The organism is Chryseobacterium sp. (assembly GCF_008831505.1).
In the GTDB taxonomy this organism is placed as follows: domain Bacteria; phylum Bacteroidota; class Bacteroidia; order Flavobacteriales; family Weeksellaceae; genus Marnyiella.
Window position 1 is genome coordinate 57,672 of record NZ_CP044507.1, and the last position, 115,343, is coordinate 173,014.

109 protein-coding genes, 1 pseudogene and 1 riboswitch (2 of these 111 cut by a window edge) are annotated in these 115,343 nt (G+C 43.9%); of the genes and pseudogenes, 60 read left to right on the forward strand and 50 right to left on the reverse strand.

What is annotated here, in order from left to right:
* From F7R58_RS00285 to ribH, 8 genes are all read left to right on the forward strand, one after another.
* Nucleotides 1-79 carry the end of a DUF3341 domain-containing protein gene (locus tag F7R58_RS00285; RefSeq protein ID WP_158063030.1) on the forward strand. The gene continues 443 nt to the left of window position 1, outside the view, so the window shows 79 of its 522 coding nt (coding positions 444-522); the start codon falls outside the window, past its left edge; the stop codon is at nucleotides 77-79.
* Complete coding sequence (locus F7R58_RS00290) at nucleotides 72-764, forward strand: c-type cytochrome (protein ID WP_158063031.1); 693 nt, start codon at nucleotides 72-74, stop codon at nucleotides 762-764. Before F7R58_RS00285 ends, F7R58_RS00290 begins: the two co-directional genes overlap by 8 nt.
* Before the next feature lie 14 nt (nucleotides 765-778).
* Complete coding sequence (locus F7R58_RS00295; RefSeq protein ID WP_158063032.1) at nucleotides 779-2,113, forward strand: quinol:cytochrome C oxidoreductase; 1,335 nt, start codon at nucleotides 779-781, stop codon at nucleotides 2,111-2,113.
* A gap of 150 nt (nucleotides 2,114-2,263) precedes the next feature.
* Nucleotides 2,264-3,286, forward strand: coding sequence for a hypothetical protein (locus tag F7R58_RS00300; protein ID WP_158063033.1), 1,023 nt, complete (start codon nucleotides 2,264-2,266; stop codon nucleotides 3,284-3,286).
* 50 nt (nucleotides 3,287-3,336) lie between these two features.
* Nucleotides 3,337-4,494 (forward strand): hypothetical protein, encoded by a 1,158-nt coding sequence (locus tag F7R58_RS00305; protein ID WP_158063034.1) that lies wholly within the window; start codon nucleotides 3,337-3,339, stop codon nucleotides 4,492-4,494.
* A gap of 1 nt (nucleotide 4,495) precedes the next feature.
* Nucleotides 4,496-5,026 carry an adenine phosphoribosyltransferase gene (locus F7R58_RS00310; RefSeq protein WP_158063035.1) on the forward strand — a complete coding sequence of 177 codons (531 nt, stop codon included), beginning with the start codon at nucleotides 4,496-4,498 and terminating at the stop codon, nucleotides 5,024-5,026.
* A gap of 79 nt (nucleotides 5,027-5,105) precedes the next feature.
* Nucleotides 5,106-5,810, forward strand: a complete 705-nt coding sequence (locus F7R58_RS00315; RefSeq protein ID WP_158063036.1) for a tetratricopeptide repeat protein — start codon at nucleotides 5,106-5,108, stop codon at nucleotides 5,808-5,810.
* Nucleotide 5,811: 1 nt separating this feature from the next.
* Nucleotides 5,812-6,300, forward strand: coding sequence for a 6,7-dimethyl-8-ribityllumazine synthase (gene ribH / locus F7R58_RS00320; protein ID WP_158063037.1), 489 nt, complete (start codon nucleotides 5,812-5,814; stop codon nucleotides 6,298-6,300).
* Between the two features lie 40 nt (nucleotides 6,301-6,340).
* On the opposite strand, the gene F7R58_RS00325 is transcribed toward ribH, so the two are convergent.
* Genes F7R58_RS00325 through F7R58_RS00335 form a run of 3 tightly spaced genes read right to left on the reverse strand, consistent with a single transcriptional unit; the run spans nucleotide 6,341 to nucleotide 8,131 of the window.
* Complete coding sequence (locus tag F7R58_RS00325) at nucleotides 6,341-7,471, reverse strand: glutathionylspermidine synthase family protein (RefSeq protein ID WP_158063038.1); 1,131 nt, start codon at nucleotides 7,469-7,471, stop codon at nucleotides 6,341-6,343.
* Nucleotide 7,472: 1 nt separating this feature from the next.
* Nucleotides 7,473-7,802, reverse strand: coding sequence for a hypothetical protein (locus F7R58_RS00330; protein ID WP_158063039.1), 330 nt, complete (start codon nucleotides 7,800-7,802; stop codon nucleotides 7,473-7,475).
* Between the two features lie 2 nt (nucleotides 7,803-7,804).
* A complete protein-coding gene (locus F7R58_RS00335; protein ID WP_158063040.1) occupies nucleotides 7,805-8,131 on the reverse strand; it encodes a hypothetical protein in 327 nt (108 codons plus the stop codon).
* 90 nt (nucleotides 8,132-8,221) lie between these two features.
* Here F7R58_RS00335 and F7R58_RS00340 point away from each other — a divergent pair, with 90 nt between their 5' ends.
* Both F7R58_RS00340 and F7R58_RS00345 read left to right on the forward strand, forming a co-directional pair.
* Nucleotides 8,222-9,073, forward strand: coding sequence for a neutral zinc metallopeptidase (locus F7R58_RS00340; RefSeq protein ID WP_158063041.1), 852 nt, complete (start codon nucleotides 8,222-8,224; stop codon nucleotides 9,071-9,073).
* 50 nt (nucleotides 9,074-9,123) lie between these two features.
* Nucleotides 9,124-9,660 carry a 2'-5' RNA ligase family protein gene (locus F7R58_RS00345; protein ID WP_158063042.1) on the forward strand — a complete coding sequence of 179 codons (537 nt, stop codon included), beginning with the start codon at nucleotides 9,124-9,126 and terminating at the stop codon, nucleotides 9,658-9,660.
* Between the two features lie 32 nt (nucleotides 9,661-9,692).
* Here the strand turns inward: F7R58_RS00345 and F7R58_RS00350 are convergent, their stop codons facing one another.
* On the reverse strand, nucleotides 9,693-11,372 hold the full coding sequence (locus F7R58_RS00350) for a DUF6909 family protein (protein WP_158063043.1): 1,680 nt from the start codon (nucleotides 11,370-11,372) through the stop codon (nucleotides 9,693-9,695).
* Nucleotides 11,373-11,648: 276 nt separating this feature from the next.
* Here F7R58_RS00350 and F7R58_RS00355 point away from each other — a divergent pair, with 276 nt between their 5' ends.
* Both F7R58_RS00355 and F7R58_RS00360 read left to right on the forward strand, forming a co-directional pair.
* The gene (locus F7R58_RS00355; RefSeq protein ID WP_158063044.1) at nucleotides 11,649-13,850 is read left to right on the forward strand and encodes a glutamine synthetase III; all 2,202 of its coding nucleotides are present in this window, start codon (nucleotides 11,649-11,651) and stop codon (nucleotides 13,848-13,850) included.
* A gap of 389 nt (nucleotides 13,851-14,239) precedes the next feature.
* Nucleotides 14,240-14,938: a C40 family peptidase gene (locus tag F7R58_RS00360; RefSeq protein WP_158063045.1), complete on the forward strand. Its 699-nt coding sequence runs from the start codon at nucleotides 14,240-14,242 to the stop codon at nucleotides 14,936-14,938.
* 569 nt (nucleotides 14,939-15,507) lie between these two features.
* On the opposite strand, the gene rodA is transcribed toward F7R58_RS00360, so the two are convergent.
* Genes rodA through F7R58_RS00385 form a run of 5 tightly spaced genes read right to left on the reverse strand, consistent with a single transcriptional unit; the run spans nucleotide 15,508 to nucleotide 21,179 of the window.
* Nucleotides 15,508-16,737, reverse strand: a complete 1,230-nt coding sequence (gene rodA, locus F7R58_RS00365) for a rod shape-determining protein RodA (RefSeq protein WP_158063046.1) — start codon at nucleotides 16,735-16,737, stop codon at nucleotides 15,508-15,510.
* The gene (locus tag F7R58_RS00370; protein WP_158063047.1) at nucleotides 16,734-18,782 is read right to left on the reverse strand and encodes a peptidoglycan D,D-transpeptidase FtsI family protein; all 2,049 of its coding nucleotides are present in this window, start codon (nucleotides 18,780-18,782) and stop codon (nucleotides 16,734-16,736) included. Before F7R58_RS00370 ends, rodA begins: the two co-directional genes overlap by 4 nt.
* Entirely contained in the window at nucleotides 18,779-19,285 is a 507-nt protein-coding gene (locus F7R58_RS00375; RefSeq protein WP_158063048.1) for a rod shape-determining protein MreD, read from the reverse strand. Before F7R58_RS00375 ends, F7R58_RS00370 begins: the two co-directional genes overlap by 4 nt.
* On the reverse strand, nucleotides 19,278-20,132 hold the full coding sequence (gene mreC / locus F7R58_RS00380; RefSeq protein WP_158063049.1) for a rod shape-determining protein MreC: 855 nt from the start codon (nucleotides 20,130-20,132) through the stop codon (nucleotides 19,278-19,280). The genes F7R58_RS00375 and mreC overlap by 8 nt, the downstream gene beginning before the upstream one ends.
* Nucleotides 20,133-20,153: 21 nt before the next feature.
* The gene (locus F7R58_RS00385) at nucleotides 20,154-21,179 is read right to left on the reverse strand and encodes a rod shape-determining protein (RefSeq protein ID WP_158063050.1); all 1,026 of its coding nucleotides are present in this window, start codon (nucleotides 21,177-21,179) and stop codon (nucleotides 20,154-20,156) included.
* Between the two features lie 377 nt (nucleotides 21,180-21,556).
* Between F7R58_RS00385 and hemA the strand changes: the two genes are divergently transcribed.
* From hemA to hemE, 4 genes are read left to right on the forward strand one after another with little or no spacing between them, the layout of a single operon-like run.
* Nucleotides 21,557-22,831, forward strand: a complete 1,275-nt coding sequence (gene hemA, locus F7R58_RS00390) for a glutamyl-tRNA reductase (protein ID WP_158063051.1) — start codon at nucleotides 21,557-21,559, stop codon at nucleotides 22,829-22,831.
* Complete coding sequence (gene hemC / locus F7R58_RS00395) at nucleotides 22,818-23,732, forward strand: hydroxymethylbilane synthase (RefSeq protein WP_158063052.1); 915 nt, start codon at nucleotides 22,818-22,820, stop codon at nucleotides 23,730-23,732. The genes hemA and hemC overlap by 14 nt, the downstream gene beginning before the upstream one ends.
* 14 nt (nucleotides 23,733-23,746) lie before the next feature.
* Nucleotides 23,747-24,421, forward strand: a complete 675-nt coding sequence (locus F7R58_RS00400; protein ID WP_158063053.1) for a uroporphyrinogen-III synthase — start codon at nucleotides 23,747-23,749, stop codon at nucleotides 24,419-24,421.
* Nucleotides 24,414-25,439 (forward strand): uroporphyrinogen decarboxylase, encoded by a 1,026-nt coding sequence (gene hemE / locus F7R58_RS00405; RefSeq protein ID WP_158063054.1) that lies wholly within the window; start codon nucleotides 24,414-24,416, stop codon nucleotides 25,437-25,439. Before F7R58_RS00400 ends, hemE begins: the two co-directional genes overlap by 8 nt.
* Before the next feature lie 229 nt (nucleotides 25,440-25,668).
* Here the strand turns inward: hemE and F7R58_RS00410 are convergent, their stop codons facing one another.
* The 8 genes from F7R58_RS00410 to F7R58_RS00440 all read right to left on the reverse strand — a co-directional run bounded on the left by F7R58_RS00410 (nucleotide 25,669) and on the right by F7R58_RS00440 (nucleotide 32,962).
* A complete protein-coding gene (locus F7R58_RS00410; protein ID WP_158063055.1) occupies nucleotides 25,669-26,175 on the reverse strand; it encodes a hypothetical protein in 507 nt (168 codons plus the stop codon).
* A gap of 215 nt (nucleotides 26,176-26,390) precedes the next feature.
* Nucleotides 26,391-26,603 (reverse strand): YdeI/OmpD-associated family protein, encoded by a 213-nt coding sequence (locus F7R58_RS12995; protein ID WP_317132571.1) that lies wholly within the window; start codon nucleotides 26,601-26,603, stop codon nucleotides 26,391-26,393.
* Nucleotides 26,504-27,004, reverse strand: a complete 501-nt coding sequence (locus tag F7R58_RS00415) for a DUF1801 domain-containing protein (RefSeq protein WP_229723824.1) — start codon at nucleotides 27,002-27,004, stop codon at nucleotides 26,504-26,506. The genes F7R58_RS12995 and F7R58_RS00415 overlap by 100 nt, the downstream gene beginning before the upstream one ends.
* Before the next feature lie 10 nt (nucleotides 27,005-27,014).
* Complete coding sequence (locus F7R58_RS00420; RefSeq protein WP_229723825.1) at nucleotides 27,015-28,151, reverse strand: serine hydrolase domain-containing protein; 1,137 nt, start codon at nucleotides 28,149-28,151, stop codon at nucleotides 27,015-27,017.
* A gap of 85 nt (nucleotides 28,152-28,236) precedes the next feature.
* Nucleotides 28,237-29,778, reverse strand: coding sequence for a glycine--tRNA ligase (locus F7R58_RS00425; protein WP_158063057.1), 1,542 nt, complete (start codon nucleotides 29,776-29,778; stop codon nucleotides 28,237-28,239).
* A gap of 131 nt (nucleotides 29,779-29,909) precedes the next feature.
* The gene (locus F7R58_RS00430; RefSeq protein WP_158063058.1) at nucleotides 29,910-30,398 is read right to left on the reverse strand and encodes a hypothetical protein; all 489 of its coding nucleotides are present in this window, start codon (nucleotides 30,396-30,398) and stop codon (nucleotides 29,910-29,912) included.
* A 90-nt stretch (nucleotides 30,399-30,488) separates the two neighbouring features.
* Entirely contained in the window at nucleotides 30,489-31,196 is a 708-nt protein-coding gene (locus tag F7R58_RS00435; protein ID WP_158063059.1) for a potassium channel family protein, read from the reverse strand.
* A gap of 14 nt (nucleotides 31,197-31,210) precedes the next feature.
* Nucleotides 31,211-32,962, reverse strand: coding sequence for a TrkH family potassium uptake protein (locus F7R58_RS00440; RefSeq protein ID WP_158063060.1), 1,752 nt, complete (start codon nucleotides 32,960-32,962; stop codon nucleotides 31,211-31,213).
* 115 nt (nucleotides 32,963-33,077) lie between these two features.
* On the opposite strand from F7R58_RS00440, the pseudogene F7R58_RS00445 reads away from it, so the two are divergent.
* A pseudogene (locus F7R58_RS00445) lies at nucleotides 33,078-33,409 on the forward strand (dihydroorotate dehydrogenase (quinone)); the annotation flags it as partial.
* Nucleotides 33,410-33,485: 76 nt separating this feature from the next.
* Here the strand turns inward: F7R58_RS00445 and F7R58_RS00450 are convergent.
* A complete protein-coding gene (locus tag F7R58_RS00450; protein WP_158063061.1) occupies nucleotides 33,486-33,965 on the reverse strand; it encodes a hypothetical protein in 480 nt (159 codons plus the stop codon).
* 227 nt (nucleotides 33,966-34,192) lie between these two features.
* Here F7R58_RS00450 and F7R58_RS00455 point away from each other — a divergent pair, with 227 nt between their 5' ends.
* On the forward strand, nucleotides 34,193-35,215 hold the full coding sequence (locus F7R58_RS00455) for a quinone-dependent dihydroorotate dehydrogenase (RefSeq protein WP_158063062.1): 1,023 nt from the start codon (nucleotides 34,193-34,195) through the stop codon (nucleotides 35,213-35,215).
* Nucleotides 35,216-35,232: 17 nt separating this feature from the next.
* On the opposite strand, the gene F7R58_RS00460 is transcribed toward F7R58_RS00455, so the two are convergent.
* Complete coding sequence (locus F7R58_RS00460; protein ID WP_158063063.1) at nucleotides 35,233-36,477, reverse strand: DUF445 domain-containing protein; 1,245 nt, start codon at nucleotides 36,475-36,477, stop codon at nucleotides 35,233-35,235.
* A 184-nt stretch (nucleotides 36,478-36,661) separates the two neighbouring features.
* Between F7R58_RS00460 and msrB the strand changes: the two genes are divergently transcribed.
* Together msrB and F7R58_RS00470 are read left to right on the forward strand one after the other, a co-directional pair.
* Complete coding sequence (gene msrB / locus F7R58_RS00465) at nucleotides 36,662-37,141, forward strand: peptide-methionine (R)-S-oxide reductase MsrB (protein WP_410493623.1); 480 nt, start codon at nucleotides 36,662-36,664, stop codon at nucleotides 37,139-37,141.
* A gap of 120 nt (nucleotides 37,142-37,261) precedes the next feature.
* Nucleotides 37,262-38,011, forward strand: a complete 750-nt coding sequence (locus tag F7R58_RS00470; protein WP_158063065.1) for a murein L,D-transpeptidase catalytic domain family protein — start codon at nucleotides 37,262-37,264, stop codon at nucleotides 38,009-38,011.
* Nucleotides 38,012-38,082: 71 nt separating this feature from the next.
* On the opposite strand, the gene F7R58_RS00475 is transcribed toward F7R58_RS00470, so the two are convergent.
* The 3 genes from F7R58_RS00475 to F7R58_RS00485 form a co-directional block, all read right to left on the reverse strand.
* A complete protein-coding gene (locus F7R58_RS00475; protein ID WP_158063066.1) occupies nucleotides 38,083-40,755 on the reverse strand; it encodes a TonB-dependent receptor domain-containing protein in 2,673 nt (890 codons plus the stop codon).
* A gap of 68 nt (nucleotides 40,756-40,823) precedes the next feature.
* Nucleotides 40,824-41,189, reverse strand: coding sequence for a hypothetical protein (locus tag F7R58_RS00480; protein ID WP_158063067.1), 366 nt, complete (start codon nucleotides 41,187-41,189; stop codon nucleotides 40,824-40,826).
* A 22-nt stretch (nucleotides 41,190-41,211) separates the two neighbouring features.
* Complete coding sequence (locus F7R58_RS00485) at nucleotides 41,212-41,868, reverse strand: hypothetical protein (protein ID WP_158063068.1); 657 nt, start codon at nucleotides 41,866-41,868, stop codon at nucleotides 41,212-41,214.
* Nucleotides 41,869-42,009: 141 nt separating this feature from the next.
* Here F7R58_RS00485 and F7R58_RS00490 point away from each other — a divergent pair, with 141 nt between their 5' ends.
* On the forward strand, nucleotides 42,010-42,387 hold the full coding sequence (locus F7R58_RS00490) for a DUF3887 domain-containing protein (RefSeq protein WP_158063069.1): 378 nt from the start codon (nucleotides 42,010-42,012) through the stop codon (nucleotides 42,385-42,387).
* Between the two features lie 82 nt (nucleotides 42,388-42,469).
* Here the strand turns inward: F7R58_RS00490 and F7R58_RS00495 are convergent, their stop codons facing one another.
* Both F7R58_RS00495 and F7R58_RS00500 read right to left on the reverse strand, forming a co-directional pair.
* Nucleotides 42,470-43,156, reverse strand: a complete 687-nt coding sequence (locus F7R58_RS00495) for a response regulator transcription factor (RefSeq protein ID WP_158063070.1) — start codon at nucleotides 43,154-43,156, stop codon at nucleotides 42,470-42,472.
* A gap of 30 nt (nucleotides 43,157-43,186) precedes the next feature.
* Nucleotides 43,187-44,734 carry a sensor histidine kinase gene (locus F7R58_RS00500; RefSeq protein WP_158063071.1) on the reverse strand — a complete coding sequence of 516 codons (1,548 nt, stop codon included), beginning with the start codon at nucleotides 44,732-44,734 and terminating at the stop codon, nucleotides 43,187-43,189.
* Between the two features lie 181 nt (nucleotides 44,735-44,915).
* Between F7R58_RS00500 and F7R58_RS00505 the strand changes: the two genes are divergently transcribed.
* Nucleotides 44,916-45,425, forward strand: coding sequence for an SRPBCC domain-containing protein (locus F7R58_RS00505; protein ID WP_158063072.1), 510 nt, complete (start codon nucleotides 44,916-44,918; stop codon nucleotides 45,423-45,425).
* Here the strand turns inward: F7R58_RS00505 and F7R58_RS00510 are convergent.
* The 4 genes from F7R58_RS00510 to F7R58_RS00525 form a co-directional block, all read right to left on the reverse strand.
* Entirely contained in the window at nucleotides 45,422-45,772 is a 351-nt protein-coding gene (locus F7R58_RS00510) for a hypothetical protein (protein ID WP_158063073.1), read from the reverse strand. The two genes, F7R58_RS00505 and F7R58_RS00510, sit on opposite strands and share 4 nt — an antisense overlap.
* A complete protein-coding gene (locus F7R58_RS00515; protein ID WP_158063074.1) occupies nucleotides 45,769-47,817 on the reverse strand; it encodes a S9 family peptidase in 2,049 nt (682 codons plus the stop codon). Before F7R58_RS00515 ends, F7R58_RS00510 begins: the two co-directional genes overlap by 4 nt.
* A 154-nt stretch (nucleotides 47,818-47,971) precedes the next feature.
* Complete coding sequence (locus tag F7R58_RS00520) at nucleotides 47,972-48,712, reverse strand: uroporphyrinogen-III synthase (protein WP_158063075.1); 741 nt, start codon at nucleotides 48,710-48,712, stop codon at nucleotides 47,972-47,974.
* Between the two features lie 12 nt (nucleotides 48,713-48,724).
* A complete protein-coding gene (locus tag F7R58_RS00525) occupies nucleotides 48,725-49,402 on the reverse strand; it encodes a DUF4271 domain-containing protein (RefSeq protein ID WP_158063076.1) in 678 nt (225 codons plus the stop codon).
* Nucleotides 49,403-49,471: 69 nt separating this feature from the next.
* Here F7R58_RS00525 and F7R58_RS00530 point away from each other — a divergent pair, with 69 nt between their 5' ends.
* The 4 genes from F7R58_RS00530 to F7R58_RS00545 are packed head-to-tail and all read left to right on the forward strand — an operon-like array spanning nucleotide 49,472 to nucleotide 52,807.
* Complete coding sequence (locus F7R58_RS00530; protein ID WP_158063077.1) at nucleotides 49,472-50,188, forward strand: polyprenol monophosphomannose synthase; 717 nt, start codon at nucleotides 49,472-49,474, stop codon at nucleotides 50,186-50,188.
* Between the two features lie 5 nt (nucleotides 50,189-50,193).
* Nucleotides 50,194-50,562 carry a DUF4296 domain-containing protein gene (locus F7R58_RS00535; RefSeq protein ID WP_187695244.1) on the forward strand — a complete coding sequence of 123 codons (369 nt, stop codon included), beginning with the start codon at nucleotides 50,194-50,196 and terminating at the stop codon, nucleotides 50,560-50,562.
* Nucleotide 50,563: 1 nt separating this feature from the next.
* Nucleotides 50,564-51,697 (forward strand): tRNA guanosine(34) transglycosylase Tgt, encoded by a 1,134-nt coding sequence (gene tgt, locus F7R58_RS00540; protein WP_158063079.1) that lies wholly within the window; start codon nucleotides 50,564-50,566, stop codon nucleotides 51,695-51,697.
* Between the two features lie 15 nt (nucleotides 51,698-51,712).
* Nucleotides 51,713-52,807, forward strand: coding sequence for an LptF/LptG family permease (locus tag F7R58_RS00545; RefSeq protein ID WP_158065321.1), 1,095 nt, complete (start codon nucleotides 51,713-51,715; stop codon nucleotides 52,805-52,807).
* Here the strand turns inward: F7R58_RS00545 and F7R58_RS00550 are convergent.
* The gene (locus F7R58_RS00550; RefSeq protein WP_158063080.1) at nucleotides 52,801-53,517 is read right to left on the reverse strand and encodes a biotin--[acetyl-CoA-carboxylase] ligase; all 717 of its coding nucleotides are present in this window, start codon (nucleotides 53,515-53,517) and stop codon (nucleotides 52,801-52,803) included. The two genes, F7R58_RS00545 and F7R58_RS00550, sit on opposite strands and share 7 nt — an antisense overlap.
* Nucleotides 53,518-53,593: 76 nt before the next feature.
* On the opposite strand from F7R58_RS00550, the gene rsfS reads away from it, so the two are divergent.
* The 7 genes from rsfS to F7R58_RS00585 all read left to right on the forward strand — a co-directional run bounded on the left by rsfS (nucleotide 53,594) and on the right by F7R58_RS00585 (nucleotide 61,016).
* The gene (gene rsfS / locus F7R58_RS00555) at nucleotides 53,594-53,956 is read left to right on the forward strand and encodes a ribosome silencing factor (RefSeq protein ID WP_158063081.1); all 363 of its coding nucleotides are present in this window, start codon (nucleotides 53,594-53,596) and stop codon (nucleotides 53,954-53,956) included.
* Nucleotides 53,957-53,975: 19 nt separating this feature from the next.
* On the forward strand, nucleotides 53,976-55,976 hold the full coding sequence (gene ftsH / locus F7R58_RS00560) for an ATP-dependent zinc metalloprotease FtsH (protein ID WP_158063082.1): 2,001 nt from the start codon (nucleotides 53,976-53,978) through the stop codon (nucleotides 55,974-55,976).
* Nucleotides 55,977-56,103: 127 nt separating this feature from the next.
* The gene (locus F7R58_RS00565) at nucleotides 56,104-56,685 is read left to right on the forward strand and encodes an LUD domain-containing protein (RefSeq protein WP_158063083.1); all 582 of its coding nucleotides are present in this window, start codon (nucleotides 56,104-56,106) and stop codon (nucleotides 56,683-56,685) included.
* 17 nt (nucleotides 56,686-56,702) lie between these two features.
* Nucleotides 56,703-57,575, forward strand: coding sequence for a phosphatidate cytidylyltransferase (locus F7R58_RS00570; RefSeq protein ID WP_158063084.1), 873 nt, complete (start codon nucleotides 56,703-56,705; stop codon nucleotides 57,573-57,575).
* Between the two features lie 4 nt (nucleotides 57,576-57,579).
* Nucleotides 57,580-58,233, forward strand: coding sequence for a phosphatidylserine decarboxylase family protein (locus tag F7R58_RS00575; RefSeq protein ID WP_158063085.1), 654 nt, complete (start codon nucleotides 57,580-57,582; stop codon nucleotides 58,231-58,233).
* A gap of 72 nt (nucleotides 58,234-58,305) precedes the next feature.
* A complete protein-coding gene (locus F7R58_RS00580; protein ID WP_158063086.1) occupies nucleotides 58,306-58,878 on the forward strand; it encodes a hypothetical protein in 573 nt (190 codons plus the stop codon).
* Nucleotides 58,879-58,889: 11 nt separating this feature from the next.
* Complete coding sequence (locus F7R58_RS00585; RefSeq protein WP_158063087.1) at nucleotides 58,890-61,016, forward strand: cation:proton antiporter; 2,127 nt, start codon at nucleotides 58,890-58,892, stop codon at nucleotides 61,014-61,016.
* Between the two features lie 10 nt (nucleotides 61,017-61,026).
* Here F7R58_RS00585 and F7R58_RS00590 read toward each other — a convergent pair whose 3' ends face one another.
* Entirely contained in the window at nucleotides 61,027-62,859 is a 1,833-nt protein-coding gene (locus F7R58_RS00590; RefSeq protein WP_158063088.1) for an ABC transporter ATP-binding protein, read from the reverse strand.
* Between the two features lie 131 nt (nucleotides 62,860-62,990).
* Nucleotides 62,991-63,380 carry a DUF4293 domain-containing protein gene (locus F7R58_RS00595; protein ID WP_158063089.1) on the reverse strand — a complete coding sequence of 130 codons (390 nt, stop codon included), beginning with the start codon at nucleotides 63,378-63,380 and terminating at the stop codon, nucleotides 62,991-62,993.
* A 147-nt stretch (nucleotides 63,381-63,527) separates the two neighbouring features.
* Here F7R58_RS00595 and rho point away from each other — a divergent pair, with 147 nt between their 5' ends.
* Nucleotides 63,528-65,426: a transcription termination factor Rho gene (rho, locus tag F7R58_RS00600; RefSeq protein ID WP_158063090.1), complete on the forward strand. Its 1,899-nt coding sequence runs from the start codon at nucleotides 63,528-63,530 to the stop codon at nucleotides 65,424-65,426.
* 793 nt (nucleotides 65,427-66,219) lie between these two features.
* Nucleotides 66,220-66,816 carry a superoxide dismutase gene (locus F7R58_RS00605; protein ID WP_158063091.1) on the forward strand — a complete coding sequence of 199 codons (597 nt, stop codon included), beginning with the start codon at nucleotides 66,220-66,222 and terminating at the stop codon, nucleotides 66,814-66,816.
* Nucleotides 66,817-66,865: 49 nt separating this feature from the next.
* Here the strand turns inward: F7R58_RS00605 and F7R58_RS00610 are convergent, their stop codons facing one another.
* Together F7R58_RS00610 and F7R58_RS00615 are read right to left on the reverse strand one after the other, a co-directional pair.
* Entirely contained in the window at nucleotides 66,866-67,276 is a 411-nt protein-coding gene (locus tag F7R58_RS00610; protein ID WP_158063092.1) for a DUF6146 family protein, read from the reverse strand.
* A gap of 88 nt (nucleotides 67,277-67,364) precedes the next feature.
* Nucleotides 67,365-68,564 carry an endonuclease gene (locus tag F7R58_RS00615; RefSeq protein WP_158063093.1) on the reverse strand — a complete coding sequence of 400 codons (1,200 nt, stop codon included), beginning with the start codon at nucleotides 68,562-68,564 and terminating at the stop codon, nucleotides 67,365-67,367.
* Between the two features lie 259 nt (nucleotides 68,565-68,823).
* Here F7R58_RS00615 and F7R58_RS00620 point away from each other — a divergent pair, with 259 nt between their 5' ends.
* Nucleotides 68,824-71,640 carry a TonB-dependent receptor gene (locus F7R58_RS00620; protein ID WP_158063094.1) on the forward strand — a complete coding sequence of 939 codons (2,817 nt, stop codon included), beginning with the start codon at nucleotides 68,824-68,826 and terminating at the stop codon, nucleotides 71,638-71,640.
* Between the two features lie 16 nt (nucleotides 71,641-71,656).
* Nucleotides 71,657-73,732, forward strand: a complete 2,076-nt coding sequence (locus F7R58_RS00625; RefSeq protein WP_158063095.1) for a DUF5689 domain-containing protein — start codon at nucleotides 71,657-71,659, stop codon at nucleotides 73,730-73,732.
* 213 nt (nucleotides 73,733-73,945) lie between these two features.
* On the opposite strand, the gene F7R58_RS00630 is transcribed toward F7R58_RS00625, so the two are convergent.
* Genes F7R58_RS00630 through F7R58_RS00650 form a run of 5 tightly spaced genes read right to left on the reverse strand, consistent with a single transcriptional unit; the run spans nucleotide 73,946 to nucleotide 77,398 of the window.
* A complete protein-coding gene (locus F7R58_RS00630; protein WP_158063096.1) occupies nucleotides 73,946-74,416 on the reverse strand; it encodes a DUF6702 family protein in 471 nt (156 codons plus the stop codon).
* Between the two features lie 60 nt (nucleotides 74,417-74,476).
* Nucleotides 74,477-75,196 (reverse strand): TIGR00730 family Rossman fold protein, encoded by a 720-nt coding sequence (locus F7R58_RS00635; RefSeq protein WP_229723879.1) that lies wholly within the window; start codon nucleotides 75,194-75,196, stop codon nucleotides 74,477-74,479.
* 46 nt (nucleotides 75,197-75,242) lie between these two features.
* Nucleotides 75,243-75,956: an NDP-sugar synthase gene (locus tag F7R58_RS00640; protein WP_158063098.1), complete on the reverse strand. Its 714-nt coding sequence runs from the start codon at nucleotides 75,954-75,956 to the stop codon at nucleotides 75,243-75,245.
* Between the two features lie 9 nt (nucleotides 75,957-75,965).
* Nucleotides 75,966-76,385 (reverse strand): RNase adapter RapZ, encoded by a 420-nt coding sequence (locus F7R58_RS00645; protein ID WP_158063099.1) that lies wholly within the window; start codon nucleotides 76,383-76,385, stop codon nucleotides 75,966-75,968.
* Complete coding sequence (locus F7R58_RS00650) at nucleotides 76,382-77,398, reverse strand: aminoglycoside phosphotransferase family protein (RefSeq protein ID WP_158063100.1); 1,017 nt, start codon at nucleotides 77,396-77,398, stop codon at nucleotides 76,382-76,384. Before F7R58_RS00650 ends, F7R58_RS00645 begins: the two co-directional genes overlap by 4 nt.
* Before the next feature lie 141 nt (nucleotides 77,399-77,539).
* Between F7R58_RS00650 and F7R58_RS00655 the strand changes: the two genes are divergently transcribed.
* The 8 genes from F7R58_RS00655 (at nucleotide 77,540) to F7R58_RS00690 (ending at nucleotide 86,498) form a co-directional block, all read left to right on the forward strand.
* A complete protein-coding gene (locus F7R58_RS00655) occupies nucleotides 77,540-78,268 on the forward strand; it encodes a WG repeat-containing protein (protein ID WP_158063101.1) in 729 nt (242 codons plus the stop codon).
* Between the two features lie 23 nt (nucleotides 78,269-78,291).
* Nucleotides 78,292-78,382, forward strand: a riboswitch (TPP riboswitch).
* A 55-nt stretch (nucleotides 78,383-78,437) separates the two neighbouring features.
* A complete protein-coding gene (locus F7R58_RS00660) occupies nucleotides 78,438-80,546 on the forward strand; it encodes a TonB-dependent receptor (RefSeq protein WP_158063102.1) in 2,109 nt (702 codons plus the stop codon).
* A 76-nt stretch (nucleotides 80,547-80,622) separates the two neighbouring features.
* Nucleotides 80,623-81,393 (forward strand): hypothetical protein, encoded by a 771-nt coding sequence (locus F7R58_RS00665; RefSeq protein WP_158063103.1) that lies wholly within the window; start codon nucleotides 80,623-80,625, stop codon nucleotides 81,391-81,393.
* The gene (locus F7R58_RS00670; protein ID WP_158063104.1) at nucleotides 81,360-81,878 is read left to right on the forward strand and encodes an acyl-CoA thioesterase; all 519 of its coding nucleotides are present in this window, start codon (nucleotides 81,360-81,362) and stop codon (nucleotides 81,876-81,878) included. Before F7R58_RS00665 ends, F7R58_RS00670 begins: the two co-directional genes overlap by 34 nt.
* A 22-nt stretch (nucleotides 81,879-81,900) precedes the next feature.
* A complete protein-coding gene (locus F7R58_RS00675; RefSeq protein WP_158063105.1) occupies nucleotides 81,901-82,833 on the forward strand; it encodes an NAD(P)-dependent oxidoreductase in 933 nt (310 codons plus the stop codon).
* Between the two features lie 165 nt (nucleotides 82,834-82,998).
* A complete protein-coding gene (locus F7R58_RS00680; protein ID WP_158063106.1) occupies nucleotides 82,999-84,264 on the forward strand; it encodes a serine hydrolase domain-containing protein in 1,266 nt (421 codons plus the stop codon).
* A gap of 27 nt (nucleotides 84,265-84,291) precedes the next feature.
* Nucleotides 84,292-86,040, forward strand: a complete 1,749-nt coding sequence (locus F7R58_RS00685; RefSeq protein WP_158063107.1) for an Ig-like domain-containing domain — start codon at nucleotides 84,292-84,294, stop codon at nucleotides 86,038-86,040.
* 11 nt (nucleotides 86,041-86,051) lie between these two features.
* A complete protein-coding gene (locus tag F7R58_RS00690; protein ID WP_317132564.1) occupies nucleotides 86,052-86,498 on the forward strand; it encodes a heme-binding domain-containing protein in 447 nt (148 codons plus the stop codon).
* A gap of 49 nt (nucleotides 86,499-86,547) precedes the next feature.
* Here F7R58_RS00690 and fumC read toward each other — a convergent pair whose 3' ends face one another.
* Nucleotides 86,548-87,930 (reverse strand): class II fumarate hydratase, encoded by a 1,383-nt coding sequence (fumC, locus tag F7R58_RS00695; protein ID WP_158063108.1) that lies wholly within the window; start codon nucleotides 87,928-87,930, stop codon nucleotides 86,548-86,550.
* A 162-nt stretch (nucleotides 87,931-88,092) separates the two neighbouring features.
* On the opposite strand from fumC, the gene F7R58_RS00700 reads away from it, so the two are divergent.
* The 7 genes from F7R58_RS00700 to scpA all read left to right on the forward strand — a co-directional run bounded on the left by F7R58_RS00700 (nucleotide 88,093) and on the right by scpA (nucleotide 95,187).
* Nucleotides 88,093-89,700, forward strand: a complete 1,608-nt coding sequence (locus F7R58_RS00700; protein WP_158063109.1) for a fumarate hydratase — start codon at nucleotides 88,093-88,095, stop codon at nucleotides 89,698-89,700.
* Nucleotides 89,701-89,811: 111 nt separating this feature from the next.
* Nucleotides 89,812-90,099, forward strand: coding sequence for a hypothetical protein (locus F7R58_RS00705; protein WP_158063110.1), 288 nt, complete (start codon nucleotides 89,812-89,814; stop codon nucleotides 90,097-90,099).
* 195 nt (nucleotides 90,100-90,294) lie between these two features.
* Nucleotides 90,295-91,380, forward strand: coding sequence for a peptide chain release factor 1 (prfA, locus tag F7R58_RS00710; protein ID WP_158063111.1), 1,086 nt, complete (start codon nucleotides 90,295-90,297; stop codon nucleotides 91,378-91,380).
* 48 nt (nucleotides 91,381-91,428) lie between these two features.
* Nucleotides 91,429-91,695, forward strand: a complete 267-nt coding sequence (locus tag F7R58_RS00715) for a hypothetical protein (RefSeq protein WP_158063112.1) — start codon at nucleotides 91,429-91,431, stop codon at nucleotides 91,693-91,695.
* A 129-nt stretch (nucleotides 91,696-91,824) separates the two neighbouring features.
* Nucleotides 91,825-92,310, forward strand: a complete 486-nt coding sequence (locus F7R58_RS00720) for a TlpA family protein disulfide reductase (RefSeq protein ID WP_158063113.1) — start codon at nucleotides 91,825-91,827, stop codon at nucleotides 92,308-92,310.
* Between the two features lie 16 nt (nucleotides 92,311-92,326).
* Nucleotides 92,327-92,971 carry a thioredoxin family protein gene (locus F7R58_RS00725; protein WP_158063114.1) on the forward strand — a complete coding sequence of 215 codons (645 nt, stop codon included), beginning with the start codon at nucleotides 92,327-92,329 and terminating at the stop codon, nucleotides 92,969-92,971.
* 98 nt (nucleotides 92,972-93,069) lie between these two features.
* Nucleotides 93,070-95,187: a methylmalonyl-CoA mutase gene (scpA, locus tag F7R58_RS00730; RefSeq protein WP_158063115.1), complete on the forward strand. Its 2,118-nt coding sequence runs from the start codon at nucleotides 93,070-93,072 to the stop codon at nucleotides 95,185-95,187.
* Between the two features lie 42 nt (nucleotides 95,188-95,229).
* Here the strand turns inward: scpA and F7R58_RS00735 are convergent, their stop codons facing one another.
* A complete protein-coding gene (locus F7R58_RS00735) occupies nucleotides 95,230-95,508 on the reverse strand; it encodes a c-type cytochrome (RefSeq protein ID WP_158063116.1) in 279 nt (92 codons plus the stop codon).
* A gap of 76 nt (nucleotides 95,509-95,584) precedes the next feature.
* Between F7R58_RS00735 and F7R58_RS00740 the strand changes: the two genes are divergently transcribed.
* Entirely contained in the window at nucleotides 95,585-96,577 is a 993-nt protein-coding gene (locus F7R58_RS00740; RefSeq protein ID WP_158063117.1) for an enolase C-terminal domain-like protein, read from the forward strand.
* Nucleotides 96,578-96,638: 61 nt separating this feature from the next.
* Complete coding sequence (gene meaB / locus F7R58_RS00745; protein ID WP_158063118.1) at nucleotides 96,639-97,640, forward strand: methylmalonyl Co-A mutase-associated GTPase MeaB; 1,002 nt, start codon at nucleotides 96,639-96,641, stop codon at nucleotides 97,638-97,640.
* Here the strand turns inward: meaB and F7R58_RS00750 are convergent.
* On the reverse strand, nucleotides 97,618-98,145 hold the full coding sequence (locus F7R58_RS00750) for a DUF4251 domain-containing protein (RefSeq protein ID WP_158063119.1): 528 nt from the start codon (nucleotides 98,143-98,145) through the stop codon (nucleotides 97,618-97,620). The two genes, meaB and F7R58_RS00750, sit on opposite strands and share 23 nt — an antisense overlap.
* 105 nt (nucleotides 98,146-98,250) lie before the next feature.
* Here F7R58_RS00750 and F7R58_RS00755 point away from each other — a divergent pair, with 105 nt between their 5' ends.
* Together F7R58_RS00755 and F7R58_RS00760 are read left to right on the forward strand one after the other, a co-directional pair.
* The gene (locus F7R58_RS00755; RefSeq protein WP_158063120.1) at nucleotides 98,251-99,054 is read left to right on the forward strand and encodes a M48 family metallopeptidase; all 804 of its coding nucleotides are present in this window, start codon (nucleotides 98,251-98,253) and stop codon (nucleotides 99,052-99,054) included.
* Nucleotides 99,055-99,126: 72 nt separating this feature from the next.
* Nucleotides 99,127-99,462: a hypothetical protein gene (locus tag F7R58_RS00760; RefSeq protein WP_158063121.1), complete on the forward strand. Its 336-nt coding sequence runs from the start codon at nucleotides 99,127-99,129 to the stop codon at nucleotides 99,460-99,462.
* A 19-nt stretch (nucleotides 99,463-99,481) separates the two neighbouring features.
* Here F7R58_RS00760 and F7R58_RS00765 read toward each other — a convergent pair whose 3' ends face one another.
* From F7R58_RS00765 to lon, 9 genes are all read right to left on the reverse strand, one after another.
* Nucleotides 99,482-100,096, reverse strand: coding sequence for an outer membrane beta-barrel protein (locus F7R58_RS00765; RefSeq protein ID WP_158063122.1), 615 nt, complete (start codon nucleotides 100,094-100,096; stop codon nucleotides 99,482-99,484).
* Complete coding sequence (locus F7R58_RS00770; RefSeq protein ID WP_158063123.1) at nucleotides 100,086-100,898, reverse strand: ABC transporter ATP-binding protein; 813 nt, start codon at nucleotides 100,896-100,898, stop codon at nucleotides 100,086-100,088. Before F7R58_RS00770 ends, F7R58_RS00765 begins: the two co-directional genes overlap by 11 nt.
* Nucleotides 100,898-101,650: an MlaE family ABC transporter permease gene (locus tag F7R58_RS00775; RefSeq protein ID WP_158063124.1), complete on the reverse strand. Its 753-nt coding sequence runs from the start codon at nucleotides 101,648-101,650 to the stop codon at nucleotides 100,898-100,900. The genes F7R58_RS00770 and F7R58_RS00775 overlap by 1 nt, the downstream gene beginning before the upstream one ends.
* 41 nt (nucleotides 101,651-101,691) lie before the next feature.
* Nucleotides 101,692-103,068: an exopolysaccharide biosynthesis polyprenyl glycosylphosphotransferase gene (locus F7R58_RS00780; protein WP_158063125.1), complete on the reverse strand. Its 1,377-nt coding sequence runs from the start codon at nucleotides 103,066-103,068 to the stop codon at nucleotides 101,692-101,694.
* Between the two features lie 42 nt (nucleotides 103,069-103,110).
* Nucleotides 103,111-103,740, reverse strand: coding sequence for a 7-carboxy-7-deazaguanine synthase QueE (locus tag F7R58_RS00785; RefSeq protein WP_158063126.1), 630 nt, complete (start codon nucleotides 103,738-103,740; stop codon nucleotides 103,111-103,113).
* Between the two features lie 8 nt (nucleotides 103,741-103,748).
* Complete coding sequence (gene folD, locus F7R58_RS00790; RefSeq protein WP_158063127.1) at nucleotides 103,749-104,624, reverse strand: bifunctional methylenetetrahydrofolate dehydrogenase/methenyltetrahydrofolate cyclohydrolase FolD; 876 nt, start codon at nucleotides 104,622-104,624, stop codon at nucleotides 103,749-103,751.
* A gap of 169 nt (nucleotides 104,625-104,793) precedes the next feature.
* Nucleotides 104,794-106,434 (reverse strand): glucose-6-phosphate isomerase, encoded by a 1,641-nt coding sequence (pgi, locus tag F7R58_RS00795; protein ID WP_158063128.1) that lies wholly within the window; start codon nucleotides 106,432-106,434, stop codon nucleotides 104,794-104,796.
* Nucleotides 106,435-106,561: 127 nt separating this feature from the next.
* Entirely contained in the window at nucleotides 106,562-107,467 is a 906-nt protein-coding gene (locus tag F7R58_RS00800; RefSeq protein WP_158063129.1) for a DUF4349 domain-containing protein, read from the reverse strand.
* A gap of 259 nt (nucleotides 107,468-107,726) precedes the next feature.
* Nucleotides 107,727-110,114: an endopeptidase La gene (gene lon / locus F7R58_RS00805; protein WP_158065325.1), complete on the reverse strand. Its 2,388-nt coding sequence runs from the start codon at nucleotides 110,112-110,114 to the stop codon at nucleotides 107,727-107,729.
* Nucleotides 110,115-110,379: 265 nt separating this feature from the next.
* Here lon and F7R58_RS00810 point away from each other — a divergent pair, with 265 nt between their 5' ends.
* From F7R58_RS00810 to F7R58_RS00825, 4 genes are all read left to right on the forward strand, one after another.
* Complete coding sequence (locus F7R58_RS00810) at nucleotides 110,380-112,527, forward strand: SurA N-terminal domain-containing protein (RefSeq protein WP_158063130.1); 2,148 nt, start codon at nucleotides 110,380-110,382, stop codon at nucleotides 112,525-112,527.
* 110 nt (nucleotides 112,528-112,637) lie between these two features.
* On the forward strand, nucleotides 112,638-113,588 hold the full coding sequence (locus F7R58_RS00815; RefSeq protein ID WP_158063131.1) for an MlaD family protein: 951 nt from the start codon (nucleotides 112,638-112,640) through the stop codon (nucleotides 113,586-113,588).
* Between the two features lie 14 nt (nucleotides 113,589-113,602).
* Nucleotides 113,603-114,931, forward strand: coding sequence for a (Fe-S)-binding protein (locus F7R58_RS00820; protein ID WP_158063132.1), 1,329 nt, complete (start codon nucleotides 113,603-113,605; stop codon nucleotides 114,929-114,931).
* Nucleotides 114,932-115,011: 80 nt separating this feature from the next.
* Nucleotides 115,012-115,343, forward strand: partial view of a (Fe-S)-binding protein gene (locus tag F7R58_RS00825; RefSeq protein WP_158063133.1) — the beginning only. 454 nt of this gene lie beyond the right edge of the window; 332 of the gene's 786 nt are visible here — the first part of the coding sequence; its start codon is at nucleotides 115,012-115,014; the stop codon falls past the right edge of the window.

Here is a 115,343-nt window from a genome sequence, read left to right on the forward strand (position 1 = left end):
CCTTACAGATGATGTAGAGACTGTGAAACAGATCCTGATTGACACAGGAGCTGAGGAAATAACTGTAAAAGATGCGTAAAATGAAACAGAATATATTCAAAATAACTGCAGCTTTGGCAATTACTACGGTGATGCTTAATTCCTGTGGTCCCAAGGATAATCCGCCATTGGTTTATTTTCCGGATATGTATTTCCCGGTAGCCTACGACCCGCTTATGAAAGCGGAGGATGCTTATTCTGACCATGAAAATGAAATTCCTGCTTTCGTTAAGAACGGCGGTGCTACAGGAATGATTCCGGTAGACGGCACAGTAATGCAGAATAAAGACGGAATTGCAGAATCTAATTCTGCCGCAGCAATGACGCCGGACCAGTACAATGCCGGTTATGCAGAGTCAAAAGGTATTACAGCTTCCCCACTTAAAGCTGCAGGTCAGAAGAAAGACCTTGAACGAGGTAAAGTACTTTATGACCGTACCTGTGCGGCATGTCATGGTACTGCCGGTGACGGACAGGGACCCATCGTACAGAGCGGTGCCTACAGTGGCGTACCTAAATATGCAGACCGCGAGATTTCCGTCGGTTCGGTTCATTATGTAATTATGCACGGAAGAAACGCTATGGGATCCTACGCAGGCCAGCTTAACGCAGGCGACCGCTGGAGAGTGGCCATGTACGTTATGAATGCTTTTAAAGGTGGTATGTCTTCGCCTACTACAGCCTCCGCTGCCGCAGCAACAACAGATTCTACCGCAACACAATAATAAAAAGAATTAAAATGTATAGTTTTTCGCCTAAATTAAAATTAGTTTCTATTATACTCCTCGTTGCCGGTTTGGTTCTTTTTACCGCGGGATATTTTATGAACCATGGTATGGATGATACCAGGATAGAACATATGATGGAGGCTGCTATGAGCTCCGGAGAGAAAGCTCCGTCGCACTCCAGCGAAGTAATGACACCCGCCAAAGATCATGATGGTCATCTTAAGCATGCAAAACATCAGATCCACAACCAGCCGCTTGCTTCAATACACTTTATTGCGGTGTTCTTTTTCGGAGTTAGCTGTGCGGTAATGTTCTTCTACAGTATTCAGCATGTGGCTCACGCCGGATGGCCAATAATCATTACACGTGTTATGGAGGCTATAGGTGGTTACATCCCTTACGGTGGTGCCATTCTGATCATCATCATGCTTCTTAATATCACACACAACGGTCATCTGTTTCATTGGATGGATCCTGAACTTACAGATCCTAACTCTGATCAGTTTGACGTAATCCTGTTCGAAAAGAAAAAGTTCCTCAACATTCCCTGGTATGCGTTCCGTACGATACTGTATGTGGTAGGTGCTTCATTCCTTGCCTGGAAACTCAGACAGATGTCCAGAAAAGTGGATGAAACCAAGTCTCTGAGAGACTATCAGTACCTTTACAGATGGGCTGTCGGTTATATCGTATTTTTCGGTTTCGCATCCGCAGCGTGGGCGTGGGACTGGTTAATGTCTATTGACCCGCACTGGTACTCCACCATGTATATCTGGTACTCTATGGTATCCTGTCTGTCCAGTGGAATCGCAGTGATCATTATCCTGAGTGTTTATCTGAAGAAAACCGGTTTCCTTCCGCAGTTCAATGATAACCACCTGCATGACTTGGGAGTATTCCTGTTCGCATCAAGTATGCTTTGGACATATACCTGGTTTGCGCAGTTCATGCTTTACTGGTATGCTAACGTACCGGAGGAGGTTAACTACTTCTTTGGCAGGTTCGAGCACTATAAGGAAATTTTCTTGCCGATGCTGATCCCGAACTTCCTGATTCCTCTGTTGGTAATGGTGAGTTCAAGTATTAAGAGAAACTATAAAGTAGTGACTACAATGGCATTCATTGTACTGTTTGGTCATGCCTGGGACTACTTCAACATGGTAATGCCCGGTACGATTGGACCATACTGGAGAACTCCGGAACTTTGGATCCTTACCATTGGCGCGGTACTGTTTGTAGTTGGACTGTTTATGTTTGTGGTTCTCCACACCCTGTCTAAACTCAAACTTATTCCTGAAGGTAACCCTTATCTGCACGAATCCAAGATTTACGAATATCCTTTCTAAAGGAAACTTCAACATATCAATCCCCGTTAACTTATGTTTTCGGGGATTTTTATTATCTTTTACAGCTTTAAACCCAAATCCTGACCGTTTAAGTATTCAGCATTTGAAGTTGCTTTTTAAACAGTCTGTTAGATGAAAATAAATTAGACTATGAAAACAAAATTTGTCTCGCTGATACTTTCTTTCGCCGCATCCTTTTTAGTTTCTGCACAAACACTGAAACTGGTTTCCGCTACTTCAGGCGAGCCACTAGCTAATGTCAGTTTTTTTTCAGCAAAAGGTGAACTCTTTACAACATCTGATATTGAAGGGATAGTACAGCGCGAAGCATTATTGCCTGCGCAGGAAACCTATATCCTGATACATGACTCTTATAAAATCGCGACCGTATCTGCAAAGGATCTGGATAGTGGAACGCTGAAGTTGAAGGACAGGATAACTGAAATTGCGCCCGTCATTGTAAGTAACAGGAAGGCGAAATACATGACGGTTCGCGGACCCTTCAATGTTTACCTGACAGTGAACAAAGAATTTAATGTTTATGCGGATGGAATAGCAACGTATGTTTACGACAGCAATACCAAAAAGGTTAAGGACCTGTATATTGAGCAATACCGTTCATTCACCAGGAAAAATGAAAAAGAAGACCGGAAGAAAGTCGCTTCTTTGGTATATACCGGTTTTCTGAAGCTTCCGGAACTGGAGCGTGTTGGCAAAATGCAGGAACAGAAAACCAACCCTAAAAGTAAATATAAAGAGATAAGTAATAACGGGTATACAATGATGCAGTTTAATTCAGCAGGGCTTCAGGATAAGCCGTTCACCATATTTGGATACAGCTTCTATGATTTTATTTATAACAGCACCGTAAGTTTTACAGAGGGTTCCCTAAATCTGCGCGACTTTACTTCGTACACCGAGCAGCTTGATTTTAAACTTAAGCATAAGTCCGAACCGGATTTCCATCAGATGGTTAAGTATGCCACCTTCATCCCGCAGGAAATTGGCTTTACAGACAAACCGCAGCCCACCAAAGTGCGTTTGGATCCTACCAAAAGTTACTATAATGAACGTTATTGGGAGGAAACCGGTTTTCCAAATATGCAGCCGGTCTTCAGCAGCTTCAGTGGCCAGGGACTTAACGAGGGGCCTAACAGCGGCCAGCTAAATTAAGAGGTGAAGTATGGGCAAAAAAAGGTAAATTTGTATGAAATGACCTTTCTATGAGAAAATTAACCCTGCTGCTGTGTGCGGTTTTCCTGTTATTAATTAGCTGCAAGAAGGATGCTGTAGATTCCACCAATCTTAAAACCTTCCAGTCCAGCATCAACGATATGGCTTCCAGCCTCAATACCCTTCAGCAATATAAATTTAATGAAGCCTTGTATATTCTGAAGACTTTTGCCGTCGATGCGGAAGGCGAAACACACGAACTTGTGCAGCTTTCAAAACTCCTGGAAGGCAAGAAGGTTCCGGACATTTTCCGTATGGCCGACGAGGTGGCCAGGGAAAATGGTATTGACTGGACCAGTACCGGTCCGCCATCGTTAGGTGAAATGAATATTTTTGAAGATGTAACGGCTAAGGAATCGGATGCCAACGATATCAGTGCCAACGCCCTGCGGATAACCACCCGACCCACCCAGTCCGACAGTATACTTGGACCCAAAGCCCTTGTGGTAGTGCCAAGGCTGGTAGATGGAAATGGAAAGAACATCGAATTCAGCGGTGCCGCACTCGAAACGGTAATGGAAGTATTCAGTGGCGGGAATAAGGTTTATACCTCGAAAAATTTAATGCAGGACAATAAATTCTATGGATTTACACTCCGGTTTGATAAACTACCGGCCGAGAAACTTCAGAATAATACCATCGATATTACAGTAAGTGTGAAAACCAGCTCCAAAACGCTGAAGATGACAAATGTAGGCATAAAGGTGAATCCAAATGCCTTGCTACAGCCTCAGGTTGCGGTGCCTGCGGATCCTGGCGACACCGAATTAACTGATCCTTCACTTACCGATCCGCTGGCCGAACCTGCTCCGGGAAATACGCCTGTGGCGTCCGGAGATCCCAAGACCACAGTACAGCGGTTCCTCAACGGCATCAGTACTCAAAACCTACGGTCGGCTTATGAAACATCAAACAATCCTGCCTGGGGTACCTATGAGAAATTTTCAAATCCAACTACCGGTTTTGGCAGCGTGAAGAGTGTGAATGTGAAAGATATCACCACCTCCGCTTCCAATCCCAATTCAGCCTCGGTTTCAGCAAGCTACGATGTAACTGATAAAAATGGGAGTACCTCTTCATTAAATGTGACATTCGGTTTGAAGAATGTAAATGGTGAATGGAAAATTTCCAGCTATAAAATCAATTGATATGTCAGATTTAGTTCCCAGACTATTAAATACCATTGAAACGGTGCCCGATTTTCCGCAGCAGGGCATTTTATTTCGGGATATCACTCCCATTTTTCTGGATCACCGGCTCTATACTGATGTTATTGCGAATCTCGCGGAATTCAGCTGTGGAAAAGTAGATGCTGTGTGTGGTATTGAAAGCAGGGGATACCTGTTTGGAATAGCGATAGCTGTCGCTATTGGCGTACCGTTTATACTCATCCGCAAAAAAGGTAAACTTCCGCCACCATTTGTGGCCGAAAAATATGATCTGGAATATGGTTCTGCCGAGATTGAAATGCGCGAGGGACAGTTGCAATCCGGGATGCGGGTCCTTATTCATGATGATCTCCTGGCCACAGGAGGCACAACTGAAGCAGCTGCCCGCCTGGTACAGAAGCAGGGCGGCAAAGTGGTTCAGTTCAGTTTTCTCATAGGCCTTAAAGGGTTGCAGGGCGAAGAAAGACTTGCCCGGTTTGAGGCAGAAATTCATAAAATTCTTGAGTATTAAAAGTTTCGGAAGCATTGTCACAAAAATTTTGTTAATCATTCTGAAACCACTAAATTTGCACTTCAATTTTACAGAAATTATGGCAAAACATAAACAAAACGAAAAAACTCCGGAAGGAAAGGAAACAGTTGAATTCTTCAAGGATCTGGATAAGGAAGCTTTACAGACCGAACGTTTCCTGGAGAAGAACTCCAAACTGCTGGTTATTTTGTTTGTTTCAATGGTGGCTGCCGTACTTGCCTTCTTTGCGTACCAACAGTTTGTGGTGGCGCCCAAGAACGAAGAAGCTACTAAAAGTTATCTGGCAGCACAGAAAAATCTGGCCGCAGGTAATAATGCCGATGCCCTTGGCGGGAAATCCGCTGCAAACCCAGGATTCCTCGGTACAGCTAAAGAATTTTCCAATACATCTGTGGGAAAGCTTGCTGCCTACAATGCGGGACTTCTTAAATTTAAGGAAGGCAAATACCAGGAGGCATATGACCTGCTTGATAAGTTCTCATCGGATAATGAAGTACTGATGGCACTGAAATACGGAGCTATGGCAGATGCCAAATCCAACCTGAACAGAAATGACGAAACTCTTTCACTGCTGGAAAAAGCCATGAATGCTTCAGATGATCCTTATACCCAATATTATTTTACCAGGAAAGCCGGTACAGTGGCGCTGGCTCTTAACAAGAAAGATTTGGCGAAAAAATACTTCACTTCTGTTGATGAGAAGTTTAAGGATTATGACAACGGTATGTCCGATGCATACATTGAAATGGTAAAATACTTTTAAAATGGCAACAGTTAATCTTTCGGATTACAAACCATTACAAATACAAAATGCTGATTCTTTCCGAATTGGCATTGTTGTTTCAGAATGGAATGATTTTGTAACTCACAACCTTCGCGATGGTGCTCTGGAAGTCCTTATTGCGGAAGGTGTAAAGCGCGAAAACATCCTTACTTTCAGCGTTCCCGGTGCATTCGAGTTAAGCTATGCATCCATGCAGCTTTGCAAAGAAAAGCAGTTTGATGCGGTTATTGCCATCGGTTGTGTAATCCGTGGCGAAACCTCCCATTTCGACTATGTGTGCCAGGCCGTTGCGCACGGAATAAAAGACTGTAATATTCTTACAGACACACCCACAATTTTCTGTGTTTTAACTGATGATACCAGGGAGCAATCCATCGCCAGAAGTGGCGGCACATTAGGTAATAAGGGTGTTGAAGCGGCCGTAACCGCATTGCAGATGATTGGGTTCCGCAATAAGTACGGAAAATAATATCCACGGTACCTTAGGGTTGCATAGGTTAAATGTCCTGTTACTGTGAAATCAGGTGCGGAACGAAGCGGCTCTGGTTATTGGTAATTAAATTCACGCTCTCGCGCACTCCAATACCTGCCGGTTCCTGTCCAACAATCCAGCTGCCGATCACCGGAAAGTTCCCGTTAAAATTTGGCAAGTCAAAAAGTTGCTGATAAATATAACCTTCTTTGCCATAATTGCCGCTGTTTTCTTCAACAGGACGGTAATTCCGAAACAGTGAGATATTGGCGCCCTCCCTCGAATAAAGCGGTTTTTTGGCATAGCTTACGAGATGCCGCGGTTCAAAATAACTTTCAAGAAGGTAGGGATGGTTAGGAAAGAGTTCCCAAAGCACCGGCAGCATGGCTTTGGATGAGGCCAACATTTTCCACGCCGGTTCTATCCACTGCGTTTTGTGGAGGTTGGCTGCGACATGTTTACCGAATTCTTCAGCCAAAATCCATTCATAAGGATACAGTTTGAAGATCACCTGCATTACCTCGCGGTTTTCATCAATAAATTCCTTTATCTCTTCTGCCCAACCTATGTCCTGTACCGAAATAAACTGAGTTTCAAGGCCAGCCTGAGAGGCGCAGTCGCGCATATATTCCACGGTGGTAACATCCTCAATATTGGTTAGCGACGCAAAATGTACAAAATCGCAGCTCAGATAAGGTCTCAGATATTTCCAGTATTCAACAAGTTTCTCATGAATGGAGTTAAACTGGTCATTTTCCGGAAATTTATCCTTCAGCCAGTACCACTGGACTACTGATCCTTCGAAAAGTGAGGTGGGTGTATCTGCATTAAATTCCAGAAGTTTGATCTGATTGCCATCGTAGCCCAGGTCAAACCTGCCGTAAATGGATGGTGCATCATTCTCCCAGCTGTCTGTAATGGGTTTTCGGAACCATTCCGGTATCTGGAATTTAAAGAAAAGGTTTTTTGAAATTACATGTTCCACCGCTTCCAGATACATCTCCCACAATTCCCCAGTTGCCTTTTCCAGCTTATCTGTCTCAGCGCGGCTGAATTCATAATAGGCGCTTTCGTCCCAATAGGCATCTTCCAGGGAATGGAAACCGAAGCCAAGTTCTTCCAGTCGCTGCTGCCAGTTATTACGTGGAGTAGTTAATATTCGGTTCATGTCAGGACGAAGCGCTTTTGTCGGAATTGCCCATTCCACCGCGTACTACATTTCCTTTATAGGCATTTCTGCCAATGTTTGAATTTGGGGCTAATGCCCCGTTATAATAGCCTCGCTGAAATCCATTGGCACCTGCATAGCCATATGGACGGAATACATGGTACAGTAATAGGCCTGTCATAAAACCATGTGCCGGACTGTAGCCCGCTGTAGAATCGGATCGCATATACACTTTTTTCTCGCCGTCCCAGGATTTTTCCTCAGAAGCAGGTGTGCAGCTGGCTAAAATTCCGCTTACAAAAAGTAGGGTGATCTGCTTGCTCTTCTTCATGGCTATTGAACAGTGATATAGAATTCGTAATCTTTTTTGGTGGTGTGCTGTGCCGAACTTCCGTTTTGCTCTACGGTTACCAGGGTATCCCCTAATGATGGAATGGTATCCATGCTGATGATTTCGCGGGCCATGCTGTTATTTACCCAAACTTTATGGTGCGTTACCAATACGTCTGCGGAGTCCAGATGCTTCACCGAGACTTCCGTTTCTATAGAGGATTTTTTTGGGACAGACTGCACAGTTTCATCGGTAGATTCGGTACTGTTGCAGGCCAAAATAAGTAACACGGGAAGTGCCGTACATACTCGGCGTATTTTTTGATGCATCGTTTCTGTAATAAAAATCAAAAGTAGTGAATACTTATTTATTTTGTCACTATATCTAACTTTGATCATCAACCTAAATTAAAATAAACTATGAAATGGACTGGGGACCGTAGCGGTAATGTGGACGACAGAAGAGGTGCCGGGGGCGGAGGACTGCTGGTAGGCGGCGGATTAGGCTCTCTTATAATTGCCGCAATTGTATTTTTTCTTGGGGGCGATCCGTCCGCAGTTCTCAACACCGGTGGATCTTCCTCCGCACAGACAGAACAGCGCGACCTGACGCAGGAAGAATTACAGGTAAGGGAATTTGTGCAGATGCTGACGGCGGAAAACGAGCAGACCTGGGACAAAATATTTTCTGAAAACGGAATGCAGTACAGTCCGGCAAAAGTGGTTATGTTTGAAGGTATGACTCAGTCCGGATGCGGCACAGCGCAGGCGGCTATGGGACCTTTTTACTGTCCGGCCGATCAGTCCATCTATATGGATATGAGCTTTTTTTCTGAATTGCAAAGCCGCTTTGGCGCCCAGGTTACCGAATTCTCTGTAGCTTATGTCATGGCACATGAAATGGGCCACCACGTGCAGAATCTGCTCGGTACCCTTCAGAAAACCGAACAACTGAGAAGAAGTGGTAATTATTCTGAAAGCGAAATTAACCAAGTCTCAGTGGCTACGGAACTGCAGGCCGATTTCTATGCGGGGTTATGGGCACGGTACACCGAAAACCGTGAGAAGTTCCTGGAGCCCGGTGATCTGGAAGCAGCTATGAGTGCTGCAGAAGCAGTAGGCGATGATAATATCCAAAAACGGTCTCAGGGATACGTAAACCAGGAAAGTTTTACCCACGGAAGTTCTGCGCAGCGTAAGCAATGGTTTATGAAAGGCTACAATACGGGCGACATAAGGCAGGGCGATACCTTCAACGCTTTACTGAAGTAGATTTGAACAAATTAATAATTCCTGCTTATATTTAGGCAGGAATTTTTATTATGAGCCTGTATTTCATAGCTTTTGAACCACCACCTGAAGTTGCAGAAAAAATCAGAGAGATTACAATGGATTTCGCAGAGCGTTTTGGTGCAGAGCGCGCTCACAACAGTTTTCCGCACATCACGCTGATTCCTCCGTTCAATTATGACGGGCAAAATGAAAGTGAGGTGACAGGCAGATTGATGAAAATGGAATTAACGGTGTCTCCGTTTGAGATATATCTTAGGAATTTTAACTGCTTCAACAAACCTAAAAGTCCGGTGATTTTTCTGGAACCTGAGGCAAACACTACCCTTCAAAAACTGTATTTGGAGGTCAATGCGGCAATGTCTATATTCAATTATGCGCAGCATTTTCATCCGCACCTTACCGTGGCTTTTCGTGACCTAAGTCCACAGGCATTTATAAATGCCTGGAGCGAGTACCGTTATAAGAAAGCAGACTTTCATTTTCGGGTAGAAAGAATCAGCCTCTACAAACATTCTCACGGAAAGTGGTGTCCCGTTGTTCACCGTGATCTTCCTTCGGATAGATAAAAAAAGCCACCGTAATACGGTGGCCGTGATAATCAGATAGAATCTGCTGAGAGCAGTATTTTTTCCAGTATTTTCATCGTGATCATGTAGGTTGGTTTCACACCTGTAAGACCCAAGCCACCCGATGACAGGGTGGAGCCGGTTTCCAATGGATTATCAGATGCGTAGTAGGCATAGCAGACAAATAGATCGGGTGATATATGGTGTCTGATCTTGGAAGCTACCTGAATGGCCTTATGATAATGCGCACCTTCCATCTCCAGGCCTACGGCGTTCCATGTAGTATTCATAAAATAACTGAGAATGTCTTTATTCTGAAGGGAAGTACCGAGAACCGTAATCATGGAACCTTCATACGCTTTAATCTCATCATCTTCGAAATCTTCAAGTTTCAGTGCGTTCTCAAATACGTAGTTGTCCGCTGTACCCTCGAAAATATGTGAGGTAGGGATCATTATGTCTCCTTTGCCACCCGTCAGTATTCCGGCTTTTCCCATTATGGAAATGGACTTCACCTTCATGGTATATACTTCCTGATTGTGCTCATACGGTCTAAGCAGTTCGTCCATAATTTCATATGCCTGCTCGCCGAAAGCGTAATCAAAAACAAGGATTACATCATCTCCGTTATAGTTAATATTCTGAAAGGGCGTGTTCGTAAGGTCTGTTTTCTTTAAATCAATGATTTGGACATCTATATTGCTTCCGCTGTTGTCATCAATATAAATAAGTCCCTGACTTTGGGAATGACTGAGAACTTTTTCCTGAAGTGACCGCTGGTTGCTGATTTCCTGATAAAAAGAATAATCGACTTCATCACTGGATTTCCGGCCTACAGCCTCATTTCCGTACAGCATGTTTTTTACTGAGTGCATATTTGCAGAAATGATATGCAGGGGACGCATATGGAGATTATTGGTCACCAAAACTTCTTTTACGGCATTTGCCCATTTCTCGCCAAAAAGGTGGTGGCCTACACGCTCCCTTAGGATCGCACTGAAATAAATTTCGCGCTCACGAATACCTTTCAGGTCGTCCAGGCTGGTCTTGCCCAGATAATAAATGATTTTAAAGAGGCGGTCAGGATTTTGGTCGTCACCAAAACTGTTGTATGCATGCAGAACTTCGTCAAAAGTCCGTCCCAAAAGAGAGGAGAGGTGGATTAGTGCCACTTCCTTCTCTTTGCGACTAAGTTTATTTTGGCCTTTGGCAACATCCTCAATGATTCTCCATGTCCTTGTGGGTTTGTAATCCTCGTCTTTGCGGTAGCCAAGTTCACGGATTTTATCGGCTTCTATATAAAGGAAGGTAAGGTGGGTGAGTATATCGTAGATTTCAGAACGGCCCAGCAAAACTTCAATGTTCATTTGCTGCTCATCAATGCGGTAGCAGTTCCGGCGGCGCTTCTTTGGGACGATTACCTCAAAACTGCCTTTTTCAAAGCCTTCATCTGATGTAAGGTGCACAAATGCAGTTTCCTCAATTCCCGCCGGAAGGCGGTCCAGTACGTAAAGTAAACCGTCAAGCTCCACCTTGTTGGATACGGCCATGGAGCCGTATATTTCGGGAGAGATTACCATTAATAGATTTCGGATTGATTCACCGGATACACCTCCGGGTTTAAAAAAACCTCTGTAAAAGAGGTGTCGCATGGTTACATAAAGGCGTTCTATTGCTTCTGTAGTTTCGCGGGCTCGTAGGTTTGTTGCCATAAATTATAGAGAGATATATTCGTTAAAGTTATAATTAATGACGAACAAAGTTAATAAATTTATAGTTAAATATAAATGAATGCTGTGTAGTACTCTTTCACTCAATTATTGTCCTTTTAACATCAAAAACTGCATCTTACTGAAGTGTACCCCTTGTTTCTGGCATGTGGTTGTTTAAAAAGAGCTATATTTTTCCATTGACCCCCTTAAAATTTTTGAATTTTTATTTTCGTATATTAAAATTGTATAAATTTGCAGTATTAAAAATCACAATATATGTCCACTCTAAGATTTAATGCATTAAAAGAACTTCCTTTCCGTAATTACAGGAAAGACAACGCAGTTGTAGTTCCCGGAAAATTGTCCGAACTTTTCTGTGAGAATGTTTTCTCCGAAGAAACCATGCGTGCTTACCTTACCAAGGAAGCTTTTACCTCTATACAGGATGCGATAAAAAGAGGAGCCAAGACACCGCGGAATATTGCGGATCAGATTGCGGTTGCTATGAAGGATTGGGCCCTCAGTAAAGGTGCCACTCACTACACGCACTGGTTTCAGCCGCTTACTGGCTCTACTGCTGAGAAGCATGACAGTTTTTTCACACCTTTCGAGAGCGACCGCGCCATTGAACGGTTTAACGGCAGTATGCTGATTCAGCAGGAACCGGATGCTTCCTCCTTCCCAAACGGGGGAATAAGGAATACTTTTGAAGCAAGAGGCTATACCGCCTGGGATCCAACATCTCCGGCTTTCATCATAGGTACTACATTGTGTATTCCGTCTATCTTTATCTCCTATACGGGCGAAACGCTTGATTATAAAACTCCGCTGCTGCGCGCAATGCACGCTGTAGATGTTGCAGCTACAGATATCTGCAGATCATACTTTGATAAGAATGTAACCAAGGTAATTCCCACTTTGGGTTGGGAGCAGGAATATTTCCTTGTAGACAGTGCACTTTATCAGTCCAGACCCGACCTGGTACTTACAGGTAAGACCATGTTGGGGCATTCGCCTGCAAAGGGTCAGCAGCTGGATGATCATTATTTTGGTTCCATCCCGACGCGGGTAATGAATTTTATGAAGGAACTGGAAATAGAGTGTATGAAACTCGGTATTCCTGTGACTACACGTCATAACGAGGTAGCACCAAACCAGTTTGAATTGGCGCCGATGTTCGAGGAAATCAATGTGGCTGTAGACCATAACTCGCTGCTGATGGATATTATGGCCAGAGTGGCACACAAGCATCATTTCCATATCCTTTTCCACGAAAAACCTTTTGCCGGCGTAAACGGCAGTGGTAAGCATAATAACTGGTCATTGGCTACCGATACAGGTGAAAACCTGCTCAGTCCCGGCAAGAACCCAAAGAAGAACCTTCAGTTCCTTACCTTTTTTGTTAATACACTGAAAGCTGTCCATGATTATGCCGATTTGCTTAGGGCAAGTATCGCATCTGCAAGTAATGATCACCGTTTGGGTGCCAATGAGGCTCCACCTGCGATTATCTCTGCTTTTATAGGCTCGCAGCTTTACTCTGTTCTGGAGGAGCTGGAAAAAGTAACAGACGGTAAACTTAGCCCTGAAGAAAAAACAGACCTTAAACTGAACGTGGTGGGCAAAATTCCTGAGATACTTCTGGATAATACCGACCGTAACAGGACCTCACCCTTTGCCTTTACGGGTAATAAATTTGAATTCCGTGCCGTGGGTTCATCTGCAAACTGTGCAGAGCCTATGACAGCGCTTAACGCGATTGTAGCCAGACAGCTTACGGAATTTAAGAAAACTGTAGAGTTTAATATCGAGAAGAAAAACCTGAAAAAGGATGAAGCGATATTCAATACCCTGCGTGAGTATATCAAGGACTGTAAGAATATTATGTTCGAAGGCGACGGTTACTCGGACGATTGGGCTGTTGAGGCCGAAAAGAGAGGGATGAGTAATCTGAAGACCACACCCGAAGCCCTTAAGGAAGAGCTTAATCAAAAGTTTGTAGATCTTTATCAGGAGTTGGGAATTTTCAATCACAGGGAATTTGAGGCACGTAATGAAATCAAACTTGAAAAATATTCCGCAGTAATTGATATTGAAGCGAAAGTGCTTTCCGATATTGCCCGTAACCATATTATTCCGGCCGCGCTGAACTATCAGAACAGGCTGATTGAGAATGTTAAAGGACTGAAAGAAATTTTTGGGGAGGAGGAATTTAAACCACTGGCAAAAGAACAGATGGAATTAATCAAATCTATTTCTGCAAATGTATCCGAAATAAAAACAGGTGTTGACGAGCTTCTGCGCGCTAAAGAAGCTGCCCGAGCCACCACGGGGAGCCAGGAACAAGCCGAGATGTTCTGTAATGATGTAGTGCCGCGCTTTGAAAAAATCCGTACAGCAAGTGATGAACTGGAAATGATGGTTGACGATGAACTTTGGCCAATGACCAAATACCGCGAATTGCTTTTCACCAGATAATTCACCGCATTATTTTATCAATAATCCCGCCCTTTCTGTGGCGGGATTTTTTTGATAGCAGGGACCTGATTGCAATAACCGTGCAATTGCCTAATAATTAGTCGGATAGAAAAATTTCTATTTATTGAATTATAGATGGATTTTATATAATTAATAGATTTAGCAGATGAAATGTTAAGGAATCTTAATAAAATTAAAGCCGCAAATCCCTGTTTATGGGGATTGCGGCTGTTATTTATTTAACATAGCGCTTTATTGTGTTAAAATCTGTTAAACCAAGAAGCAGGGATAAGGCAAAAAACGCCTGTTAGGGCCCTTTTATATAATTTTGCCCTGCATTTCAATCACAACGATATGGTTTTAATGCTTCAAAAATTTAAAAGATAGATATGAAGAAAAGCGTTTTACTTTACTTTACTGTACTTACTTCAATTTTTACTTTGCAGTCCTGTGTAACTAATTACGTTGTAGCCGAACCGGCTCTATATTCTAAAGAATACAAATCGAATGCCAAAATTTCTTCCGCTGATGTTAAAAGGATGGAGGAAAACAAGCAGACCTTGATCAACAGTTTTGCTTCAGAAAAGTCTACAAAAATGGCGATCCTGAACAACCTGGAGAAGAAGGCGGAAATGGTGAAAGCTATTAAATTCGCCAAGACCATTGACGGAATCATTGAAGAAGCTACAACCTACCTGGGTACACCTTACAGATACGGTGGTACAACCAGAAGCGGGATCGACTGCTCTGCGTTTGTTCTTTCAGTTTTCGGTTCAGCTGCCGGCGTAAATTTGCCCAGAGTGGCTGCTTCGCAGGCGCAGGAAGGTGAGAAAGTTGAAAAAACGGAACTGCAGCGCGGCGATTTGGTGTTCTTTTCACAGGGACGCGGTCGTATTTCACACGTAGGTATTGTGGAGAATGTAACAGAAGATGGTGATGTGAAGTTTATTCACGCAGCTACTTCCAGAGGTGTAATGGTTTCTTCTCTTAATGATAAATACTGGGGTCCCCGATACAGATTTGCGAAACGAATACTGAACCCGGATTTAGTTTCAGCTCAGGAAAACCTTGCCGGAACACTGAATTAATTGACTCTTATTATACAGCTTACTGCGTCTGACCCCCGGTCAGACGTTTTTTTATGTAAAGGGGGATTACCAGGTGCTGGTTATTGCTTCGCATAGGATCAGGAAACATTACTGATCGGTGTCTGCAGGTCAGTTAACGTACTTCATAATTATACGTTTTCCCACCAGTACCGCCAGGTCCGGTGCCTGTACCGAAAATATCTGCTCTAATTTCGCCCTTCCAGGGTGTTTTTATATTTTCTGTGTACTCTTGCCGAAATGGTATGGCTGAAATTGCAAATGAAGCACATAGATTGAAATTGGGCAGGCGTGACTAAAATTCAGAAAACACTCATCGCTGTTACCGAACTCAGGGTTTTACGTGCTGCAGGCGCATTGAGCAACTGCCCTCAGGCCGTAAGTGGGTCCGCAGGAATAATATAGGGTGATTTGTTTAGAAAAGTGAATCACTGAACTGAGATTGCCTCTGTTCTGCTCAGCAGTGGGGTGAGTAAAGCTGTAAAGGTTTAACTGTATAAACGACGTAAAAGGCCGTAATCAGGATTCAGCAGGAGCGGATAATCAAATCCCTAGACCAGTGAATTCTTATCCATATAGTTCAGCTTGAAAAATATGAAAGTCATTATGGAAAACGCGAGTAGTGAACTTCCGCCGTAACTGAAATAGGGCAAGGGAATACCTACAGTTGGGAAAAGCCCCATAACCATGCCTATATTGATGCTGAAGTGCATCAGCAGTATAGATGCAAGACAGTATCCAAAGATTCTGTTAAATGCCGTTTTCTGGTTCTCTGCCAGGTAGTATATCCGGCCTATATAAAGAGCGTACGCCAGAACGAGCACGGAACTACCCAGAAACCCCCATTCTTCGCCTACTGTACAGAAAATATAATCGGTTTCCTGTTCGGGTACAAATTTACCCTGAGTAACTGATCCCTGTCTGTAACCTTTGCCGGTTAGTCCGCCGGAGCCTATAGCTGTTTTTGAGTAAAGAAGGTTGTAGCCCGACGTGTCGCGGAACGCTTTCTCTCCTTTATAAAGAACTTCTATTCTTTCGCGCTGGTGTTTGGGGAGCTTTTCAAGTACATGAGGTGTAGCGAAGGCAATGCCGCTTAAAATGGCAACAACAAATCCAAAAGTACCAATGCTTATTACATTCCATGAAATACTCCGGAAGTTAAAAAGCAGATACAGTCCGGAAAGCACCAGAATTCCTATAAATACATAGAGCGGATCTACTGCTATGGAAATTAGGAAAACCGCCGCCAGAATAAGACCGACTCCAAAGAACCAGCCATTTAATCCTTCACGGTAGAGCGCAATAAAAAATGCCGTGAAAACAAGCACAGACCCTACGTCGGGAATGGCCAGTACAACCAAAGCCGGTACAGCAACAATCGCGAGGGTGGTGTAAAGGGATTTTCTGTTATTCAGATTAAAATCCGGTCCCGCTACGTAGGTGGCAAGCATGAGTGCCGTGCCGATCTTGGCAAATTCAACGGGCTGCATTGTGAATCCACCGAAACGGTACCAGTTTTTCTGGCCAAGAATTTCCGTACCGAAAGGAAATAGTCCGATCAGAAGCAGTATTCCCGAGATGTAAAAGATACCAGAAAGATTTTCAAACAGTTTTGTCCGTGCGAGAAAGATAAAAATTCCTACCGCACAAGATATCCCAAAAAACAGCAGCTGTTTGTTGCCCAGGCTGTTATCAACGCTGTAAATATTTGCTATGGCAAAGAGGCAGATTATAAAATACAGCCCCAGTCCTAGTTTGTCTATACCTTCTGCCCACTTCATTTTGTAGTGTTTTTAGGGGTTGCGCTATGCATCCGCAGTCTTACGGAATCACGTTTATTAATGAGCTTAGCACGGGTCTGGGCATCACCGGCTGCTTTTATACTGTCCTCCAATTGATGGAGATATAGCGAATCCTTGTCCGATGCGCGGTACAGGCCTTTTCGCTTCAGGTCCGATATCCACTGCCTTCTGTACTCCGGCATAAAACTGGCGTTCACCATTTTTTTGTAAAGATGCTCGCGTTTCAGGTCGCCGGTCAGATACTTTTCTGCAATAACAGTGGAGGCGGGACCGGCCCATGTGGATCCGAAGCCCGCATGTTCCATTACAGCAACCACCACAATTCTTGGTTTATCGGCCGGCGCAGCCATAACATAAATGGAGTTGTCTTTTCCCTGCGGCACCTGCGCGGTACCTGTTTTGGCCAGCTGCGTAAATTCTTTGGATATCAGTCCTCGCCCGGTGCCTTTCAGTACCACGGCTTCCATTCCCTTTATAATGGGTTCAAAGTGTTTAGGATCTACAAGCGTATGATGTTTTTTTCTGAATCTTGGATCGGGATTGGGCTTGCCGTCAATGGATTTCACAATATGGGGAGTGTAGTACCAACCGCGGTTTACAATGGCGGCCACGGAATTTGCCATCTGCAAAGGTGTAAGTAGAACATCACCCTGCCCCATACCGTTGAAGACGGCACCGGTGGCCAGGGGATCCCATTTTTTTACCCTGCCGCGGCCTACAGCTTTGTTGATGGCTTCCATCCTGTTTTCATAAAACTCTCCGCTTGGGATCCTGCCTTTGGAACCCACGGCCAAATCATTGTTCAGAAATTCACCCAGCCCAAAACTGCTCATGATTTTCTTCCATTCGTCTACACCTTTGCTGGGGTTACCCGGATATTTGTTGATGATGGCCAGATAAGCGTATGAGAAATGGCAGTTGCTGGAAACCTGTATCGCAGGTATAAGTGGGTCCGCACCTCCGTGTCCTTTAATCCGTAGACCCTTGTAGTTGAAGCCTCCACCGCAGGGGAATATCGTATTTTCATCCATTACACCCATTTGCATGGCGGCAGCGGCAGTAAGCAGCTTGAAGGTGGAGCCGGGTGGATAGGCCGCCTGAACAGACCGGTCAAATGTAGGTCTGTTATTATAGATGGTATCCATCTGAAGGCGGTACAGGTTCCGGGATTTCTGTGGTCCCGTGAAGACATTCGGGTCAATATCAGGCCCCGTAGCCATCACCAGGATTTCGCCGTTGCTGGGATCCAGCGCAACTATTGCACCGTGCTTGTCCACAAGCATTTCCTCCGCCATTCGCTGCAGGTCGTAGTCAATGGTCAGTGTTATGTCTTTGCCGGTAACTTCTTCTTTATCCAGTTCGCCGTCCTTATACGAGCCAATGTCCCGGAGTTTGATGTCTTTCTGGATGTACCGCATCCCTTTTTCGCCGCGCAGATACTTTTCGTAAGACTTTTCCACTCCTGATTTACCGATAAAGTCGCCCGGACGGTAGTAAACAGAATCTTTTTTCAAGTCCCGTTCTCCTACTTCGTTGGTATAACCCAGAAGGTTGCCTGATGTATTTACCTCATACTGCCGCTGCGGTCTGCTAACAATACTGAAAGCCGGATATTTGAATATGATTTCCTGAATCCTGGCCACTTCTTCGCGGCTCAGGTTCTTCATGAATGTCATTGGTACCAGTTTGCTGTAATACTTTTCTTTTTTCAGAGCTTCAATACGCTGTTCAAATTCTTCCTTCCGGATTCCAAGTAGTCCGCAGAAGCTCAAAGTGTCAAAATCCGGTCTCATGAGCGCCTGGGTAAACGAGATTTCATATGCCGGCTGGTTACCGACCAGGATCTTACCGTTCCTGTCAAAGATGACTCCGCGCTGCGGGATGATGTATTCAATCTTGATGGAGGTATTGGCGGCGTTAAGAGCGTAACGGTCTGTGAAAAGCTGTAAATAGGAAAGCCGTGCCACAAAGATGATGGCAATGATGATCAGTACCGAAATGATTTTGAGGAACTGAGGTTTCAAATGCGTTGTTTTATTTTAAAGATGAGGGCGTAAAGTAGTATAAATACAAACGAAAAGAGCGTGCTGATAATTATATTAAGCAGGATTTCCAGAATTCTGCTCAGTTTAAAAAACTCAATATACTGCACCAATAGCTGGTGAAAGAAAATAGCCGATATGATAAACAGCAGGAACTGGGGCCACTGAAGGGTAGAGAAGGTAAAGAAATCAGTGGTAGTATCCGTTGAAGTCCTGAAAATCAGCGTACGGTAATAAGCTACCGCTGTAGTTGCGAATGCATTGATTCCCCACGTGCCCAGGAATGCATCAATACTGAGTCCCAGGACAAAACTTAGAACCAGAAAATGGTAGCGGTTTCTGAAAAAGGGGTAGAACATGACGAATACCGGATAAAGTACAGGAGTATACTCCCCGAAGAGAGTGATCCTGTTCAGTATGAATATCTGCAGTGCGGTTAGGAAGGCAATGAGAAGTATATCTGTAAAAATTGTTCTGCTAATCATCTTCACGCTCTATGGTTACGTCCATTGAATCCTGAATCTTCTGCACTTCGGCTTTTTTCAGGTTTTTCACTACATAAATTTTACTCAGGGTGCCCATTTTTTCGCTAAGCTCAACTGAGATGTCCCAGAATCCTGTTTTCCGGTCCACTTCATAACCGGCAACAGTGCCAATCATCACTCCCTGCGGGAAGATCGCGGACTTACCGTCTGTCTCCACAGTATCACCAATTTTTATTGGAACATATTTAGGAATGTCTGAAAGGTGCATGATGCGTGAATTTTCGCCCTGCCAGGTCAGTGTTCCGAAATAGCCTGAGTTTTTCAGCGCGGCATTGAGCCTTATCTTGTTTACGCTAAGCACCGACTGTACCAGCGCATAACTGTTGGTGGTGTTAATCACGATACCTGCAATTCCCTGCGGTGCGATAACGCCCATTTTGGGAAATACACCGTCCCTTCGCCCTCGGTTGATGGTGAAATAGTTGTTCTTTCTGTTAATGGAGTTATATACGATTTCTCCGTCTACAAAAGTATACACCTGCCCACCACCCAGGGTATCATGCACCTTGCGGAAGGTTGGTTTGCTGAAGCCACCTTTGCCATATACCTGTTCCATGAGCATTTTATTCTGAAGAACAAGTTGCTCATTAATCTGCTTAAGTTTCAGGTAAGAAGTACCCTTGTCAATGTATCCGGAAGCACGGCTGTTGAAGGCGGCCGTTTGGGCAGCCAGCCAGGACTGCTGCATGGCATTGCGGGTGAAGATGAGAACTACCGCAACAAGTTGCAGCAGCAAGAAGAACATGAAAAGACCGTTCTTTGAAAATAATCTCATCAAAAATCCCATCCCGAATATGTAAGTGAATTATTACTTTATAAGGAAGTTGAACTTATCCATATTTTTAAGTGCAATTCCGGTACCGCGAACTACGGCACGCAGTGGATCTTCGGCTACGAAAACAGGTAATCCGGTTTTCTTGTGCAGCCTGTCCGCCAGTCCGCGCAGTAATGCACCTCCGCCTGCAAGGTAAATACCTGTCTTGTATATATCAGCTGCCAGTTCGGGCGGGGTAAGTGACAGGGTTTCCATAACGGCATCTTCAATACGGATAATAGATTTGTCCAGGGCGCGGGCAATCTCTTTGTAACCCACCATAATTTCTTTCGGTTTTCCTGTGATGAGGTCTCTACCCTGCACCGGAATGTCTTCCACATCAACATCAAGGTCTTCCAAGGCAGATCCAACTTCAATTTTTATCCTTTCTGCAGTTCTTTCACCAATATACAGATTATGATGTGTTCTCAGGTAATACGCAATGTCATTGGTAAAGACATCTCCGGCAATTTTTACCGATTTGTCGCAAACAATGCCTCCCAAAGCAACAACGGCTATCTCTGTTGTACCACCTCCTATGTCAATGATCATATTACCTTCAGGTTTCTGAACATCAATGCCTACACCAATTGCCGCAGCCATTGGCTCATAAATAAGACGTACCTCTTTCGCATTCACCTTCTGAGCGGAGTCACGAACAGCACGTTTTTCAACCTCGGTAATTCCGGAGGGTATGCAGATTACAATTCGCAGTGCGGGCTGGATGAGTTTTCCTTTAATTCCCGGAATCTTTTTTATGAACTCCTTGATCATGTGCTCAGACGCATGAAAATCCGCAATTACACCGTCTTTCAGCGGACGGATGGTTTTAATGTCTTCATGGGTCTTTCCCTGCATATGTTTGGCCTGCTCACCTACGGCAATCGGCTTACCGGAAGAGCGTTCAATGGCAACGATAGATGGCTGATCGATAACGATCTTGTTGTTATGTATAATCAGCGTGTTAGCTGTTCCCAAGTCAATCGCAATCTCCTGCGTGAACATATCAAATAAACCCATAATATTCTTCCGATTTCTTTTAGTCAAATCAAGTGCACAAAGATATAAATTTAGAACCATTTCAGGAGCCGGCGACCTCAATATTTGGTTAAAGTTTTATTAAAAGTAGATAGTTCTTTCTGATAAAAATTTGGTCATATCCATCTTTTCAAGAAGGGTTGGCATTTACCGTTTTGTTTTATCATGATATTTAAAACTGTGTGCAGAAAGGTAATTTTTGCGGTTTTTGTAAAGTGCGGAATAAATTGGTGGCTGGGGGAGAAAGAAGTCCCAAATGTGTAGGAGACTTTCTGATTATTAAAGACATAATGCTGATAATGATCACCGTTGATCAGGGTGCAGGTTAATTAAAATTTCAGTATTTTTGCAGTTGCGTTATGAATAACCTTCCTGAAATAAACAAAACAGCCAATTTTGCCGTCCTTAGTGTAAGTTACGAGAAAGCCGATGCTGAAACCCGCGGGAAATTTGCCTTTTTTGAAGAGCATATCAAGGATTTTGTAAAGTCGCTTCATCAGGAAAGTATCGGAGATGCTTTTGTTGTGTCCACCTGCAACCGGACCGAAATTTATACCACCTCAGCAAATTACCTTCTGGTAGCCGAGGAGTTCTGTAAAACTACCGGCGTAAGCCTCACTGATTTCCTGCAGTTTGCCAATATTTATACCCGGGAGGAAGCTCTTAATCATCTTTTCCGCGTGGCAGGCGGACTCGAAAGTCAGATTATTGGTGATTTTGAAATTATTGGGCAAATCAAGAATGCCTATAACCGCTTCAAGAAAGAAAAGCAGAACAGCAATCCTTATCTGGAACGTGCAATTAATTCTGCCATACAGATCTCAAGGAAAATCAAGAATGAAACCGGGATATCAAACGGCGCTGCCTCGGTGTCCTATGCCGCCGTACATTATATACTTAATCATCAGAAGCAGCTCGCGGACAAGAATATCCTGCTCCTTGGAACGGGTGAGATAGGGCAGAATACTGTTGAGAATTTAGTGAAACATATCTTTGAGCCCAATATAAAGGTGATGAACCGCTCGCTGGACAAGGCGGAAAAAATTGCTGAAAAGTATAAGATTCCACATATTGCTATGGAAGATCTGGATGCGGAGCTGAAATCCACCGACATTCTGATTGTGGCTACAGGAGCTCCTCACCCGATTATTAACAGGGATCATTTTCCAAACGGTAAGGAAACTTTGGTCATTGATCTTTCTATTCCGAATAATGTGGACAAGAATGTTACCGAAAACCCCAATGTACAGCTCGTAGATGTGGATCAGCTATCGGCACATATCCGTGAAACCATGTCCCAGAGGAAAAAAGAGATTCCTAAGGCTGAAGAGATCATCAGGGAAATGAGTAAGGATTTTGCCGAATGGGAAAAGAAAAGAAAGATGGTACCCAAAATTCATCACTTCAAGGCGGTGCTGAAGAACATGGAGCGTAACGAGATGCACAATATTCACCGCAAGCACAGGTATGTGGGAGTGGAAGACATGGAGCTCTCCGACCGTATGATCCAGAAAATAACCAACCGCTTTGCAAAGTATATCATAGACCATCCCTGGAAGGCGGAGGAAGTAAGTAAACTGATGCACGAAATTTTAGTGGAACAACCAAACAACGAATTCAATGAAAAGCATTAGAATCGGAACCCGAAATTCTCCGTTGGCATTGTGGCAGGCCCGCGAAGTTGCACGCCACCTTCAGAACAATAATTACAAGACAGAAATCACACCCATACTGTCCTCCGGCGACAAAAATCTTACGCAGCCACTCTATGCGCTGGGTATAACGGGCATCTTTACGCGTGACCTTGATACCGCACTTCTGAACGGCGAAATTGATATCGCTGTCCATTCACTGAAGGATGTGCCTACATCACTTCCGGAAAATATCGAACTTATTGCTTATCTGGAGCGCGATTTCCATCAGGATGTATTGGTAAGGAAAGTCTCATCGCTTGACAAGCCCCTGCATGAGCTTAAGGTAGCCACAAGCAGTTTAAGAAGAAGGGCTTTCTGGCTCCGTGAATTTGCACATGCTGAGTTTTCTGATATCAGGGGAAATGTGCAGACCAGACTGCAGAAACTTGAAGACCTGGACTTCGATGCCACCATCTTTTCACTGGCCGGAATTAAACGGATGGAACTGGCTGTTGACTATGAAGAGCTTCCCATGATGATCCCGGCACCATCCCAGGGGGTTGTAGCGGTGGCCGGACTCAGTTCAAATACCGAAATAAATAATGTTGTAGCGCAGATTACGCACGCCGAAACGGAAAAATGTGTGCGGATGGAAAGACAGTTCCTGAGTACCCTGGAAGGAGGCTGTACAGCACCCATCGGAGCTTTTGCGGAAATAAAGGAAGGACAGGTACGCTTTATTGGCCGCCTGTGCTCGCTGGATGGGAAAGACTGTATAGAGACCGATAAGATCTTCAGTTACGAAGAAAACCGCAACTATGGTAAAGAACTGGCGGAGGAAATACTCGATAACGGCGGGCGCCAAATTATGTCTGTGATAAAGGAAACACTTAAAATTTAACCTGGGGTGATAATATGAAGGTTTTGTTCACCAAGAAAAATATTGATAAAAAAATGATTTCCGAGAAATTTGGGAGTCGTTTTTCTTATGACATCGTGGATGTAATCAGAGTGAAGTCATTACAGATGGAACCTTTTGACCTGAAAAACCATTCCCTGATTTTTACCAGCGTTAATGCCGTGGGGGCATTTTTTGAAAACGGATTTAAACCCAATGAGGACTTTACCGACCGTAATTACAATAAGATTTACTGTGTAGGCCAGAAAACCAAGAAAAAACTCCGCGAATATGGTTTCGGAACTTTTAAGGTGAAGAAGCACGCTAAAGATTTGGCAGAGTTCATCATTGAGAATTCCGGCCGGGAAAAATTTATTCATTTTTGCGGTAATTTGGCGCTGGATGTGTTAAACAATGCGTTGCCGCTGCAGAATATCTCCTACAGAAAAGTAGTTATCTACGAAACTGAGCTGCTGTATCCACAGGTGCACGGTGAGTATGATGCCATAGCATTTTTTAGCCCCAGTGGGGTGCGCAGCTTTACCAAATACAATTCCCTGGAAGGCAAGAAAATATTTTCCCTGGGAAATACCACAACCCAGGAAGTGAAAAACCATACCGACAAAAGAATTTACACCAGCAGAGAAAGCAGTTTTGAAGATATGCTGGATTTAATATTGAAATATGATTAAGAACGATTTATATCTGAAAGCCCTCAGAGGCGAAACCGTGGAGCGTCCACCTGTGTGGATGATGAGACAGGCAGGCAGATACCTGCCGGAATTTATTGAACTGCGCAATAAATACGATTTCTTCACCCGTTGCCAGACGCCGGAACTTGCCTCCGAGATTACTGTGCAGCCTATCCGCAGGTTTCCGCTGGATGCTGCGATCCTTTTTTCCGATATTTTGGTGGTTCCTCAGGCGATGGGGATTGATTTCAAGATGAAGGAAAGTGTCGGGCCCTGGCTGGATAATCCCATCCGCACCACAGAGCAGGTAAATAATGTAGTGGTACCGGATGTTAATGATACCCTGGGATACGTTTTTGATGCAATAGAAATGACATTGGAAAAGCTGGATAATGAAATCCCGCTTATCGGATTTGCAGGTTCGCCATGGACCATCCTATGCTACTGTGTGGAAGGTAAAGGTAGCAAAGCCTTTGACATTGCCAAAGCGTTCTGTTTCACCAATCCCGAAGCTGCACATCTTCTGCTTCAGAAAATTACAGATACTACAATCGCTTATCTGAAGAGAAAAGTAGAGAAAGGAGTCTCTGCAGTTCAGGTATTCGACAGTTGGGGAGGTATGCTTTCGCCTACTGATTATAAAGAATTCTCCTGGCAGTATATTGACCAGATTGTTGAAGCTTTAAGTCCGCTTACACATGTTGTGGTTTTTGGTAAAGGTTGCTGGTTCGCACTGGAGGATATGACCAAATCAAAAGTCTCCGCTTTAGGTGTAGACTGGACCATTACGCCGGAAATAGCGAGAAAACTGACCCACAATTCTATCACGCTGCAGGGTAATTTTGATCCCGCACGGCTGCATTCGTCACCCCAAACCATCAGACGCATGGTCCATGAAATGATTGACCGGTTCGGTAAAGACAAATACATCGTAAATCTTGGTCACGGAATACTGCCCAATATTCCTGTTGAAAACGCCGAAGCTTTTATAAAGGCAGTAGTGGAATGGAAAGGATAGTCACCAATTAATAAACTATAAAAAACGCAGAAATCCTGCGTTTTTTTGTTTGGGGACAGCCCGAAAAACCGGCATGGCTATAGCTTCGCCTTACTCCACCCCAATCCGAAGAACTCTTGCTATAAATAAAACCACCTTAAAAGCGGTCAGTTTTTATCCCATTAGATCTAGCGTTATAGAACCAGCATTGCGCAACCGTGATTAATGTTGTACGCAGCACATTTTCTTCCTAATCAAGTCCAAAAGTTAATGTTATTATTTTGTCAGAATTCTCTAATGTTGAAATTATGGAAATTAAATACGTGAAGAAATTGGGTTTGGCCAGTTTTTCAGGGTTTATTTTTTCAATATTTATATAATAATAAGTTCTCTTATTTTCTGAATACTCATATAGTTTTTTAATTGCTATTTCAAAATTTTCTTTGAAAATTGGTAAATCAGCTCCCCAATTATCATCTTTCCAATAGTCTGATATTTCATCTCTTAATTCTTGAAAATCTAGAATCTTAAAATCTGATACTTCGATTTTGTCTAGTATTATAGAACCATACACTTTCGTTGGATCAGGAATAGATTCTAATTTATAATCTCCAAATTGCGTGTCGTTTAGAATATTTGATTGAAGAAGATTCTTCAGCGATAAATCTGTGTCAAACTTTTGGAAAATATTAATAAGGTAAAATCCTAATCCATTTTCGTTCGATTTCCAAATATTTTCAATTAGTTTTAGCGGCAAAATTAAGAGTGTTGCATTAGCGGTTAGGCGTTTTTTGCTGTCGGGCTAAATAAATAGCATTTTAAACAACTTTATTGATGGCAAAATCGTCATACGCGGTTCTACAATTAGCTGTTATGACTTATGTCAGTTTAAATTTTTAAAAATTATGCACTCTAATTAATTAGGGTCCCTATCGAGAATTAAATTTCTAATATTGAAATCGACGTTGTTGATTATTTATTTCTTTCATACTTCCAGTGGCGTCCCTTACCTTCAGAAATCCATTCAACTGCTTCCGCCATCCTTTTGTTGCGGGTTGCCTCGGTTTTAGCTTCGGTAAGCCACATCACATATTCTTTCCGGAAGGAAGGTGAAGCCTTTTCAAAAATATCCTTTGCCTTAGGGGTAGTTTCCAGTGCCTCAATAAAATAATCCGGAACCTCAATTTCCGTTGAATTGGACTGACTTTTTTAATGGTGACGCCCATGTCTGTAAGTTCCATGGCTTCCAGAATACAGTTCTTAAGTTGAGCTTTGGAAGGTAAATCTTCAATTTTGGTAATTTTACCCAGCGTGAACATGGAGTTTTTCTCCCGACCTTGCGTAAGTTCCTTCATTGTTTTCATTTCGCTTTCCAGCCAGAAGCCGAAGACACAATGCTGCTTAAAGGCAGCCATTGAACATAAATTCTTTCCCTTGTAAATAAAGTGTGGAAAGCTCCATTTCATAGCTTCGCCTGCCTCCGGGCAAAACTCGTGTACTGTTTCCCGTATATATTCCAAAACGGGCTGTGCGAAGGGTTGCGCATTTTGAATGTAGGCATCAACTTTTGAATCGGATTCATACATGTCTTTAATTCTATGAGTAGAGTTTTACGGTTTCATTCACAACATACCGAACCTGATCCGGCCGGCCGCGGTCATTCTTGGGCTGGTCCTTATAGCTTCCTGTTCTCACAATGACCATGTTATGTTCGGGAACAATAATAACATACTGTCCCTGCAAACCCAGCAGGAAATAGTGTTTTACGGGATTGTCGTTGTTAATCCAGACGCCCAGTCCATAAATCCCGGCAGAAGCCGGTGTAGGGGTAATCATCTCCTGCACAAAATCCTCATTCAGCACCTGTATTCCGTTCGCCCTTCCTTTGTTCAGCATCATGAGTCCGAGTTTTGCAAAGTCGCGTGGCACCGCGTGGATGCAGCAAAAGGTTTTTTCCATACCGCTGTTGTCGGTGGTCCATTCCGCAGGCTGTTCCATTCCGAGCGGCTTCCATATTTTTTCGGAAAGATAATTGGCAACAGAAGTGTTTACCGCTTTTCTCAGTGCGAAGCCCAACAGTTGCGTGGAACCACTCTGATATTCAAACCGTTTTCCGGGTGCCTGCTTGAATCCCTGTGAATGAATAGCCTGCTCCAGACTGTTGCCATAGTAGGCTCTCGCATTTGGAGCCAGCGGATTTTTATAATCTTCATTCCAGTTCAGTCCGGATTCCATAGCGGCCAGGTGCCTCAGAGTAAGGTCGCGTCCGTACTGCGTATCTTTATAATTATCATAAAAATCAGTGAATTTACTGTCCAGGCTTTCAATTTTGCCTTCTTCCAAGGCCTTGCCGGTAAGCATTACAGCAACTGTCTTGGCCATGGAGAAGGAGTTGGACCGGGTATTTTCGTCATACCCCATCCAGTACTGTTCATGAAGGAGTTTGCCGTCCTTCACAACCAGAAATGATACCGTCTTCGATTCTTCAAGACTTTTCAAAAGATTTTGGGGCAGCGGTTTTTTATTATATTTCTCATCCTTTAGCCAGGGAACCGGCTTGCCGGAGGCTACGGTATTGCTTGGAAAAAGCTTTAGATCATCTATGGTCGCACTTTTTTCGCCGCGAAAATAGGTTTTCGCGATTCCCTTAAAAAGATAACCGTAATCAAATAGGTAAACGGCGGCTATGGTTCCGGCGGCCACGGCAGCGGCGCCAGTCAGGATTTTTTTCAAGATGAGGTTGTTTCAGACAAATTTAGATAAAAAAAGTTCCGAAAATTGCGGAACCCTCATTGTTTTTTCACCCGGAAACAGTCGGTTAGATCTTGCTAAGAAGGTTTCTGAAATTAGTCTTCTCGTCGATGATCCGGCGCAAATCTGCCACCGGAACTCTTTCCTGCTGCATCGTATCGCGGTCTCTAAGTGTTACTGTGTGGTCAGTAAGCGTGTCGTGGTCAATCGTGATACAGAACGGCGTACCTATCGCGTCCTGACGGCGGTAACGCTTACCGATACTGTCCTTATCTTCATAAATCATATTGAAATCGAATTTCAGGTCATTAAAGATTTTCTCACCATATTCACCAAGGCCGTCTTTCTTCATCAAAGGTAAGATAGCCGCTTTTACCGGAGCCAGCGCCGGCGGAAGTGAAAGAACTGTTCTTTCCGAACCGTCTTCCAAAACTTCCTCTTTCAGTGAGTTTGAGAAAACCGCCAGGAACAAACGGTCCAGACCAACCGAAGTTTCTACTACATAGGGAATGTAATTCTCGTTTCTTTCGGAATCAAAATACTGCAGTTTTCTGCCGGAATGCTGCTCATGCGCTTTCAGATCGAAATCGGTTCTGGAGTGAATTCCTTCCAGTTCCTTAAATCCGAACGGGAATTTGAATTCAATATCAGCCGCGGCATTTGCGTAATGCGCCAGCTTTTCGTGGTCATGGAATTTATAGTTATCTGCGCCCAGACCTAAAGCCAGGTGCCAATTCAAACGTTTCTGTTTCCATTCTTCGTAAAAACCGAGTTCAGTTCCCGGTGGTACGAAGAACTGCATTTCCATCTGTTCGAATTCGCGCATTCTGAAGATGAACTGTCTCGCAACAATCTCATTTCTAAAGGCTTTGCCAATCTGTGCAATGCCGAATGGAAGTTTATGCCGTGACGTTTTCTGAACGTTCAGGAAGTTCACGAAAATTCCCTGCGCCGTTTCAGGTCTTAAGTATAAATCAGTGGCAGAATCTGCGGAAGCGCCTAATTTGGTTCCGAACATTAAATTGAACTGGCGCACATCTGTCCAGTTTTTGGAACCTGTATCCGGATCAGCGATCTCAAGTTCCTCAATCAAAGCTTTTACATCCGCCAAATCTTCATTTTCCAATGATTTCGCCATTCTGGAAAGAATTGTTTTCTGCTTTTCGCGGTATTCCAGAACACGACCGTTCGTGGTTTCAAATTCGTTCTTGTCGAAAGCATCACCAAATCTTTTTGCGGCCTTATCAATTTCTTTCTGTGCTTTTTCTTCAAGTTTCGCACAATAATCTTCCAGCAAAACATCGGCTCTGAAACGTTTTTTAGAGTCCTTATTATCGATCAAAGGATCATTGAAAGCATCCACGTGGCCGGAGGCTTTCCATATTGTGGGATGCATGAAGATCGCGGAGTCAATACCCACGATATTTTCATTCATCTGCACCATGGCCTTCCACCAATACTGTTTGATGTTGTTTTTCAGTTCCGTACCGTTCTGTCCGTAATCGTAAATTGCTGAAAGTCCGTCATATATCTCACTGGATGGGAATATAAAACCATATTCTTTCGCATGTGAAATCAGTTTCTTGAAAACATCTTCCTGTTTGGCCATGATTATTAATTATTTGGCGCAAAAATAGGGAATTATTTCTGTTTGACCGGCGTCGGACATGAGGGATCCTAACCTTTTACGAATGAAAAAGACGGGTAAAAAACCCGTCTCAAAACTTATATTATCATTAATCAGAAATTATAGCTTAATGCTACCCCAGTACCTGCCGATTCCAGTTTGAAATGTGGCTGAAAAGCTGTTGCCTCTCCGTTTTCCAGCGCCATTGCTCTTTTCGCATGCTTATTGGCTGCCAGTGCGAACGGAATACCGATACCTACGATTCCGGCACCGATCCCAACAGCCGCCCATGCACCGCCATTGTTCTGTTTTACCGTTTGAGTACCGTACGCCGTAGTTACCTTGGTTTTATTTCCGCTTAATGCTGTTCCAAGACCGAAACCCATTACTCCACCGCCTATACCGCCGAAGATGTTTCCTACAGTACTGTTGTTACGGGCTCTCTGGAACGAAGCAGCTGCTTCCGGATTTTTAAAGACTTCTCTAAACTGGGCAATTTTGTACGTCTGTCCGTCCCGTACCAGTTTACTGCCTTCCATCGTCACCTGAGCATTGCTCAGCGTGAACGTGAGCATCATACCTAATAATAAATTTTTCTTCATCCAATTTTATTTTCAAAATTAAAAAGATAATCGATAAAACAGAAAACTTTCAGGATTTTCCCTATGTTTAAATTGGATCCAGATAAGTTTTCAAAAATGGTTATAGTCGTCATTACTGTCTCTAATGAAACTTCTTATATCTTCATTATCTCCATACAGCACAAGAATGTCTCCTTTGTCAAAAGGTGTTTCATTGTTCACAACACCCTGCACTTCATTAACCCTTTTTACTTTTCCGAAAATGCTTTTTTCCGCTAAAATTTTGATGACCGTTACCAGAACCAGGTTGTACTTGGCGCGAAATTCAATCTCGACAGGACTTTTACCGATAAACTGCTCGGGTAACCGGAGCTCAACAATGCTGTATTTTCCACTTAATTCAAATGATTCAACCAAGCCCTTAAGAGAGAGTTTTTTAGCCCATTTTTCAGCAGTTTCTTCTTCGGGATGTACTATAGTGTGAATATCCATCGCTTCCAATATCGTTTCGTGTACGGGATCTATGGCGCGGCTTATGATTCGGTTGGGGTGCAGTTTTTTAATAATAGCGGTTGCCATAATATTTGCACCGGTATTCTCCCCGATTGCGATTACAACTATATCGGTATCCTTGTAAGGGAGTCCACCCATTGTATATTCGTCGGTGGCATCCAGACAGATGGCATGTGAGATTTTCTCTTTTACGGCTTCAACTTTTGTCATTGAACTGTCCACTCCAATAACTTCGTTTCCCAGTTTTGTAAGTTTTTCTGCCAGGGAAAGTCCAAAATTTCCTAATCCGATGATGATGTATTTCATTTAGTTGCCGTTTGTTAATTAATCATTATTTCCTCCTTCGGATAGCGGTAATTAAAATATTTCTCCCTTTTTGCAAGAGCTATGAGCAGAGACAGCATACTCACCCTTCCAATGAACATTACTGTTATAATGATCAATTTGCCTGCCGGCGTAAGTGTGGGTGTTAAATTTAAACTTAGTCCAACTGTGGAATATGCAGAAAACACTTCAAAAGCTAAGCTCATCAGATCTTTATCTTTTTCTGTGAGAACCAGCAGAAAGATGGCAAACCCAATAATTATTAAGGAGAGGGCGATAATAGCAAAGGCACGCTTTACTGAATTATCACTGATCTCCCTCCGGTAAACCTCTGTCCTGCTCTTGCCTCTGGCGAAAGCAATAATGTTGAGAATTGCGATTGCAAAGGCAGTAGTTTTAATACCGCCACCTGTGGATGCGGGCGAGGCTCCGATCCACATCAGTAACATGCAGATCATAATGGTTGGGCCACTTAAACTGACCATGTTAACGGTGTTGAAACCGGCTGTTCGGTTTGATGCTGAGATGAAAAACGCCTCTACAACAGTCCCAAAATAGGTGTGATTTTTCAATGCGCCGTCCTTTTCAAACAGGTAAATCAAGGCCGTTCCTCCGACTAGAAGAACTGCAGTAGTGATCAGAATTATCCTTGTGTTGATATTGATGACCCATGGAGTATATTTGTACCTTTCTCTCGTAATTTTAGCGAAAAGTATATTTTGGATTAGATGATGCATATATTTATACACATTGTATACGATGGGAAATCCAAGTCCACCGAAGATAAACAGGAAAGCGATAGTAAGGTGTAATGAATAATTGTAATCATATCCAGGTTCGCTTAATCCCCCAGTAAGCGTGGAAAATCCAGCATTACAGAACGAAGATATGGAATGAAAAACGGAAAACATGATCCCATTATTCGTGGAGTTACCCAAAAGACTCCTATCAAGCGAAAGATAAATAAGTGCAGCTCCCAGCAGTTCTACAGTTACAGTGATCACCAAAACCCTTTTCAGTGTATTGAAAACATCGCCGAGTTTATCTGAACTTGTCATTTCGCTGAGGCTGATCTGGTTTTCAAAGGACGATCCTCCACGAAAAAAATAACTGAAGTAACTTGCAAACGTCATAATTCCCAACCCTCCGGTCTGAATCAGGGCCAGAATAATTATTTTTCCGAACACCGTGAAGTCTTTTGCAGTATCCAATGTTACTAAGCCGGTAACACACACTGCACTGGTAGAGGTAAAAAGCGCATCGAGCACACTTATTTCTTTCGTAGTTGCATTAGGCATAAGCAGCATTGCGGTGCCAAGAAATATAATGCCTATAAAACTGGAAATAAATAATTGTGCAGGGTTTATAAACGTCCTTTTAAAATTGATGTGAAGGCTTGAGAAATCTCTGATAAAGCACAGTACGATAAGCAAATAAAGGAGTCTCTGATTCACGAACCTTAAATTTCGCGAATCTAAAAAATTATATTCCAGCCGTGCTGCGTAATACAATATCACTAACAGGATTATAATTATTTCCAGTGGCCAAAGTTTCCTAGTAGCCCGGCTCTTTTTATAAATATTGTAATAAAAGATATTAAAAATGGTAAGCAGAAAGCTTAAATCATAGAAGTAAATTACTTGCGACCGGTACAGGAGTTCCTTATAAAATCCAGCTTCGATAATCATGAGACCGAAGGCCAGAAAGCTGGTATAAAATGAAAAAGTATTAAGTCTGTTATTCCACATTTTTTATAATAGGAAAGCAAATGTATTCAAAATTACTCCGGGGGCGTTCGTTTCGCCCGAAAATAGTAAATTTTTAAAACGAGATTTCATATAGGTTAAGGAGCTAAGTCCGACCCTGCTTTTAAAATTCGATATAGAAGAAGTCCATTATCTAACCTTCTCTGCGTTAAAGAAATTCGGATTCCTCACCTCGCTCTTTTTTAAGAAGCCACTATAAGACAACTGCCTTGCAAGGGAAGTCTTTGGTTTAAAGCTCAGGAATCCTGTAGGTCTGGCCGCAGGTTTTGATAAGGATGCGAAATGTTCTCGGAACTTTCTAACCTTGGTTTTGGTTTTATTGAAATAGGAACACTTACGCCAAAGGCACAGCAAGGTAATCCCAGGAAAAGACTTTTCAGGCTGGAGGAAGATTCCGCGATCATTAACCGTTTGCGCTTCAACAACGGTAGGTAGATTCAGCTGTGGAACGGCCTAAAGAGAAAAAAAAGAAAACTAATTCCGCCTCTTATTATTTAGAATTATTTTAAAAATTATAGCTTAATGCTACCCCAGTACCTGCCGATTCCAGTTTGAAATGTGGCCGGAATGCTGTGGGCTCACCATTCTCTAAAGCCAAAGCCTTTTTTGCCTGCTTGTCTGCAGCATAGGCAAAAGGGATTCCAACTCCCACCAGGCCCGCACCAATCCCTACAACAGCCCAGCCTCGGGAGGGTTTATTTTCGTATACCACTCCATTTCTAACCTCGGTCTTTTTGCCGGAGAGCGCGGGTACGATACCAAAACCGATCAGGAAGCCACCGGCATAGCCGAACACATTGGATACGGCAGCATTTGTTCTGGCTTTGTGGAAAGTGCTTGCAGCGTTGGGATCTTTAAATACACTACGGAATTCTTTCAATTTGTAGGTTTGTCCATCCTTAACTAATTTGTTTTTTTCCATTGTAACCTGTGCGGTCCCGAGTGTGAAGCTGAGCATCATCCCGAAGAGAATCATTTTTTTCATGGTGTTTATTTTTATTTTGCGGCAAAAATAGTGTTTTGTTCAATTGAATTGAGATAATTCCGGCCGACTTATGTCAGTTTCAGCAACTATTTTTTCGAATTGGTGGATTGCAGGATTGGTGGCTTGCTCATATACTGCTGCCTTTCCGTTATTATAAGACAGGAGGGTGGGGTGTTAGCTGCACGGATAGAGCAAAAAACCCTATTTTTGTGTTTCAAAATTTTCGCATGTATAAAAGCTTTATCCGCCCTTTATTATTCAAATTTGACCCTGAAGAAGTTCATTATTTTACGTTCTCTGTTTTGAAGAATTTTAAATTTCTGACTTCAATTGTATTTCCGAAACCAATTGTAGACAAGCGTCTTGAAAGGGAGGTTTTTGGATTAAAATTTAAAAATCCTGTAGGTTTGGCCGCGGGCTTTGATAAGGATGCGAAAATGTTCTCCGAACTTTCAGATCTCGGTTTTGGCTTTATTGAAATAGGAACGCTGACTCCCAAGCCTCAGGATGGAAATCCTAAGAAGAGATTATTCAGACTAAAGGAAGATTCGGCAATCATTAACCGGATGGGTTTTAATAACGGTGGTGTAGATGCTGCGGTGGAACGTCTGAAGAAAAATAAAAACGTGCTTATTGGCGGTAATATCGGAAAGAATAAAATCACGCCCAATGAAGAGGCCGTCAATGACTATATTATCTGTTTTGAAAAGCTTTTCCCTTATGTAGATTATTTTGTCGTAAATGTAAGTTCACCCAATACGCCCAATTTACGAGCTTTGCAGGATAAGGAGCCTTTAACTAAACTTTTAAGTGAACTTCAAACCCTGAATGTTGCTAAGGAAAAACCCAAGCCAATTTTGCTGAAAATCGCGCCTGATCTTACTGATGATCAACTAATGGATATCATCGATATAGTAAAGATAACCGGAATTGCGGGAGTAATTGCCACCAACACGACTCTTTCGCGTGAGGGTTTGAGATCTGAAAACAAAGTTGAAAGTGGGGGTCTTTCAGGCAAACCGCTCACCAAGCGTTCGACTGAAGTGATACGTTTCCTCTCCGAAAAAAGCAATAAAGCATTTCCAATTATTGGTGTGGGCGGTATTCATTCTGCTGAGGATGCTTTGGAAAAACTGGAAGCCGGCGCAAGCCTGGTACAACTGTATACCGGCTTTATTTATGAGGGACCTGAACTGATCCATGAGATAAACACTAAACTTCTTCAAACAGAAAAGGAACCTGTGTTTTAAAGCTTGCTGTTCGCAAATCAGATAAAAAAGTTGCTTACAGTATAAATAATCAGTCCCACCAGACCTCCCACAAGTGTTCCGTTTACACGTATAAACTGAAGGTCTTTTCCTACTTCCAGTTCAAGTTTTTCGCTTAGTTCTCTGCCTTCCCAATTGCCCACAGTAGAACTGATTAGGTGTGACGCCTGGTGCGTATTCTTCAGGATGTATTTGTAGGCCGTAACGCGCACCCAATGATCGATTTTATACTGTAGTTTCTCGTCGGTCTGAAGATTTTGCGAGAGTTCAGACAGGTTTTTCGTCAGGTAGCGTTTCAGGGCCGAATCTTCTTCCTCCAATTCCTGTGTTAAAGACTGTTTTATCGAACGCCAGATATCTGCTGAATACTCCTTGAGTTTCACATCTGTGAGGAAGTCATTCTTGATATTGCGGAACTCATCTTCCCATTTCTTCTCGGACTGGACCTCCTCAGAAAAGGCAAAAAGTTTAGCCGTAATTTCTGCACGTAAGGAGTGTCCCGGATTATTTTCAACCTCTTCGAAGAATTTTGAAAGCCCGTTGGTAATTTTATCCGCAATTGTATCATCAACGAATTTTGGAATAAGGAAATAGCTTTCTTTCTGTACCCTCTCCTTCACTATTTGCTGGTTGGTCAGTACGTATTCCTTTATCTGTTTGGCAAGACCCGTGATCATTTTCTGGTGATCTTCCTTCTCAACTAAATATTCTATTCCGCTGCCAACTATGCGGTTTATTTTCAGATCGTTGGTCATTTCCCTCGCCTTTTTTGCGATAAGTTCTGCCGCTGCGTCATCATCCAGTTTATGCAGGATGTTAAGAACCATTTTTGAAAGTTCACCAACGAGGTTTCGCTGGTTTTTCTCTTTTGACAGCCACTCTCCCGCAATATTTGAGATCCTGATTTTCTGAATATAAGGGCGTATGTTTTGAGGTGACAGGAAGTTTGAGACCACGAAGGTCCCAAGATTATCACCAATGCGCTCCTTACTGTTTTGAATCAGGTTGGTATGCGGGATCTTAAGTCCGAGGGGATGATGGAATAGTGCGGTCACCGCGAACCAGTCGGCGAGTGCACCTACCATAGCTGCCTCAGAGAAGGCCCGGATATAGCCTATCCAGTGGGCTGGATTCTGCTTTTCCAGCACGGTCGTAATTACAAATACGACGGCCATCAATACAAACAGTCCGGTGGCAAACATTTTATATTTCTGTAGCTGCTTACGTTTTAGGTGATCGTTCATATCTCAAATTTATGTAAATCCTACTGAAAGCAGTGCTGCTATTAACATGCCGATACTATAATGTACCGGCAAATTTGACCACAAGTATTATACTGAAGCCGTTTTAATATTTATACCTAATTTTGAAGATATTTTGAACAGAATGAAACCTTTGCTTTTCCTGCTCTTTCTGATTAACATGCAGATGTGTACACAGTTAAACCAATCCGAAAATACTAAAGTTATGCAAAATACTCCCAAAAATCCTTATTACTCCAGAACAGACCGTACAAAACTTACCGTCACAAACGCCGAATGGAAAAAGATCCTGCCACCCGACCTGTATGCAATTGCCCGCGAAGCCGATACGGAAAGACCTTTTACCGGAAAATATAATGAATTTGATGAGCTGGGTGATTATTACTGTGCAGTTTGCGGTAATCATCTTTTCCGTTCGGATTCTAAATTCTCGTCTACCTGTGGCTGGCCAAGTTTTTTTGAGGCTGATAAGGAGGGAGTGGCTTATAACCGTGACTCCAGTCATGGGATGGAAAGGATTGAGGTAGTTTGTAAACGCTGCGATTCACACTTGGGTCATGTCTTTAACGACGGTCCGCCACCGACAGGGATGCGTTATTGTATGAATTCTGTGAGCCTTGAATTTGTAGGTGACTCCCAAAAATAATAACAAATTGTAGCGCAAAAACTGTTAAATTCTCTTAATTAGAGTTAAACTTTTGGGATGTAACCTCCTGAAGGATATCGTTATGTAATTTTGCCGCACCAATCAATTTAACATAATAATATGCGTAATTTACTTCTGGCTGTCTCAGCCACCTTTATACTGACCACCTCCTTTTACAGAGATACCCGCGAAGTTTCTGCTGACAATACTATTGAAAATCCTGTGCCGCTTTCGTCCGAAAGTGAAAATTCACCTGTACTTAATGTTGATGCTGCAGCTGAACTCTACAAGACAATCAACTTCGGAAGTGGCAATAAGATGAATGAAGAAGTTTTCGGGAAGGCTTTTCAGGGATATTCAAACTTAATGAAAGCCGGAAAACTTGATAACGGTGCGGGCATTCTGACCGTTTGTGATTTCTCACTTTCATCAACAAAGAAAAGATTGTGGGTTATTGACATGAATTCTAAAAAGGTTCTTTTCAATGAGTTGGTAGCCCACGGAAAGAATACAGGAGAAGAATTTGCGACAAAATTCTCGAACACCGAAAGTTCACTGCAAAGCAGCATGGGTTTTTATATTACGGAATCTACTTACAATGGTTCTAACGGTTACTCGCTGAAGCTGATCGGGATGGATAAAGGCTACAACGACAACGCGTACAAACGTGCCATCGTAATGCATGGTGCCGATTATATTAGTGAGGAATTCATTAAGGCACAGAACAGGATTGGCCGCAGTTGGGGCTGCCCCGCCGTGGCACGTGAACTGGCGGAACCTATAATCAACACCATAAAAGGTCAGAATGTGCTCTTCATCTACTATCCGGACCAAACATATCTGGAATCTTCTGAATGGCTTAAGGCATAACTGCTATAATACATAATAAAAAGGGAAGCCGGCGTATGCTGACTTCCCTTTTTTTATTACCCAAACTACTATCAGAATTTGAGGTCGAGGCCTATATAAAAATTGGCCGGCATAATGGGTGCGTACACCATTCCGCCGTCAAAATAATTTCCAAAAGGATTGGAGGCATCAATAATGGGATTGTCCTGGGTAAATGATGTCAGGTTTTCGCCGCCCACGTAAACTCTGATGTTTTCCGAGAAGTCACGCGAAATCTGCGCATTCAGCGTCATGAAAGGATCTGAAGTGCGAGCCAGTTGAAATTGGGAAGGATTGGATGACAGGTTGGGCAGGTTCTGCTTTCCTACATACTGAAGCGTGGTGTCAAAAGACCAAAAAGCCTTTCTTTCATTGGCTTCGGTGCTGTACGAGGCATTAAAAAACCCTCTGTTCTTAGCCATAAAAGGTATGTTTCTTCTGCCTTCCAGATAATCTGCCTGCACATCATAGTATTTGTAAGCCAGACGAAGGTCCAGGTTTTTAGCCGGTGAAAAGTCCAGCTGGGTCTGGAAACTGTTGGCAAAGGATTTTCCGTTCAGATTGTAGAATACAATTTTCTGTGGAGATACGTCAAGGTCTGTCAGGACCTGATTCTGGAAGTCCGTACGGAAGAAATCAGCTACCAAAGTAGCTTTCCTGCTGAAAAGGTTAAATTCCTGCTGTAGGCTGGCACCGTAATTCCATGCAGTTTCAGGCTTCAGGTCATATATCTTACCGCCATTTCCCAGTATTTCGATTTGCCTGTTGGACGCAAAATACTGCTGGTTTTCAGCAAAGACATTCGCTGTGCGGAATCCTCTTCCGGCCGAAAGACGAAGTATGGTCTTCGGTGTAAAATCATATTTAAAATTAACACGCGGTGTGAACTGCGTTCCGGCCAGATTGTGAAAATCGGCTCTGGCCCCGGCCACCAAAGTGTATTTTTCTCCTGTTAGGGTGTATTCCAGGAAGAGTCCGGGAACAGTTTCTGTGCGGCTATAGCCCTCCTGAAGATATACTTCATCAAATTTATCAAACAGGAAACTCGCACCGGCTTTGTATTTGTGGTTGGTGTTTCCCAAGATGCTTTCAAAAATCAGATTGGAATAAAAGGTGCTTTGCTTGCCCAAATAATTCCTGTTTCCGAAGAAACTGTCCTGTTCGTGATGGCTGTACTGGTTCATCCAGCCGATACTTTGGTAGGGTTTGCCTTCAAAAACATACCCCGTCTTGTTCCAGATGTCAAATTTAGCCAGGTCAATTCCGATACCATAAAGACTCTGCTGAGACTGGTCAGTATGTCTGTCATAGTCTTTCTGTCCACCGTGTCGCTGATCCTTAACGAAACTGATTCCGAAGTGAGTCCCCAGACCCGAATTTTCCAGGTCATTGTAATTAAGTAAATAAGCGGCATTGATCTGGTTGCCTGTGGGCTGGTCCAGGAAGCCGTCGTCATTTGTGTCCATTTTGGCTACAGTTGCATTTCCGTGCAGAAGTACTGTCTGATTCCATTGGCCGGTAAGCGCGCTTGTTGATGTGATATTAGTTTCAAACCTTCCGTTGGCATCGCCAAAGAAATTAAGAGCTGTTTCCGGAGCTGTCTGAAACTTCAGGAATTCAGTATTGATTTGTCCGGTTATACTTTCATATCCGTTGGTTACCGTACTTCCGCCTTTTGTCAGCTGTATGCCGCCAATCCACCTGCCCGGGATTAAGTTTAGTCCGTAAGGTGAGGCCAAACCACGTATTGAGGGCAGCAGTTCCCTTGTGAGCGAGGTGTACTTCTGGTCCAGACCTAACATTTTCAGCTGTTTTGTGCCGGAAACAGCATTACTGAAAGAAACATCTACAGTTGCATTCGTTTCAAAACTTTCTGATAGGTTGCAGCAGGCCGCCTTCAGCAATTCTTTTTGGCCAATGTTAAAGGTTAGACCCGCAGATTTGCGGCTTAGTGAAGTTGCTTCTTCCTTCTTGGTGATCAAGACACCGTCTATATTATGGTCAATGTGGTCCTTATGCTGGGTAAAATCCTTGGGAGCTTGCTGTTCATCGCTGTGAACCAGATCACTCTTTACACCAAAAGCCAGTTCGCGGTCGTAGAGGCAGCATGCGGGCAAAGCATTATACACAGAATCCTTTGCCAGGAATTTTTCATTGTCGTGACCAGCTTCTGCAATTTTCTGCAGAATAATGTCTGAAGATGTTTTTGATGGGTCAAAATTGAGCACCACAGTCTGGGTCTCAGAATTCCAGTCCGCAGTTGTGGCGCCGGCGTCTTTGGCGGCCTTTTCAATCCTGGCTTTGCATGAACCACAGTTTCCTTTTACAAAAAATGTATTCGCAGGTAAGGCGGAAACACTGGCTTGCGGTTCTATGTTGGTCGTTATAAACGAAGGAGTCCTTTCGTACAGGCAGCAGCCGGGAAGGTTACTGTACACTGAGTCGGGAGCGGTATATTTTTCATTGTCGTGACCAACCTCGGCGATTTTTTTAAGTATCGTATCTCCAGTAACCCTGGCAGCGTCATATTTTACACTCAGCGTTTGGGTGTTGGCGTTCCAGTTGGCGGATGCCGCACCGGCGCTCTTTGCGGTGGTTTCTATTCTGTCTTTACACATACCACATTCACCTTTTACTTTGAAGGTGGATTCGGTAATGGTTTGGGCATTTAATAACTGAGTGAAGAAAAGGGATATAATCAGAACACTTTTTAATAAAGTTTTCATCGTAAAAATTTAGATTAATTAAAAGAGAATTTGCCCAGTGAACGTACCTTGGGCATAGAATCGGATAATTAACCTATTTTAGGAGGTTGCCAGATTTTGGCTGCGGCATCGGAAAGTTCGGGGCTTAAATAGCTAAAGGCCTTGCTGTTGTCTGCAGCGGATAAGGTGTTATCTGTTACCTTAATGTCCTGTGCAATGGAGGCAAAAACCGTGGTAGTGGAGCAGGATTTGCAGCTCGTACAGTCACCTCCACAGGATTTTTTTTCTCCACTATGACAAGGCTTGCTATCACTTTCAGGAGAGGGACAGCAGTCTGCGGAACCGGAAACAGAGCAGCAGTCCTGCTGGAGGAGTTGAGCAAAGAGGTTCTGCTTAGGCATTACAAAAATACCCAAACAGAAAATTAAAATCAGTATGTGAAGTTTCCCTGCCATTTAAGGCACAAAATTAGGCAATTTATTTTAAAGGTGCGCCTACGGCGATATCACATCTGTGTCCGGGCTGGCCATGGGCAGGGTTAAGACCCGCTTTTCCGGTGGTCGCAGCTGCCGGTTTGTTTGCAACGTTATACGCCATTGGGTCTGGTGTACCAGTGGCGGGAACTATGCTGGCAGGTGTCGCCGTGCCTGTAGTACTTTTGGCAGGGCTGTTAAGCGGTGCCCCAACGGAGATATCGCACCTGTGGCCGGGTTGGCCGTGTGGCGGGTTCATGCCGGGAGCGGTAGTAGGTGGTGGTGTTACATTATAAGCCGCGGGATCTTTCTTCGCCGAATTAGGATCTACAGTAATGGACTGCTGAGCAGCAGGGCTTTTTGCGGCAGAATTAAGTGGTGCACCTACAGGAATCTCGCATTTATGTCCGGGCTGTCCGTGTGGAGGGTTGGTGCCGGGTGCTGTTTGCTGTGCTCCGGCGGTGTTCTGTGCCACGCCGGGTACCGATGCCGTTCCACCTGCAGGTAACAGCATATTTGAGGCTTGGGCCTTTGCTGCATCAGCTTTGCTGTTTGTGGAAGCTGCAGTGTTTGAATCCTTAAGATAAGTGGGCTTCTGGTCTTTGTCACAGGAGTTGAGAGCCAGAATACTTGCGATTATAAATAGTGTACTAATTTTCATGTTGTTATCTTCTGATTCAGCAAAAATAGCAAATTCTGCTGACTTTGCAGTATCTGTTTGTTTTTTGTAAAATTCTCGTATTTTGAACGGTTTACAGCTTGAAAAAATTACATTTGCAGCTAAAATAAAACTAAAGTACTTATGAAAAATGTATTTGTATTGATCTTTATGGTCTTTTCTGTGGTGTTGTTTTCTCAGGACAGGAAAAGTTTAGGTCAGGATTTTGTGAAATCCATGTTCTCAGATAATGAAAGTGAAAGGGCGTATGCAATGTTTGACTCAACGATTAAAGAACAGCTTCCGCCGTCCGAATTTAAAGAATTGGGCTCTCAGATCACGGGTCAGACCGGAGCTTTCAAAAAAATCCTTGATGTAAACAATGAGGAGGATACCTATTATTTTTATTCTGAATTTGAAAAGACCAGTCTGGATGTTCAGGTCACCTTTAACAAAGAGAATAAAATTGCAGGCTTTTATTTCGTACCTCATAAAGAATTTGCAGCCGAAAGTAAGAAGTAAGACCGTAATTTAAAAAAGACAAACAGCAAAAACACCTCGCAGTACTGGACTGCGAGGTGTTTATAATAATAATATTGAAGGATTAGTTTTTTACCAGCAGGCGGAAACCCTCGCCGTGTACGTTAATGATCTCAAGACCCTCATCATCGCGAAGCAGCTTCCGCAGTTTAGCGATATAGACGTCCATACTGCGTGCTGTAAAATAATTTTCCTTTTTCCAGATTTTCCTGAGTGCCAGATCCCGCGGCATGAAATCGTTTCGGTGCTGACAAAGTAGCTTCAGGAGTTCGTTTTCCTTTGGTGAAAGTTTATATTCTTCATCGCCCACGCGGAGTTGCCTCAACATGGAATCGAAGAAAATATTACTGATCTTGAACTGTTCCTGTTCGTCATTTTCTACCGCTGCGCTGCGCTGCAGGATGGCCTTGATCTTATACAGCAGTAATTCCGTATCAAAAGGCTTTGTAATATAATCATCAGCTCCCAACTGATACCCCTTCAGGATATCTTCCCGGAGGTTTTTGGCAGTAAGGAAAATGATGGGTGTGTTCTTGTCTATCTTCTTCACGTCTTCGGCGAGTGAGAAGCCGTCTTTCTTAGGCATCATCACATCAAAGATGCAAATGTCGAATTCATTCTCGGTAAATTCCTTCAAACCCTGCTCTCCATCCACTGCAAGGGTCACCTCGAAGTTATTGATGGTTAAGTAGTCCTTCAGAACTGCGCCAAAACTTTGGTCGTCTTCTACCAGTAGGATCCTGTTATTCATTTTATTTGTTTTTTATTGTTTTACTGTGTTTTATACATGATTCATAGGTAGTTTTATGGTGAAAGTACTTCCTTTTCCTTTACGCGATTCTACCAGAACCTGTCCTTTATGGAGTTCAATGATTTTCTTTACGTAGGACAGACCTAAGCCCTGACCTTTCACATTGTGGATGTTACCTGTTTCCTCTCGGAAGAACTTATCAAAAATCCGTTTGTTGTTGTCCACATCCAGACCAATACCTTTGTCTGAAATTTCAATTACATACCAGTTTCCTTCATTTTTGGTCTTTACATTTATCTGAGGTGTTTCCGGCGAATACTTATTGGCATTGTCCAGAAGGTTGATCAGTGCATTGGATATATGGAATTCGTCCACTTTCACAATATATCGGTCTGCCGTGAACTCCTGTTCCAGCGTACCGCTGCGCTGTGCAATGATGAGGCCGAAACTTTCGGTAATTTCTTTGATGAGGTTTCGCAGGTTTGTTTCCTTCAGGAAAAGCTGTACTTCGTTTCTTTCCAGCTTGCTCATGTTCAGTACATTTTCCACCTGCTTTTTCATGCGCAGGTTTTCCTGTTTGATGAGTTGCGAATAATACTTCACCTTCTCCGGGTTGGTGGCAATTTTATCATTGGCCAGCGAATCTGTAGCTACCGAAATGGTGGCCAGCGGCGTCTTGAACTCGTGCGACATGTTATTGATGAAATCCGTTTTAACCTCAGCAATTTTTTTTTGCCTCATCATGTAATTGATGGAAATAATGTAGATTCCAAGGATGGTGAGCAGAGACATAAAAGTTCCCAGCAGCATAGGAAGATTGTTTTTGGCCAGTGAATAGCCTTTTCTGGGAAATACTAAGGAGAGGCTGTAGATGGTCCGGTCTTTACTGTCGGAAAAAATGGGGTAAGTGTAGCTGTCGGCATTTTTCTCCACTTTAAAGATCTCATTGGCTACCGGAGTCAGATTGTTCCGGCTGTCCAGAATTCCGTAGCCGAATTTGGTATCTATGCCCTTAAGGCGGAGTTCCCGCGATATCACAGAATCCAGTACTTCGGGCACAACACGTTTTTCCACCGGCTGATTAATTCCTATAAGCTGCACAAACTCTCTAAGCGTATATTCGCCGCTTTGTATGGACCTGTTCAGGTCTTCTGTAAGAAGTTCGGGCGCGGAGGAATCTCTACGCAATCGTACAAGTGCCTCATCGGTGTACATGGTAGTCACCTTCAGGCTGTCGCCGCGGTGTGAAATGGGAATATCCTTATTTTCAATAATATTCTTGGAGTAGGTTATGGTACGACGGCTGGCCGAATCCTCCACCTGCTGGATGGCTGTTATTGAGGGCTGAGTGCTGGAAGTGACGTCTTTGTCCAGATTTTTATACTGCGCATAATACTTTTCAACCTCTATATCCGTCATTTTTTTGGCTGATGATTCCAATGCCGCGTGCACCTTATTCGAAAAATCCTGTTCCAATGCTTCATAGTAGCTTTTGAGCCAGTAAAACTGCAGCGCAACAAAAACCACCAGAGAGATGGTCATAAAAACAGATATGATGGGAATAAATTTATTGTTCATGAACCCGTTAAATTTCAGGTGTTAAAATTACTGATTTTAAGAATGTAAATGCAAAAAGGGGGCTGGAATAATAATAAAATTTTCTTAAAAACGCTCATTTTAACGGTTTATTGTGAATGCTTCGGCATGGTTATAATTGTTTTGAATTCTAATGTTTAAATTTGACATAAAATAACTCAGGATGAAAGACAGAACAATTGTACAGACGGACCGTGATGCAGCCACGATGTTTATAATGCGGGTTTTCAATGCGGATGTTTCTGCTGTATGGGAACATTTTTCCCATAAGGAACTTTTGGACCGCTGGTGGGCACCAACTCCCTGGAGATGCGAAACCGGGAGTTTAGACTTTAAGGAAGGGGGTGTATGGCAGTATGCAATGGTGGGACCGGCAGGTGAGCGCCATTATGCCGGAGTTCGCTACAATGAAATCATGTTCCACCGCAGTATTGCCTGGTCTGATTATTTTTCGGATTCTGCCGGCAATATGGACAGCAACAAACCTGTGGTAGACTGGCTGATAGGCTTCACCGGCGTGCAGGAAGGTACAAAGCTCACCGTAAATCTTCATTTCAGATCAGCGGAGGATATGGAAGAGATTATCCAAACCGGTTTTGAAGAAGGTTTCAAAGCTGGTTTTGATAATCTCGAAAGATCTCTGCAGGGAGGTATGCAGCCAAGCAGCGTTTAAAACAGATCTTCGTCTGTAAAGTACTGGATGATGGCTTTTTTCATCAGCAGTTGCTGCTCATTGGGCTTAAGTTCGGGTAATGCCTCCACTTCACTGAAATGTGGAAAGCCTTCTTTGTCATAATGCGAGAATTTATAGTAGCCAAATGGCTCAAGTAACCTGCAAACCGCAATATGCAGGATGTTGAGCTTATCATCTTTTGTGTATTTCTGCGGCCCGCTGCCCAGTTCCTGAACACCGATCAGAAAGAGAATGGTGTCCAGCGACGGATGTTTTTCGGTATCAAAATTTTCAACAAAGAAACTCTCAACTTTGGTCCACAGCTCTGCTTCGCTCAAATTATTCATGTTGTTCTTTTTTCCAGTTTTAGTAAGAATGCAAACTCCAGCGCGTCTTCTTTCAGGCTCTCAAAGCGGCCGCTGGCACCTCCGTGTCCCGAGCTCATGTCGGTTTTGAATAAAAGGAGATTGCTGTCGGTTTTCAGCTCTCTTAGTTTCGCTGTCCATTTGGCAGGCTCCCAATACTGTACCTGCGAATCGTGAAGACCTGTTGTGATAAGCAGGTTTGGGTAATTCCTGGCCTCCACATTATCATAAGGTGAATATGATTTCATATAATGGTAATATTCACTCTCATTTGGATTACCCCACTCATCATATTCACCCGTGGTAAGCGGTATGGTTTCGTCCAGCATTGTGGTCACAACATCTACAAACGGTACCTGAGCAATTACACCGTTGAAAAGTTCCGGTTCAAAATTGATTACGGCACCCACGAGTAAACCTCCTGCCGAGCCGCCCATCGCATATAAGTGCCTGGATGACGTGTATTTTATTGAGATCAGATGTTTCGCGACATCGATAAAATCGTAAAAGGTGTTCTTTTTCTTAAGCATCCGGCCTTCTTCGTACCATTCGCGTCCCAGGTACTCGCCACCGCGGATGTGAGCAATGGCATAAATGAAACCCCGGTCCAGAAGGGATAACCGTACGTTAGAAAAACCTGCGTCTACTGTATGGCCATAACTTCCGTAACCGTACATCAGCAATGGAGTATCGGGGCTTTTGGCGGTATCTTTATGGTATACCAGCGAAACGGGGATCACAGTTTCACCATCCCGTGATTTGGCCCAAAGTCTTTCCGAAATATAGTTTTCGGGGCTGAAGTTGCCTCCCATTACCTCCTGCTGCTTCAGCAAGGTGGTTGTCCGCTCTTCCATATCGTATTCGTAGGCTGTCGTAGGTTGTGTCAGGGAGGTGTAACCATAACGCAGTTTAGTGGTGTCAAACTCCAGGTTGAGACTTATAAATGCTGTATAGGTTGGGTCAGAAAATTTCAGGTAGTGACTTTCTCCGTTCCGGGAATCGGTCACTTTAAGCCGTAGCAGACCTTCTTTCCTTTCTTCCAGCACAATGAAATGCCTGAAAATTTCAAAGCCCTCCAGCAGTACATCCTCACGGTGTGGTACAATATCCCTCCAGTGGCTGATATCCGGTTTGGTTACCGGTGTTTTAACAAGTTTAAAGTTAAAGGCATCATCAGCATTGGTGATTATATAAAAGTCATCACCAAAATGTTCTACAGAATATTCCAGGTCTTCAGTTCTGGGCTGAAGGATTTGCCAGGAACCCAGTGGGTCGCTGGCAGAGATAAATCGGTGCTCGTCTGAGAGCGTGCTTGAACTTCCTATGAAAATGTACTCAAGGGATTTTGTTTTGTAGACGGTTACGTCATACGCCTCATCCTGCTCATGATAAACTTCTTCATCGTTTTCCGGGCTGCTTCCAATCCGGTGCCGGAACACTTTGTATGCGCGCAGGTTTTCGTCCTTTCGGATATAGAAGATATATTGGTTGTCTGCCGACCATACCGCTTTACCCGTACAGTTTTCAATGGTGTCAGGCAAGAGTTTGCCCGTGTTGAGGTCTTTTATCTGAATGGTGTAGATCCTCCTTCCCACGGTGTCGGTGGAGTAGGCTCCCAGGCGGTTATCCGGGCTGGCTGCGGCGCTTCCGAGGTCAAAATAATCATGGCCTTCTGCAAGCTCGTTGGCATCCAGCATAATCTCTTCCGGGCTTTCAAGGGTGAGGTGTTTCCTGCAGAATATGGGATATTCCTTACCTTTCTCATACCGTACAATATACCAATACCCGTTGAAGAAGTAAGGAATGGATTCATCATCCTTTCTGTACCGGGCCTTCATTTCACGGTAAAGTTCCTCCTGAAGTTCTTCTGTGTCCTTCATCACAAACCCGGCATATTCATTCTCGGCCTGCAGATAAGCAGTCACTTCCGGATTATCTCTTTCGTTCATCCAGAAATAAGGATCTACACGGCGGTCACCATGGATTTCGAGGATTTTTTCTATTTTCTTTGCTTGTGGGATATTCATTTGTTAATAAAAGGATTCAAAGATAGCTATTTCGCGTGGTAGGCCAGGCATTGCTTATGACAGTGGCTGTGTATGGCTCCGTTCTGTGGTTCACAATCTAACAAAAAATCCGTCCCAGCCAGGAACGGATTATACAGCATAATAGCCTAAGGTATTATTTGTTCATATTTCTGATGTACTTCTCTATTGCCATGGTCATAGAAGGAGTTTCCTTCGTAGGAGCCATCACATTGACCATCAGTCCGGTTTCTTCAGCGGCACTTTGTGTGGTTGGGCCGAAAACAGCGATCTTGGTTTCGCCCTGTTTGAAATCTTTAAAGTTCTGATGAAGCGACTTTATACCCTGAGGACTGAAAAATACCAGCATATCATAGTCCTGTATGGAGATATCTGTAAGGTCGGAACAAACCGTTCTGTACATGATGGCACGGGTCCAGTCTACGTTCGCTTTGTCCAGGATTACAGGTATATCCGGACTTAAGACATCCGAAGATGGCAGCAGGTATTTCTCTGAAGGGAACTTTTTGAACAGAGGTGCCAGGTCGGCGAATGTTTTTTCGCCAAAACTGATCTTTCTTTTTCTGTAAACAATATGTTTCTGAAGATAATTCGCAATAGCTTCACTCTGGCAGATGTAACGCATAGAATCCGGTACGCTGAAGCGCATCTCTTCAGCAAGACGGAAATAGTGGTCAATAGCGTTTTTGCTCGTAAAGATAATTCCCGTAAACTGAGCAAGGTCAATCTTCTGTGTTCTGAGTTCCTTGTTGTCCAGACCTTCCACATGAATGAACGGACGGAAATCTATTTTGATTTTTTCCTTCTTCGCCATTTCCAGATAAGGTGAAGATTCACTTGGTGGCGGCTGAGAAACAAGAATAGATTTGATCTTCATATTAATTTGTGTTTAAAAAAATAATAATTTCCAAAGCGCCAAAACAGGTATAAATTGGAGCGTGCAAATATACAAAAATTTATAATACCACTCGTTGGGCAGAATGTGATTTTTGTGGAAGATGTAATACACCGTTTTGAATATGAAAACAAAACCGAAAAACGAAATGTAATATATTAGTGCTTCGCTTTTATCAATAGGAAAATAATAATGGCTGATACACAATCCCATAAGCACCAGCGAAAGCACGAAGTAAAACCTTGTAGCAGTGAAACAGAAAGCGTTCCAGCGTCTGGAGAAGCCTACGCTCTGGTAAAATAGGTAGCTTAGCATAGCTTTAACAAGGTAAAACAAGACCAGGGCAAGAAATGTAAATCCAAACTTATTAAACTGCAGGCCTAAGAATCCGGGCAGTGAAAGGAATCTGGGCACGGTGGGCACATACTGTGAGATCAGCGCAGCGGCACTAAGGCAAAGTACCAGAGAAACGATGGCCCAGGTAACGATAACATTACTGGCATCAGCGAAATCCTGCATCAGAAACCGCTTAAGATTTATGCCCCTGTGCAGTGATGACAGCATGAATACGTAAAGAAAGCATGATGCCAGCAGCAGAGCAATTACCCAGTCATGGCTTTCGGTGAGGCGAAGTTGGTTGGTAAACCCGGTTACTGCAGTTAATTGGAACATTTATGCAAAAATAGGATTATTTTAAAAACATAATGCAGTCTTGATTTTACACTATCTTTGCACCCGGAAATGAAGAAACTCGTTATTATACCTACCTATAATGAACAGGAAAATATCGAAGCCATAATTGCTGCGGTGTTTGCTCTTGATCAGGATTTCCATGTCCTGGTGGTAGACGATTCCTCACCCGACGGAACCGCCGGTTTGGTGAAAAAGCTGCAGGAAAAGTATCCCCATCACCTGCATCTAAGCATCAGGAAAGTAAAGGATGGATTGGGCAAGGCCTACATTCATGGATTCAGGTGGGCTCTGCAGAACGGGTATGACTATATATTTGAAATGGATGCGGATTTTTCGCATAATCCTGCGGACCTGCCGCGAATGTTTGAAGCCTGTCTTCAGGCTGATATGAGCGTGGGTTCGCGCTACTCCAACGGGGTTAATGTGGTAAACTGGCCTATGGGGCGAGTCCTGCTTTCCTATTGTGCCTCCAAATATGTCCGGTTTATCCTGGGTATTCCGGTTCATGACACCACGGCCGGCTTTGCCTGTTTTTCCCGAAAAGTGCTGGAGGAAATAGGTCTGGATAATGTCAATCTCAAAGGCTATGGCTTTCAGGTAGAAATGAAATTCAGGGCCTATAAAAAAGGGTTTAGGATCGTTGAGGTTCCCATCATTTTTATGAACCGTGTAAAGGGAGAGAGTAAGATGAATGGCGGAATCATAGGTGAAGCCGTCTTCGGGGTGCTGCATCTGAAGTGGCAGTCATTAATCGGTAAATTGTAATGCTGATGAAACGGTTGGTCCTTTTTTGCCTGTTTGGTTTTTTCCTTTCCTGCTCAGATTATGTGGAAAGGCCGGCAAATCTGCTTTCTGAAGATGAGATTGCTGAAATTGTTGCAGAAATTACCATACAGGAAGAACTGTTGAGGGTTACACAGAACAGTAATATGGAGAATGCCACGCGTCTTGTACTGCAAAAGTATAAGGTAAGTGCGGCAGATTTTACTGCCAGCTATAAATATTATGGCAGCAGCCGTAAACTGGAGTCGATTTTAGAGGAATCGCAGGAGATTATTAAAAAACGTCATCCGAAGGCGGAAGCCTTTATTGAAAAAGAACTTAAGAAAAATAAAGTGGAAGAAATTCCGCGTAATTGATATGCAGCCATTTTTTCAAATAGATAAAAAGTCAGAAGGAAAAGCACGCGCGGGCTTACTCACCACGGATCACGGGCAGATACAGACTCCCATCTTTATGCCGGTAGGAACTGTTGCCTCAGTGAAGACAGTTCATCAGCGCGAATTAAAGGACGATATCAAGGCCCAGATTATCTTAGGAAATACCTACCACCTGTTATTGAGACCCGGTATGGACATTATGACAAAGGCGGGCGGTCTTCATAAATTCATGAACTGGGAACTGCCAATACTTACCGATTCAGGAGGTTATCAGGTGTTTTCGCTCGCTGCCTCACGGAAGATGACTGAAGAAGGAGTGAAATTTAAATCTCACATAGACGGCAGCGTGCAGTTTATTTCTCCGGAAAAGTCAATGGAGATCCAAAGACAGATTGGTGCCGACATTTTCATGGCTTTTGATGAATGTACACCTTATCCCTGCGGTTACAGCCAGGCAAAAACATCTATGGAACTCACCCACCGCTGGTTAAAAAGATGCATAGACTGGTGTGCAGATAATCCCGAAATGTATGGGCACCGTCAACATCTTTTTCCCATTGTACAGGGTTCTACCTATGCCGATTTACGTAAAATTTCCGCTGAGGTCATTTCCGAAAGCAATGCTGTGGGAAATGCCATTGGAGGACTATCCGTTGGTGAACCCGAGGACGAGATGTACCGCATCACTGATATCGTTACAGATGTGTTGCCCAAAGATAAGCCGAGGTATCTTATGGGAGTGGGCACACCCTGGAATATTCTGGAATCAATTGGTCTCGGTATAGATATGATGGATTGTGTAATGCCCACCCGAAACGCACGAAACGCAATGCTTTTCACCTGGAATGGTGTTATGAACATGAAAAACCAGAAATGGAAAGATGATTTTTCGCCGCTGGATGAGTTTGGAACCAGTTATGTGGACCGGGAATACAGCAAAGCTTATGTGAGACATCTGTTCGTTTCCAAAGAATATCTGGCGAAGCAAATTGCCTCTATCCATAATCTCGCGTTCTATCTGGATCTGGTAAAAGTAGCCCGTGAGCATATTATTGCGGGTGATTTCTACAAGTGGAAGGATTCCGTAATGCCGGCTCTCCGCCAGCGCCTGTAAATATTGAGCAACTTCATGGGGATTGTAGACCGTTATATCATCAAAAAATATCTTGGAACCTTCGGTTTCATTTTGCTGCTGCTCTCCACCGTCGTTTTGGTAATAGACGTGCAGGCTAAGAAACCGCGTATTGAAGAGAACGGTTTTCAGCTTTCTGAATTCCTGACCCAGTATTATCCATTCTGGATCATTTACCTTATAATGACCTTCATGTCTATTCTGGTATTTATTGCTGTGATTTTCTTTACGTCCAGAATGGCCAATAACACTGAGATTGTTGCAATTATAAGCAGTGGCGCCAGCTTTCACCGGTTTGCCAGGCCCTATTTTATAACCTCGCTTTTTATAGGTCTTTTTTCACTTGTCATAAACCACTATGTTCTGCCCTGGGCCAATATCCAGAAAAACGAGTTGGAAGCCTATACAATGAACGCACGAAAAAGGGAGCAGATTATTGGCAGCGCACCGGTTTCCGCGCAGATTAATGTCAATGAGTACATATTCATTCACAGTTATAACAAGAAGGAAAAACGCGGGTCAGGCTTTGCTTACCGGAAATACGATAAAGACAAGAGGCTTGTCTATCAGTTGCTGGCTTCGGAAATGTACTGGGACGAGGCCAAAAAACATTTTGTGCTGAACAGTTTTCATGAAAAAACAGTCCAAAAAGACGATTCTGAGAAATTAAACAACGGTCCCGAGATTTACCGAAAGTTTGGCTTTCCGCCTGAAGAACTCTTTCCGGACCAGCTTTTAGGACAAACCAAGACCACTCCGGAACTCATCCGCTTTATAGACCGGGAACGCGAGAAGGGTAACAGCAACCTGAATACCTACCTGAACGAACTTTACCAGCGTACTGCCATGCCGGTTTCGGTAATTGTGCTCACCTTTCTGGCACTCTCACTGGCTTCGGAAAAGAAGCGGGGTGGTTTGGGTGTTAACCTGGCTATCGGGATTGCGCTGGCCTTCATTTTTGTATTCTCGTTCGAAGCGCTTAAGGTAGTTTCAGAAAACAAGACACTTCCGCCGGCCGTAGCCATGTGGCTGCCCAATATGGTATTTGCGCCCCTGGCGGCCGTACTTTATTTCCGGAGAGCCAATCAGTAAAGCATCTCTATTTCCTTGTGGTAAAACTTCTGCAGACCCTCATGCTCAAGTTCAATCCATAAGTTACCGTCTTCATCTGCAGTGGAAATCATGCCATTTTGTCTAATGTTGTCTTTTCGGAAAACCGCAACCTCATTTCTTTTGTACAGACATGAATTATAGTCCTGCAGAATGCCTTCGGGACCCGCAGTCTCACTGAACCTACCCAAAAGGAAGGTGTACATGCTTTCAGCCACATCAGTAAGGTTAAAAAGCGTGCCCGTCTGCGTTAGAAGGGACCCGGCCCTGGGAAGGTCGCCAAAATCTTCCTGCAGAACATTCAGTCCGATACCCACAATGTAGTACATACGGTTATTTACTTTTTTTTTCTCAATGAGAATTCCACAAACCTTTTTATGGCTGATTATTAAATCATTGGGCCACTTTATTTTCACTTCATTTCGGGTCAGATTGGCGGTAAACCGGCGTATATTAAGTGCGGTATAATAGTTGAATAGTGAATCGGACAGTTTAACAGAGCTAGCGGGGACAGCCAGTGAAAGGGCAATATTTTTGCCCGCGGCACCTTCCCATCTGTTTCCATACTGACCGCGGCCGTTATTCTGGAAAAAGGTACAGAGGCCTGCAATTTCAGCGGATCCCGGTCGGAGGAAGTTCACGACTTCGTCATTTGTAGAGCCGCACTGTGGCAGGTAATTCAGCATGGTCATTTAAGAAAGTTTTAAGACTGTTGAGAATGTTAAAGTAAAGAAAAAAGAATAAATTTGCAGATTATACCAATTTTTAATGAATAACAACACAAATAAGCAAGCACTAATAGATAAAATCGTTGATGCGGTACAGGATACCAAAGGAGAGGACATCATGATTTTCGACCTTTCAAAGATAGAAAATTCCGTAGCGGAAACTTTCATCATCTGCAGCGCAAACTCCAATACACAGGTTTCGGCAATCGCCGGGAATATCGAGAAAAAAGTTCGTAATGATCTTCAGGAACGTCCATGGCATGTGGAGGGTTCCGAAAATGCCATGTGGGTACTGGTAGATTATGTATCAGTAGTCGTTCATATTTTCCAGAAACACATCCGCGAGTATTACGAGATAGAAGAGTTATGGGGCGACGCCAAGATCACCCGCATTGAAGCTTAATATTTTTAAAAAAATTTGAATGAATAATAAAGGATTTAACTGGTTTTTTCCCATCGCTATCATGGCGTTCCTACTGTTCTTCGGGCGCGGGCTGTTCATGCCGTCCACCAGTTCCGAGATTACGGAGGAGCAGTTTTTTGATATGATGAAGGAAGGCAAAGTCCAGAACATCAAAGCATACAGGGATAACTTCACCGCCGATGTATTCCTGACACCGGAAGCACGTACCGCTTTGGCAAAGAATTCCGGGGACAGCAAAAGCCCTTTTGCGGCACTTGAAACTACTCCGGGACCGGATTACAACCTTAAATTCGGCGAACTCAGGCTTCTCATGGAGAAGTTTGACAAGGTAAAAGCCGAGAATCCCCAGCTTAAAACCACAATCAATGTGGATACTGCGGGGAGTTTAATGGAAAGTTTCCTGATCCAGATCGCTGTCGGGCTTATTATACTTTCTATCATTTACTTCATATTCTTCCGGAAAATGGCAGGTGGCGGCGGTCCGGGCGGACAGATTTTCTCCATCGGTAAATCCCGCGCAAAACTTTTTGACGAAAAGGATAAGGTGCAGACTACATTTAAGGATGTAGCGGGACTTGAAGGCGCAAAGGAAGAAGTGCAGGAAGTAGTGGATTTCCTTAAAAACTCGGATAAATACACGAAGTTGGGCGGTAAGATACCGAAAGGCGTGCTGCTGGTTGGCCCTCCGGGCACTGGTAAGACCCTTTTGGCAAAAGCAGTGGCAGGTGAAGCTAAGGTTCCCTTCTTCTCTCTGTCCGGTTCCGATTTTGTTGAAATGTTCGTTGGGGTGGGAGCTTCCCGGGTAAGGGATCTCTTTGCGCAGGCAAAAGCTAAATCACCGGCCATTATTTTTATTGACGAAATTGATGCCATTGGCCGTGCCAGGGGCAAAGGTAACTTTACCGGTGGAAATGACGAGCGCGAAAATACACTGAACCAACTGCTTACAGAGATGGATGGTTTTGGTACAGATACCAACGTAATTGTGATGGCCGCAACGAACAGGGCTGATATCCTGGATAAAGCACTTATGAGAGCCGGACGTTTCGACCGCTCTATCTATGTAGATCTGCCTGAACTGCATGAACGCCGCTCTATTTTTGATGTTCATCTTTCTAAGATTAAACTGGACGAAGGTATAGACCGGGAATTTCTGGCCAAACAGACACCTGGATTCAGCGGTGCTGATATAGCTAATGTCTGTAATGAAGCAGCGCTGATCGCGGCACGTAATAACCACGAATCTGTGACCAAGCAGGACTTCCTGGATGCGGTAGACCGTATTATTGGTGGTCTGGAAAAGAAGAATAAGGCTATTAAACCATCTGAAAAGCGCCGTGTTGCCTATCATGAAGCCGGTCATGCCGCCATTTCCTGGCTGGTGGAACATGCCGCACCCTTACTTAAGGTGACTATTGTGCCGCGTGGGCGTTCCCTGGGAGCTGCCTGGTACCTGCCGGAAGAAAGATCGCTTACGACTACAGAACAAATGTACGACGAGATTTGTGCTACATTAGGCGGACGCGCTGCTGAACAGACTGTATTTGGTAATATTTCTACAGGTGCACTGTCCGATTTGGAGCGTGTTACCAAACAGGCTCAAGCCATGGTAACCATCTACGGTCTTAATGAAAAAGTAGGAAACAGGTCCTATTACGACAGTAGCGGGCAGAGTGAATACAGCTTTGGCAAACCTTATTCGGAAGAGACGGCAAAGGTAATTGATGAGGAAATTTCAACGATTATTGAGAACCAGTACTCCCGAGCACTGAATATATTGGCAGAAAACCGTGACAAACTGGACAGTCTTGCCCGGAAACTGTTGGAAAAAGAGGTTATCTTCCGCGAAGATCTGGAGGAGATCTTCGGCAAAAGAGCCTGGGATCCCGAACTGACTGAACACCCTGTAAGCACGGTAGCAGGCTCAGTTTCTGAGGATAATCAGGCGTCAGTTCCTGACGAAAATACCGCTGCGCCAGACAGTCCTTCGCAACTTTAATGTATAAATAATCCCGGTATTCTTTTCTTAATGAACGGATACCGGGAATTTTTTGCTATTTAGTCAGTGTTTCCGGAGATTTGCTGAAATATTTTATATTTTTGTATTGATATCTAATTGAAGAAAGTTGAGTTTATTTAAAAGAATTGTCGGTAAGATAATGAACCAGCCTGAGGATAATGAAAATCAGAGCCTGGAAAAACTTGGGGATTCGCTTAAAAATGCGGATCTCGATTACAAGTTTGCGCAGCTATTTACCCATTCCGGCGGATTTTTTAATTATTGTGCAGATGAAGCTGAGGCTTTACAGATCCTGAATCAGATCATTAAGATAGAACAGGTGAAATCCGTGTTCTGCTGCGACCGGGATCTTAAGAACTTTCTGGATGTCGTAAAGGTTCCTTACACGGACAATTTGGAACAGTCCAATGATACAGCCTTTATAACCTGTGAATACCTGATCGCCTATGATGGCAGGATTATGCTTTCGCATAATAATATCAAGCATTTTCACTCCTCCCGTTTACCGGAAAAGATCATTGTAATGGCGAATGTTTCCCAAATTGTTTCTAACCTTAATGATGCCATGAGCAAGATCAAGCGAAACGGCAATGTTAAAAACCTGACCTCCATCAGCGGGAACCAGAATAAATTGGATGCGCCTACGCGTAACAGCACTAAGCTATTCCTTCTTCTTATTGAAGATTAGTAACAAACAGAACTATTTTGGATAAAAATTTAATTCAGCGTACCATTTCCGGGTTGGTATATATTCTGATAATTATGGCCTGTATACATCCGGCAGGTGCAGAATCAATTAATAAGGTCTTCCCTGATACTGTGAAACAGCATTACCTGTATTACGGGCTAATCAGTCTACTTTTCTTGGCCTCTGTGTGGGAATGTATGAAAATCATGAAATTCGGCACGGGGTATGAACGTTGGATTGTTCTTCCACTGGCATTTTTTGTTTTTTACCTTTTCAGTAAACGCTACTTTAATTTTGGATTTTATTACAATTTCAGACTGTCCGAAATCCTGGCGCTGTCCCTGATCATCATTGCCGTAGTTACCCTGTTTAAATTCAGTACGGAGCTGTACTATGACAGTGGTAAGCTGATCTTTACAGTAATCTATACCGCACTTCCTTTCGGCTTCGCACTTGGTTTGCCTAAGTATTCCGCCTTTCAGAATACTTTCAGTCTGGAGGTATTCTTCCTCTTTATCCTGATTTGGAGCAGTGATACATTTGCCTACCTTACAGGTAAGTTTTTCGGCAAACATAAGATGGCACCAAAGGTTTCACCTAAGAAAACCTGGGAAGGCTTTGCAGGTGGTGTGATCCTGACAATTATTCTTGCATTCTTTGTTGATAAATATTTTCCCGAACTTCGCGGGAACTGGATGGTCGTGGGTGCATTGATTGCCGTATTTGCGCCATTGGGAGACCTGGTGGAAAGCCAGCTTAAACGCAGTTTTGCGGTAAAGGATTCCGGAAATCTGATTCCGGGACACGGCGGTGTACTGGACCGGTTGGATAGTTTCATTATCTGCGCGCCTGTAGTATATTTGTACTTTATTTTAGAAAAACTTATTTAATACCATGAAACTTCACCGGGAATCCAAAGGGACCATTATAGTTGCCACCCTTATTTTTGCAGTTTTAAGCTTTTTAGCGGTTACTTTTCTTGAACTGTGGGCACTTGTTGTTATTGTCCCTCTTCTCGTTATTTACGGTCTTATATTTTGGTTTTTCCGTGTTCCAAATCGCGACATAGAAGACCATAAGGAAAATGTAATCGCACCTGTAGACGGCAAGGTGGTCATGATAAAGGAGGTGAATGAAGATGAATTCATTAAAGGGAAAGCTATTCAGGTTTCCATTTTTATGTCACCGCTTAACGTTCATATTTGCCGCTATCCGGTTTCAGGGAAGGTGGTCTATAAGAAATACCACCCAGGAAAATATCTTGTTGCCTGGCATGAGAAGTCATCTACCGAGAATGAAAGAACTACCGTAGCGGTTGAAAGTCTGACGCATCATCAGGTCGTGTTCAGGCAGATTGCTGGCTATGTAGCCCGGCGGATTGTTTTTAACTGTACTGAAGGGGACACCGCAAAGGCCGGGCATGAATTCGGCTTCATAAAATTTGGTTCAAGGATGGACGTGTTCCTGCCCCTGGATACAGAAATTATCTGTAAGATTGGAGATAAAACCAAGGGTGGATTAGATGTGATAGCCAGAATGAAGGCTTAGTCCCACTATATTTTAAAGCACAACAGTCCGGCATTGCCGGATTTTTTTGTATATTTTGGCAAACATTTTATTATGCGCCTAAAACTTTTTCCCATAATCTTTAGCTTTTTTCTTCTCACCGCATTTATCCGCTGCCAGGAGAAAACGGATCCCAGGCAGGCCGAACTTCAGAAACGCGATTCAATCCTGACCGTGAAGGAGAAGGAATTTGCTTTAAAAGCGGCAGATTATCAGGCGCTGCTCAAACTGCGGGACAGTCTGAACACCCCGATGGATACCATAGCTGTGAATCCGCTGCCGGCAGAGATTAACGGCACCTGGACAGGAAAGATCGTTTGTACCCATTCCAACTGCACCGATTATGTGGTGGGTGATGTACGTACAGACGAGTGGCAACTGTCCGCAGATGGCGGTAAAATTGTGGCAAAAAATGTGAACAAGACGGGTGTGGTCCGGATGTACACCGGTGAATATAGCGGAGGTAAAATTGTGCTGGCTTCCGAAACTTCTGCAGACGCCGCTTCACAGAGAACTTTCAGAATTGAGTTCGGTACAGTTTCTGCGGAACGTCTCGCCGGAACCCGGGAAATACAGGTAGACCAGTCCTGTACCTCGCAATTTTCAATTGAACTTGTAAGAAAATAATTATGAACGGTATGCTAAGTATCGCGGGCCATTTTGTGTTGCCCTTAGAGGACCCTATTCTTAAGTTCCTGGTCATTCTCATCATCATACTTTCAGCCCCCTTACTTCTTAACAAGATTAAGGTACCGCACCTTATCGGACTCATCATTGCAGGAGCGGTAATAGGTCCGCACGGATTCAATGTTCTGCCCAGGGATGCAAGTGTAGTCGTCATAGGCACCACAGGTCTGCTATTTATAATGTTTATGGCGGGACTGGAGATTGATCTTACTGAGTTCCGGAAAAACAAATGGAAAAGCCTCACATTCGGTATGTATACCTTCGCTATACCTCTTGCGCTGGGCATCGTGGCCGGATATTATATTCTGGGTTATGCAATACTCGTAGCTGTGCTTTTTGCCAGTATCTTCTCTTCACATACCTTGATTTCCTATCCGCTTATAAGTAAGCTGGGAGTGGCTAAGAACCGTGCAGTTAATGTAACAGTGGGCGGGACAATGATCACCGATGTTCTGGCACTCCTGGTCCTTGCGGTTTGTGTAGGTATGGCGCAGGGTACAGTTACATCAGCGTTCTGGATCCGGTTAACACTTTCGGTAATTGTATTTGCCGCTGTAGTGCTATTTGGGTTTCCCATAGTGGCGCGCTGGTTTTTTAAGAAAGTTCATGATAAGGTCTCACATTTCATCTTTGTCATGGTAATGATTTACCTGGCTTCCCTGTTTGCTGAATTGGCTGGTGTAGAGGCTATCATCGGCGCTTTTTTGGCGGGGCTGGCACTCAACCGGCTTATCCCTCATACCTCAGCACTGATGAACCGTATCGATTTTGTAGGAAACGCCATATTTATTCCCTTCTTTCTGATAAGTGTTGGTATGCTCATCGATTTCAAGGCATTTTTTAAAGATTTTGAAACCATCAAGGTGGCATTACTGATGACCGGGATCTCTTTGGGTGGAAAATATGTAGCTTCACTGGCCACACAAAAGACATTCAGGTTTACTGATGACGAAGGCAGGCTTATTTTCGGTCTGTCTTCAGCCTCCGCAGCGGCCACGCTCGCAACAGTAATGGTGGGGTACAATATTATTATCGGCGAGACAGAAAGTGGCGAGCCCATAAGACTTTTGAATGAAAGCGTCCTCAACGGCAGTATCCTCCTGATCCTTGTCTCCTGTACCGTTTCTTCCTTCGTCTCGCAAAAAAGCGGTAAAAATATCGCCGACGCAGAAAATGAAAACAGTATGAATGATGATACGGCTGATGAGGAAAGGATTCTGCTAGCACTGAATTATCAGGCCACTGCCGCACCTGTGACCAATCTGGCACTGCTGCTGAAATCCAAAAAGAATACAGAAGATGTCTTTGCCCTCAACATTATTAATGAAAAGGAAAATGAATCCTCTGAGAAAAACGCTGAGAAAATCCTTGGAACTGCTGCCGAAACTGCCGCAGCCGCAGACCTTAAACTCAACATGCTGAAGAGACATGATTCGGATGTAGTAAACGGCATCAACAATATGATCCGGGAACACAGGATTACTGACCTCATTATAGCGGTGGACAGTGAAAGGGGATTCACGTCCTCCTTCGTCTATAACCTTTACAATGGTTACCTAACTAACGAGACCACCAATCTGCTAGTGTATCATTCCGTACAGCCTGTGGCTACCATACAGGCCTATCATGTCCTGATTCCGCAGAATGCGCACAGGGAATCCGGATTCTTTAAATGTTTGCAGAAGGTGTGGAACATTTCAAGACATTCCGCTACTAAGATAGTTTTCTATGCCGACGAAAACACAATCCGCATGCTGGAAACAATTCAGAAAAAAGCGACGATAGATGCCGAATTCATTATCTTCAACAACTGGAAAGACCTTCCCCGGATTGCGGAAAAAATGAAAAATGATGAAGCACTTATCCTAATGATGGCCAAACGGGGGATGAAATCTTTCCATCCGGCTATGCAATCGGTAAGCTACCATCTTAATGATCACTTCAGCGGAAGGAATTATCTGCTGATGTATCCCTATGCCAATGGCAGCAGTACAGAAAGTACATTATATTCCAGAAGTGTTAACAATCCTGATGATTTTGCAGAAATAGGGAATTTGCTGGGTAACCTGTTTAAATAGTCTTATACTTTTATTCGAAGTTCTGCAGATCCACAAGTTTACGGTATACTCCGTCCTTTTCGTAAAGGTCGTTATGGTTGCCCTGTTCCACGATTTTTCCGCGTTCCATCACTACGATGGTATCTGCCTTCTGGATGGTTGAAAGCCTGTGCGCAATAACCAGCGAAGTGCGGTTCTGCATCATTCTTTCCAGGGCATCCTGAACAAATCTTTCGGATTCAGTATCCAGGGCTGATGTGGCTTCGTCCAGGATCATTATCGGTGGATTCTTCAGTACCGCACGTGCTATGGAAAGACGCTGTTTCTGACCGCCGGAAAGCTTCCCGCCGGCCTCGCCGATTCCTGTCTCGTAGCCCATTGGCAGTTCAGCAATGAAATCGTGGGCATTGGCGATCCTGGCGGCACTTTCCACGCGGTCTTTGCCTGCGGAGAGGTTACCCAGCGCGATATTGTTGGAAATGCTGTCGTTAAAGAGAATATTGTCCTGAGTAACCAACCCGAAGAGTTGGCGGTAGCTGGACAGTTTCAGGTTTTTAATGTTGATGCCGTCTATGAGTATTTCACCGGACTGAACATCATAGAACCGAGTAATAAGGTTGGCAATGGTACTTTTCCCACTCCCGCTCTGACCTACCAGGGCGACACTTTGTCCTTTGGGGATTACGAGTGAGAAGTTCTCCAGGACTTTTCGGTCTTCGTAAGCAAAGCTGATATTTCTGAATTCAATCTTGTCCTTAAACTCATTGATTTCCACTGCGTTTGAAATTTCCTTAAGCTGGTAGTCTGCATCCAGGATTTCAAAAACCCGCTTTGCCGAAACTTCGCCCTTCTGGAAGTTGGAAATGGAATTGGAAAGTCTTTTCAGTGGGTCCAGAATGGTATAGAACAGGGAAATATACACTATAAACTCAGCGCCCGAAAGGCCGTTGCCCTGCAGGGCCAGTTTTCCGCCAAAATAAACGATCATACCGATGGTAGTAGCTCCCAACAGTTCACTTACAGGCGAGGCCAGCGCTTTCTTTTTAAACAACCTGAGAGACAGATGACGGATGGTATTCAACGTATTGTCGAAACGGGTACGGATCTGGTCGGACGCGTTGAATATTTTAATCACTTTAAGGCCTACCAGGGTTTCATCTACGTATGAGTAAAGTTTACCCAGCTCATTTTGGGCTTCGCCGGTATCCTTCTTCAGACTTTTCCCTATAATTGAAATCAAGGTGCCCATTACAGGGAATACTATGAGGGTAAATACCGTCAGTTCGAAATTGGAGTAGAGCAAATATCCCATGGTAAGGATAATGACGATGGGAGAGCGGATGATATCAATTAAACTGTTCAGGATATTGCCCTCAATCTCACCTACATCCGAGGTGATCCTGGCAAACACATCGCCCTTCCGGGTATCGGAGAAGAAAGCTACGGGCAGTTCCAGGATCTTGCTGTGCAACTGGCTCCTGAAGTCGCGCGAAACGCCGGTGCGTGAGTAGGTAAGGTAAAATTCCGAAAAATAGCTGAAAACATTACGAAGCAGGAACATACTGATAAACATAATGCATGTTACAAGAAGCACATACTCCGGCCCGCGGTCCGCTTCCATCTGCTGTATAAAGTAGTTGAAGCTGTCCTTACCATAGGTAGCAAGGGTGGTTACATCACCATTATACTTTGGCTCCGTAAGGAGAACCTCATTTCTTTTATCGAAAAGGATGTTTAGAACGGGTATGAAACCCAGCATGGCAAAGATGTTGAAAACTGCATACAAGATATTGAAGAAGATACCCAGTGCAATGCTGCTTTTATAAGGTAAGATGTACTCTATTGCCCTTTTATAGTAATTCATTAAAGCTGTTTGAAGCGCAAAATTACATAAATCCCGTCAATAAGCCCATTGTTGCAAGTCGCGGGCTGGCACAAAGAAAAACAGCTCCCAAAACGGAAGCTGTTCTTACACTCAAAAAAATCGCTGTAAGGTTACCGGATACGGTCTGCAGATTTTACGAGCAATGTATCCTTACGGATATTGCTGTTTGCCAACAAAAGACAGAACAGCGCCACCAAAGGAAAAACGAGCTCAATACCTTTCTCAGGAAATGACATTCCTCCAGATAAGATTAGCACCCAATATAACAGTAAACCCGTCAACAAAACGTTTATCAGCATGCTGATGTTATTCAGCAGGATTTGTCGGGATCTGTTTTTATAACTGAAAATGGAGATCATTCCCAGCAACACGCAAAGCACAGCCAGGGCAGGAATGATATACGTACTGCCAAAAATTTCTACATCCATTGCGGTGAAAGGCAGGACCAGGGCCGCCAGCACGGCCAGAAACATAAAGACGGTTTGTATTCTCTGCAGCATTTTCAGATCGTAAGGGCCAAAAATAGTACAAATTTTGCATATTTCAAAAATAAGTGTAGATTTGCATTACGAATTCTAAAGAATAGCCGCCCGGCTGAACTTTTACAAACTCTACTTACATCATTTTTTACGTAACACACCCTATATATGTTTAACTTAGAAATACTAAGGTCTAAATCCATTGCGGAACTGACCAAAATTGCTAAGGATTTGGAGGTGAAGCTGCCCAGAAACAGCGATGAAAATACCATTATTTTCGCCATACTGGACTTTCAGGCTTCCAACTCCAAAACTGCAAAGGAGTATTATAAAAGCACAGAGAAGGCTGCTGCATCAGCAGAACCCGAAAGTGCACCGGTACAGAAAGCCGCGCCTAAAACGCCCAAAAAACCGGCGGCAAAAAAGAAACCTTCCGCTGCCAAAACTGAGGCCGATCCCATGCCTGCCATGATTGAAATCACTGAAACGCCAGTGGAAGAACCTGACTCAGAGCAGAAACCGGCTACAGAAGAAGCTCCCAAAGAAAAGCCGGCAAGGCAGCCCAGAAAGAAAAAAGAACCTGTAGTACCGGAACCGGCAGTCGCTGCGGAAGAACCAACTGCCGAAACAGAGCAACCTAAAGAAGAGGTTTCAAAACCTAAAACTCAGAAGCAGGAACAGAGCAGACCTCAAAAGCAGCAACCACAGCAAAACAGACCTGTTCAGCAGCAGAACCAGGCTCAGCAATCCCAGAATCAGGGACAGCAGCAGCCCCAGACACCTCCACAACAACAGCAGCAGGGTCAGAATCCACAACAAAACCGCAACCAGTCTCAGAACAGCGGAAACCAGAATGAGAACCGTCCTCAGGGCGGAAATCAGCATAAAAATCAAAAACATCAGCGCAACCAGGATAACCAGGAAGAAACTGAACCGAAAAAGGAATACAGCTTCGACGGTATGGTAACCATAGAAGGTGTGCTGGAAATCCTGCCGGATAATTACGGATTCCTCCGTTCACCGGATTTCTCCTATATCTCCTCTCCCGACGACGTTTATGTATCTACCGCTCAGATCCGCAATTACGGACTGAAGACCGGCGACGCTGTAAAAGGGATTGTAAGGCTGCCAAAGGAAGGAGAGAAATACTTCTCCCTGATGAGGCCGGTAGAAGTAAACGGCCGCGACCTGGCGTTTATAAAAGACCGCGTTTCGTTTGAATACCTAACGCCACTTTTCCCTGAAGAGAAGTTTAATCTTGCAGGCAAAGGTTCTACCCATTCCACACGTATCGTCGATTTATTTTCGCCGATCGGTAAAGGTCAGCGTGCCATGATTGTGGCGCAGCCTAAGACAGGTAAGACCATGTTGCTTAAGGATATTGCGAATGCGATCTCAGCCAATCACCCGGAAGCATATATGATGGTCCTTCTTATTGACGAAAGACCGGAAGAAGTTACCGATATGGAAAGAAGCGTAAATGCGGAGGTTATTGCCTCTACATTCGACGAAGCTGCAGAAAAGCATGTAAAAGTAGCCAACCTTGTCCTTGCAAAGGCACAGCGCATGGTAGAGTGCGGTCACGATGTGGTGATCCTGCTGGATTCCATTACCCGTCTGGCCAGAGCCTATAATACGGTAACACCTGCTTCAGGTAAGATCCTTTCCGGAGGTGTAGATGCCAACGCTCTGCACAAGCCAAAACGTTTCTTCGGAGCGGCACGTAATATTGAAGGCGGCGGATCACTGACCATCATTGCCACAGCACTTATTGATACAGGCTCCAAAATGGATGAGGTAATCTTTGAAGAATTTAAAGGTACCGGAAATATGGAACTTCAGCTTGACAGAAAGATTGCCAATAAAAGAATCTATCCTGCCATTGACCTGGTTGCATCCAGCACGCGTAAGGACGACCTGCTTTTGGATGAAACCACCACACAGCGTATGTGGATCCTGAGGAAATATTTATCAGATATGAATCCGATGGAGGCGATGGAATTTGTAAACCGCAACATTAAAGGAACCCAAAGCAATGAAGAGTTCCTGATGAGCATGAACAAATAATATTTATCACCATAAAAATTAAACTGCCCTGAAGATATTCGGGGCAGTTTTTTGTTGACGTGAGGTTCTTGCTCTCTTAGTATGCAACAGTATAGGAGATAGCAATTTGGTTTTGGTTGGAGCTTAATTCCTTCCATTGACTTACAACCTGCCCATCGGGATTTAAATATATACATTATGTGATTCGTTTTACAGGAACACACACTCAGTTACAGGGGCTCCCGCTTTCTCAAATGCAAAATAAAATTAAAAAGTGGAAGCTTGATCAAACAATCTATGAGAGAAAAATACGAGAACAAAATTTAAATATCCCTGATAATGGTTTTATTAATCAAAATGGATTGGAAAAGGTATTTTTTAAACTCTGCAGAATATGGGATTGCAAATCTAATAACTTTGCAACGCGTATTTGACAATAATGAAATTTATAGTATAACACAAAATAGTGATGGATCTTTAAATTCCCCGTCACTTTGTAAATAAAAATAATATGAAAGTGATTTTAAAAAAAATCTTGCCTGTTATACTTACAAAACTAAATGCCGCTCAGTTCAACTGGATGTATTCGCCAAATTCAAGTATGATTTAATGGTGATGTCTGCCCTCCCGGCCAGGATTTAAAAATCTACCTTCATGTTACCGGAAATTTAGTATTTACCAAACAGTAAAAGCAAACTGCCGCCAGCGTTTTCGCTTCTGTCTATCCTTTTTATTATTTTTTTAAGAAACTTTATAAGGCAAAGATTTTTCCTAATCCTTATCTTTGAGAATTAACTTTAAAAATAACAGCATTATGTCATTCGAATTACCACAGTTAGGATATGCTTACGACGCGTTAGAGCCTACCATTGATGCAAGAACAATGGAAATACACCACACAAAACACCACCAGGCGTACATTGACAACCTGAACAAGGCTATTGAAGGTACTGAACTTGAGGGAAAATCCATTGAAGAGATCTGCAAAACAGGAACGGACAAGGCGGCGGTTAGAAACAACGGCGGCGGACACTTCAACCACACTCTTTTCTGGGAAATCATGACTCCCGGTGGCATTAAGGAGCCTGTAGGAAATGTGAAAGCGGCCATTGAAACCTATGGCGGTATGGAGAAATTCAAGACCGATTTTGCCGAAGCTGCCAAGACAAGATTCGGCTCCGGATGGGCGTGGCTTTGCAAAAAAGGCGATGGTTCGGTAACTGTTTGTTCTACACCCAACCAGGACAACCCACTGATGCCGGTATCTGACTGTCAGGGAACGCCGGTTCTTGGACTTGATGTTTGGGAGCACGCCTATTACCTGAACTACCAGAACAAAAGACCTGATTACGTTGCAGCGTTCTTCAGCGTTATTAACTGGGATAAAGTAGAGGAGCTTTTCAATAAATAAGCTTTTATCATATAAAACAGAAGGTCCGGCAACTTGCCGGACCTTTTTGCTATCTTGAATAATCCATGGCGCTAAGGCCGGTAAATCTTAGTTTGTATTTCCAGTTCACAAAGGCGAATACCTGATAGAGTTTATACTCGAAATCCAGACCGTAATTTTCATTAGGATCGTAGTCTATTGAAGATTCTATGATGTTCCTGTAACGTCCGGACATATAATAGGAGTTCCACTCGTTTACCAGGCTTCTGTTCCGGTTTCGAAGGGTTTCCAGTGAGTACATGCTTTTAGGCTTGGCAATGGCATTCATAAAGTAATCAAACTGTGAGTCAATTACAGTCAGGTCCCATTCACCATCATCTTCTTTATTTTGTTTAATGGTGGTGTCGTTACCTTTGTTCTGTTGGGAAGTACAACTCATGCCTCCAAAATAGAGCGCGAGTAAAAAGATCAGCTTTTTCATGTTGAATCAGATATATAGGTAAAGCTACAAATTACCGACCATAAAAAAACCGGAACAGCAATCCCGGTTTAAATTTAATTACAGGCAGTTACCTGGCTGGTGTATATTCTCTCTGAAGCACAGAAACGGCAGGGAAGTGGTCACTGTAACCTCCTGTGTAGCGGTCGCCGTCCCAGGAACGGTAAGGATAACCTTTCCATTGACCCTGCGAGTTTACAAGGTAAGACGGTGCGAAAATCTCAACTTTGTACACAGAATAGGTGCCCGTCATTTTCTCCGGTGAATACAGGTTTTTTGAAACAATGATCTGGTCGAACAGGTTTGGTGCATCACGGTAGGCCAGTGAGGCAACACCTGCTTTGTACAGTTTGGTCATCAGGTTGTAGTACGGCGATTTATCAGAAAGCTCAGAAGGTTCACCTACGGCACCCAGATGTTTCCTTAAACTTGGGCTCACGGGGTCGTCGTTAAAGTCACCCATGGCGATAAGCTTGATGCCCGGACTTTCGGCACTGGCTTTATCCATCTCTTCTTTCAGCGCTGCAGCGGCAGCGATACGTCTTGGCAGTGAACGGGCTTCGCCACCGCTCCGGGAAGGCCAGTGGTTCATGAAGACCGCGATTCTTTCGCCGTCAAGCAGGCCTTTCATCACGATAATGTCACGGGTATAAACCCTTTTGCCTTCATCGTCAAAGATCTTGATTTCCTTTTTATAGGTTTCCGTTGGGCGGAATCTTTTTTTCTGATAGATAATGGCATTGTCTACACCCCGTGCGTCATATGAATTGAAGTGCACGATGCCGTAATCACTTTTTGCCAGTAAGGGTTGGCTGATGAGGTCCTGCACCACCTGGCGGTTTTCAATTTCAAGAAGACCCATAATGGCTGGATTGTCATTGGTATGCTGACGGCCAAGTTCTGAAATTACCTTTGCCAGTTTGCCCATCTTGTCGTTGTACTTCTGGGTGTCCCAGTTCTTGGCACTGTTGGCAGTGAAATCATCGGCTAGGACCTGTTTTCTGATGACTTTCTTGCCTATCAGCAGTTCGTCGCTCCAGGGGCCACGGTAGTCCTCAGTGGTTTCCATCAGCTCTATAGAATCCAAGGGTACACTGCGGTGAAATGCCGGATTATTCCTGTTTTTGGTCCCGTCTATATAATCGAAGGAGGGAACAGTGTCCCAAAGGTTTTCCACGTTCATGAAAGCAACGGTGGCGCGCTGCACCTGCTTTTGCGAAAATACCATTCCGAAGCACAGTGTGGCGGTGATAATCAGATATTTTTTCATTACAATATTTACGGTTATTTTAAGGGTGTAAAATTAATAATTATTTGACATCTAAACTGCAAAATAGTTAAAAATAGATTCGTGATAATATGTGCCGCAGAAGGTTTTAAAATGCTGAAAATGTCTTTATAAGGTCCGCAAGGGTTCTGTTGAGTTTGATTCAATAAAATGTTAAATATGTTTAACTTAACAAAAATTAAGTTTAATTTTGCAGCCCTTTATGGAACCAGTATAAAAAGTAAATTTTAAATAATTTGTTATGATTAAAAAACTGTCCTTAATCTCATTGTTTACACTGCTGCCTGCGTCTTTTTACTTCGCGCAGACCACTGTGTATGCTTATGTAAAGGATGCCGCAGGAAAACCCGTTGAGAACGCCGAAATCGATCTGGCACAGTCCGGCAACGATGTAACGGCCGACAAGATCGGATATTTCCAGTTTGTAGATATGCAGCCCGGCCGCTATCTGATTACTGTTTTCAAACCAAGCTTTGAACCAAAAATTGTGGAGTTCGAAGTTTCGGCAGATGAAAAAAGAAAGGATCTGGGCGTGATCAGTCTAAATCCTTCGCCTACCGATGCGGGCGTATTGGTTATTGACGATTCTGCAGCCGACAATGACGAAGGTGGTTCGTCCATGCAGCCTACCATTGGTCTGTTAAGTTCAGGAAGAGACGTGTTCCAGAGTGTTACGGCCTTTGAACTGGGTGCCTACTGGTTCCGCCCGAGAGGTGTTGAGAACCGGTATGAAGATATTCTGTTCAATGGAGTTTCGATGTCCAAGAATGATGATGGCAGAGTGGATTTCAGTAACTGGGGCGGTTTGAACGACGTTACCCGTTACCCTTTTGAGAACGTGGACAATATTACACCATCTGAATATACCTTCGGTAACCTGGGAGGTGTGGTATATTACAATACCCGTGCTTCCAGCTACCGTAAGCAAACTTCTCTGGCTTACTCCTTTACCAACAGAAGCTATTTCCACAGAGCAATGGCTACTTATTCCAGCGGTCTTACAAAGAACGGCTGGGCTTTTACATTCTCGGGAAGCCGCAGGTGGGCTGATGATGGTGTGATAGACGGTACTTATCAGGATTCTTACGCCTATTTTGCTGCAATTGAAAAACAGTTCAGCTCCAGACACGCAATTAACTTCACCGCTTTTGGTGCACCTACTTACCGGGCTTCCAATTCTCCTAATACTCAGGAAACGTATGACCTGATGGGTAAGAATTATAACTCCTACTGGGGATGGCAGGATGGTGAAAAAAGAAATTCAAGGATCAGGAGGGTATTTGAACCTGTTTTCATGCTTACAGATTATCTGAAATTAGGCGAAAACAGTAACTGGACCAATACCATTTCCTATCAGTTCGGACGCGACGGACGCAGCAGGCTGGACTGGTTCCACGCTGCAGATCCTAACCCAACCTATTACAGAAAATTACCGGGATATATGTACAGCGGCTTCCAGCTGCCGAACTCCGATGGTGGAGAGAATATCACGGATGCCGAACAGGCACAGTTTAATGACTATGTGAACCAGTGGCAAACCAATCCGCTCATCAGTCAGATAGACTGGAATTCCCTTTATTCAGCCAATATCCTGAACCGGTATGACATGAACGGGAACGAGCAGGGTGCGGTTTATACCATTGTGGAGGACGTTAATAAAGATAAAACTTTGAACTTTGCCTCTCACTTCGATACGAAACTTGCTTCCAACTGGAAACTGAACCTGAACTTCAACTATCAGAACCTGAAGTCGGATAATTTCCGTGAATTGAAGGACCTTCTGGGCGCGTTGTATGCCAACGACCTGAACGCATTCAACAATGATGCACCGAATGATGCAGACAATCCGGGTCGTCGGGTAATGGAAGGCGACAGAACACAGTATTCCTACGATCTTTTGCGTAATACCTATGCTCTGAACGCTTCTACAGAAGTGGATTTCCCAAAGTGGAATGTGATGGCCTCTGTGTTCTCTTCTTATTCTGAATCGCAGCGCGAAGGTAAGTTCAGAAACCCTCTTTATGCTGACAGCAAAGGAAAAAGTGATATTTACGATGCGTTTGACGCCGGGATTAAAGGTAGAGTGACCTATAAAATAGACGGACGTAACTTCATCGTTTATAACGGTGCGCTTTTCAGTCTGGCACCAACTCTTAATGAGATCTTCATCAATCCGAGGGCTACAAACCTTATTACTCCGGGGGTAGAAAATCAGATTATCAACTCCAACGACCTGAGCTACATCCTGAGAGGTCAGATCCTGAAACTGAGACTGGGTGCTTATCACACCACAATGAATAACGCTACGGAAATCTCCAGATATTATGTGGATATCTCCAGTGAGACTGCAGATCAGGGTAATGCACTTGTTGCTGAGGTGTTAAGCGGCATCAACAAAACCTACAAAGGTCTTGAACTGGGTGCTGAAGTTAAGATTACACCAACCCTTTCTGCAAATGCGGTTGCAAGTTATGGCGATTACAGAATAACCAATAACCCGACCGTCTATACTACGGATGATGACAGTGTTGAGCGTTTGGGTAGCCCTGTACGTGAATGGGGAACCGCTCAGCTGAAGGATTATAAGGTTGCCGGGACACCTCAAAAGGCTTATTCCTTTGGACTTAGATATAATTCAACAAAATTCTGGTGGTTAGGTGCTTCCGCAAACTATCTGCAGGATCAGTTCCTGGATTTCTCCGCACTTAACAAGACCGCTGCGCTTTATACAGATCCTGTTACCGGCGACAATTATCCGGGAGTTACTCCGGAGCAGATCGCAAGACTGACCGCTCAGCAGAAATTTGAAGACCAGTTTATGCTGAATGCCAATGCAGGTAAGACATTTGTGTACGGAAAGTACAGGATGGGCGTGAGTGTAAGTGTGAACAATATCCTGAACAACAGGGATTATGTAACAGGTGGGTTTGAGCAGGGCAGAAATGTAAACTTCCCTGAATCACTGGCCGATGCCAACCGTACCTACAGCTATTTTGGTCCTAAATTATGGTATGACAGAGGAAGGACCTTCTTTGCAAATGTTTATTTAAGATTCTAATAATAAAAAGACGATAATGAAAAAATACAGTTCATTTCTAAGATCTCTGTACTTCATGATGGCGGCCCTGCTTATTACGGGTTGTGTACATGATGATATTTATGATGATCCTAATCTGGCCGGCTACGAATGTAAAGACCTTACGGCCAATATGACCATAGGCCAGGTGAAAGCGCTGAAACAGCCTAACGTAGCTTATGTGTTTCCGGATGCTTCAGCCCCGGAAATGATTATGGAAGGATATGTTTCATCTACAGACGAGTCCGGAAATATTTACAAAACCATCTACATCCAGGATAATCCGGAGAATCCTACCCATGGTTTCACCATCAGTGTAGATGCTGTAAGCACATATACGAAGTTCCCGCAGGGATCCAAAGTATACATTAAGCTGAACGGTTTGGCGCTTGGAACGTATGGCGGACTTATACAGCTTGGCGTAAAGAATGCTGCTGCTACGGGACCTGATGCAGTTTCCAGAATTCCTGAAACCGCAGTTCCTGCACACATTTTCAGATCCTGTACAGAACGTGCGAAGATTGTACCTAAGGTGCTTACCCTTGCCCAGATGACTTCAGCGAATGACGACCTGCTGGGTGCTTTGATACAGATTAACAATGCTGAATTTGACCGTACTGTTCTGTGCTCAGTTTTTGCACCGGACGGTGCTAGTGTAGACCGCCGTATTAACGATGGAACGACTACTGCTACGAGAGTCGTGAGAAACAGTGGTTTTGCTTCTTTTGCCAACCAGACCCTGCCAAGCGGGAACGGAACTTTCGTGGGAATCATGAGTAAGTTCAACTCTACTTACCAGATGTACATCAATAAGATCTCCGACCTGGATATGAATAACTTCCCAAGGCTGGATGGTATCGCGGCGGATCCGTGTGCCCTGGACCTTACGGGCCTTACACCAAAGACTGTTCAGGAAGTGAAGCAGATGTTCAGTGGTTCACTAACTGAAATTACCGGTAACTACGTTCTTAAAGGTAAGGTAACCGCTAATGACGAAACAGGTAACCTTTTCAAATATATTTATATTGAAGATGCGACAGGTGGTATACGTGTGAATATCAACAAAAACAACCTGTACCAGGATGCCAGATTTAAAGTTGGGAAAGAAATATACATCAAACTTAATGGACTGTACATTAGAAACGTGAGTGGTGAGCTGCAACTTGGTTCAAACGACTCCAGCTCCGCTATTAATTACAGAGTAAAAGAAGATGATGTATACAAAACATTCTTTGATAGTAAGAAACCTTTGTCTGCACCGGTTCCAACCGAAAGAACGATTACCCAGCTTACAATGGCCGATGTGGGAAGATGGATTAAGATTAAAAATGTCAGATTTTCAGAGAGCGATCTGGGAGAGGTTTATGCAGCGGGTGGAGCAACTAACAGGACGTTATTAGACTGTGCTGGAAATCAGATTCTACTTAGAACAAGTAATTTTGCGAGTTTTGCTGATAAAATTGTAGATCCTGGACAAGGTGATGTATATGCAATTCTCAGCGTTTTTAATGGTACGTACCAACTTTGGATTCCAAAACAAATTCATGCTGATTTTGATAATCCAAGATGTGACAGCGCTGTACCACCATCAATCCTTCTGAACGAAGAGTTTGAATCATCCTTTAATAGCGGAAACTTTACAGCAGTTAATGTTTCTGGAGTACAGGTTTGGGGAACCTCAAATCAGGGGCAGAGTAACTATTATGCAATTATGAATGGCTTTGCTAATGGTACGAACAATGCTAATGAAGACTGGTTGGTGTCTAAGGAGATTTCCTTAGCAGGATTCAGTACTATAAATCTTACTTTCGATTCAGATGTCCGCTATAATGGATCCCCTTTGAAATTATACGTAACGGAAAATTATTCCGGCGATCCTACGACAACAGTTTGGACCGAACTATCTGCAACTTTTGATACGAACAATAACGCCTGGGGCTTTGTAAATTCTGGTAATATCAGCCTGAATGCGTACTCCGGCAAGAATATCAGAATCGCATTTAAATACGTTTCAACTACTTCCGGTGCAAATACCTGGGAACTCGATAACGTAAAGATTAAGGCAAAACAGTAACGTTCTTAGTCTTGTAATAATTAAAGCAATCTCATTTGAGGTTGCTTTTTTGGTTGATAACAATTAATCCTATTCTAACCACTGAGCTATAATCGCAGCTTGATTTACAGTTTCCTGCTCTTAAAATTTCGGGCAATTCCAATTTTAGGAATCTAACTGAAACAAAAAACCCTGACTTGGTCAGGGAGTAAATTTTTTAATAGTGCTATTTAACTAAAACGACACTTCATTCACCTCTTTTCCTCTCTGGAAGTTCATTGTTTTCTGATTTCCTTTGTAAGCAATGTTCACCAAATTAAACTGCCTTGGAAAAGTACCCAGGAGAATAGTGTTTTTGATCTTCATACTGTTTACCTCGCCTACTCCTCCCGATTCAAAGTATACCCAAACTGTCTCACCTTTTACCTGACTTCCAGTAAATGTCAGGGTCTTTGGGGTGCCGTTCACGTACACGTCGAAATTATTGTTCACATATTTCTTTACCTCAGCCTCAAACTGAGCAGTATTCGGATTGATTTTTATGGCGTCCGAAATATGGCTCGTATTCAGTTTTGTGGTGAATTTAAGTGTTTTGCTGCCTTCTACAAAATCCACCTTGGTCATTGATGAATAAAAGTCCTGCGAAGCAAAACTCAGCATCACCATAATGGCGAAAATGGAAATTATATGTAAATATTTTTTCATCTTTTTATCATTTTTATTGCATTAAAGCAATTCTACAAATTTTGACAAATTATATGCCAACTAGAAGTTTACCCCAATGGTGTATTTGTCGTAGAACGCCTTGATATGAGCCACGGCCTCATCCGCTGTATCAACAATGCGATACAGGTTCAGGTCCTCTTCAGAGATCATTCCGTCCTTTAGTAGTGTTTGCCTGAACCAGTCCAACAGGCCACTCCAGAAATCCGAACCTACCAGTATCACGGGAAACCGCGCAATCTTAGCGGTTTGTATGAGCGTAAGTGCTTCAGAAAGTTCATCTAAAGTTCCGAATCCACCGGGCATTACAATGAAACCCTGTGAATATTTAACAAACATTACCTTCCTCACAAAGAAGTAGTTGAAATCCATTGAATAGTTTTTATCTATATATGGATTAAAATGCTGCTCAAATGGTAAGTCAATATTAAGACCGATTGATTTTCCCTCACGCTGTCTCGCACCTTTGTTGCCGGCCTCCATAATTCCTGGCCCTCCGCCGGTAATGATCCCAAAACCGATATCTGTAATTTTTTCAGCAATCTCAACGGCCAGCTCATAATATTTGTCTCCTTCCCGCAGCCTGGCCGAGCCGAAAATGGAGACGCAGGGACCTATCTTTGCCAACTTATCATAGCCATCCACAAGTTCCGCCATGATCTTGAAGACCATCCAGCTGTCTTTGCCAATGGACTCATCCCAAGTCTTTTCACGAAAGTGGCTCTGTACACGCTGGTCCAGTTCTTCCTCCGGCCCGGTCATCACTTTGGTCAGGCCTTTTCCTCTCTTTATTTTACTCATAAATTTCTTATTTAAAATACTTTTCGGCAATGGCTACAGCTTCCGGTTTTCCTACATCCACTAAATTTGCAGTATTCTCAAAGCCATAAATCTCTTCCGTTCGCATCAGATCCAAATACTCTTCCATTATAGAAAAGCTTCCCGTACGACGGATTTTACTGAAAATGGTACTGTTAATGCAGTGTATGCCGCTAAATGCAAGTGGCTTAAAATCTAAGTTTGGCTCTGCGAGCCGTTCTGCACCTGTTTCCAAATTAACCCATCCGCGCAGCAGTCTTTCCTCGTTAAAAAGCAGCTTTCTGGAGCTCTTTCGGTCCGAAACCGCGAGGGTGACAAAATTCTCGTTGTCCTGATGACTTTTCACCAGGTCAGAAATATTCAGATCGGTTAAAATATCTGCATTCATAATGAGGAAATCAGCCTCAGATTCAAGGAATGGCTTGGCAAAGACCAGTCCGCCGCCGGTTTCCAGTAGCTCTGCCCGCTCATCAGAGATTTCAATCTTCGCGCCAAAATTGTCATTCATGATCAGGAACTGTATGATCTGATCCCCAAAGTGGTGTATGTTGATTACAAAATCATTAATTCCATGGGATTGCAGGTATTTTATATTCCTTTCCAGTAAGGGCACGCCGTTTACAGGTGCGAGCGCCTTAGGGTGATGGTCTGTGAAGGGTTTCAGACGAGTGCCTTTTCCGGCGGCAAAAATCAGTGCTTTCATAAGCCGTACTTAAACTGCAGTTTCACTGTTAAGTTGTGGCTGCTCATCATGATGCACAATGACCTTAGCCTGCGGGTATTTTTCCCGAATAAATGCCGCTGTTTTTTCAGCACAGTAAACCGAACGGTGCTGTCCGCCGGTGCAGCCGAAATTGACCTGAAGATGCTCGAACCCCCTTTCAAGGTAATTTTCAATACTTATAGAGATCATATTCTGCACCAGGAGAAGGAATTTGGGCATTTCTGTTTTGGTTTCCAGATATTCCTGCACCGAAAGGTCGCGGCCTGTCTGGACTTTGTATTCTTCAATCCGACCCGGATTCAGTATGCCCCGGCAGTCAAAGGCAAAACCTCCACCGTTGCCGGTATGGTCTTTCGGTATTCCGCCCTTTTTGTACGAAAAACTGTGTATATCTACTGTTAAACTCATTCTTTTCTTAATATGTGATTAATTCTATTCCTTGTTTCGCTGCTATATAGTGTTTCTGTCAACTTCTTCAGCTCGGGATAATGATCCATGTCAGGCCAGTTTTTACCCAATTGAAAAAGGTTTTCTATTCCTGCATCCAGGCTGCTGATGAAGTGCTGTTTTCTCTGAATAAGACCACGGAAGCCATAAGCACCTAAAACCTGCATAAAGCGGATGAGTTGCAGCGGACCGACAGATTGCTTCAGTTCCAGGCGCACTGAAGGATCCGTATGCATGTCAACGAAGTAATCCAGCATCTCCGCACGGAAGTCCGCCGGGAAGTTAGCCCTGGCCTGGAAGAGAAATGAGATCACATCGTACATGGCCGGCCCTTCCATCGCCGACTGATAATCGATGAAAAATACCTCATCTTCCTCATTCACCATAATATTCCGCGACTGAAAATCCCGAAGCATAACGCAGCGGGGCCCCAAATGGGAAAGTCTGGTAGTCAGTGTCCGGAATTCCTGAAGCAGACGGGCTTTGTGATAAGGAAGTTCCAGTACGTCTGCAATGAAGCTCTTGAAATAAAAAAGATCATTCTGCACAGGGAGTTCATTGTAGGAATCATACTCAAAAGCGTTGCTGAAATCGATTTTACCGGCAGTTTGCTGCTGCAGTTGATAAAGGTTTACCAGCGTTTTCTTTACGAGTAAAGCAACCCTTTCCGTAATACCCTCGTCAGCGATGATTTCGGAGAGTGTCCTGCTGCCCAGGTATTCCTGGATATATAATGTTCTGTCCGCCGAAATCCTGAAAATTTTTGGGGTATTGAGTTGCAGTTCCTGAAAAGCCTGTGTCAGATAAAAGAAAGACTCATTTTCCCGGATATTCCTGTTACTTGTAACAATAAAGCTGCGTTCTCCGGAGATGGCGACATAGTTTCGCCGCGGGGAGCCGCTTTCGGGAAGTGCGTAAAAAACGGAACATGCAGTGCCGGTATAATTTTCAAGAAACTGTTGAGCTTTTTCCAAATGACAAGACTATCCCGCAAATATAACACATTGAATGTGATTTGTTATATTTGCCGCAGCATGCATTTCATCAGCAAAAAAAGCAGTAGTAATATGATGGTTGAAAGGTTGATTAGAGGAGAATCTGTTAAAAGGGATATAATGAGAAAGTGGTTTACGGTGTTATTTTCGGTGATGATGGTATTAGGTTCAGCACAGTCTAAAAAAACATCGGCAGCGGTAAAGGCTCAGGCAGCAAAACCGGCTTCAGCCGTAATAAACCCGGACATTCCCGCGCTTATTCCCACCAAACGAAACGGTTTATTCGGCTTTGCCAATCAGCAGGGTAAGGTCATCATCAAGCCGGAATACAGCAATGTTGGCTTTTTTACAGAGGACTGTAACCTATTGAACTCTCCCAACGTGAAAGCCAGGAAATTCGGCAGTGCAAGTTATGCTTCCGTGCGCCATCAGGGAGTGGATTTCCGCATAGACAGGACCGGCAAAAGGGTTTATCAGTATAAAGATGCGGACCTGGCCCAATGTCCTTTTGTGTTTATGAAGCAGCGGTTTCATGCCTACGTTCGCAGCGGTTTCTATGGCATTATAGAGCAGCCCTATTTTAAAAGTGAAGACGATTATCGCAGCTATGTAATTTATCCGCAGTATCAGTACCTCCATATTCTGGAAGGCGATGACCTGGACCGGCCCATGATTGTGGCTTCGCAGAATGACCGGTTCGGTATTATCGATATTAATAACAACGTCGTGATCCCGTTCGAATATTCCGATATCAAAAGAAATTACAGCTGGAAACTGGCAAAACTCTTTGAGGTGACCAAGGACGGTGTGAACTATTTTTATATTGATGCCCAAAACAAAGGCTACTGATAAATTTTTTGTATTTTCGCGCCATAAAATTTAAGGGGTGCTGTAAAAAGCTGAGATTATACCCAATGAACCTGGAACAGGTAATGCTGTTTAGGGAGCGGTCTGCGGATCTTTTATTGTATAATTTTTTACGTCCCCTTTTATTCAATTAATCTTAAAAATTAAAAGAATGAAAGGATTTGCTATTTTAGGACTTTGCGCTGGTCCTGTCTATTTTGCGCAATCTATGCCGGCTGACACGGCAAAAATTCAGGAAATTGAAAGTGTAACCTTTACAAAACGTCTGCCCGTTGCACGTGAAATCGTAAACGTGGCAAAGGACCTGGACCACAAAAACCTGGGTCAGGATTTGCCTGTACTCCTCAAAAACCAAACTTCAGTAGTGGCCACCTCCGATGCGGGAAACGGAATTGGTTATACCGGTTTCAGGATTCGTGGTGTGGGAGGAAGTGGCATTAATGTGATGATGAATGGCGTACCTTACAATGATTCGGAATCGCAGGGGACTTTCTTTGTCAATGTGCCCGACCTTACCAGTTCGGCGTCGCAAATCATCATCCAGCGGGGTGTGGGTACCTCATCCAACGGTGTTTCCGCATTTGGAGCTACCGTAAATGTAATTTCCAAAGATCCCGCCGAAACATTTTACGTCCGTTCCGACAATTCATTCGGTTCGTTTAACACCTATAAATACTCGGCTGAGGTTGGATCAGGAAAATTCTGGAAAAACCGCTTAAGTTTGATGGGTCGGTATACCGGCATACAGTCAGATGGTTATATAGACAGGGCAGCTTCTGATCTTAAGTCCTATAACCTGAGTGCCCTTTTTGAGGAAGGGAATACGGCTGTGAGATTCCTTGCGTTCGGCGGCAGGGAAAAAACCTATCAGGCCTGGAACGGCATTGACCGCGAAACCTGGCTTACAAAACCACGGACCAACTTCTCCGGGGCTATTTATGATTCCAATTGGGAAAATATCGTAGGTTTTTACGATAATGAAACCGATAATTATCGCCAAAACCACTACCAGCTGCTCTGGAACCAGCGTTTTAACCCACAGTGGAAACTGGAAACCACTTTGCACTATACAAAAGGCAGGGGCTTCTACGAAAACTATAAGCAGGGAGCGGATTATTCAAAATACAACCTTCCCGACCAGGGTGCTTCGGAATATTCAGATTTCATCCGCAAGAAATGGCTGGACAATGATTTTTACGGCGGAGTAAGCACACTCTATGGCAAGTTTGATAATCTGGATCTGAATATCGGCCTTGTAGCAAACCATTATTTCGGTAAACATTTCGGTGAGGTGTCTGATGTGTATGTACCAAATATTTCGGGGCACGAATACTACCGCAACAACGGTGTTAAAGATGAGCTTGCAGGTTTTGCGAAAGCAATTTACCGCCTGAATAAGCTAGAAATCTTTGGTGATTTGCAGCTGCGTAATATTTCGTACAATACCGAAGTAATTATGGAAGGCGACGGTGAAGGCATGAATCTAAGTAAAGAATGGCTTTTCTTTAATCCAAAGTTTGGTTTGAATTACCTGATCAATTCCGGGAAAATCTTCTTATCATATGCTCATGCGCAGCGCGAGCCCAGCCGCGATGATCTTTTTGCCAACACGCAGACCCAGCCGGAAAAACTGCATGATTTCGAAGCCGGATTGGAAAAAACACTGGGTAATGTAATGCTTACAGCCAACTTGTATTTCATGAACTACCGTAACCAGCTGGTTCTGAGCGGAAAGATTAACGATATTGGTGAGTTTATACGCGAAAACAGCGGAGAAAGTTACAGGACCGGTATCGAACTGGGAGCCGCGGCAAAATTCTCCGAAAAGTGGAACGTCTCCGGTAATCTGAACGTCAGCCGAAACCGCAACCGCAATTTTATCCGGCAGGATGCCAGCGGAATTCAAAACCTGGGCGATACACCCATTTCCTTTTCCCCAGATATGATAGGGAATCTTATGGTGAATTATACTCCTCTTAAAAATTTCACCCTGGGCTTGCAGAATCAGTATGTAGGCAAACAGTTTCTGGACAACACCAATGATGCCCAACTGCAGTTGGATGATTACCTGCTTACCGATTTTAATGCGAGATATATTCTGAGCCTGAAAAAAACAGATTTGGACTTCAAGCTCCTGGTCAATAATATTTTGGACCGTAAATATGTGAATAACGGTTATGTTTATGATGGCTCACCCTATTACTTCTCCCAGGCAGGCATTAATTTTATGTTCGGAGTTTCTGTTTTACTGAAGAAATAATAGGTTTCAGTCTAACTTGCGGATTTTGATTCGGCGAAAATTTTTTTCGCCGAAAAAATCCTAAATTTGCGGACTCATGAATATCTCTGCACTTATTCTCGAATATCTGAAGGACAGGCATAAAGCTACGGTTACCGGCTTTGGCGATTTCCTGCTGCAAAATGCAGCTGCCGTCCTGAATCCGGATGATAAAACCCTGCTGCCACCGGCACAAAAGATAGTCTACCACCCGGATTACGGCGTTTTGGGTTCTGATTTCGAAAAATTCGTGGCCGAAAAACAGGGTCTGAGCGCCGAAAAAGCTGCGGAAGAAATAAAACTCCAGGTCACCTTTTGGAAAAACAAGATTAATGAAGGCGAAAACTTCAGCCTTGAAGGTCTGGGTGTATTTAAAATCTCTGCAGATTCTGTCCATTTTGAGGGTAACAGGATTGCGGGAGATCATTCCGACTTTTACGGACTGGAGGAAATCAATCTTGCGGAATTAGGCAGGCGCCGCGGAAATTCAAAAATCCCGGGCGAAAATAAACCTTATTCCATAGGCAAGGCGGCAGTTTGGCTTCTGTTGCTAGCGCTGCCCATAGGAGCCTTAGCCTATTTTGGGGTTACCCAGCCTGAGTTGTTATTTGGCAGAAAGTCCTTTACACCAGAATCCCTGGAGAAAATGAAGGACACAGTGAAAGCCGTGCCCGCAAAAAGAGATACAGTCAATCTGATGAAACTGGATTCGGTGCAGGCCGATTCCAATATAACAACAGCAGCGGTTCCGGTTGCTCCAAAAAAATGGAAATCACAGAAAAATCCTACTAAAAAATGGCGCAAACCAAAAAAGCAAGTGAATCACTAACGGTAATGACCAATATCGTTCTTCCGAACGAAACCAATTCGCTACGCAATCTTTTCGGTGGCGAACTGCTGGCGAAGATGGACCGATGTGCGTCTATCTCTGCCGCACGACACTGCGAAAGACGCGTGGTTACCGCCTCGGTAAACCATGTATCCTTCAACCATCCGATTCCGGAGGGTGGCATCGTTGTGCTGGAATCCAAAGTCTCACGGGCTTTCTCAACCTCCATGGAGATTTACGTTGATGTTTGGCTGGACGACCCCATTAATCAGAAAAAGATTCATACCAATGAGGGGATTTACACCTTTGTTGCGGTGGATGAATTTAACCGTCCAATTCCGATTCCTAATATGGAGCCTGAAACGGAGCAGGAAATTTCGCGCTATGAGGCAGCCTTACGCAGAAAGGAACTTTCCCTGATCCTGTCCGGACGTATGAAGCCCGCTGACTCTGTAGAGCTCAAAAAGCTTTTCGGTCAGGGTTAACGGACTTTCCGTAAACTGAATAATGAAGATACTCCAGCTTGATAAAAATCACCCGCTGATAGAAGAGCAGCTCTCGGCAAAAGGCTTTAATGTTGATGCGGATTTTACCAGCAGCTACAGCCGGCTTCTGCAAATTATTGCGCCCTACGATGGGATTATTATCCGAAGCCGCGTCCCTATGGACCGGAACTTCATCCGGCAAGCCAGAAATCTTAAATTTATAGCGCGTGTAGGTGCCGGACTGGAAAATATTGACCTGGAAGCTGCCGCAGAGTTTGGCGTTGCAGTCATCAGCTCGCCCGAAGGCAACCGCGATGCCGTGGCCGAGCATGTGCTGGGTATGCTGCTGGTACTGACTAACCGACTTTTTATTTCCGCAGAAGAAGTGAAGCAGGGATTTTGGAAAAGGGAAGAAAACCGGGGCGATGAGCTTGCCGGAAAAACTTTCGGTATTATTGGCTATGGCCATATGGGTAAAGCAGTTGCCAAAAGACTCGCCGGATTTTCTCTCAAGACCGTGTTTCATGATATACTGCCCGACCTTGCTGATGAGTTTGCCACGCAGGTAAGTCTGAAGGAATTAATGAGGACCGCGGATATCGTAAGTCTGCATATTCCGCTCACCGACCAAACGCATTACCTGGTGGATGAAGATTTCGTTAATGGAATGGCTAAAGAATTCTACCTCATCAATGCCTCGCGGGGAAAGAATGTTAAAACGAAGGCTTTAGTTCATGGATTGAAGAACGGTAAAGTCAGAGGAGCTGCGCTGGATGTCCTCGAGTTTGAAAAACCTTCTTTTGAGAATCTGGGTTCTGAAAATGAAGATTTGGAATACCTTCTTCAGTCCAATAAGGTTATTGTGACTCCCCATATCGCAGGCTGGACCCACCAGAGCAAAGAAAAACTGGCGCAGGTGATTGTAGATAAGATCCTGGCTAAGTTTGGTTCCTGATGCCGGCACTTTCAACTGTTTATAGACCATTTTTTGATGAATTATATAACAGTAGACCTCTAATCTTGTAAGGCTTCCATTGTTAAAGTATTCATAATGTCCTGCCGTATCACCATACAGGCTTTCCCTTTTTATTAAATTGCCGCTCATTTTGTAAAGTTAATAATGAGAAAGAGTTTTTGGCTGGGGTTGCTGTGTGTGATGTTGTTGGGTTCATGTAAAAAAGAACTTCAGATACTTGATAAAGAGGCCACGACACAGCTTCCTAATTTTGGAAATGTAAAGCTGGATGAGGTATTTAGGGGTAAAGAAAATAAGCATACAGACAGTGATTCCATCAATGCGGTAATTCAGCATTATTACCGGACAGTTTGGGAAGGTGGTGACCTTTGGGGCGGATTTCTGATCGCCATAGGCGACGATATTCTCTATGAAGGATACCGTGGCTTTGCACAGGACAACAAACAGGAACCCATTACCCAATCCACGCCTTTGCACGTTGCGTCCATCAGTAAAACAATTACCGCTATGGCAGTGATGAAGTTGGTGGAAGCCGGAAAGCTTGACCTTGATGCTGAAGTTGCGGAATATTTTCCCGGTTTTCCTTATCCGGGGGTCACGGTAAAGTCATTGCTTACTCAGCGCAGCGGCTTGCCTAAATATGAGTATTTTATTGAAAAAATTGAGCCTGCGCCGGCAGAACTCAGCAAGAAATTTCTCACAAACCGGGACATTCTGAACCTGATGCTCCGCCACAAGCCGGAAGCTGCGCGCAGTCCCAATACAGGATTCATGTACTGTAATACCAACTACGCCATGCTGGCGCTCCTGATTGAGAAAGTTACCGCCACTCCATTCCCATCAGCCATGGAACAGATGGTTTTCAAACCTTTGAAAATGGAAAACTCATTTATCTTCCAGGAAAAGGACACACTTACGGCTACCAAGTCTTTCTTTAACCGCGGTCCGAAAGTTTATCCTTATGACCGGCTGGATCTTATCTATGGTGACAAAAACGTATATACTACTCCGCGCGATTTACTCAATTTCTCGCGTGCAATGTATGCTGACAATTTCCTTCGCGGCGATCTGAAAAATATGGTCTTTGAGCCCTACAGTAACGAGCGGCCAGGAATTAATAATTATGGCATTGGTTTCCGCATGAAGGTTTATGATAACGGTAACAAGCTTACCTTCCATACTGGATGGTGGCATGGCACTAATTCCGTATTTGCTCATCTGCTGAATTCCAATGTAACCATCGTGGCAATAGGAAATAAATTCTCCCGTCAGCCTTACACCGCACTGTCGCTGGCAGGTCTTTTCGGGCAGTATCCCATTGAAATAGACCGCCTTAAAAATACAATGAAACAAGGCGCCCGTGCATCTTCCGGCAGTGAGGAGGATTCTGCAGATGTAAATGGCGGATAAATCTTTAAATTTGCACAAAATCAATTAATGCTGAAGCCATTTTACCTTATAATCACCGCATTACTTCTGTTTTCCTGCGCCAGAGTAGGTTCTCCTGTAGGAGGACAACGCGATACCATCGCACCCAGGGTAATTGGCTCAAATATAGACACGCCCAGAGTAAATGTGCCTGTCAACCTGAAAGAACTGCGAATTTCCTTTGATGAATACATCACCCTGAAGGACGCAAATAAGAACCTGATTATTTCACCTCCGATCAGAAAAATAAAACGTATCCTTCCCTCCAGCCTGGCTACCAAAGAAATTGTGATCCAGTGGGAAGATACACTCCAGGCTAATACCACTTACAGCTTTAATTTCGGCAGCTCGATTCAGGACCACAACGAAGGGAATATGCTCCCTTACTATAACTATGCATTCTCAACCGGTGAAAAAATAGACGATCTTTACATCAGTGGTCAGGTTACAGAAGCGCTGCAGATTAAGGCTGTTCCGGCTAAGGTGAGCAGAGTTGTTGGTCTTTATCAGGACAAAGACTCGATGGATTACCGTCAGAAGGCCTATTATATTACAAGAGTGGACGACGACGGTTACTATGAACTGAATTATCTTTCACCCGGGACTTACCGCATCATCGCTTTTGAAGACGCGAATTCCAATTCTGTTTACGATCCCGGTAAAGAAAAAGTGGGTTTCCGTAAAGAGCCTGTAGTAGTTGAAAATTCTGTGTCGGGATTGCCCATCAGTCTGTTCCCGTCAAAAAAAGCATTCCGTTATCAGGAAATGAAGGACATGCCGGGTGGGGTACAGATGCTATTTGAGGGTAATCCACAAAATGTAGAAGTGAAGGCGGTATCCGAAAAACTGAAAGAATATAAGGTCACACACCGAAGCAAATCGGATACAGTTAAGATTTGGTTTGATGCTTTGAAACAAAGTATTGGAACTGATGTAAGCGAGAATCTGAGGTTCAGCTATGCTGCAGAAGGCAAACAGGATACCGTTTCCCTTTTCTACAAGAGAAATCCTGATGCTGAGATGGTGATTTCGAATGATGGTGGAGCCCTGCTTCCGCCCCAAACTGATTTTAAAGTGACCAGCAACTATATTATTGACAGGATTCAGCCGGAAAAATGGACGCTCACCATAGACAGTCTTACGGCTGTTCCGTTTACTGCCAGGATTTCTGAGACTAATCCTTACCAAATTCTGGTTAATGCCGCGTTTGTGGAAGGTAATAAATACCAGCTTACGATTCCAAGTAAGACGGTTTCCTCCTTTTATGAATCTACTGCCAAGCCTTACCGCTTCGATTTTGAGGCTGATAAAGTCCAGAATTTCGGCAGTTTTACTGCGCGCCTGAGCAATAAACCCGAGGCACGCTTCTGGCTGCAGCTGTTGGACTCATCGGAAAAAGTGCAGTACACAACGTTTACTGATGCAGCAGAAGTTAAATTTAATATGGTGAAACCGGGTGAATACTTTGTGCGCATTTTGGTGGACAACAATGGTAACGGACATTGGGATGAAGCCGACTTCCTTAATCAGCAGTTTGCCGAGGATGCTTATATTTTCTATAAAAAAGTAAATATCCGCCCGCTTTGGGAGTTGGTGGAAGACTGGGATTTAAAAGATACCCGCAGACTCGATCCTGTAAAACCTGAATCAACTGCTCCGCAGGCAACTACCCCAAATACTTCGGCGCCCGTCCGGAACCCACAGATTCGCGGTACTGTGCCCGGTACAAGACCTGAAAGAACTTTGGAGCGGAGATGATGAAAAAAACCTTGAAAATTATCTTCTGTGTTGTAGCTGTTCTTTTGCTAATTCAGCTGATTCCTGTAGACAGAACCAATGTTCCGGTAGATCCGGCGGCAGATTTTGTGAAGCTGACGGGAGCCCCGGCTGAGGTAACTGCCGTCCTAAAAAGATCCTGTTATGACTGCCATTCAAACGAAACCGTTTATCCGCAGTATGCGTATATTGCACCATTCTCATGGTCGGTGAAACATCATGTAAACAAAGGAAGAAAGCATGTGAATTTTTCGCAATGGGCAGCCTATAATAAGGAGCAGAAACAGGGAATTCTTGAAAAAACAGTGCACGTGTTGGAAGACCGCAAAATGCCGCTGCCCGTGTATATTTCGTATCATGAAGAGGCTGCGCTTACCCCTGCCGACCGTAAGATGCTGGCAGACTATTTTAAATCTTTAGCCGATTCCAAAGAAAAATAAACGCCTTCCGTAATGGAAAGCGTTTTATTGCTTTGTTTACTGATTACCTTTAAACCATATTTTCTGGTTTTACCCATTCGTCAAACTGTTCTGCGGTCAGCAAGCCCAGGTTTACAGCTTCCTCTTTCAGGGTGGTGCCGTTTTTATGGGCGGTCTTTGCAATTGTGGCCGCATTTTCATAGCCAATGTGCGTGTTCAGTGCAGTGACAAGCATTAAACTTTTATCAACCAGTTCCCTGATGCGCGGAAGGTTAGGTTCAATTCCCACAGCACAGTGGTCATTGAAGGAAATGCAGGCATCACCCAAAAGTTGTGCAGACTGCAGGAAGTTGTAGGCCATCAGTGGTTTAAAAACGTTAAGTTCATAATTGCCCTGGGTACCGGCGAAGGTAATTGAAGTATCATTGCCAAGCACCTGGGCGCACACCATGGTGAGTGCCTCATTCTGCGTTGGATTCACTTTGCCCGGCATAATAGACGAGCCGGGTTCATTTTCCGGAATGAAAATTTCGCCGATGCCGCTGCGCGGACCTGAGGCCAACATCCGGATATCCTGTGCGATCTTATAAAGTGCCACCGCAAGTTGTTTAAGTGCGCCGTGGCTTTCCACGATCGCATCATGTGCTGCTAAGGCTTCAAATTTATTGGGTGCGGTTACAAAAGGCAAACCGGTAAATTCGGAAATGTATTTTGCTACCAGGACATCATAACCTTCCGGTGTATTTAATCCCGTTCCTACAGCTGTTCCGCCCAGCGCCAGTTCCTGAAGGTGATCCAGTGTATGTGTTATGGCCTTCATCGCATAATCCAGCTGCGCAGCATAACCCGAGAATTCCTGTCCTAAGGTAAGAGGCGTTGCATCCATTAGGTGCGTCCTGCCGATTTTAACAATATCTTTAAATTCATTGCTTTTGGTAAGCAGTGTATCGCGAAGTATTTCAACTGCCGGCAACGTGTGCTCCACTACTTTTTTATAGGCCGCGATGTGCATTGCCGTCGGAAATGTGTCGTTGGAACTTTGGGATTTGTTGACATCATCGTTGGGATGAATGACTGATTTCTCGCCTAATTTTCCTCCATTATTAACATGAGCCCTGTTGGATATCACTTCATTCAGGTTCATATTGCTCTGGGTTCCGGAACCCGTTTGCCAGATTACCAGCGGAAACTGGTCATCCAGATTACCGTCCAGTATCTCATCGCAGGCCCGGCTAATATGATCCCGTTTGTCTTCCGGAAGTACACCCAGGTCACAATTTGCGTAAGCGGCGGCCTTCTTGAGATAGGCAAATGCCTCAATGATTTCATGGGGCATTGAACCTTCCGGACCGATCTTAAAATTATTTCTTGACCGTTCGGTCTGGGCGCCCCAGAATTTATCTGCCGGTACCTGAACTTCACCCATCGTATCTTTTTCCGTTCTGTAATTCATGTTCGTTAATTTTGAGATTAAAGTTAATCAATTTAAAATTGAGGCACCCTAACGTTGAGTCTTCTACAACCTTTTCCGGCATCCGTAAATCCATTAAGCCTGCGTAATATCAGTTTTCCATCATCCTTATTTGTACTAATTTTGCACCACCAAAATTAATCTATGGAATTTCAATATCAGGAACCTTATCCTATACTAAAGGACGATACCAAATACAGAAAACTCAGTTCTGAATATTTAAAGATTGATTATCTTGGAGGACGTGAAATCCTTTCGGTAGATCCCAAGGCACTGGAACTCCTAGCCGAGAATGCACTGGCCGATGTTTCCTTTATGCTGAGGTCTTCTCACCTGCAGAAACTGCGCAATATCATTGATGATCCCGAGGCTACCGATAATGACCGTTTTGTGGCCTATAACCTCCTTCAGAACGCAGCTGTAGCCGCTGAAGGTGCACTTCCTTCCTGTCAGGACACCGGAACTGCCATCTGTGTGGCTAAAAAAGGCGAGAATGTATATACGGGTGCCGATGACGCCGAATGGATTTCGCGCGGCATCTACAATACTTACCAGAGCAGAAACCTTCGCTTTTCACAGGTGGTACCTTTAACGATGTTTGAAGAGAAAAACTCCGGAACAAACCTTCCCGCCCAGATAGACATTTATGCAACCAAAGGTGAAGAATACAAATTTCTTTTCCTGGCCAAGGGAGGTGGTTCCGCAAACAAGACTTTTCTTTACCAAAAAACCAAGTCATTGCTTAATGATAAAGCTCTGGAAGCATTTGTCCGTGAGCGGATTATGGATCTGGGTACTGCAGCCTGCCCACCGTATCACCTGGCATTGGTTATCGGCGGAACTTCAGCTGAAGCGAACCTTGCCGCAGTGAAAAAGGCCAGTGCCGGTTACTATGACCATTTGCCTACCGAAGGAAATATGGGAGGACAGGCCTTCCGCGACCTGGAATGGGAACGCCGCGTGCAGGAGATCTGTCAGGAAAGTTCCATCGGAGCACAATTTGGCGGCAAATACCTTACGCATGATGTACGGGTGATCCGTTTGCCGAGGCATGCTGCTTCCTGTCCGGTAGGAATGGGTGTTTCCTGTTCTGCAGACCGTAACATAAAAGGATTCATCAACCGCGAGGGTATATTCCTGGAGCAACTGGAGACCGACCCAAAAAGGTTTCTGCCGGAAACGGCGCCACACCTGGAAGCACCGGTTCAGATTAACCTGAACAGACCGATGCCCGAGATCCTGGCGGAACTGTCGCAGTATCCAATCAAGACGCGTTTAAGTCTGAACGGAACGCTGATCGTGGCCCGGGATATTGCTCATGCTAAAATTAAAGAACTGATTGACAGCGGACAGCCGATGCCCGAGTATTTTAAGAACCATCCTGTGTATTATGCAGGACCGGCAAAAACTCCGGACGGCATGGCTTCAGGAAGTTTTGGACCTACCACCGCAGGAAGAATGGATGTTTATGTGGATGAATTCCAGAGTTTGGGGGGCTCCATGATTATGCTGGCCAAAGGAAACCGTTCTAAAGAGGTGACCAATGCCTGTGCGAAATATGGTGGATTTTATCTGGGGTCCATTGGGGGGCCGGCGGCTATCCTGGCTAAGGAGAATATTAAATCTGTAGAAGTAGTGGATTTTGAAGAGTTAGGAATGGAAGCCGTACGTAAGATTGAAATAGAGAATTTTCCGGCCTTCATTATTTCTGATGACAAAGGAAATGATTTCTTTGAATCTATAGGCAAATAGCACGTTATTGGGTCGTAACCTTTGCTAAATCAAAGTTTGCTGTCCAAAAAATCAGGGGAAAACTTTTATTATCAACTAAATTAATTTAATTTTGCTCAAAATCTGAAATCGATGTTATTACTATTATCTTCATTCTGGCCAGGCTACCAGTTTTTTTGGTTCGTATTCTTTGTATTTATGTTGCTGGTAGGATTCTGGTGCATAATCATGTTTTTCGGCGTAGTAATCCCAATGTGGCTTACTTCAGGACTGAAGGAATACTTTGGTAAGACGGCACCGTTTGATCCGGAAGATGTTCGCAGGAAAACAGTGGTCGAGCAGGGCGCTGAGGTTATATACAGTAATCCCAAAGGCAATGGTCCGTTCATTCACAGTCACGACAGTCACGGTCATCACTAGTTGATGTCATCGCTTTTCCCCACAGACCCGGGAAATGGCGGTTACAAAGCAAAATCATATATATGTTCAGCCTCTTTTTTCAGGGGCTGATTTTTTTTAGTTAAGGAACTGTTGGTACGCACTGAAGCCTCTGTGTGCGCATTGCCAAACATTCTCTCCCATTTTACTTATCTTTGCACTCACAAATTCTCCAAAATGTCAAAATCCCTAATACCTAAACTGGAAGCCATCAAACAGCGCTATAATGAAGTTGCCGACCTTATTATCCAGCCTGATGTAATTTCAGATCAGAAAAAATATTCATCACTGAATAAAGAGTACAGCGACCTGGGCAAGATTGTAACTGTTTTTGATAAATACAAGCAGGCACTCGCGACCATAGAGGAATCGGACGAGATCATTGCTGAAGGTTCGGACAGGGAATTTGTGGAAATGGCAAAAATGGAGAAAAATGAAGCCATTGAGAAGCTTCCCGGTCTGGAAGAAGAGCTGAAAGTCCTTCTTATTCCTAAGGATCCTGCCGATGACAAGAATGTTATCATTGAACTCCGCGCAGGAACCGGCGGCGATGAAGCTGCAATATTTGTGGAAGATGTGTACCGCGCCTACTCGATGTTTTTTAAAGCCAAAGGCTGGAAGCACGAGATAACAGATGCCAGTGAAGCAACTAAAGGATACAAGGAACTTATACTTAAGGTAGAAGGTGACGGTGTTTACGGAATTATGAAGTTTGAATCGGGTGTCCACCGCGTGCAGCGTGTTCCGGAAACGGAATCGCAGGGAAGGGTGCATACCTCCGCAATAACTGTGGCCGTCTTACCTGAAGCTGAAGAGGTGGATTTTGAACTTAATCCGGCAGATATTGAGATGCAGACCTCGCGTTCTGGTGGCGCCGGTGGGCAGAATGTAAACAAGGTGGAGACCAAGGTGCAGCTTACCCATAAGCCCACCGGCATGGTGGTAGTTTGCCAGCAGGCGCGTTCTCAGCTGGCCAACCGTGAACTGGCAATGGAAATGCTTCGTACCAAACTTTACGATATTGAATTGCAGAAGGTAACCGGCGATATTGCTGCACAGCGTAAGACAATGGTTTCCACGGGTGACAGATCGGCTAAGATTAAAACCTACAACTATTCCCAGGGAAGAGTAACGGATCACCGTATCAATAAATCCATCTACAATCTGGATGCGTATATGAACGGGGATATTCAGGAAATGATAGATGCAGTGATTATGGCCGAGAATGCAGAAAAAATGAAAGGCGAGGAGGAAAATTACTAACATTTAATAAAGATGTCCTATATTAGCGCACATTAAAAATATTTAAATATGAAAAAATCAATCTTTATGGCGGCTGCATTTGCCGCAGTGACCCTAATTTCATGTAAGAAAACTGAAACAACTGCTACGGATGTTAATGCAGATTCTGCAGACGCGGTTGTTATCGTAGATGCTGATTCTATGCCGGTAATGTCTGACTCTACAGCAGTAGGAGGTGCGTTGAATGCTACAGGCGACGCTATTGAAGAAGGTGCACAGGACGTGAAAGAAGGCGCTCAGGAAGCGACTGACGGTGATGGTGATATCACTAAATAATCACATTGCATCAATAAGAATTAAAGTCTTCCCAGCCGGGAAGGCTTTTTTTGTGGATAACTGACGGGTTTTTATCGCTAATCCATCACTTTTACCACCAGTATTTAAATTTAATGCCTAATTTTAAATATGAAAAAGTTAATGCTGCTTTTTTATATCGTTTTCCAGACAACGCTTCAGGCACAACAGGAGTCTGTACCGCTGCTGAAGTTTGAAGAGCTGGAGAAAAAGATCGCTGAGGCACCCGCCAGGCTGCTGATTGTAAATTTCTGGGCTACCACATGTGCGCCCTGTGTAAAGGAATTACCCCATTTTATGGAAATAAACCGCAGGTATGAAACAAATCCGGAATTCAAAATGCTTTTGGTTTCCCTGGACAGAGCGAAAGATCTGGAAAGGGTGAAAAAGTTTATGACGGATAAGGATATTACAGCCGAAGTTATCTTACTGGACGATAATAAAAGAATGAACACGTGGATTCCCCGCATTGATCCGGAGTGGGGAGGCGAAATTCCTGTAACTGTCTTTTACAGGCGAGGAGTTACAGTACACTTCCATAACGGGGAGATGTCTAAACCGGAACTCGAAGAAATAATCAGCAAGCACTTAGATTAACATAAATAGCAACAGTATGAAATTGCTTAAAATTTTTCTCCTGGGAATTTTCCTTTTTACAGTTGGCTTTACTCAGGCGCAGTCAGTAGCTGCCTTTACCACAAAACCTGTAATATCCGGTTATTCAATAGGCGATGAAGCCACTGATTTTAAGCTAAAGAACATTGACGGAAAAATGGTTTCCCTCAGTGATTATAAGTCTGCCAAAGGCTTTATCGTCATATTCACCTGTAATCACTGTCCGTACGCCAAAAAATATGAGGAGCGCATTGTGGCACTGGACAAGATGTATAAATCCAAAGGCTATCCCGTGATTGCCGTTAACCCTAACGATCCTGCTGTGCAACCGGAAGATGGTTTTGAAGAGATGAAACAGCGCGCCAAAGAAAAAGGGTTCACATTTCCCTACCTGGTAGATGAGGGACAGAAAATTTATCCTCAGTACGGTGCCACCAAAACACCGCATGTATTTTTGCTGAATAAAGAAAAGGGGCGAAACATTGTCAAATATATTGGCGCAATAGACAACAACTACGAAGATGCATCAGATGTTTCCGAATTCTATGTTCAGGATGCGGTGAACAGCTTGCTGAAAGGAGAGAAAATCAAAACGGAGAAAACTGTTGCGATTGGCTGTACGATAAAGGTGAAGAAAAAGTAAGCAGGGGACAAACAGTTTTTCCAGCCCAGATTTCTTGTGAAAGGGCTGTCTTCAAAGTGATAAAATCAGTAACTTTATCGGCTGTTAAAGCAAGCACAATGCGCAAAGAAATTCAGAACAAAACCCCCGATTTTTCGTCCGATTTTGATGTTAAACTTCCTTATTTCTTTGAAAAGGACGGACTGGAAATGAAATCGGCCTATACCGCTGAGGACTCAGAAAAAATTACTGAAAAACAATATTCTGCCGGGATTGCACCCTATTTGCGCGGTCCTTACTCCACGATGTATGTGCAGAAACCCTGGACCATACGTCAGTATGCGGGATTTTCTACGGCCGAGGAGTCCAATGCCTTCTACCGGAGAAATCTTGCGGCCGGTCAGAAGGGGCTTTCGGTGGCCTTCGACCTTGCCACGCACCGGGGTTACGATTCGGACCATCCGCGTGTGGTGGGAGATGTGGGAAAAGCAGGTGTAGCAATTGACTCAGTGGAGGATATGAAAATCCTTTTCGATCAGATACCGCTGGACCAGATTTCAGTTTCCATGACCATGAACGGTGCTGTACTGCCCATTCTGGCTTTCTATATTGTGGCGGCCGAGGAACAGGGTGTTTCCCAAAACCAACTTTCAGGAACCATACAGAATGACATCCTAAAGGAATTTATGGTTCGGAACACCTATATCTATCCACCAACGCCTTCAATGAAAATAATTGCGGATATTTTCGAATATGCCGCGAGCAATATCCCTAAATTCAATTCCATTTCCATATCCGGCTACCACATGCAGGAAGCCGGGGCCACACCTGTTCTGGAGATGGCCTATACGCTGGCCGACGGTCTGGAATACGTGCGTACCGGAATTCAGGCCGGAATGAAGGTTGATGATTTTGCGCCTCGACTCTCGTTTTTCTGGGCCGTTGGGATGAATCACTTCATGGAAATTGCGAAAATGAGAGCTGCCCGTTATATTTGGGCCAACCTTCTTACGCAGTTTTCGCCTCAAAACCAAAAATCTCTCGCGCTTCGTACTCACTCGCAGACTTCAGGCTGGAGTCTTACCGAGCAGGAGCCCTTCAATAATATTACACGAACTGCAATCGAGGCACTGTCAGCTGCACTGGGCGGAACCCAGTCCCTTCATACCAATGCCCTGGATGAAGCTATAGCTTTACCCACCGACTATTCGGCCAAAATCGCACGTAATACCCAGATTATCCTTCAGCAGGAAACCGGTATAACGGACGTTGTAGATCCCATGGGTGGGAGCCATTTGGTTGAGGCACTTACTCAGCAGATGATTGACGAAGCGATGAAATATATCGATGAGGTAGAGAAAGAAGGCGGAATGACCAAAGCCATTGAAGCGGGAATCCCGAAAATGAGGATTGAGGAAGCTGCAGCGCGCAAACAGGCGAAGATTGACAGCGGTGAAGAATTTATAATTGGTGTCAATTCATTTAAATCCTCACAGAAACAGATGGAACTGGAGATTCTGGATATCGACAATTCCGAGGTGAGACGTAAGCAGATTGAAAGACTGGATAAGATTAGGGCTGGACGCGATGGTGCAGGTGTTCACGAAATTCTTGAAAAATTAAGTAAGGCTGCCGAAACCAATACCGGCAACCTTTTGGAAATCTGTATTGAAGCTGCACGCAGGAGGGTAACTCTAGGCGAAATGAGTAATGCGCTCGAGAAATCCTACGGCCGTTATAAGGCAAACATAAGAACCATACAGGGAGTATACGCAATGAACGCATCAAAAAATGAATATTTTGAGAAAGCTTTGGCAATGACACAGCAGTTTGAAGATCAGCAGGGCCGCAGACCACGTATAATGGTGGTGAAAATGGGTCAGGATGGGCATGACCGCGGTGCAAAGGTAGTTGCTACTGCCTTTGCCGATATGGGTTTTGATGTTGATGTAGCACCGCTCTTCCAGACTCCGGCCGAGGTAGCCATGCAGGCAGTGGAAAACGATATCCATATACTGGGTGTTTCATCTTTGGCGGCAGGACACAAAACGCTCGTTCCTCAGGTGGTGGAAGAACTCAGGAAATTAGGAGCCGACGATATCAGGATTGTGGTGGGTGGTGTAATCCCACAGCAGGATTATGAATTTCTGTATAACAATGGAGCAGACCATATTTTTGGTCCGGGTACCAATTTGCCTAAATCTGCCTGTGAGATTCTTGAAAAGTATCTTAACTAAAATACTCAGAAAACTTAAATTCCTCCACAACCGGAGGAATTTTTAGTTTTGCGATATCAGATAATCATAAACCATTTGGTGCTGGTCCGGTGTCAGTTTTGCCCGCGGCGCCATTCTGCTTAGTGTCTCAATCCACTCCGCGTCGGTATGTTTAGTGGGTTCGGGTAAATTGTGGCATTTATTGCAGGAGTTTTCAAATACTGTTTTCCCTTGAGACAGTTTCTCAGAGGAGGTGTATTTAGGCCCCGTGACAGCATTGCTGCGTGCACACGAAACCATGAAAAGCGAAACTGCCGCAGCCGTTAGAATTGTCTTTTTCATAATGGAAATGATTTAATTGTAACAAATTTATTCGCTATCACCTATCTTTATTTATATAATTCCTGACTTTTCATTCATGACTCTCACTTTCAACCATTACCGTTTGCATTTACGCGAAACCTTTAGAATAGCCTACGGAAACTATGATTACCGCGACTCGCTTACCGTTGCACTGTCCTCGCATGGTGAATCCGGCTATGGCGAGTGTGTGGCTGTAAACTACTATGGAATTGACCTTATAAAGTTTAAAAAAAAGTTAGAAACCGTACGGCATAGACTAAGCGGCCAAAATATTGTTCATCCTGGGCAATTCTATAAGTTTCTCCTGATGCTGAATCTTCATCCTTTCCTCCGTTCGGCACTGGATTGCGCTTATTGGGACCTTTACGGTAAACTGGAAAAGCAAAGTTTGAGTCAGTTGCTGAATTTCCCGCAGCACACCCTTCCTGAGTCATCATTCACAATCAATGTGGCCGATATTGATTCTCAAATTAACAAGATGGCTGCGAGTAAATGGACAAGATTCAAGGTAAAATGCAATGGACTGGACAGGTCCAATATTTTTCGCCTGCAGGAAAGCGGTAAGGAAGTTGCCCTGGATTCCAACGCCAGCTTTACTGCAGAGGACTGTAATTTTCTGGAATCGCAAAAGCTGACGGAACACTTCACTTATCTGGAACAGCCACTGCCGGTTGGAGGATTTCATATATTGAATAAAAATAATTATGCGCACTGGATGTGCGATGAAGATTGCCAAAGCCTTACTGACCTGAAACCACTTTCTGGGCATTACCGCAGCGTCAACATTAAAGTGATGAAGCTGGGCGGGATTACCCCCGCACTCGAAATGATAGCCGCTGCCCGAAGTTCCGGCTTTAAAGTGATGATAGGTTGCATGACGGAATCTACAGTAGGTATTTCCGCCGGTATCGCTCTGGCTGGCCTGTGTGATTATGCTGACCTGGATGGAGCCAACCTCATAGCCAACGATTTTGCGGAGGGCAGTAAGGTAGTTCACGGGAAATTACTTCTTTCCGAAGCTCCGGGACTTGGCATCCGCTTAAAATGACATACCTGCAGAAGATTTCAGTCTTTCATTGGTAAACATTAAATTTGGGTTTTATTTCGGTATGAATTTTACAAACGAAGCTTTGATTGAGGGTATACGCAGTGGTAATAAAAGGTTTCTGGCCAAAGCCATTACACTTGTCGAGAGCAGAAAACCTGAGCACCGCGCGCAGGCCGAAGATTTATTGCAACAAATTATACCTTATTCCGGGAAATCCGTGCGCATCGGGATTACTGGTGTACCTGGCGCAGGTAAATCCACTTTTATTGAAAGCTTTGGAAAGCTGGCCATTCAGAAAGGCCGTAAAGTAGCGGTGTTGGCTATCGATCCCAGTTCGTCACTGAACAAGGGTTCCATATTGGGCGATAAAACCCGCATGGAGGAACTCGCCCGGGAAGAAAACGCATTTATCCGTCCGTCACCCAGTTCGGGTTTCCTTGGTGGTATAGCTAATACAACCTTTGAAACAATGTTGCTTTGCGAAGCTGCCGGCTATGACTGCATATTGATTGAGACTGTTGGTGTAGGCCAAAGTGAAATACTGGTGTCCGAAATAACAGATGTGTTCCTTTTCCTGAAAATTATTGGTGGCGGCGATGAACTGCAGGGAATCAAGCGTGGGATTATGGAGATGGTGGACCTTATTTTCATCAACAAAGTAGATGAAGCAAACAGGTTAGCAGCAAAAAGGACCAAGACCGAACTGATGCGCGCCCTTCATTTCCTTCATCCGAAGGAAAAGGGCTGGAAAGTTCCTGTGACCCTGGGCTCCGCGCTGAACAATGAAGGTTTGGAGGAGGTATTTGATCAGTTGGAACAGTTTATTAACCTGAAGGTAGAGAGCGGACGCTTTGAAGAGGTACGCGCCCTTCAGTCTGCAAACCGTTTTGAATATTGGGTACAGGAGTACATTCTAATGATGACCCGGAAAGAAAACAACGCAGATAATTTATTCCTTCAACATAAAAAAAAGGCCTCCGAAGGAAAGTCTAATCCCAGTTCGGAGGCGAAGAAATTTGTGGAGGAAATTTTCGGAAAAACTATTGGTCCGCATTTGAATTAGCGGCTATATAGCCATCAAATGAAATAGGCTGCCGGTCGCTGGCATCAATCGAGACAAATGCTTTGCCGTTTTTATAAATTTCAATGTTAATCAACGTAATGTGCGATACGTCGTTAGGTCTGATTCTAAAGAGCGTATTTCCTTTGTTTGATGTGGATTTCTGAACAAAGTAATCTTCAGAGGTAAATCTTAGACCCTGCTTATTGGTGTCGTAAGCACTGCTGCTGTACATACGACCGAAGTAGGGTAAAGTACAGGAAAGCTTTTTATCTTCCAGTACGATGGTATATCCACTGTCCAGGGTGGTCATCCTGTTTGGTGTATAATTAGGAATTGCATTTGCAATGGCATTGATGTCGGCGCCCATCACATTTGCTTTCTGAGCGTGAAAAGTAAACTGGCCAGCTTTAGTGAGTTGCTCTGTTGCAGCAGGTTCCAGATAATTTTGAGAAGAACAGTTCAGGAATATTCCAAGACTTAGGAACAGTAAAAATATATTTTTCATTTTTTTTGAATTTATTTATAAGATAACTGCTTGGTAGCATCAAAATTAAGACCGTAAATCTATTGGAATAATAATTGCAAAAGCAAATTTCAAATATCAAATACTATGAAAGTTATTAATACAGTAGGAATAGGAGCCATGATGTTAGCAGCCGTCGCATGTTCAACTAATCCAATAACGGGCAGAAGATCTCTGCAGTTGGCAAATGATGCTGAAATTGCATCTATGGCTGCCCAGGAGTATCAGAAAACCATGAGTCAGTCTAAGGTCGTTAGTGGTACTGCACAGGCTAAAAGTGTTGTAAATGTAGGAACACGTATTAAGAATGCGGCCTACAATTACTACAGAAATTTAGGAAGAGAAGGTGACCTGGCCAATTATCAGTGGGAATTTAAGTTAATTGACAATAAACAGATTAATGCCTGGTGCATGCCCGGCGGAAAAGTAGCCGTCTATACCGGCATTATGCCGGTTACCCAAAACGATACCGGACTGGCAGTAGTTATGGGCCACGAAGTTTCACACGCGCTGGCGGGACACGGTAACGAAAGAATTTCACAGGCAATGGTGGCACAACTTGGTGGTGCTGTAATTGGATCGCAGGTTTCCGGAGGTCAGTGGGGTGCTATTTTTGAGCAGGTATATCCAATTGGTGCACAGGTAGGGTTGATGGCGTATGGCCGTAAACAGGAGCTTGAAGCTGATCAGATGGGTCTCTATCTCATGGGAATGGCCGGATATGATCCAAGACAGGCAATTCCATTCTGGCAGCGCATGGAAGCTTCATCATCGGGTCAGCGTCCGCCTGAATTCCTTTCCACTCACCCGGGACCGGAAAACCGTTTGGCGGCTCTAAATTCCTATATGGATAAAGCGCTTACTTATTACCGTGCAGCCGGCGGGAAATAATAGACAACATTATTAACATGCAGGCCTTCTCAATATTTTGTTAAATTTGGGAAGGTTTTTAAATATAATACGATGAAAAATTTAACCCTTGTAGGCATCATTTTATTGGCACTGGCCTTCCTGCTGTACTATATGCTACCCGAATTCTCTATGGTAAAGCTCTTTGAACCAATAAGCCTGATGGGAATACTTGCCGGTATCGGTATTGGTCTTATCATTGGCGGAATTGTGGGTTATGTAAGCAAAGGTTCTGCGCTGAAGGAAGAGCAGAAGAGGAGAGAGTATAAGCAGCTGTTGAAAGAAAAAGCCGAACTGGAAAAACTTGCCGCTGAAAAATCAGTAAACCAATCCACCACCGTAAGCACACCGCTGACTTCAGATAAAAAAAATACGCAGAACTGGTATTAGTACTGCGTATCTGTTTTTTTTAGAACTGGTAACCAAGTCCGGCCATCAGCATGCTGGGTCTGTTGTCATACCGTATTACAGTGTTGGTGTTACTGTTTATAAAGTCGCGCTGGTCCTCTGTGAAAGATCCTTCGTAGCGCCCGGAGATTATAAAACTTTTGATCTTTACCTGTGCACCCAGTTGGAATCCCACTGTAAAATTGCTTTCGGCATTTTCGCGGAAATCCTCATACTGATTGTCCTTGCTCAGGTAATAGCTGGCCACTGGTCCGGCAAAAATTCCAACACTTTCGCCCAAGACATTATAACCTAAAAGCACCGGAAGGTCTGCACGGTTGGTCTTCGCTTCAATAGTGGTATTGGTTACGGTAATTTCATTTGTAAATGTGGTGTAATAAAGCTCCGGCATTACAAAAAGTCCGCCTACGAGGTTAACCTTCACAGAGACACCTGCATTGAAACCGACATTATTTTTGCCTTCAGCTTCATAAACTTCTATGGCACCCGCTTTAACGCTTTCCCAGGTTGGCTTTCCTGCCGGAAAAAGAGCATGCGCTTTGGCAGCAACAGTTACCTGTGCATAAGCACCTACGGAACTAAGAATAAGCACAGCGGCTAACAGTTTATTTTTCATCAGTCTTGGGATTAGTTACTATATTTTCAATTGAAGTCTTATCGTTGGTCAGGAAATAGTCCCGAAGTTCTTTAAACAGTTCTGACGAATAAACGAAGTCAATCAGATTTTTATTGCGTGCTGTAATCACATTGTCCTTGTTGCCTTCCCACTCCTTGATTCCGAGTCGAAGGTATACAATTTTTTCGCCAATGGTCATCACTGAGTTCATGTCATGTGTGTTGATGATAGTTGTCGTATTGTATTCTTTAGTAATGTCTACCAGCAAGTCATCAATCACATTCGCTGTATAAGGATCCAAACCGGAATTTGGCTCATCACAGAACAGGTATTTAGGGTTATTCACAATGGCACGGGCTATGGCCACCCTTTTCTGCATTCCACCGGAGATCTCGGCGGGAAATTTACGGCCTGCTTTGTCCAGGTGTACCCGACCCATCACATCAATTACCCGTCTTTTTTTCTCTCTGAACGTCAGATTTGTGAACATGTCCAGCGGAAACATAATATTTTCCTCCACCGTCATGGAATCAAAAAGGGCACTACCCTGAAATACGGTACCGATTTCAGCTCGAAGGATCTGTTTTTCCTCACGCTTCATTTTAGTGATATCGCGGCCGTCAAACAGGATCCCCCCGCTCGTGGGTTCGTATACGTTTAGAAGGGATTTCAGGAAAACAGTTTTGCCTGAACCACTTTGCCCGATGATCAGATTTACCTTACCGGTCTCAAAGGTGGTTGAGATGCCTTTCAGCACTTCAGTTTCATCAAACTTTTTACGTAGGTCTTTAATTTCTATCATTACCCTAAAATAATCTGCGTTAATAATAATTCTGAAATAATGATGAAAACCATGGTCCAAACCACCGCCTGTGTACTGGAGCGACCCACTTCAAGTGATCCGCCGCTTACGTTATATCCAAAGTAAGAGGGTACACTGGCTATGATAAATGCAAAAACGATGGTCTTGATAAAGGCGTAATAATAAAACAGCATGGGCATGTACATCTGCACTCCTGTAGTAAAATCTGATATGGTCCAGTTGCCGGTAAGTTCGCCAGCAGCAAACCCTCCCAGGATACCTACGGCTATGCTTAAACCTATGAGCAGCGGATTGTAAATAACACAAGCCAATATTTTCGGGAATATCAGGAAGTTAGGGGAATTGACGCCCATGATGTCCAGCGCATCTATCTGCTCCGTTACGCGCATTGTACCGATACTGGAGGCAATATACGAACCAACTTTACCAGCAAGTATAAGGCTGATGATGGTGGGCGAAAATTCAAGTACGAGTACTGCCTTGGTGGCATAACCGATAAACGGTGTAGGAATCGGAATAGACGATGAACTGAAATTGTTGAACATCTGAATGGCTGTAACTGCTCCAACAAAGACCGAAGTAAACACCACGAGTCCGAACGAATTTACACCAAGATCATTTATTTCCCTGAAAAAAAGTTTAATGAAAACCGACATTTTCTGCGGTGTTCTAATGGCTTTTCCAAGCAGCAGAAAATACTCTCCGAAGGCGGTCAGGAACTTTTTAATCATTCTGCTAAATTAATGTTTTTAAAATAAAATTGAGCGTGGGTTCAGGCTGCTTTTTTGTCGCCTCTGATCACCAGGAAAACGGTTTTTAAGATGATTACCAAATCCAGGACCATGCTCCAGTTTTTTACGTAAAATGTATCGGCCAGGATGCGTTTTTTCATCTCAATACTCATGTCGCCATAATCACCGCGAAGTCCGTTTACCTGTGCAAGACCTGTAATCCCGGGTTTCACCATACTTCGTATCGCATAGCGGCCTATTCGGGTCTTGTAATAATCATCAACCAAAAGCATATGTGGCCGGGGCCCAACTACGGACATGTGTCCCAGCAGTACATTGATGAACTGCGGCATCTCGTCTATGCTGGTAAAGCGCAGGAACTTTCCCACTGCCGTGATCCTGTCGTCATTTTTCTGCGTAGTCCGCGTAGCCGATTGGTCGTTCACTACCATAGTCCGGAACTTAAAGCAGTTGAATATCCTGTCGTTCAGTCCGTATCGCTTTTGCCTGAAAAATACCGGGCCTTTGCTGTCCAGCTTAATGAGAATGGCAACCAGCGGAAACAGCCAGGAGCAAACCGCGACCAGGATGACCAACGAAAACAACAGGTCCCACACACGCTTGAGTAAGAAATTGGTGAAATATTGCAGCGGGAATTTAGACTGGGTGAGTACGGGCTGGGTCTCAATATAGTTGATTTCGTAGTTGAAGAAATTGTTTTGGTCAATTGCCGGTATGAGTGCAATGCGAACTTTACAGTTTTCTGCCAGTCTGAAGATCTCACTTCTGGTTTCTGCTGATATTCCTGCATTGTCCGTGGGCATATAAAGTGTGTAAATACCGTTTTCACGCCAAAACTCAGTGAGTTGGGCCGTATCTACAGGACCTTCCGGATAATCATAGATTACGAGGCCGTAATCGCTGCGGGTACGCAATACTTCTTCCAGGATTTGCCTCGCATCATTCCGGCTTCCCAGAAACATAATGTTTCTGATGTTGATACCCATGCTGCGTATCGATTTCAGCAAAAAGAAAATGGCCGATTTAAGAAGGTAGAACACGATAAATATGCTGATGGCAAGATCAAAGCGTTCGGTTTTCAGAAAAATGTTATTGCTTACTTTACCTAAAAGGATAATTCCGAAAAGGAAAATAAGGATATGAGTTACAATTCTCTCCAGATATAGAGTATAGGTCAGATTCCGCGGTATATCATACAGCCGCGTCCGTCCGCTAAGCAGAATCCAGAAAAGGGTGAGAAGCAGGATAGAAAGTATATTTTGCTCCCAGTCCACATCTCTGATTTTCAGATCATAATTGCGCCGGATAAAGAAAAACACAAAAACTGCTGTGATAATCAGAATATCGAGCAGTATAATAAATCCTTTAAAATATCGTGAGAACCGAAGTTGTTGCATGAACCCGAATCAGAACCTAAAAGTAAGTAAATTTCCGTTTACTCAGGGAATATTTAGGTATTTATGAGTCTGCACCGAAGCTTGCCAACGTGGATTCTGAAGAATGAATTCTGTAATAAGGGGGTAAATTTCATTACGTTTGCTCCATTCACTCTGTAAATATAAGCGGCAGCCGGGGGTTACTTTCGCTGCCTGTTCTTCTGCGAATTTTAAATCATGACGGTTAAATACGATGACCTTCAGTTCATTTGCAGCCTCGTAGATTTCAGGTTGTGGTAAGCCTGTCTTTTTGGGTGACAGCGTAATCCAGTCCAAAATGCCGGTCCTTTTATAAGCGCCTGAAGTTTCAATATGTATGGTGCATCCTAATTCCTTTAGGCGCAGGGTCAGGATTTCCAGGTTCCACATCAAAGGTTCGCCGCCTGTAAGGACAATGGTCCTGCAGTAGCTGGCTGCCGTTTCGGCTACCTGGATCACATCCATAAGCGGGTGAAGTGTGGGATCCCAGCTTTCCTTTACATCGCACCAGTGGCAGCCTACATCGCAGCCGCCCAGGCGGATAAAATAGGCCGCTGTTCCAGTGTGGGCACCTTCGCCCTGAATGGTGTAGAAATGCTCCATTACCGGAAGCATCTTCCCTTCTTTCAATAATATTTCCTGATTTGCTGTCATTTGATTTTCTAAAATTTCCTCTTGTAGGCAAGCAGTGTGTTTTTCATAAGCATTGCCCTTGTCATCGGACCTACACCGCCCGGTACAGGCGTAATCCACGAAGCTTTTTCCACACAGCTCTCATAGTCCACATCGCCTTCCAGGTGATAGCCTTTTGGTCCTTCATCTTCTACGCGTGAGATTCCCACGTCAATAATTACGGCACCATCCTTAATCATATCGCCTTTCAGGTATTTAGGTGCGCCCAGGGCTACAATCACAATATCTGCATTTTTCGTAAATTCTTCAATGTTCTGTGTATGGCTGTGCACTACAGTTACAGTAGCGTTCCCGGGATTACCTTTGGTACTCATCAGGATACTCATGGGTCTTCCCACAATCCGGCTGCGGCCAATGACCACACAGTGTTTTCCCTGGGTTGGGATGTTATATCTCTCCAGTAAAGTCATGATGCCATAAGGTGTGGCGGGCAGATAAGCTTCCATCTCCAGAGCCATTCGGCCAAAATTTTCCGGATGGAAACCGTCCACATCCTTATCAGGACTTATGGCTTCAATTACCTTTTCCTCGTCCATACCTTTTGGAATCGGCAACTGCACGATAAAGCCGTCAATCCCGGTATCCACGTTCAGTTTTTCAATCTCGCTGAGCAACTCGGCTTCAGTTATGGTATCGCTGAATTTAAGCAGGGTGGATTTGAATCCAACTTCCTTACAGTCTTTTACTTTACTGTTTACATAGGCCTTGCTGGCTCCGTTTTCACCCACCAGGATCGCGGCAAGATGTGGGGGTCTTTGCCCCGCAGCTACAATTTTTTCAACTTCTGCCTTAATTTCCTGCTTAATGTCCTTGGAGATTTTTAATCCGTCCAGTATTTGCGCCATATCTATATACTTTTTAATATTTAAGTTACCTGTAACTCTGTATAGTGAGCATTTTTACTTCTAAATCCCATCCGAAATCCAGGCGGGCCGGATAACAGGGTGCAGATTCTATGCTGATGCAAAATTAGAGTTATAATTTGAGGTGGGCACATAATGCATCCATCTGCCCTTATTTTTTATTATTATAGTAATTGATGAGTCCGTTGGTGGAACTGTCATGTGTATCTGTCGCGGCACCATTCTGTAATTCAGGTAAGATCTTGGAAGCCAGCGTTTTTCCCAGTTCCACGCCGAACTGGTCAAAACTGAAAATATTCCAGATAATTCCCTGTACAAAGATTTTATGTTCGTAAAGTGCGATGAGCTGCCCCAGTATGAATGGTGTTAATGCATTAAATAACAGCGAATTGGTAGGTGTATTTCCGTGGAAAACCTTATGATTCTGTATCCTTTTAATTTCTTCCTGCGTTTTACCCGCCAGTTGCAGTTCCTCCTGAACTTCAATAGGTGTTTTGCCGAATGCCAGCGCTTCAGTCTGGGCAAAGAAATTGGCAAGGAGTTTTTCCTGATGATCGGAAACATTATTACACGACTTCACAAATGCTATAAAATCCGCCGGAATAAACTCAGTTCCCTGATGGATAAGTTGGTAAAAGGCATGCTGCCCGTTTGTGCCGGGCTCACCCCAGATCACAGGTCCTGTTTCATACTGCACGAACTGCCCGTTGCGGTCGGTGCATTTGCCGTTGCTCTCCATGTCACCCTGCTGCAGGTAGGCGGGAAAACGGTCCAGGTACTGGGAATAGGGAAGGATTGCGTATGTTCCCGCATGGTGGAAATTTCTATACCACACCCCTAAAAGTGCCATGATTACGGGAATATTTTCACTAAACTCCGCAGTCCGGAAATGCAGATCGGTTTCATTTGCGCCTTTCAGCAGCTGTTCAAAGTTCTCATAACCCACTGCCAGCACAATGCTGAGCCCAATGGCGCTCCAAAGTGAATAGCGTCCGCCTACCCAGTCCCAGAATTCAAAAATATTTTCTTCAGCTATGCCGAATTCATTTACTGCTTCTGTATTTGTGGAAAGGGCCACGAAATGTTTGGCCACATCGTTTTGAGTGCCACGACTGAGGAACCAGGTTTTCGCCGATTCGGCATTGGTCATCGTTTCCTGAGTGGTGAATGTCTTTGAAGCTACGATAAACAGCGTCGTTTCCGGATCCAGTTCTTTCAGTACTTCCGCGATATGATTTCCGTCCACGTTGGACACGAAATGAACATTTAACCGCGTCCGGTAATGTTTCAGTGCCCGGCATACCATCACAGGCCCCAGGTCTGATCCTCCAATACCAATATTCACAACGTCGGTGATCACCTTACCGGTAAATCCTTTGTGCCTACCCGAAATTACATCCTCAGAAAAAGCCTTCATCTGTTCCAGGACTCTCCGGACAGCCGGTTTTATATTTTCGCCGTCAACCAGGATTTCAGTTTCAGAGAAATCCCTAAGCGCCGTGTGCAGGACTGCCCGTCCTTCTGTTTCATTGATGATATCACCCGAAAACATTTTAGTTATGGCCGAATTCAGATCACATTCCTCCGCCAGGTTCAGCAGCAGTTCAAATGTCCTTTCGTCTATAAGATTTTTGGAAAAGTCAAAGAGGAAATCTGGTCTTTTTATGGAAAACTGGTTAAATCTTTCCGGATTGTAATTGAAAAGTGTGCGGAGTTCAAAATCATTTTGCGCAAAGTGTTCGCTTAGGGCCAACCAGGCCTTTGTTTGGGTAGGATTGATTTTGGGCAGCATACATTCGGTTTTGTTCACCCGGGCGGGTATATGAACCGCTAATTTACGGAAAATTGCATGAAAGACATACGGAAAGGCTCCGGCCAAGGCCGAAGCCGCAAGATTATAAAGCCTGTCCGCTCTGAATTTACTTGCGCGGCAGTCCTGTATGTATACGGTTACCTGTCCTCTTTCTCCGGAAAAAATAGATGAGCAGGCCGCCTATAATAAGAATTGGCCAGAGCGTAAGCAGTCCGATAACCAGTCTTTGGGTAAGGTAAAAACCTTCCACAAAAGCGTTCTTTGTTTCGTACAGGAAGTTGGACTTAAATTTATTATCCTTGTTCCGCACATTAGTAACCGCTATTTCTGCCGCACGTAGTTCCGGTTCTTTCAGATAGATTTGGACCGTACTGTACTTCAGTCGGTCACTCATCTGTAGATCAGCGACTTTCTGATTGTTGTTTGCGCCCATATTCTGGTCGTCGAGTTTTACTTTATCTTTATCATTGCGGATTTGCCGGATGTTATTGGCTGTGGTTTTAATCCTTTTTGATTCCATTTTGGCCAGTTCAATATTTGCGGTAACATCTTCAGCCAGGATAACCCTGGAAGTGAGGAATACTTTACGGTTGTTGATGAACTGAAGCAATGCGACGAGTTGTTCTGTAGGAATCCTTACCTGCATATTGTTCTCTGTCCTGAATTTTCGCAAAAGGACGGCACTCTCATCGCTTACCTCATAAGTTTCTTCTGAAACAATTCTGGAAATGAGCTCGCTTGTGGTGACAAAACCTCCCATTTCCTGTACAGACTTTTCAATTGCGATGGTAGCGTCGTAAACATCTTTCACTTCCATATCCACATTCGCAGACTTTATAAATCTCTTTCCTTCCATCTCCATGGTGGCTGCGTTTGAGATACTGTCTGAAATCAGTACGGCGCTGTCGGTTTCATGCATAACTTCGGTTGTACTGACTTCACTTTTGCTGCATGCTGTACCTGTAAGGAGTACAAGGCTTATCAAAACGGTTTTCGGATGCAAATTTTTCATAACTCTTAGATTTAGTTGGTTATTCCAAAGATGCAGGGAGGTGAAATCGGATTCTTTGTAAAATACTTATAATATTAATGTAAAAGGAATGTGTTATTAATATACGGGAAATCAGCTGTTTGTAAATTTGGTTTACAAATTTTTTGGGAGAAGAGCTATTAGCATTTCACCAAAAATTATAAAAGTCATCTTCCGCCACTCAAATTCCAAAAAGAAAACCCTTCAGTTATGAAGGGCTTTTAAATATTAAATGACGAAATTACTTTTCTAGGGCAATTTCAATAACCTCGCTCATTCGGTTTACATAACTGATCTTAAGATTCTTGAGGTAGTCTTTTTTGATTTCTTCAACATCCTTCCTGTTGGCTTCGCAAAGAATAATGTGGGTGATCCCGGCGCGCGTCGCGGCCAGTAATTTCTCCTTAATTCCGCCTACCGGCAGAACTTTTCCGCGCAGGGTAATCTCACCGGTCATGGCCAGATGAGGTTTTACCTTCCGGTTCCTGAAACTGGAAACAATAGAGGTAAGCATTGCGATGCCGGCCGAAGGACCGTCCTTAGGTGTGGCTCCCTCCGGTACATGTACGTGGATATTCTTTTTCTGCAGGTCATCTGCGGAAATGCCCAGTTCGTCATGCTTTGCTTTTATATACTCCAGTGCGATGGTGGCTGACTCCTTCATTACATTTCCAAGGTTGCCGGTCATGGTTAGGTTGCCTTTACCTTCGCTTAAAATACTTTCGATAAAAAGAATGTCGCCACCCACCTGTGTCCAGGCAAGTCCGGTTACGACACCGGGTACATCAGAAATTTCGGAAAGGCTTTTTGGTCTGGGGACACCCAGGATTTCATCAACTTTTGCCAGGGAGATCTTTTGTTCATAGTCTTTTTCCATAGCTGTTTGCAGGGCTACCCATCTCGCGATGGCCGCAATCTGCTTCTCCAGTCCCCTAACACCACTCTCCGAGGTGTGCGCGTCTATGATGTGTTTAAGTTCGGCATTGCCCAGCTTAAATGATTTGGCTGTGAGCCCGTTCTCTTCCTGCTGCTTTTTTATAAGGTGTCTTTTGGCAATCTCTACCTTTTCCTCCAGCGTATAGCCCGCGATTTCAATGATTTCCATCCGGTCCAAAAGCGGCCGCTGCACGGTGGATAGTGAGTTGGCCGTAGCAATAAACATCACCCGCGAAAGGTCGTAACCCATCTCCAGGAAATTGTCGTAAAAAGAACTGTTCTGTTCCGGATCCAAAACTTCCAACAGCGCAGAGCTTGGATCACCATGGATTCCCTGACCGATTTTATCAATCTCGTCCAGAACAATTACCGGGTTGGATGTCCCTGATTTTTTCAGGGACTGCAACACGCGACCGGCCATTGCTCCGATATAGGTTTTACGGTGGCCGCGGATCTCCGATTCATCATGCAAGCCACCCAGGGAAAGCCGTACATATTTTCGTCCCAGTGCATCGGCAACCGATTTTCCGAGTGAAGTTTTCCCCACGCCGGGAGGACCTACCAAACAAAGAATTGGCGATTTCATATTGTTCTTCAGCTTGAGGACGGCCATGTGCTCCAGGATTCTTTTCTTTATATCTTCCAGTCCGAAATGGGCTTTATCCAGAATTTTCTCCGCTTTATTAATGTCAAAAACATCTTTGGTATAGGTGTCCCAGGGGAGATCTGTGAAGAAATCCAGGTAATTACGCTGCACGTTATAGTCCGGCGAATTGGGGTTCTGGCGCTGAAGCCGGTTCAGTTCTTTCTGGAAATGATTTTCAACCTCTTCGCTCCATTTAACATTTTTGACCTTGAGTAATAGCTCCTCCACATCAGATTCAGGACCTCCGCCCAATTCCTCCTGAATGGTCTTCATTTGCTGGCTCAGGAAATAATCGCGCTGCTGCTTATCCAGATCCTTGGAGGTTTTCTGGTGGATTTGGTTACGAAGCTCCAGAATCCGGAAATCGTCATGCATCATTTCATAGCAGGTTTGGGCTCTCTTCAGAAGACTTTTCTCTTCCAGAAGGCTCTGCTTCTTGCTTGCGTTGAAATTGGCATTCGCGCAGATAAAATTCAGCAGTTCCTCCAGACCCTGAATGTTTTTGATTGCAAAATTGGCCGCATTCGGAATGCCCGGATCCAGGGCAATGATTTTTTCGGCAAGATCTTTTATGTTTTCAATAAGCGCCTCAAATTCTTCCCTGTTACGTGCTGCAGTGTCTTTCAGCTTGGTAATTTCCGCTTTAAAATAAGGTTCAGTTTCCACAAACTGCCTGGTCTTAAACCTTCCAAATCCCTTTGTAATTGCTGTAATATTGCCTTCCGGCAGCTTAATGATCTTCAGGATTTTGGCATAAGTACCAATTTGGTACATATCCTCCTGTGCGGGGTTATCCACAGTCGCATTTTTCTGGCTTAGGATGCCAATGAACTCACCGCTTTGCTGTGCTTCTTCCAGCAGTTTTATCGAATTTTTCCTGCCCGCAGTAATGGGTACGATTACCTTGGGGAACATCACCATGTTCCGCACCGGCAGAATCGGGAAAACTGTCTGGCTTGTGTTAAGTTCTGTTTCGTCAAAGTCCTTAAGGTTGATCTCTTCTGCTACAAGGCTGAAGCCGTCATCTAAAATATCGTCAAATTCCATCTGTTCTTTTCTGTCTTTATTCTGCATGACAATCTGTCATTTCAGTTGCCTGCCTTTATACTTGTATATCTTAAAGATCTTGGGCGGCAATCTGTAGAGGCAGGTTTCCCAATTCCTGTGCCAATGAAATTTTCACAAAAGAATGCGGACAAAATTTCCTTTATAAACACCAGGACAGGCTTCCAACATAAAAATGAAACGATATTTCTCTTGTTTCTTAAAAATGTGTATTTTCGCTGACTGATAAAATATATATTACAATATAATGGCAATTTTAGGTGAAATTAGGAAACGACCGATTTTATTAATGGGAATCATCGCCCTGGCGCTGCTGGCGTTTCTGGTAAATCCGGATACGTTTGACAAGCTTTTTGGGAAGGATCCAAACATTCTGGGAAAGGTAAACGGGGACGAGATTACACGTGAGGAGTATTCTGATCAGCTTTTTATCCTGCAGCAGCAGGCCCAGCAACAGGGTCAGCCCGCTACCGGTCTGGAAGAGCAGGCATGGCAGATGATGGTCCAGAGCAAGCTTATCAAACAACAGTTTGAGAAAATGGGTCTGGAAATGACCGATGATTACTTCTGGAGCCAGCTTCAGTTTGATCCTATGTTTGCCCAAAATCCTGAAAATTTTGATGAAAAAGGGAACTTCCGTCTGCAGGAAATTAAGAAGCAGGTAGAGACTCTTCAGAACAGCGGCGATGTACAGTCATTGAACCAATGGAATAAAATGAGAAAATCCATTGAGTACAGAATGATGGCGCGTGAACTTATTTCCAATATCAATGCCGGTGTTACTGTAGGTAAAAAGGAAGTGGAGGAGATGATTAGGCAGCGTGACAATCTTGCCGACATTGATTATGTAAAAGTAGATTACGCATCTTTCCTGCAGAAGAATCCTATAAAGGTGACTTCTGAAGATCTTGCGGCCTATATCAAGAAATACCCCAATACTTATAAAACGGATGCAAGTGTAAACCTTGGAGTGGTTTATTTCCCAGCGCAGGCCAGCGCACAGGACGATGCTGCCAAACTTAAAGAGATTACAGGCCTTCTTACCGGTGGTAATACCAATGGTGGTGTGGTGGAGAATTTTCAGAATACCGCCAGCGATTCCATGTTTGTGATGCTGAACTCCGATATGCCTTATGATAACAGATATCTTGGCGAGAACGAGCTGCCGCCATCCATCAGAGAGTGGGTGAAGACTGCAGCTCCGGGTCAGATTACCGGACCGTATAAAGAGCAGAATGTTTATGTGCTTTCCAAAATGCTGGACCGCAAACCTTCAGATTCCGTGCTTTCAAAACATATCCTGATTGCCTATCAGGGTGCACAGAGATCAACAGCTACCCGAACAAAGGAGCAGGCGAAGAAAACTGCCGACAGTCTTTATGCCATAATCAAAGGAAACGCGGCCGCTTTTGCTGATGGTCTTAAAATCTCAGATGAGCCCGGCGCGGTTGAGAGAAACGGAAGTGTGGGTTGGGTAACTCCTGCTTCACCATTTGATCCGGCCTACCTCAATTTCCTGATGAGCAATCCTAAAGGCGCTACAGGTGTTCAGGAATCCAGCTTTGGATATCACATCATCAATATTGAAGACAAGAAATCAGGGTCCATGACCTATAAACTGGCCAACATTGTGAAAGCGGTTACTCCGTCTGAGCAAACAGAGAATGCAGTGGACAAGAATGCCAGACGTTTTATCCAGCAAGTCCAGGGTAAGTCGTTTAACGATTTTGCCAATATTGCCAAAAAAGGCAACTATATGTTCAGTAACCCTAAAATGGTGAAAAGATTTGAAGGTCAGATTTCGGGACTTGGAACGCCTAAAGATTCAGAAATCATTGCCTGGGCATTTGATAAGAAAAGGGAAAAAGGAGATACTGAATTCTTCGTGGTTGACGGTACCGGCGACCGTGTAGTTGTTATGTTGAACGGTAAACAGGAAAAAGGCCTGGCCGACCCTGAATCCGTTAGAGATCAGATTGAGCCAATTGTGAAAAATCAGTTGGCAGCCAAGAAAATTATTGAGAAGATGAATGCAGCTAAAGCAGGCAGCCTGGATCAGGTAGCAAAACTGTTTGGAACAGGAAAACTGAATGCGCAGGTAAATCTTCTGAACCCATCTGTTGGCGGTTCCATGGAGCCACGTGTTGCAGGCGCAGCGTTTGGCGTAGCAAAAGGCAAAATGAGCAAACCTGTGGAAGGCATGACCGGTGTTTATGTAGTACTTAAAAAGTCCGAAACCATGAACAAACAGCCTGGGGACATTAAGCAGATGACTGAATCAATGATGCAGCAGAACGCTAATTTCTTCGGCCAGTCATTCATCAAGAGTCTGCAGGATAATGCCGACATCAAGGACTACAGAATTGAAGTCTGGGACAAAGGGGTAACCCAATAAGAAATTAATAATGAAGCGGCTCTTAGTAGCCGCTTTTTTTGGCCCGGTTTTTTCAAATTGGAGATGGAGAAAAAATCCTATCTTTGCTAGACTTAAGTTATACCAATTAGATGAAATTATCAAAAGAGATAAAAGCAGGGCTTATTGCTGTGCTTTCCATTGTCGGCTTTGTGCTGATTTTTCAATTTATGAAAGGCAAAAGCCTCTTTACAACCGACAATATTTTCTATGCAAAATATGATAATGTGGAAGGTATTGAGCCCGCCAGCAAGGTTTCTATCAATGGACTTAAAGTTGGACAGGTAAATAATATTATTCCGGTGACGGACAAGAACGGGCGGGTGTATTTTGTAATTTCGTTTGCTGTAGACAATGATTTTAAATTTTCAAAAGAATCTGTAGTTGAGGTTTTTGAACCCGGCATCATGTCGGCCAAGGAAATGCGTATCAATCTCGCTTATAAAGGGGCCATAGCCAAAGACGGTGACACACTTGTCGGAAATTACAAACCTTCTTTAATCAATAACCTTGGTGAGCAGGTTGGTCCCGTGAAGGATCAGTTGCAGGAAGTGCTTAAGAAAGTGGATTCACTCGCATACAGTGCTAATCAGGTATTGGATGACAGAAACCGGGCAGAGATCCGTGCCTTGCTCATCAGTCTGAACCGGACTGTGGCAGCCTTCGAGACTACAAGCCGCCAGGCAAACGCCTTAGTTGCGAATAACGACCCAAAACTTCAGCGTGTACTGGATAATGCCAATGCAACGATGATTACGGCTAACACGGCTGTTGATAAATACGGTCGTTTGGCAGAAAGCATCGATACGCAAAAGCTTAATGCCACTGTAGCCAATCTGGATGCTACAGTAAGCAAACTGAATAACGTAATTTCCGGAATAGACAGGGGAGAAGGCTCTCTTGGAAAAGTAATGAAGGACGAAGAACTTTATAACAATCTCAATTCAGCATCCAATAATCTTAATGCTTTAATTGAGGATCTGAAAGCCAACCCGAAACGTTACCTGAACTTTTCCGTATTCGGCAAGAATACCAAAGAATAAAACTCCTTTTCAATATGCAATATATTGACAATATTATTTTCCTGATTGCCCTTGTTGTGGGTTTTGGACTGTTTTTCAGAAGTCTGAAAGAAATTTACAGAAACATTAAGTTGGGTCGCCCTATCGACCGTACAGACCGTCCGGGAGACCGCTGGCGTACAATGGCAAAAGTAGCCATGGGGCAGAGCAAAATGGGCAAGCGTCCCATCGCAGCCATTCTGCACCTTTTCGTTTATGTAGGCTTTGTAATCATCAACATTGAGCTGCTGGAGATTATCATAGACGGTATTTTCGGAACCCACCGTTTCCTGGCGGGCATCATGGGAGACTCTTTCTATGGTTTCTTTACAGCTACCCTCGAAGTTTTGGCCCTGCTGGTAATTGTGGCAGTTGTCATCTTCTTCATCCGCCGCAATTTCTATGGTGTGAAAAGGCTTACGATGAAGGAACTATTTGGCTGGCCAAAACAGGATGCCAACTGGATCCTTATTATTGAATTTGCCCTGATGACGGCCTTCTTCACGATGAATGCTTCAGATTGGGTGCTGCAGCAACGAAATGTACTGGCTGCTCACGGCAGTTTTCCTGTGTCCTCAAATTTACTTGCACCTTTGTTCAGCGGATTGGGAGACGGTACTTTAACTTTCCTGGAGCGAGGTGCCTGGTGGTTTCACTTTCTGGGGATTTTATTCTTCATGAACTACCTCTATTACTCAAAGCACTTGCACATTATCCTGGCTTTCCCGAATACCTGGTATGCTAATCTGGAGCCTAAGGGTAAATTCAAAAACCTGGCCTCGGTTACAGCTGAAATCAAGCTCATGATGGATCCCAATGCCGATCCTTACGCGGCGCAGCCCGATGCTGATCCCAATGCGGTGCCGGAGAAGTTTGGAGCCAACGATATTTTTGACCTCAATCAGGTGCAGTTATTAAATGCTTATTCCTGCACCGAATGCGGAAGATGTACCGCTGTTTGTCCGGCAAACATTACCGGCAAAAAATTATCGCCGCGTAAAATCATGATGGATACCCGTGACCGTGTAGAAGAGGTAGCGAAAGTTATTAATAAAAACGGTAAGTGGGAAGACGATGGGCGGAAGCTGCTGGACGACCATATCCAGCGGGAGGAAATCTGGGCCTGTACCACCTGCAATGCCTGTGTGGAGGCCTGTCCAGTACTTATAGACCCATTATCCATCATTATGGAAATGCGCCGCTTCCTCGTAATGGAACAGTCGGCGGCACCACAGGAACTGAATCTGATGATGACCAATGTGGAGAACAATGCCGCACCATGGCAGTACAATCAGGCCGACAGGTTAAACTGGGCAAAGGACTAAAATGATGCTTTGAAAACAGGATAGTGCGGATTTATTAGTGCAGGCCACATCATCACATCAACTAATTAGCAAATTAAATAATGGATTTTACTATAAAAACAATGGCAGAATATGCTGCCGAAGGAAAATCTCCCGAAGTACTTTTTTGGGTGGGCTGCGCCGGCAGTTTTGACGACCGCGCCAAGAAGATTACACGTGCTTTCTGCAAAATTCTTAATAAAATAAATGTTGAATTTGCCGTACTCGGACCTGAGGAAAGCTGTACGGGTGATCCTGCAAAACGTGCCGGAAACGAATTTGTTTTCCAGATGATGGCGCTTACCAACATTGAAATCCTGAATGCTTACGATGTAAAGAAAATCGTAACAGCCTGTCCGCACTGTTTCAATACAATCAAGAATGAATATCCAAA

Excerpts from the sequence above, each read along its gene's own strand:
- F7R58_RS00520 (WP_158063075.1), bottom strand. The coding sequence starts at position 48,712 with ATGAAGATCAAATCTATTCTTGTTTCTCAGCCGCCACCAAGTGAATCT.
- F7R58_RS00575 (WP_158063085.1), top strand. The coding sequence starts at position 57,580 with ATGAAACTTCACCGGGAATCCAAAGGGACCATTATAGTTGCCACCCTT.
- F7R58_RS00750 (WP_158063119.1), bottom strand. The coding sequence starts at position 98,145 with ATGAAAAATATATTTTTACTGTTCCTAAGTCTTGGAATATTCCTGAAC.
- F7R58_RS00340 (WP_158063041.1), top strand. The coding sequence starts at position 8,222 with ATGAAATGGACTGGGGACCGTAGCGGTAATGTGGACGACAGAAGAGGT.
- F7R58_RS00455 (WP_158063062.1), top strand. The coding sequence starts at position 34,193 with ATGTATAAAAGCTTTATCCGCCCTTTATTATTCAAATTTGACCCTGAA.
- F7R58_RS00580 (WP_158063086.1), top strand. The coding sequence starts at position 58,306 with ATGCGCCTAAAACTTTTTCCCATAATCTTTAGCTTTTTTCTTCTCACC.
- F7R58_RS00815 (WP_158063131.1), top strand. The coding sequence starts at position 112,638 with ATGAAATTATCAAAAGAGATAAAAGCAGGGCTTATTGCTGTGCTTTCC.
- F7R58_RS00735 (WP_158063116.1), bottom strand. The coding sequence starts at position 95,508 with ATGAAAAAGACAATTCTAACGGCTGCGGCAGTTTCGCTTTTCATGGTT.
- F7R58_RS00295 (WP_158063032.1), top strand. The coding sequence starts at position 779 with ATGTATAGTTTTTCGCCTAAATTAAAATTAGTTTCTATTATACTCCTC.
- F7R58_RS00820 (WP_158063132.1), top strand. The coding sequence starts at position 113,603 with ATGCAATATATTGACAATATTATTTTCCTGATTGCCCTTGTTGTGGGT.
- F7R58_RS00640 (WP_158063098.1), bottom strand. The coding sequence starts at position 75,956 with ATGAAAGCACTGATTTTTGCCGCCGGAAAAGGCACTCGTCTGAAACCC.
- F7R58_RS00615 (WP_158063093.1), bottom strand. The coding sequence starts at position 68,564 with ATGAAAAAATATCTGATTATCACCGCCACACTGTGCTTCGGAATGGTA.
- F7R58_RS00490 (WP_158063069.1), top strand. The coding sequence starts at position 42,010 with ATGAAAAATGTATTTGTATTGATCTTTATGGTCTTTTCTGTGGTGTTG.
- F7R58_RS00300 (WP_158063033.1), top strand. The coding sequence starts at position 2,264 with ATGAAAACAAAATTTGTCTCGCTGATACTTTCTTTCGCCGCATCCTTT.
- F7R58_RS00675 (WP_158063105.1), top strand. The coding sequence starts at position 81,901 with ATGAAGATACTCCAGCTTGATAAAAATCACCCGCTGATAGAAGAGCAG.
- F7R58_RS00635 (WP_229723879.1), bottom strand. The coding sequence starts at position 75,196 with ATGACCGGGCCGGAGGAAGAACTGGACCAGCGTGTACAGAGCCACTTT.
- F7R58_RS00755 (WP_158063120.1), top strand. The coding sequence starts at position 98,251 with ATGAAAGTTATTAATACAGTAGGAATAGGAGCCATGATGTTAGCAGCC.
- F7R58_RS00480 (WP_158063067.1), bottom strand. The coding sequence starts at position 41,189 with ATGGCAGGGAAACTTCACATACTGATTTTAATTTTCTGTTTGGGTATT.
- prfA (WP_158063111.1), top strand. The coding sequence starts at position 90,295 with ATGTCAAAATCCCTAATACCTAAACTGGAAGCCATCAAACAGCGCTAT.
- F7R58_RS00350 (WP_158063043.1), bottom strand. The coding sequence starts at position 11,372 with ATGGCAACAAACCTACGAGCCCGCGAAACTACAGAAGCAATAGAACGC.
- folD (WP_158063127.1), bottom strand. The coding sequence starts at position 104,624 with ATGGCGCAAATACTGGACGGATTAAAAATCTCCAAGGACATTAAGCAG.
- fumC (WP_158063108.1), bottom strand. The coding sequence starts at position 87,930 with ATGAATTACAGAACGGAAAAAGATACGATGGGTGAAGTTCAGGTACCG.
- F7R58_RS00325 (WP_158063038.1), bottom strand. The coding sequence starts at position 7,471 with ATGAACCGAATATTAACTACTCCACGTAATAACTGGCAGCAGCGACTG.
- rodA (WP_158063046.1), bottom strand. The coding sequence starts at position 16,737 with ATGAAGTGGGCAGAAGGTATAGACAAACTAGGACTGGGGCTGTATTTT.
- F7R58_RS00315 (WP_158063036.1), top strand. The coding sequence starts at position 5,106 with ATGGCAAAACATAAACAAAACGAAAAAACTCCGGAAGGAAAGGAAACA.
- meaB (WP_158063118.1), top strand. The coding sequence starts at position 96,639 with ATGAATTTTACAAACGAAGCTTTGATTGAGGGTATACGCAGTGGTAAT.
- F7R58_RS00475 (WP_158063066.1), bottom strand. The coding sequence starts at position 40,755 with ATGAAAACTTTATTAAAAAGTGTTCTGATTATATCCCTTTTCTTCACT.
- ribH (WP_158063037.1), top strand. The coding sequence starts at position 5,812 with ATGGCAACAGTTAATCTTTCGGATTACAAACCATTACAAATACAAAAT.
- F7R58_RS00535 (WP_187695244.1), top strand. The coding sequence starts at position 50,194 with ATGAAACGGTTGGTCCTTTTTTGCCTGTTTGGTTTTTTCCTTTCCTGC.
- rsfS (WP_158063081.1), top strand. The coding sequence starts at position 53,594 with ATGAATAACAACACAAATAAGCAAGCACTAATAGATAAAATCGTTGAT.
- scpA (WP_158063115.1), top strand. The coding sequence starts at position 93,070 with ATGCGCAAAGAAATTCAGAACAAAACCCCCGATTTTTCGTCCGATTTT.
- F7R58_RS00670 (WP_158063104.1), top strand. The coding sequence starts at position 81,360 with ATGGCGCAAACCAAAAAAGCAAGTGAATCACTAACGGTAATGACCAAT.
- F7R58_RS00685 (WP_158063107.1), top strand. The coding sequence starts at position 84,292 with ATGCTGAAGCCATTTTACCTTATAATCACCGCATTACTTCTGTTTTCC.
- F7R58_RS00620 (WP_158063094.1), top strand. The coding sequence starts at position 68,824 with ATGATTAAAAAACTGTCCTTAATCTCATTGTTTACACTGCTGCCTGCG.
- F7R58_RS00770 (WP_158063123.1), bottom strand. The coding sequence starts at position 100,898 with ATGATAGAAATTAAAGACCTACGTAAAAAGTTTGATGAAACTGAAGTG.
- F7R58_RS00310 (WP_158063035.1), top strand. The coding sequence starts at position 4,496 with ATGTCAGATTTAGTTCCCAGACTATTAAATACCATTGAAACGGTGCCC.
- F7R58_RS00330 (WP_158063039.1), bottom strand. The coding sequence starts at position 7,802 with ATGAAGAAGAGCAAGCAGATCACCCTACTTTTTGTAAGCGGAATTTTA.
- F7R58_RS00720 (WP_158063113.1), top strand. The coding sequence starts at position 91,825 with ATGAAAAAGTTAATGCTGCTTTTTTATATCGTTTTCCAGACAACGCTT.
- F7R58_RS00585 (WP_158063087.1), top strand. The coding sequence starts at position 58,890 with ATGCTAAGTATCGCGGGCCATTTTGTGTTGCCCTTAGAGGACCCTATT.
- F7R58_RS00375 (WP_158063048.1), bottom strand. The coding sequence starts at position 19,285 with ATGATTAGCAGAACAATTTTTACAGATATACTTCTCATTGCCTTCCTA.
- F7R58_RS00780 (WP_158063125.1), bottom strand. The coding sequence starts at position 103,068 with ATGCAACAACTTCGGTTCTCACGATATTTTAAAGGATTTATTATACTG.
- F7R58_RS00440 (WP_158063060.1), bottom strand. The coding sequence starts at position 32,962 with ATGTGGAATAACAGACTTAATACTTTTTCATTTTATACCAGCTTTCTG.
- F7R58_RS00800 (WP_158063129.1), bottom strand. The coding sequence starts at position 107,467 with ATGAAAAATTTGCATCCGAAAACCGTTTTGATAAGCCTTGTACTCCTT.
- F7R58_RS00630 (WP_158063096.1), bottom strand. The coding sequence starts at position 74,416 with ATGAAAAAATATTTACATATAATTTCCATTTTCGCCATTATGGTGATG.
- F7R58_RS00515 (WP_158063074.1), bottom strand. The coding sequence starts at position 47,817 with ATGAATATCCCACAAGCAAAGAAAATAGAAAAAATCCTCGAAATCCAT.
- F7R58_RS00645 (WP_158063099.1), bottom strand. The coding sequence starts at position 76,385 with ATGAGTTTAACAGTAGATATACACAGTTTTTCGTACAAAAAGGGCGGA.
- F7R58_RS00665 (WP_158063103.1), top strand. The coding sequence starts at position 80,623 with ATGAATATCTCTGCACTTATTCTCGAATATCTGAAGGACAGGCATAAA.
- F7R58_RS00810 (WP_158063130.1), top strand. The coding sequence starts at position 110,380 with ATGGCAATTTTAGGTGAAATTAGGAAACGACCGATTTTATTAATGGGA.
- pgi (WP_158063128.1), bottom strand. The coding sequence starts at position 106,434 with ATGCTGCCCAAAATCAATCCTACCCAAACAAAGGCCTGGTTGGCCCTA.
- F7R58_RS00700 (WP_158063109.1), top strand. The coding sequence starts at position 88,093 with ATGGAATTTCAATATCAGGAACCTTATCCTATACTAAAGGACGATACC.
- F7R58_RS00450 (WP_158063061.1), bottom strand. The coding sequence starts at position 33,965 with ATGAAAAAAATGATTCTCTTCGGGATGATGCTCAGCTTCACACTCGGG.
- F7R58_RS00430 (WP_158063058.1), bottom strand. The coding sequence starts at position 30,398 with ATGAAGAAAAATTTATTATTAGGTATGATGCTCACGTTCACGCTGAGC.
- F7R58_RS00355 (WP_158063044.1), top strand. The coding sequence starts at position 11,649 with ATGTCCACTCTAAGATTTAATGCATTAAAAGAACTTCCTTTCCGTAAT.
- F7R58_RS00345 (WP_158063042.1), top strand. The coding sequence starts at position 9,124 with ATGAGCCTGTATTTCATAGCTTTTGAACCACCACCTGAAGTTGCAGAA.
- F7R58_RS00530 (WP_158063077.1), top strand. The coding sequence starts at position 49,472 with ATGAAGAAACTCGTTATTATACCTACCTATAATGAACAGGAAAATATC.
- F7R58_RS00655 (WP_158063101.1), top strand. The coding sequence starts at position 77,540 with ATGAGAAAGTGGTTTACGGTGTTATTTTCGGTGATGATGGTATTAGGT.
- F7R58_RS00290 (WP_158063031.1), top strand. The coding sequence starts at position 72 with ATGCGTAAAATGAAACAGAATATATTCAAAATAACTGCAGCTTTGGCA.
- F7R58_RS00785 (WP_158063126.1), bottom strand. The coding sequence starts at position 103,740 with ATGACAGCAAATCAGGAAATATTATTGAAAGAAGGGAAGATGCTTCCG.
- F7R58_RS00545 (WP_158065321.1), top strand. The coding sequence starts at position 51,713 with ATGGGGATTGTAGACCGTTATATCATCAAAAAATATCTTGGAACCTTC.
- F7R58_RS00425 (WP_158063057.1), bottom strand. The coding sequence starts at position 29,778 with ATGGCCAAACAGGAAGATGTTTTCAAGAAACTGATTTCACATGCGAAA.
- ftsH (WP_158063082.1), top strand. The coding sequence starts at position 53,976 with ATGAATAATAAAGGATTTAACTGGTTTTTTCCCATCGCTATCATGGCG.
- F7R58_RS00595 (WP_158063089.1), bottom strand. The coding sequence starts at position 63,380 with ATGCTGCAGAGAATACAAACCGTCTTTATGTTTCTGGCCGTGCTGGCG.
- F7R58_RS00485 (WP_158063068.1), bottom strand. The coding sequence starts at position 41,868 with ATGAAAATTAGTACACTATTTATAATCGCAAGTATTCTGGCTCTCAAC.
- F7R58_RS00775 (WP_158063124.1), bottom strand. The coding sequence starts at position 101,650 with ATGATTAAAAAGTTCCTGACCGCCTTCGGAGAGTATTTTCTGCTGCTT.
- F7R58_RS00400 (WP_158063053.1), top strand. The coding sequence starts at position 23,747 with ATGAAGGTTTTGTTCACCAAGAAAAATATTGATAAAAAAATGATTTCC.
- hemA (WP_158063051.1), top strand. The coding sequence starts at position 21,557 with ATGAATAACCTTCCTGAAATAAACAAAACAGCCAATTTTGCCGTCCTT.
- F7R58_RS00305 (WP_158063034.1), top strand. The coding sequence starts at position 3,337 with ATGAGAAAATTAACCCTGCTGCTGTGTGCGGTTTTCCTGTTATTAATT.
- F7R58_RS00715 (WP_158063112.1), top strand. The coding sequence starts at position 91,429 with ATGAAAAAATCAATCTTTATGGCGGCTGCATTTGCCGCAGTGACCCTA.
- F7R58_RS00740 (WP_158063117.1), top strand. The coding sequence starts at position 95,585 with ATGACTCTCACTTTCAACCATTACCGTTTGCATTTACGCGAAACCTTT.
- tgt (WP_158063079.1), top strand. The coding sequence starts at position 50,564 with ATGCAGCCATTTTTTCAAATAGATAAAAAGTCAGAAGGAAAAGCACGC.
- F7R58_RS00500 (WP_158063071.1), bottom strand. The coding sequence starts at position 44,734 with ATGAACAATAAATTTATTCCCATCATATCTGTTTTTATGACCATCTCT.
- msrB (WP_410493623.1), top strand. The coding sequence starts at position 36,662 with ATGTGTACACAGTTAAACCAATCCGAAAATACTAAAGTTATGCAAAAT.
- F7R58_RS00725 (WP_158063114.1), top strand. The coding sequence starts at position 92,327 with ATGAAATTGCTTAAAATTTTTCTCCTGGGAATTTTCCTTTTTACAGTT.
- F7R58_RS00415 (WP_229723824.1), bottom strand. The coding sequence starts at position 27,004 with ATGTATGAATCCGATTCAAAAGTTGATGCCTACATTCAAAATGCGCAA.
- F7R58_RS00360 (WP_158063045.1), top strand. The coding sequence starts at position 14,240 with ATGAAGAAAAGCGTTTTACTTTACTTTACTGTACTTACTTCAATTTTT.
- F7R58_RS00625 (WP_158063095.1), top strand. The coding sequence starts at position 71,657 with ATGAAAAAATACAGTTCATTTCTAAGATCTCTGTACTTCATGATGGCG.
- F7R58_RS00510 (WP_158063073.1), bottom strand. The coding sequence starts at position 45,772 with ATGAATAATTTGAGCGAAGCAGAGCTGTGGACCAAAGTTGAGAGTTTC.
- F7R58_RS00610 (WP_158063092.1), bottom strand. The coding sequence starts at position 67,276 with ATGAAAAAGCTGATCTTTTTACTCGCGCTCTATTTTGGAGGCATGAGT.
- F7R58_RS00605 (WP_158063091.1), top strand. The coding sequence starts at position 66,220 with ATGTCATTCGAATTACCACAGTTAGGATATGCTTACGACGCGTTAGAG.
- F7R58_RS00495 (WP_158063070.1), bottom strand. The coding sequence starts at position 43,156 with ATGAATAACAGGATCCTACTGGTAGAAGACGACCAAAGTTTTGGCGCA.
- F7R58_RS00435 (WP_158063059.1), bottom strand. The coding sequence starts at position 31,196 with ATGAAATACATCATCATCGGATTAGGAAATTTTGGACTTTCCCTGGCA.
- F7R58_RS00550 (WP_158063080.1), bottom strand. The coding sequence starts at position 53,517 with ATGACCATGCTGAATTACCTGCCACAGTGCGGCTCTACAAATGACGAA.
- rho (WP_158063090.1), top strand. The coding sequence starts at position 63,528 with ATGTTTAACTTAGAAATACTAAGGTCTAAATCCATTGCGGAACTGACC.
- mreC (WP_158063049.1), bottom strand. The coding sequence starts at position 20,132 with ATGGGATTTTTGATGAGATTATTTTCAAAGAACGGTCTTTTCATGTTC.
- F7R58_RS00765 (WP_158063122.1), bottom strand. The coding sequence starts at position 100,096 with ATGAAAAATAAACTGTTAGCCGCTGTGCTTATTCTTAGTTCCGTAGGT.
- F7R58_RS00680 (WP_158063106.1), top strand. The coding sequence starts at position 82,999 with ATGAGAAAGAGTTTTTGGCTGGGGTTGCTGTGTGTGATGTTGTTGGGT.
- F7R58_RS00385 (WP_158063050.1), bottom strand. The coding sequence starts at position 21,179 with ATGGGTTTATTTGATATGTTCACGCAGGAGATTGCGATTGACTTGGGA.
- F7R58_RS00705 (WP_158063110.1), top strand. The coding sequence starts at position 89,812 with ATGTTATTACTATTATCTTCATTCTGGCCAGGCTACCAGTTTTTTTGG.
- F7R58_RS00525 (WP_158063076.1), bottom strand. The coding sequence starts at position 49,402 with ATGTTCCAATTAACTGCAGTAACCGGGTTTACCAACCAACTTCGCCTC.
- lon (WP_158065325.1), bottom strand. The coding sequence starts at position 110,114 with ATGGAATTTGACGATATTTTAGATGACGGCTTCAGCCTTGTAGCAGAA.
- hemC (WP_158063052.1), top strand. The coding sequence starts at position 22,818 with ATGAAAAGCATTAGAATCGGAACCCGAAATTCTCCGTTGGCATTGTGG.
- F7R58_RS00660 (WP_158063102.1), top strand. The coding sequence starts at position 78,438 with ATGAAAGGATTTGCTATTTTAGGACTTTGCGCTGGTCCTGTCTATTTT.
- F7R58_RS00505 (WP_158063072.1), top strand. The coding sequence starts at position 44,916 with ATGAAAGACAGAACAATTGTACAGACGGACCGTGATGCAGCCACGATG.
- F7R58_RS00335 (WP_158063040.1), bottom strand. The coding sequence starts at position 8,131 with ATGCATCAAAAAATACGCCGAGTATGTACGGCACTTCCCGTGTTACTT.
- hemE (WP_158063054.1), top strand. The coding sequence starts at position 24,414 with ATGATTAAGAACGATTTATATCTGAAAGCCCTCAGAGGCGAAACCGTG.
- F7R58_RS00470 (WP_158063065.1), top strand. The coding sequence starts at position 37,262 with ATGCGTAATTTACTTCTGGCTGTCTCAGCCACCTTTATACTGACCACC.
- F7R58_RS00760 (WP_158063121.1), top strand. The coding sequence starts at position 99,127 with ATGAAAAATTTAACCCTTGTAGGCATCATTTTATTGGCACTGGCCTTC.
- F7R58_RS00590 (WP_158063088.1), bottom strand. The coding sequence starts at position 62,859 with ATGAATTACTATAAAAGGGCAATAGAGTACATCTTACCTTATAAAAGC.
- F7R58_RS00460 (WP_158063063.1), bottom strand. The coding sequence starts at position 36,477 with ATGAACGATCACCTAAAACGTAAGCAGCTACAGAAATATAAAATGTTT.